The following is a 111,818-nucleotide window of genomic DNA, read 5'->3' on the forward strand; positions in this document are numbered from 1 at the left end:
ATGCCCGCCGGCCCAAGCCAGGCAAACTCGCAGACCAAGGCTTCACCGCTTTACCGCGTTACCGCTTTCAGCGCGACAAACCGACAAGAGAATCCTCACTGATCTCGCGAATGTTCCGCGCGCCGGTCAACGTCATCGCTACGCGCATTTCCTTCGCGATCAGATCCAGCAGGTTGGCCACGCCGGCCTCGCCGTGAGCCGCCAGCGCATACACGAACGCGCGGCCCAGCAGGACGCCGTCAGCACCCAGCGCCAGCATGCGTACTACGTCCAGCCCGCTGCGGATGCCCGAATCGACCAGGATCTCCACCTCGCCCTTGACCGCACTGGCGATGGCCGGAAGCGCGCGCGCCGTCGACAGCACCCCGTCCAGCTGGCGGCCGCCATGGTTGGATACCACGATGCCATCGGCGCCGAAGCGCACCGCATCGCGCGCGTCTTCGGGATCCAGGATGCCCTTGATCACCATCGGCCCCGTCCAGAACTCGCGGATCCATTCCAGGTCCTTCACGAAATGGACGGATCGAAATTGCTGCCCAGCCAGCCGATGTAATCGCCCAGCCCGGTGGGATTGCCGCAATAGGTGGAGATGTTGCCCAGGTCATGAGGGCGCCCACGCAACCCAACGTCCCACGCCCAGCGCGGGTGGGTCACGGCCTGCAGCATGCGCCGCAACGGCGCGTTGGGGCCGCTCATCCCCGAATGCGCATCGCGGTAGCGCGCGCCGGGCGTGGGCATGTCCACCGTGAAAACCAGCGTGGTGACCCCTGCCGCCTTGGCCCGTTCCAGCGCATTGCGCATGAAACCGCGGTCCTTGAGTACATACAGCTGGAACCACATCGGGCGACCGATGGCCGGCGCCACCTCCTCGATCGCGCACACCGACACCGTCGACAGCGTGAACGGAATGCCGCGGCTCGCCGCCGCCCTCGCCGCCTGCACCTCGCCCCGTCGCGCAAACATCCCCGTCAGACCCACCGGCCCCAGCGCCACCGGCATCGCCATGCGCTCACCCAGCAGCTCCGCATCCAGGCTGAGGTCGGCCACGTTGCGCAGGATCCGCTGGCGCAGCGCGATCCCGGCCAGGTCCTCGACGTTGCGGCGCAGCGTGTGCTCGGCGTAGGCGCCGCCGTCGATGTAATGGAACAGGAACGGCGGCAGCCGGCGTTGCGCGGCGGCGCGGTAATCGGTGGAAGCGGAAATGATCATGGTCCAACCATGGCGAAGCGTTTACGATCCGCCCATTAGACCAAAGATCTATGCCCCCACAGCGGATTGGCTGCCTAACCGCAGCACGGACTGGCCGGCCCCTTGAGCTCCACCCCATTGCCATCGGGGTCGCGCAGGTAAAGCGACAGCCCATCGCCTTCCGCCCCCAGGTTGCTGCTGACTTGCCCATCCACCGCCACCCCGTGCATCGTCAGGTGCTCGCGCAGCGCCGCCTCGTCGAACGGCTCGATGCGCAGGCACAGGTGCTCAAGATTGCGTCCCTGCGCGCCGGCCGCCGGACCGCCACGGCTGCCCAGTGCACCTTCTACGCTCACCAGGTCGATCATCGAGGATCCTGCATGCAGGTGCACCATGCCCAGCGTCGGGCGCTCGCGCGCTACCGTGCAGCCCAATACATCGCGATAGAAGGCCACCGCACGCTGAAGATCCTGTACCCGCAGCACCAGGTGATCAAGGCGTTTGATCTCGAACGGACGCTCGCTGCTCATGGTGACTCCAGCTTTTTTGCCAATCGACGGAACACCGTCAGCACGATCACGCACATCACACTGACCCCGATCGCAATCACATATTCCCCGATCCCCACCGCGATGCCGATGGCCGCGGCCATGATCAGCGAACTGGCCGTGGTCAAACCGCTGACCTCATCATCGCGGTTGCCACGCAGGATGGTGCCCGCCGCCACGAAGCCAACGCACGCCACCACCGCCTCGATCAGGCGTACCGGATCCACCTGCAGCAGGTCACGGTAGCGCTCCTGCTGGAAATGCTCGGCGATGCTGTCGCCCAGGCCGACGATCAGCGCGGCCGCGCCGGCAATCAGCATGTGCGTGCGCAGCCCGGCCGCATGCTTGCCCAACTCCCGCTCCAGGCCGAGCACGCCACCAAACAACATTGCTGCGGCGATGCGCAGCAGAATCGACAGATCCTGTTCCAGTCCCATCCAGCTCTCCTCGGCAATGCCTCAAGCCTTGCGTGAGCGTCGTGGGAGTGCCGTGAAATCCGCCGTGAGCATGGCGTGCAGGAGCGGGCCAGGCCCGCCCCTGCCCCACGGTGGTTACTGGGCCAGGTAACCGCCATCGATGGCGTAATACGTACCGGTAGCGAACGACGCGTCGGCACTGGCCAGCCAAGCCACCAGCGCTGCCACTTCTTCCGCCTTTCCCAGCCGGTTCAGCGCGTGCTTGGCTTCCAGCGCCTTGCGTACGGTCGGATCCATCTTGTCGAGCAGCGGCGTGGCAATGAAACCCGGGCCCACCGCGTTGACCCGGATGTTGTCACCCGCGTGTTCCCAGGCTGCGGTCTGGGTCAGGCCCACCACGCCGTGCTTGGCGGCAACGTAGGCGGCCGAATTGGCGAACCCGACCTGGCCCAGGATCGAGGCCATGTTGATGATGCTGCCGCCCTTGCCGCCCTTGCGCAGCGCCTGGATCTGCGCGCGCTGGCACAGGAATACGCTGTTGAGGTTCACGTCGATGACGCGCTTCCAGCCGTCCACCGGGTACTCGCCGCTGGTCGCCGACGGGCCACCGATGCCTGCGTTGTTGACAGCAATATCCAGCCCGCCCAGTTCCTGCACCGTGCGCTGTACGGCCGCTTCCACCGCCGCTTCGTCGGTGACGTCCAGGGCGATGCCGATCGCACTGACGCCACGACCACGGATGGCTTCGGCGGTCTTCTGCACCGCGTCGTCCTTCAGGTCCCACACCGCCACCGCCGCGCCGGAATCGGCCAGCAGCTCGGCCACGGCCAGGCCGATACCGGAAACGCCACCGGTGACGATGGCGACCTTGCCCTTGAGTTGGTAATCGATCATTGCACTGCCTCTGCTTGAGTACCTCACTACCCTACGCCCCGGATGCGTTACACAACGTGCACGCAGCGCCCCGCAACAATGCTTCCCATCGCTGCAACGCACCCGGGCCTATGCTGGGTGTCGTATCCCCTGCACGACTTCCCTTCCCCGAGGCATCGCACATGACACAGTCCCCTGACGGTACGTTGTTCACCCCCACCCGGCTCGGCGCGATCGAGGTCGGCAACCGCATCGCGATGGCACCGTTGACGCGCAACCGCGCCATCGAAGGCCGCGTGCCCAACCCGCTGGCCATCCAGTACTACGAGCAGCGCGCCAGCGCCGGCCTGATCATCGCCGAAGCCACCCAGATCAGCCCGCTCGGCCAGGGCTACCTGGACACGCCCGGCATCTACAGCCAGGCCCAGATCGATGCGTGGCGCAAGGTGACCGATGCGGTGCATGCGCGCGGCGGCCGCATCGTGCTGCAGCTCTGGCACGTGGGCCGCATCTCGCACACCAGCCTGCTTCCGGACGGCGAAGTGCCGGTGGCACCCAGCGCGCTGCGCGCCAATGGCAAGACCTTCACCGCAAAGGGCTTCGAGGATGTCTCCGAGCCGCGCGCGCTGCGCCTGGACGAGATTCCCGCGCTGATCCAGGACTTCCGCCAGGCCGCACGCAATGCGATCACCGCCGGTTTCGACGGCGTGGAAGTACATGCCGCCAACGGCTACCTGATCGATCAATTCCTGCGTGATGGCAGCAACCTGCGCACCGACGAATACGGCGGCAGCATCGAAAACCGAACCCGCCTGCTCGACGAAGTGGTGCGCGCGATCGCTTCGGAAATCGGCGCAGAGCGTACCGGCGTGCGCCTGTCGCCGGTGACCCCGGCCAACGATGCGCGGGATTCGCAGCCGCAGCCGTTGTTCGAACGTGCGGTCGAGCGCCTGGATGCCATTGGCGGCCTGGCCTTCGTGCATGTGATCGAAGGCGCCACCGGTGGCCCGCGCGACAACATCGCGTTCGATTACGCGGCGCTGCGCGCGAAGTTCAAGGGCCCGTGGATCGCGAACAACGGCTACGACAAGGACAGTGCCGAGCAGGCCATCGCGTCCGGCTATGCGGACATGATCGCGTTCGGGCGCGCCTTCATCGCCAACCCGGACCTGGTGGAACGCCTGCGCCTGGGCGTGGCATTGTCCGACCTCGATCCGGACACGCTGTATGGCGGCGGCGCCAAGGGCTACACCGATTACCCGAGCGTGTCCGGGTAATCGCCCTCGGCATCAGTACACCGGCAACGCAATGAACGACGCGTTGCCCGGTGCATGCCACACCTGCTGGGTCGCCTTCTGGTAATCGCCGGGCTTGGCCAGGTAGATGTTGGGCACGAAGGTCTGCGGGTTGCGGTCGTACAGCGGGAACAGGCTGGACTGCACCTGCACCATCACCCGGTGGCCCGGCTGGAACACGTGGTTGGCGGTGGGCAGGCCGAATTTGTAATCGAGCACCTGGTTGGAGGCGATCGCCTTGGGTTCACTGAAGCTTTCGCGGTAGCGGCCCCGGAAGATCGCCATCGACACGCCCAGCTCATAGCCGCCCATCTCCGGCGTCGACGGCACCTGGTCTGGATACACATCGATCAGCTTCACCACCCAGTCACTGTCGCTGCCGCTGGTGGCCGCCTGCAGGTTCACCTGCGGCGCGCCGCCGATCCGCAGCGGTTCGGTGAGCGGCTCGCTGACGAAGGTCAGCACGTCGGTGCGGCCATCGACGAAGCGCTGGTCCTTGACCAGCCAGCTGGTCCACATATCGCGGTCGGCGAAGCGCACCGGACGCGGCGCGAACGGGACCGGCTTGGCCGGGTCGGAAACATAGGCTTCGTACGTGGCCTCCCCCGCCTGCGGCGCTTCGAACGAGAGCTTGCCGCCGGCGCGCAGGTACAGCGGTCTGGTCTGGGCAGCGGTACGCGGCCACTGCTGCAGCTTGTCCCAGTGGTTCTCGCCGGTGTTGTAGATCAGCACCGGGGGCGTATCGGCCTTGGCCGCGCCATCGACCAGGTACTGGTCGAAGAACGGCTTGAGCACGTCGCGGCGGAACTGCAGGGCGGTATCGCCGTCGAACTTCAGCGCGCCCAGGCTGCTGCCGTCATAGTTGACCTGGCTGTGCCGCCACGGGCCCATGACCAGATAGTTGAGCGTATTGCCGGTGTCACGCGGCTCCATCGCGGCATAGCTGTGCACCGCGCCCCACATGTCTTCCTGGTCCCACAGGCCCTGCAGCCACATGGTGGGGACTTTCAATTCGGTCTTGGCCATGCGCGCATCGAGCGCCTGTTCCTGCCAGAAGGCATCGTAGGCCGGGTGTTCCACCAGCTTGTGCCACCACGCCAGCTGTTCCAGGCCATTGGCCTTGGCATAGTCACCGGCCGAGCCGGCACGCAGGAAGGTGGTGTAATCGTCGTAGCCGGTGCTGGGAATGGACGGGCCTTTGCCGCGCTTGGCCAGCTGGCCGGTGAAGTAGCCGAAGTTGACCTGGCGGAAGGCGCCGTAGTTGAGCCAGTCATCGCCCATCCAGCCATCGATCATCGGGCTCTGCGGCGCGGCGACCTTCAGCGCGGGGTGCGGGTTGGTCAGCGCCATCACCACGGTGAAGCCTTCATACGAGGAGCCCAGCATGCCGACCTTGCCGTTGCTTTCGGGCACGTGCTTGACCAGCCAGTCGATGGTGTCCCAGGCGTCGGTGGCATGGTCGACCTTGGTGGCATTGAGCGGGCCACGCAGCGGCCGGGTCATCACGTAATCGCCTTCAGAGCCGTACTTGCCGCGGATATCCTGGAACACGCGGATATAGCCGGCATCGACGAACACTTCGTCGCCCTGCGGGAGGATGTCGCGCATGTGCGGCGAATCGATGCGCTTGGCGCGGTTGGCGGCGTCGTAGGGCGTACGGGTCAACAGCATCGGTGCATTGCGCGCGCCCTTGGGCACGACGATGACCGTATACAGCTTGGTCCCGTCGCGCATCGGAATCATCACTTCGCGCTTGTCGTAGTCATACCCGGCGGTAGGGGTGACGAATCCCTTGGCCGGAATATCCGGCGTCATCGGCGCGGTCTGCGCCGACACGCTGGCGGCAATCAACAGGCTCAACAGCACGACAGGCACGACACGAACACGCATGGCTCTCTCCGGGAAGGTGATGGCGACCAACCTCCGCAGCCTAGCGCCGTTCTTCCCCAGCCGATATGTGCCGATGGTTGGCCGCGAACGGCCTTTTACAGCAAAGCCTTGAGAGCCAGAGCCTTGAAAAGCCAGAGCCTCAAAAGCCAAAGCCTTGGTCTGCGGGCGTCCCTGGCTTGGGCCGGCGGGCATGGGGGTACGGGGGGCGCCGTAAACCCATCCATGGGGGCTCTTGCGAAACATCCATGTTTCGCAAAGCCCCCGTACCCCCATGCCCGCCGACCCTTTGACAGTGAGTCGGTGACCACGGAAAAAAGCGGTGGACAAACGCTGTTGCCGTTGCTGTTGCCTTTGATTTCCGTGGGTGACCGGCCAACTGTCAAAGGCTGGCGGGGGTGGGTTTGCGGGACCGTAGAGCGCCATGGATGGCGCGAACGAGCCTACATGGACGTACTTGCGGCGTGTCCCGCAAACCCACACCCGCCAGCCAAGCCAGGCGCGCCCGCAGACCAAGGCTGTTCGCGGTAAAGCGTGAGCGCTCTAAACGCCCACGCACCACGTACACCTCACTTCACCACACCACCACTCAACACCATCGGCGAGGTCTGCAGCGGCTCATTGGCCGAGCGCGAAAGCTGCAGCTCGTAACGGCCTTCCGCAATCTTCCACTGCTTGTCGCGCGTATCGAAACTGGCCATCGCCTTCGGTTCGGCCTCGATGCGGATCCGGCGCGATTCGCCCGGCTGCAGCGTGACCTTCTGGAACCCGATCAGGCGGATCGGCGTGGTGCTGCCTTCGGGCATCTTCAGGTACAGCTGCGCCACGTCCGCACCGGCCACCTTGCCGGTGTTGCGCACGTCCACCGTCGCCACCAGGCGCTGGCCCATCGCCGTGTAGGTCAGGTTGTCGTACTGGAACTGCGTGTACGAGAGCCCGTGGCCGAACGCGAACTGCGGCGTGAGACCCTTGGCCGCGAACCACTTGTAGCCGACGTTGGCGCCTTCGATGTTGTAATCGATGGTGTCGTCCGGCTTCTGCTTCGGATTGAAGCCCAGCCCGTTCACGTGCGGGCGAGGCAGCTGCGACGCGTCCACCGGCCACGTCACCGGCAGCCGGCCCGACGGATTTACCTTGCCGGTCAGCAGCGCCGCAATGGCCTCACCGCCGCGGATGCCCGGGTACCACGCCTGCAGGATCGCCGGCACCTGCTGCAGCCACGGCAGCTCGACCGGACCGTTGGTTTCCAGCACCACCACCGTCTTCGGGTTGGCCTTGGCCACCCCGGCAATCAGCGTGTCCTGGTTGTCCGGCAGCTTCATGTGCGGCAGATCCACCGACTCGGCCGACCACTGCGTCGCGAACAGGATCGCCACGTCGGCCGCGGCGGCAGCGCGCGCGGCAGCCGCCACGTCACGGCCGTCCACGTACTCGATGGTCGCATCCGGGCGCTCGGCGCGCAGCGCCTCCAGCGGCGAGGACGGGTGGAAGATCACCGGGCCCGGCCAGGTGGTCGGCAGCACGCCCGGCACCGCATTGGTGCCACGCGCGGTCCAGCCCACCATCGACGAACCACCGCCCCCGATCACGCCCTTGTCGGCATGCCCGCCGATGATCACGATGCGCTGCACCTCCTTGCCCAGCGGCAGCACGTCGCCGGCGTTGCGCAGCAGTACGCTGCCCTCTTCCACCGTGCGCTGCGCGGCCGCAAAGCCCGCTTCATCGTCGATCGGCACATGCTGCGGCGGCAGGTCGAAATTGCCGTGCGCGAACATCGTGCGCAGGATCCGCGCCACCATGTCGTCCAACCGCGCCTGCGGCACCGTGCCACCGGCCACGGCCAGCCGCAGCGGCGCATCGAAATACACCGCCTTGTCGAACACCTCGCCCGCCGACTGCTGGTCCAGGCCGGCCAGCGCCGCCTTCGAACCGCTGTGCACACCGCCCCAGTCGGACATCACGAAACCCGGGAACTTCCACTCCTGCTTGAGCACCTGGTTCATCAGGTAATCGTGCTCGCAGCCGTAGGTGCCGTTGATGCGGTTGTAGGAACACATCACCGAACCGGGCTTGCCTTCGTCCAGTGCGATTTCAAAGGCCAGCAGGTCCGATTCGCGCATCGCCTGTTCGCCGATTTCGGCACTGTGGAAGTTGCGCGAGGTTTCCATGTCGTTGAGCGCGAAATGCTTCATCGTCGAGATCACGTGCTGGCTCTGCACACCGCGGATCGACTCACCCACCAGGCGACCGGCCAGCACCGGGTCTTCGCCGGCGTATTCGAAATTGCGGCCATTGCGCGGGTCGCGCTGCAGGTTGACGCTGCCGGCCAGCAGGATGTTGAAGCGCTGCTGCCACGCTTCGCGGCCCATGGTGGCACCGCCGGTGAAGGCGATCTGCGGGTTCCAGCTCGAGGCGGTGGACGGGCCCGAGGGCATCGCCGTGGCATGGTCGCCCTTGCGGATCCCGCCCGGGTTGGTCACGCCCACGCCGGCATCGGCCGACTGCTGGGACGGAATGCCCAGGCGCGGCACGCCCGGTACGAACCCGGCCGAACCGACCGCGCCTTCCGGCAGCGGCCCGCCATCCTTGCCCAGCCCGAAGTAGCTGTGCAGCATCTGGAACTTCTCGTCCACGGTCATCCGCGCCACCAGCAGCCTGGCGCGCGCATCCGCGCCCAGGCCGGTGTCCATCCACGGCGTGTCGCCGCCCACGGGGGCGCTGTAGCCCAGCGTCAGCAGCTGGCCGGCGATGCTCGCATCGGCATCCAGGCGCAACTTGACCGGCTTGGTCGTGGCGGCATCGAAGCCGGCACTGTATCCGGCACCCTTGCCGATGGCGGCGAAACCCGCGGCGGTGGCGATGTCCGCATCGGTACCCAGCAGCACCGCCGGCGCACCCAGGCGCGAGCTGTCCACCAGCGTCTTGACCACCGTGCCATCGGCCTCGGCAGCGCGCGTGTACAGCGCCACCACGTGGCGGCCGTCGTTGAGGCGCAGGTAGTTCAGGCCCGGCGCTTCCACGCCCGATTCGGCTTCCACTGGCAGGCGTGAAAGCACGATGCTGCCGCGCTGTTCGGCCGCAGCCGGGTCGGCACTGACGAAGCGATAGGTGTAGCCCAGGTCGTCGGCCAATGCTGCAAGCGGGTCCGGTGCCTGCGCGCTTTCCATGCTGTCGGCCGGACGGATCACGTTGCCGATGGTCAGCGCATCCACGTCCAGCGCCTGCAGCTGTTCGGCCACCAGCTTGGCATCCAGGTACGTCGGTGCCTGGTCCAGGCGCAGCACGGTGAAGGCGTCGCCACCCACCGCCGGTGCGGCAAAGGCAGAGGCAGACAGCGACAGGGCGATGGCGGCCGTCAGGGCCAAGGGCTTTGTAATCGTTTTCATAAGCGGGCGAAACACCTTTGCTGACGCAGTAAATCCAGGGAGTCTTGCCGCAGAAGGGTGCAGCGCCGTCATGGCGGGATCCCGGCACGCAACTGCGCTCGGGATCGAACTACACGGGCACGCCAGCCACGATCAAGCCCCTCCGCCTGTCGCCACAGCCACCGCATCCGTCGGGTGCCGTCGCCAGCACCCATCCGCTCAAGAGTCGTTCACCCTGTTCATTCGTGTCAACAGCGCGTTCAGGTTTGAGTTACGAGCGATGTGGCCTATCGAACAACCGAATTGGATAGAAACGTTTGCGTTGCGGTGATTGTGATTCAACCTCTAAGGTGTATATTCGTCCTGACCATGGAAGGAAGCGATGCGTACATCGCCCCCTCACACCCGGGCTGGTGCCACGCCACGCGGTGTCACCGTCCGCTCCGACGGCGTCTGGGAAAAGCGGGCGCCGGAGTACCCACTGATACAGGTCAAGCAGGTGGTGCGGCGCTTGGGAACCCAGGTTTTCGGATTCAAGGCAGTGGCGGGCATGGCCGCGATGCAGCTGGCCCCGCAGCAGGCAATCAAGGCAATCCTGGGCTTGGCCCCAGATCACTTCTTCAAGTCCATGACAGCCGAGAACGACGCAGCTCACACGCTTTGGCAGGACGTCTATCACGGCCCTACTGAAAACGGGTTGGCGTACATCAAATTCATGCTCTGGTTTCCACCTGCTGCTTCCAGCAACGCAATCGCCCCCACTCCCAAGCTCGTTGTTTCATTCAAGAAGCTATGACCATGACGACCGCACACGACTACCCCACCCTCGCCCCAGGTCAATGCCCTGCATGCGGCGCGGTGGGTTCACTGGTCGCTTTTGCCGGATCGCTGCCACTGGCCAGCGGCAATCGAACGATCGAAGTGCCCCATCTTGTTGGTGAGCGCTGCGAGCGTTGCGAAGAGACGTTTCTGGATGACACCAGCCATGCGCGATATCTCGCGGCCGCCGATGAACTGGTGCACCAAGCCCGATTGGACGCGGGCGCGGAGCTGCGCCGCGTACGTCGTAAGCTGCGCTTGAGTCAGCATGAGGCAGCGGCCATCGCCGGCGGCGGCCCCAATGCGTTTTCCCGGTATGAAACGGGCAAGGCACAGCCGGTGGCAGCGGTGTTCAACCTGTTCCGCCTCTTGGATCGCCACCCCGACCTTCTTGGAGAAATCCTCGAAGCGGCCGCCAGCTTTCAGCCCCGGGTCAAGTCGCCGCTCAGGGGAACCTGATCCGGCTTGATTACTTCGGTCTCCGCAGCCGTCAGCGCCCTGCCCTCTGCATCGTGGGGCAGCAGCGGTGCCACGGCCTGCCCGGTGCTGATCACCTGCAGGTGCGAACGCGGTTCAGACGGATCGAACAGATGGCCCTCGCCCCATTGGCGCAGCGCCACCACCAGCGGGAACAGCGCCTGGCCTTGGGCGGTGAGCACGTAGTCGTGGTATCGGCTGCCATCGGCGGCGGCCTGCTGGGTCAGCACACCGGCGTCCTGCAGGGCCTGGAGGCGCTGGCTGAGCATGCTGCGCGACATGCCCAGGCCGCGCTGGAAATCGCTGAAGCGGCGGACGCCGTCGAAGGCGTCACGCACGATCAGCAGCGACCAGCGGTCGCCGATCCGGTCCAGCGCGCGGGCAACCGGGCAGGTGCGGTTGAGATCGTGGTGCATGGCGAGCCTCCTTTAGTGGTTTCATTTTAGAACCAAATGGCACAGACTCAACTGGTTCTATTTTGAGACCAGTCATGTCCACCACTGCCCCACTCCCGCGCCTCGCCCCTTCCCTGCTCCTGCTGTTCGCCTGCTCCGGTGGGCTCAGCGTGGCCAACGTCTACTACGCCCAGCCGTTGCTGGATGCCCTGTCGGCCGACCTGCACATCGGCGTGTCCTGGATCGGTGCGGTGATCGCCGCAACCCAGGTCGGGTCGGTGGCCGCCCTGCTATGGCTGGTGCCGCTGGGCGACCGGGTCGAGCGACGGCGGCTGATGGCGCTGCAGACCGCCGCGCTGATGCTGGCGCTGCTCTGGGTTGCTGCCGCCGGTACGGCCATGGGCCTGCTGCTGGCCATGTTCACGGTCGGCCTGCTGGGCACCGCGATGACCCAGGGGCTGATTGCCTACGCGGCCGCCGCCGCGCCGGCGCATGAGCGGGGCCGCGTGGTCGGTGCGGCGCAGGCCGGGGTGGTGATCGGGCTGCTGCTGGCGCGGCTGGTGGCGGGCGTGGTCGCCGACCTGGGCGGCTGGCGCACGGTGTACCTGCTCTCGGCGGGCGTGATGGGACTGACCGGGCTGCTGCTGTGGCGGTATCTGCCGCGTCTTGCGGTGCCACTCGTCTCGCCGCGGTTGTCACTGCTGGCCCTGCTGCGCCAGCAACCGGTGCTGCGCCGGCGTGGGCTGCTGGGGTTGTTGATGTTCACCGGGTTCGGGCTGTTCTGGAGCAGCATGGCGCTGCCGTTGAGCGCGCCGCCGTTCCGGCTTGGGCACACCGCGATCGGTGCGTTCGCACTGGTGGGCCTGCTCGGCGCACTGGCCGCCGCACGCAGCGGGCACTGGAGCGACCGTGGGCATGCCGACCGGGTGACGCGGGGGGCCCTGCTGCTGTTACTGCTGGGCTGGTGGCCGCTGTCGGCACTGCACGCCTCGCTGGGCTGGCTGGTGCTGGGCGTATTGCTGCTGGATCTGGCCGTGCAGGCCCTGCATGTGACCAACCAGAGCCTGATCCTGGCGGCGGCACCGACGCAGGCCCAGGCGCAGGTGATTGCGGGGTACATGCTGTTTTATGCAGCCGGGAGTGGCTTGGGCGCGTTGCTGGGAAGCGCGGTGTATGCGGCGCATGGGTGGGGGGCGGTGTGTGGGGTGGGGGCTGGGGTGTCGCTGTTGGCGTTGGGGATTTTTTTGCGGGGGTCTTGGACGTCTGACGGGCGGCTTCGGCGGGGGTAAACGTCGGGAAATGTGCGGCGGGCCGATGTGAATTGGGCTTCGGACGCTTGGGCCGCGCTGCGCGCGGTGTCCGGCCAACGGCCGGGGCTACGAATTGTTACGGGATCACCGACAGGGTGGGTAAATTCATTAGCAATTTTGCTAATAACACGTAGCATGTCGGTCTCAACCCTTGACACCTGCCCTGCCTATCCTCGCCTCCATGTTCAGGTTTCCCGCCCATTTCTCCTTGTTCCAGCCCGCCAGGGAGGTGCGCTGATGGGCGCGGTGGTGGCCTTGGAACAGCTGCTGGAAAGCCGCCAGGTCTGGCGCGGGCAGCCGCGCGGGACGGCGCGGGAAGCCGCTGCCCACCCGACCGGGCACCCGGCGCTGGACAGCCGGCTGCCCGGCGGCGGCTGGCCGCCCTCGGCCCTGTCCGAAGTGCTGCTGGCCGCGCCCGGCCAGGGGGAGCTGGCGCTGGTCTGGCCGACCCTGGCCCGGCTCAGCCAGCTGCAGCAGACCGTAGTGCTGGTCGCCCCGCCGCACCTGCCGCATGCGCCAGCCTGGGCCGGCGCCGGGCTGGCCCTGGGCCAGTTGCAGGTAGTGCATGCCAGCCCGCGCGAAGCGCTGTGGGCGGCCGAACAATGCCTGCGCTCGGCTGCGTGTGCGGCGGTGCTGTGCTGGCCCGGGCACGCAGACGACCGCGCCCTGCGCCGGCTGCAGGTGGCCGCCGAAACCGGCCAGTGCCTGGGCTTTGCCTTCCGCGACAGCCGGCTGGCCCGCAACCCCTCCCCCGCCCCGTTACGCCTGCAGCTCGATGCCGGCCAGGTGCGGGTGCTCAAATGCCGCGGCGGCATGGCACCGGCGCAGCCGTTGCCGCTGGCCCTGGCTCATTGAGGCGCCGCCATGCAGTGGGCCTGCCTGTTGCTGCCTCAATTGGCGCTGGATGCGGCCCTGCGCCAGCAGCCCGATCCGCGCGCGCCGCTGGTGCTGGTCAGCGGCCCGGCCCAGCGGCGGGTGCTGCATGCGGTCAGCCCGGCGGCGCGCCAGCTCGGCCTGCGCCGCGGCATGCTGCTGTCGGCCGCGCAGGTGCTGACCCGCGACATGCTCACGGTGGACTACGACCCGCGCGCCGAACAGGACACCCGCCAGCTGCTGGCCAGCTGGCTGTACGGCATCAGCTCGCAGGTGAGCCTGGCCTTCCCGCATGCGCTGGCGCTGGAGATCGGCGCCAGCCGTGCCCTGTTCGGTGACTGGCCGGCGATCGAACAGCGCCTGCGCGAGGGCTTGAAGGAACTCGGCTTCCGCCATCGGCTGGTAGCGGCACCCAACCCGCACGCCGCCTGGGTACTCACCCGCGTGCATGCCCGCTTGGGCGTGGATGCGGCCGCGCTGGAACCTGCACTGGCGCAGATCCCGATCGACCGCAGCGGCCTGCCGGCCGAGGCTGTCACGGTACTGGCGCGCTCCGGCCTGCGCACGCTGGGCGCGGCCTTCGCGCTGCCCCGCGAAAGCCTGGCCCGGCGTTTCCCGGCCCAGGTGCTGGCCCACCTGGATGCGCTGCGCGGTATCGGCAGTGCGCCGCTGCAGTACTTCCGGCCGCCGGACCGGTTCGATGCGCGGATCGAGTTCGAGTATGAAATCGAATCCACCCAGGCCCTGCTGTTCCCGTTGCGTCGCCTTACCGCCGACCTGGCCGCTTTCCTGTGTTCGCGCGATGGCGGCGCGCAGCAGTTCGACCTGTGGTTCGAACACGAGCGCCACCCCGACACCCGGCTCACCGTAGGGTTGCTCGCCCCCGAACGCGATGCGGCGATGCTGTTCGAACTGGCGCGCAACCGCGTCGACCACCTGCGCCTGCCCGCCGGCAGCCGTGGGCTGCGCCTGCAGGCCGAACACCTGCCGCCGTTCGTGCCGGCCGCGCGCGACCTGTTCGACCCGCGCCCGCAGCAGGCCATGCCGTGGGAACAACTGCGCGAACGCCTGCGCGCGCGGCTGGGCGACGATGCCGTGCAGGGCGTGGGGCTGCGCGCCGAACACCGCCCCGAACGCGCCAGCGGCACCGCCGCACAGGCCATCAAGGGCCCGCCCCCCACCCTGCCGCTGCGCCCGGGCTGGCTGCTGGCCACGCCGCAGCCACTGTACGACCCGGACCTGCGCATCCTCTCCGGCCCGGAGCGGATTGAATCGGGCTGGTGGGACGAAGGCGATGTGCGCCGCGATTACTATGTGGTGGAAACGGCGCTGGGCCAGCGCGCCTGGGCCTACACCGCCGCCGGTGCGCGGCATGGCCCGTTCATGCTGCACGGCTGGTTCGCATGAGCACCGCCCTGCCCGGCTATGCCGAACTGCATTGCCTGTCGGCCTTCAGCTTCCAGCGCGGCGCCTCCATTGCCGAGGAGCTGTTCGCGCGTGCGAAGGAACAGGGCTACCAGGCCCTGGCGATCACCGACGAATGTTCGCTGGCCGGCATCGTGCGCGCCTGGCAGGCGGCGAAGAAGCACGCGCTGGCGCTGATCACCGGCGCGGAATTCCAGATCGAGGACGGGCCCAAGGTGGTGCTGCTGTGCACCGACCAGGCCGCCTATGCCGGGCTGTGCCAGCTGATCACCACCTGCCGCCGGCGTGCGCCGAAGGGCGAATACCGCTGCCTGCGCGAGGACTTCGATGCCCTGCCCGACAGCCTGCTGTGCCTGTGGCCGGCGCGTTCGCCCAGTGCTGAAGAGGCGGCCTGGCTGCATGCGCGCTTCGCGCACCGCGTGTGGCTGGCGGTGGAACTGCACCGCGACGCCGACGACGTGGCGCGGCTGGAAGCGCTGCTGGAATTCGGCTACGCCCACGACCTGCCGCTGCTGGCCAGCGGCGATGTGCACATGCACGTGCGCCGCCGCCGTGCGCTGCAGGACACCCTCACCGCGATCCGCCAGCACTGCACCATCGCCGATGCCGGCTGGCACCTGTTCCCCAATGGCGAACGCCACCTGCGCACCCGCCAGGCGCTGGCCGCACTGTACCCGCCCGAGCTGCTGGAGGAAACCCTGCGCGTGGCCGAGCTTTGTCGGTTCGACCTGGCGCAGCTGCAGTACACCTACCCGCGCGAGCTGGTGTCCGACGGCCACGACCCGGCCAGCTGGCTGCGCACCCTGGTCGAAGAGGGCATGCGCTGGCGCTGGCCCGGCGGCGCCAGCGAGGCGCAGCGCGGGCAGATCGAACACGAGCTGCGGCTGATCCACCTCAAGCAGTACGAGTCGTACTTCCTCACCGTGCACGACATCGTGCGTTTCGCCCGCAGCCAGCAGATCCTGTGCCAGGGCCGTGGCTCGGCGGCCAATTCGTCGGTGTGCTTCGTGCTGGGCGTGACCGAGATCGACCCCAGCCACATGGAACTGCTGTTCGAGCGCTTCATTTCCGAAGAACGCGACGAACCGCCGGACATCGACATCGATTTCGAACACGAACGGCGCGAGGAAGTGCTGCAGTATGTGTTCAACCGCTACGGCCGCGAACGTGCCGCGCTCACCGCCGTGGCGATCAGCTACCGTGGCCGCAGCGCGGTGCGCGACGTGGCCCGCGTGCTCGGCCTGCCGCCGGACCAGGTCAACGAACTGGCCGCCTGCCTGGACCGCTGGAGCAGCCACGAGCCACTGCCCGAGGCCCTGCGCGAACGCGGCTTCGACCCGGACACGCCGTTGATGCAGCGGGTGGTGGCGCTCACCGCCGAACTGGTGGACTTCCCACGCCACCTGTCCCAGCACCCGGGCGGCTTCGTGATTTCCGAGCACCCGCTGTCCACCCTGGTGCCGGTGGAGAACGCGGCCATGGCCGACCGCACCGTGATCCAGTGGGACAAGGACGACCTGGATGCCACCGGGCTGATGAAGGTCGACTGCCTGGCGCTGGGCATGCTCACCGCCGTGCGCAAATGCCTGGCCATGCTGCACGCGCATGGCGCCCCGGCAATGGGCATGGCCGACATCCCGGCCGGCGACACCGCCACCTACGACATGATCTGCCGCGCCGACACGCTGGGCGTGTTCCAGATCGAATCGCGCGCGCAGATGGCGATGCTCCCGCGCATGCAGCCGCGCTGCTTCTACGACCTGGTGATCGAAGTGGCGATCGTGCGGCCCGGGCCGATCCAGGGCGACATGGTCCATCCCTACCTCAACCGCCGCAAGCGGCTCAAGGAAGAAGGGATCGAAGAAGTCGACTACCCGCCGGCACTGGAGAAAGTGTTCAAGCGCACCCTGGGCGTGCCGCTGTTCCAGGAACAGGTGATGCAGCTGGCAGTGGCCGCCGCCGGCTTCACCCCGGGCGAGGCCGATGCGCTGCGCCGTTCGATGGCCGCCTGGAAGCGCCACGGCGGGTTGGAACCGCACCGCGACAAGCTGCTGGCCGGCATGGCAAAGAACAACTACAGCCGCGACTACGGCGAGCGCCTGTTCGAGCAGATCAAGGGCTTCGGCAGCTATGGCTTCCCGGAAAGCCACGCGGCCAGCTTCGCGCTGATCACCTACGTCAGCTGCTGGCTCAAATGCCACCACCCCGCCGCGTTTGCCGCCAGCCTGGTCAACAGCCAGCCGCTGGGCTTCTACACCCCCGACCAGATCCTGCAGGATGCGCGCCGGCACGGCGTGCCGGTGCTGCCGGTGGACGTGCGCCACAGCGACTGGGATTGCACGCTGGTGCCGGCCACGCAGGCCGATGCCCTGCCCGGCATCCGGCTCGGCCTGCGCATGATCGATGGGTTCAGTGAAGCGGTGGCCGAGGAAGTGCTGCAGGCACGTACGCGCCATGCCTTCGACAGCGTGGCCGACCTCAGCCAGCGGGCCCGGCTGGACCGCCGCCACCAAGGGCTGCTGGCCGACGCCGGCGCGCTGAAGGGGCTGAGCGGGCACCGCCACCGCGCGCGCTGGGATGTCTCGGGGGTGGAAAAGCCGTTGCCGCTGTTCGAGAACGTCCGCGCCACCGCCGACGCGGCCGTGGCCTTGCCGGCGCCGAGTGCGTTCGAGGACATGCAGGCCGATTACAACAGCACCGGCACCACCCTGGGCCAGCACATGGTGTCGTTCCTGCGCGACGAGCTGCGCGCACGGCGTTGCCAGCGATCCGATGAACTGGCGCAGCTGCCGCACGGGCGCAGCGTGCGTTTCGCCGGCCTGGTACGCATGCGCCAGCGCCCGCAGACCGCCAGCGGGGTGACCTTCCTCACCCTGGAAGACGAAAGCGGCATGGTCAACGCAGTGGTCTGGCGCAGGACCGCCGACCGCCAGCACCGGGTGCTGGTGGAGGCGCAGCTGATGCAGATCGATGGCCGGCTGGAGCGGGTGGATGGCGTGCAGCACCTGATCGTGCAGCGCATGCACAACCTCGATGCGCTGATCGAGGGGGTGCGTACCCACAGCCGCGACTTCCATTGATTGCTGTGACCGGTTTCACGCTGACGATAGATACAGACTTTTCCGACTGGTGCGGCCATGACGGCTTCGGCTATCGTCGCTGCCATCCAAGGATCCGGAACCTGCCATGTCGCGCGTACTCACCCTCACCACACTGGCAGTGTCCAGCCTTGCCCTGCTGGTCTCGGGGTACACCGCCGTGCAGCTGCACCGCAGCCAGTCCGCCGAGCGGGTGATCACCGCCCGCGGGCTGGTCATCCAGGACGGCAGCGGCCAGGCGCGGGTGATCCTGGGCGCGCCGCTGCCCGATCCGCTCAGCAGGGGCGTGTCGCAGGGCCCCCGCGCCTCGCCGCTGTCGGGCGTGGTGCTGCTTGGTGCCGACGGTTCCGAACGGGGCAGTTATGGCACTGCCGATGTCGGCGATGAGGCCTCGCTCACGCTGGATGATGCCAAGGGCACCACCGAAGTGTTCAAGATCACCGCGAACCCGGATCGTGGCGCCACCCTGGTGATCAAGCACCAGAACAGCACCGGCGCCATGCTCACCTCCTGGCAGGGCAAGCCGGAGCTGATCTTCCTCAACGACAACGGGCAGTCGCATTACATCCGTCCGGGTACCCCTACAGCGCCCTGATTGCCGCCGTGCGAAAATGCGGGCCGTGCCTGTTCCGGAACACGTCATGTCCATCGTCGCCCCCACCTGGCCGCAGGCTGCCACCGTCGAAGATTTCCGCCGCAACCTGGACGCGGTGCACGCACGCATTGCCGCTGCCTGCGCCCGTGCCGGGCGCGATCCGGCCACGGTGCGGCTGCTGCCGGTGAGCAAGACCGTGGACGAAGCGCGGCTGCGACTGGCGGTGCAGGCCGGCTGCGATACGCTGGGCGAAAACAAGGTGCAGGAGGCCAAGGGCAAGGCCGAAGCCATGGCCGACCTGGGAATCCGCTGGTCGCTGGTCGGCCATCTGCAGACCAACAAGGCGCGGGATGTGGCCCGCTTCGCCAGCGAATTCCAGGCGCTGGACAGCCTGCGCGTGGCCCAGGCGCTGGACCAGCGGCTGGCGCAGGAAGGCCGCACGCTGGATGTGTTCGTGCAGGTCAACACCTCCGGCGAAGCCAGCAAGTACGGATTGGACCCGATCGAGGTGGCCGACTTCGTACAGCAGCTGCCCGCCTTCCCCCAGCTGCGCGTGCGCGGCTTGATGACCTTGGCGCTGTTCTCGGCCGATCCCGAACAGGTGCGCCCGTGTTTCGTGCGCCTGCGCGACCTGCGCGAGCGCCTGCGTCCGACCCTGCCGGTGGGCGTCAGCCTGGACGAACTGTCGATGGGCATGTCCGGCGATTTCGAGATCGCCATCGAGGAAGGCGCCACGGTGGTACGCGTAGGCCAGGCGATTTTCGGCGCGCGCAGCACCCCCGACAGCCACTATTGGCCAACCCCTGCGGGTTGATCGTCACCCCACCAACGCCTCCATATGCCGCGCATGCTCCGCCGCCTGCGCGTGCAGCCACTCACGAAACGCCAGGAACCCCCGGTGCGTGGACGACCGTGGCGGATATACCAGCCAATGCGACCAGCGCGTCTTCAACCGGTGCGGTGACAAGGCAATCAACTGCCCCGAATCCAGCAGCAACCGCGCCCGCGTCACCCGCCCCAGTGCGACCCCGAAGCCATCCAGCGCGGCACGATGGTGCGATTCGGAGTCATTGAGCATGGCCACATAGCGCGACGGCGCAACCTCGCCGACCGAGGCGAACCAGCGCTGCCACTCGCCATCCGGGTCCCCCAGCAGCGGCCACTGCGACAGCGGCAGCGCGCCCAGCCCGCCCATGCGCTCGACCAGTGACGGGCTGGCCATCGGCATCAGCCACTCATCGAACAGCGGCTCCACATGCAGGCCGCTCCACTGCCCGGCACCCACCCGCAGCGCGGCATCGCACTGCAGCTGCCGGTCGAAATCGGTGAGCCGCTCGCTGGATTCCAGGTTGAATTCAATCTCCGGGTGGCAGGCCACGAACGAGCCCAGCCGTGGCACCAGCCAGTTGGAGGCCATCGATGGCAACGCACTGACCGACAGCACGCGGTCGTGGCGCGCGCCGAACGGCTGCAGCGCCTGCGCGATCGCATCCAGGTGTGGGCCCACCTGTTCCAGCAACCGCTGCCCTTCGGGCGTCACCCGCACCCCGCGTGCCTGGCGCTGCAGCAGCGCATACCCCAGGCGCTCCTCCAGCTGCCGCATCTGGTGGCTGAGCGCGCTGACGGTCAGGTTCAGCGAATCGGCCGCGCGGGTCAGGTTGCCCAGGCGTGCGGCGGTAACGAAATTCTGCAGCGGCTGGAGCGGGATACGGGACATGGCGACTTGAATCCAGTTCAAGAAAGACTTGCGAAAGGATCGCTTTTGCACCGTCCATCCTGCCCCTATCGTGAGTCCTACTCAAGTGGAGGACGCACATGAACATCTACAGCGGATTGTTGTTCCTGCACGGGCATATCGCCGATGCGGCGTTGGCGCGGGCGCTGGCGGAGCCGGAAAAGCTCTCCGCCGCTGACACGGCGCGGGCGGTGACCGGGACAGCCACGCAGGCCGTAGCGCTACCGGCTCGGGCTGCCTGCGAGGTTGGTGCTGCCCGGCGTTGAAACTTCCGGCCTTACGGGGCCGGCTTGGCCTCGGGCAGCACCCGGGGGCGGCTGTCGTACCAGTCGCGCGCCCCGGACAGGTGCCAGGTGCGCTTGCCGCCGTCCAGTTCGATGCCGGCCCCGAGCAGGCCCCAGCGCAGGTACAGGTCGCCACGGCGCTGCGCCTGCTCCATGTCCAGCCGGGCGCGTAGCGACAGCCGCGCGTTCTCGGCCTGCAGGTCGTCCACCGCCAGGTGCTCGCGGCGCCAGCGCAGCTGGCCGCTGGCCAGCACTTCACCCGAATCGAGCAGCCCCAGCACCCAGCGCGGGTACTGGCTGCGCTCGGCGTAGATGCCCAGCAGCGGACCGGCATCGCGAAGCCGCAGGTCGGCACGTGCGTCCACCTGGAACGGTGCCTCTGACTGGATGTGCCCGCTGCGCAGGTCGACCTCGCCCCACCAGCCGCCCTTGGCGGCATCGCCGTCCACCTGCACGTTGCGCAGGCTGAGCGTGGTGCCGCCCAGGTCGAACTGGCCAGCGTCGAAGTCGGCACGCTGCAGTCTTGCCTTGACCTGCGCATCGCCACGCAGCGACAGGCCGGCGGCCTGCATGCGCGCACCGGTGCCGCGCAGGTCGGCGCGGCCCTGCCCGACCCGGCCGGCAGCATCCAGCGTCACGTCGCCGCTCAGCAGTGCGGTACCCCCGAGCAGACGCACATTGTCGTTGCCCACGTAGCGGTTGTAGGCGCTCAGGTCAGGCACCCGCGCGTCGTTGAAGCGCAGCTGCGCACGCATGCCGTCGCGCAGCTGCTGCAGCCGTGCATCGCCGCGCAGGGTCAACGCCAGCGCCTTGCCGTCGAACAACACCGCCTTGGGCGCATCGGACGGCGCCGCGCGGAACGTGGGAATATCGACCTTCAATTCCGCCTGCGGCGGCGCACCGTTGACGATGCGTCCCAGCGCATGTGCATCGCCCTGCATGCGCACGCCCGCCACCTCGGCAATGGCGGCCACCTGCGGCACCTCCAGGGTGCTGCCCGGCGCCAACTGGCCATCGGCAATGCGCAGGTCACCCTGCAGCAGCCCGCCACCTTCCAGCTTGAACCACGGCTTGCGCACGAACAGATCGGCAATCCAGTTCAACGACTCGAACCGCCACGCGCCACGCACCTGCCCGGACAGCCGCGGCAACAGTTCGGCCGGCGCCTCGAACGGAATCTTCCGGCCGGTGACGCGCAGGTCCGCGTGCAGTTCGCTGCCGGTTTCCGAGTCGCGCGGCAGGCGTGCCTGCACGCGCATGTCCTGGGCCACGTCCAGCTGCAATGACAACAGCCCGCGATCGGGTGCATGGACGCCGGCATGCACCGGCACCCGCCACACCACCCGGCTGCCGGGTTGCAGCAGGCCGCGGTCCATCACCACATCGGCCGTGAGCCGTGCCTCGGCGGGGACGCTGCCGACCTTGACGTGTGGCCCGGCCGTGTCGATCTTGATCGCCTGGCTGCGCCCGTCCACCTGCAGCTGCGCGAAGGTGATGCCGAACTTGCGCAGGCCCGGGGCTTCATCGCGATAGTGGCGCGGGTAATGGAAGCGCGCGGCCAGGTGCGCCTCGTCGAGCAGCTTGACCCCGTCGTAGGTGATCGTGGCCTGCTCGAAGCCAGCAGTGGAATCGAACAGTTCCGATGGCCCGCCCTTGACCTGCTTCTGGAAGCCCACCGTGCCATGGCCCTGCCCGGCAATCAGCAGCTTGCCGAAGCGGCCGCTGCGGATGCTGTCGCTGTGGATCGCATCCAGCCGGATGTTCCAGCCGCGATCACCACGCGGCGGCGGCGGGATCGCCTTTTCCACCCGTTGGATGTCCGCTTCCACGCCGGTGGCGTTGATGCCTGGAATGCGGACTTCGCGCTTGAACAGGTGCACCAGCGAGATCCACGCGCTCGCACGGTCGGCACGGAAGATGTAGACGGTATGGTTGGCCTGGCCGCGGATGCGCACGTTCCAGACAACCGCGTGCCCGGGCAGCAGCGTCAGCGCCGGCCCGGTCTGCAGCCTGAATTTTTCAGGTTTGCGGTTGGTGACCGCATCGAACAGCGGCGTGTTGAGGAACACGTTGCCGGCAACAAGGTACAGCGCATACAGCGCCAGCAAGGTAAGCAACGCCACGCGCCATGGCCGGGGCCAGCGCCGGACGCGCTCGGGAATCAGGGGCATGGAGTTCTGCGACGAAGCGGAGTGACGCGGCCACTATCGACAACCGGGCGACGGAGTCGTGTGAAGAAGCGCCCGCGCTGCCGGTCAACCCGCCCGCCGCTCCGGGTCCCACGCCATCGGCTGCCACAACTCCAGCTTGTTCCCGTCCGGATCCAGTATCCAGGCGAACGAGCCGTTCTCATGCGTCTCCGGCCCGCTGGCGATGGTCACGCCGGCCTCGCGCAGGTTCGCCAGCAGCCCCTCCAGGTCATCCACCCGGTAATTGATCATGAAAGGCGCATCGCTGGGACTGAACCACTGGCTGTCAGGCTCGGCCAGCGCCCACACGGTCAACCCGCCGTCATTGGCCTTGTCGTCGGGCCAGCGCAGCACCGCGCCACCAAACTCCTCCAGCGTCATGCCCAGGTGCTGCCGGTACCACTCGGCCAGCGCCGCGCGGTCGCCACGGCTCTTGAAGAACACCCCACCGATTCCGGTCACCTTTGCCATCGCAGTCTCCCTGGGTCCGTGCTGATCCTATGCCCTTGCCCGCGCAAAAGAAAACGGCAGGCCGTTGCACCGGCCTGCCGTTGTCCTGTCACCGCAAGCGGTGGGATCAGAAGCGGAACTCGCCACCCAGGCTGATCGTATCCACGTCCACGTCCACGCCGCTGAAATCCCCTTGGCGGCGGTCGTAGTTCAGGCTCAGGCCCCAGCGGCGGTTGAAGTCGTAACCGACATTGACGCCGTAGTACGGCTTGGTCGAGCTTTCGTCATCCACCACGTCGAAGGTGTCTTCGCGCACCTGCGCGGTCAGCCGCGCGATGCCGGCGCGTGCGCCGATGAAGAAGCCGGTATTGTCGGCGCCGAAGTTCTTCTTGACCACCAGGCCAGCACCGATCGAGACCAGGTCCAGCTCCTGGTCGTAGCCCAGGTCCTTGTTGTAAAGCGAACCGACATGGCCTTCGACGCCGATGTTCGGGGTGAACCAGTAGCCGCCGCCGATCGAGGCGGAGGTGTCCGACTCGCTGCCACGGAAACCGTCGTAACGCACTTCGGTATCGCTGCTGCCCAGCTCGGCGCGCACGAATGCGTGGCCGGCCATGGCATCGGTCGACAGGGTGGCCAGCGCGATGGCGGCGGCCAGGGTGACGAACTTCTTCATTCAGGTCCTTCCAAAAGGTGGTTTGCCCATCTGGGCGGCGCCACTCTGCCTCCTGTTCATGTTTGTGTCAATTCCGTTAAACGAACGCTCAGGCGCGATCCTCGGGCAGCTTGGCCACCACCTTGAACTCCACGTCGAACCCGCTCAGCCAGGTGACCCCGACCGCGGTCAGGGTCGGGTGCGGCGCCTGACCCCAGTACTCGGGCACGATCGCCCAGACCCGCTCCAGGATCCGGTCCGGGTCGATCATGAAAACGGTCACGTCGACCACATCGTCGAACGTGCAGCCGGCGGCCGCCAGCACCGCGTTGAGGTTCTCGAAGAGCTTGTGCACCTGCGCTTCCAGGCCCGGTTCGGGCGAACCGTCCTCGCGGCTGCCGACCTGGCCGGACACGAACAGGAAGCCGTTGGACCGCACCGCCGGCGAATAGCGGTAGCGGGCATACAGATCCTGCCGGCCAGAGGGGAACACGACGTCACGACTTGCCATTGCAGACTCCAGAGGGGTTTTTGCCCCGGGTGATGGGATATCTCCACGGTAGGCGCCCCGGCCCGGTCGATAAACGACCAACCTTGTCCATCACTGTTTGTAGAATCCAAACAATTGACCGCAGGAGTGCCGATGGACCGTTTCGATGCCATGCAGGCCTTTGCCCGGGTCGTGGAGACCGGCAGCTTCACCCGTGCCGCGCAGACCCTGCACATGAGCCGCACCACGGTGACCCAGCTGGTGCAGCAGCTGGAAGCCCGGCTGCGCGTGCGCCTGCTCAACCGCACCACCCGCCAGGTCAATGTCACCGACGATGGCGCGGCGTACTACGAGCACGTCTCGCGGTTGCTCGCCAATCTGGATGATGCCGAAACCAGCCTCTCCAGCTTCGCCGCCAGCCCGCGCGGCCGATTGCGGGTGGATGTGCCCGCGCCGCTGGCGCGGTTCCTGCTCGTCCCTGCGCTGCCCGGTTTCCACACGCGGTACCCGGACATCCAGCTGGACCTGGGCGTCAGCGACCGCAATGTCGACCTGATCGATGAGAACGTGGACTGCGTGATCCGCGGCGGCGTGCTCACCGACCCCTCGCTGGTCGCGCGGCACATCGGCGACCTGCAGGCAGGGTTGTACGCCGCGCCGCAGTACCTGGCCACGGTTGGCATGCCCGACCACCCCAAGGCACTGGAAGCCGAACCGCATCGCATCATCGGTTACCGGGGCTCGCGGCGTGCAGGCGCCATGCCCTACGCGCTGCGGCGTGGCGAGGAAACGCTGACCGTGCACGGCCGGCATCAGCTGGCGGTCGACGACGGCAACGCCTATCTGGCGGCCGGAGTAGCCGGGCTCGGCGTGCTCTGGCTGCCCGATTACGTTGCCGCCGCACACGCCGGGCGCAGCGAACTGCTACGCGTGCTCACCGACTGGCAGGTCGACCCGATGCCGCTGCACATCGCCTTCCGTCCCAACCGCCACGTCAGCGCCAAGCTGCGCGTGTTCGTCGACTGGGTAGCGGCTCTCATGGCCGACCACGTGCCGGTGATGACAAAAGGCTCGGCCCTGCCCTAGCATCGAAACCACAAGCCCGCGCCCCTGCGCCGGGCGAGGACGGGCATTGACGCAGTTCCTCCAGTTGTTCGGTTCGCGGCTTTCGATGATGTTCGCAGCAATCGCGCTGCTGTATCTGCTGTGGTCCACCGCACCGCTGTGGTGGTCAGCACGGCGGGCGTTCCTGCGGGCCGACCGGCTCGTGCACCCGTGGTCCTTCATTCTCATAGCTGGAATGCTTGCGTATGGGAGTACGGCACTGGCCGCCATGGGCGTGACGTCTGTGGTTGGCATGTCACGCTTGCTGGATGGGGCGGCGCATCCCGGGTTGCTGTCGGCGATTGCGCCCGGAACATGGCTTGCCATGCGGCTGGACTCCTGGCTGCCTCCCGCACTGCTGCCGCTGCACCTCCTCATGACGTGGTTCATCACTCGCCAGTTGTCGGACCACTGGCGCGGGCTTTGCACCCGTGGCGCACTCTCCGGCCGGAAGGTGCGCTGATGCAGATTCCCGACCAGTGGTTCACCCTGCTCCTCTGGCTGTTCTTCGAGGAGGGCCTGTGGCGGGTCTGGATGTCATCGCCCCTCTGGTGGCCGGTGCTCAAGGTGCTGCTGCGCCGTGATCGCCTGCCCCGTCCCGCCACCTTCGTGGTCGTGTCTGCAGCGCTGGCTTACGGGGTGATTGCGACGGTGAGCGTGGTCGTCATCTTCCCGGTCAAGGTCGCAGGCCTCTACCTGACGCCCCAGTTCCTGGAGGCAGGACTGCCGTTGGGACCGACGCTCACGGCGCTGGACAGTGTGGTCACAGCCGCACTGCCTCCATTGGTCCTCTCGCTGCCCATTTCCGCATGGTGGATTTCCCGGCGGCTGGCGCAGCGCTGGCCGAGGTTGTGCGGCGAGGATGTGGTCTCCGGGTAGTTACAGCGGCGCGATCACCAGCGTATCGCCCGTGCACACGTTGACGTCGCGGTAGATCGCCGTGCGCCCGTTACGGAACTGCAGGCGCAGGTCGAAGCGGCAGCCGGCATCGCCCAGGCGCATCGTGGTGCTGCCCCCGCCACCGTCGATGGTGTCGATCGGCCGTTGCTCGAACGCATCGCTGCCGGCGGTGGCCACCTCCAGCGTGGTGATGCTGTCGTGGGCGCGGTTGAGCAGTGTCAGGTAACGCGGGGCGGCGGCATGCGTGGCCGTGGCGAAAAGCAGGCTGGTCAGGACGGCAAGACGGATCGGGAACATCGCGGCATCTCCGGCGGTTGGGTTCGCCGCCATCAGGCCGCTGGCCGCCCCGCGCACGCCACCGATCCGGGACCAATCGTCGTCCTGGCAGGACCAATCGTAATGGGCCCTCATGGCGCTTCTCCGGGCCCGCCCGCACGCCTAAGATGGCCCTGCCCCGCCGCGCCGGGCGTCCTGGATACCGGCCATGATGGTTCGCCTTGGCAGTACGTCGATCAGCCTTGCCCGCTACCTGCTCCTCTGGACGGTCGTGGTGCTGGTGTTTGCCGTGCAGCATTCGCTCAGCGATGGACTGCACGGCAACAGCTGGCCGTTCCTGGTGCACCTTCGCTGGGCGATGATCCAGTGGTACACCTGGGCGGCACTGGCACCGCTGGTGTTCCGCCTGGCCGAGCGCTATCCGCTGGATCCCCAGCGCCGCCTGCTTGGCCTGGGCAGGCAGGTCGTGGCCAGCCTGGCGGTGACCGTCAGCGCGATGCTCATCGGCGCAGCGGCCTCCGCGCTGTTCGAACCCAGCGGCTTCTTCGAACAGCTCGGGTACTTCCTGGCGCAGCATTTCGCCATCGGGCTGCTCACCTACTGGGCGCTGTTCGCGCTGCAGCAGGCATTGCACTTCCAGGCCGAGAAGGCGCGGCGTGAAATGGAAGCCAGTCGGCTGGCCACCGAACTGGCGCAATCCAGGCTGCTGGCGCTCAAATCCCAGCTGCAGCCGCATTTCCTGTTCAACACGCTGCACGCCATCATCACCCTGCTCGACGAAGACACGGTCTCGGCCGAAGACATGCTGCTGCGCCTGAGCGAACTGCTGCGCGCCTTCCTGGAAGACTACGACGGCCAGGAGATTCCCCTGCGCCAGGAACTGGACCTGATCGAGCTGTACCTGGGCATCCAGCGGGTGCGCTTCAAGGACCGGCTGACCACCCGCACCTATATCGCCCCGGATACCCTCGACTGCGCCGTGCCCAGCCTGTTGCTGCAGCCGCTGGTGGAGAATGCGGTGCGCCACGGTATCGGGCAGCGCGTGGGCAGTGACGTGATCGAGATCGAAACGCGCCGCGACGGCGAGGTGCTGTGCATTGAAGTGCGCAACCGCAACAGCACGCTTGACGCCACGCCCGGCGCGCCCGCAGGCCATGGCATCGGCATGTCCAACACCCGGCTGCGCCTGAAGGAGCTGTACGGCGATGCCGCCGACGTGCGGCTGGACATGATCTGGCCCGAGGGCGTGACCTGCCGCGTGCGCCTGCCTTTCCGTACCCTGGAAGTGGAAGACGAAGCGCCGGAGTTCACGGCGGGAGTGGCACCGGCATGACCCTCTCGGTGCTGGTGGTGGACGACGAGCCGCTCGCACGCCGCGCGATCGTGCGCCTGCTGGCCGATGACCCGGAGATCGAACTGCTGGGCGAATGCGGCGACGGCGTCTCCGCAGTGAACGCCATCCGCGAGCACTCGCCCGACCTGGTGTTCCTGGACATCCAGATGCCGGCGATCACCGGCCTGGACGTGGTGGCCACCATCGGCGCCGAGCGCATGCCGGCCACCGTGTTCGTCACCGCCTACGAGCAGTACGCGGTGAAGGCCTTCGAGGCCAATGCGGTGGATTACCTGGTCAAGCCGTTCAGCCGCGAACGCTTTGCCGCCACCCTGCAGCGCGCCCGGCAACGCCTTTCAACTGCCGCCGGCACCAGCGCGCAGACGGCGACGCAGATCCTGCAGGCACTGGATGCACTGCGCCAGCGTGAGGCCTATCTGCAGCGCATACCGGTACGGGTCGACGAACACGTGGTGCTGGTCGACGTGGACGAGATCGTCTGGATCAAGGCCGCACGCAACATCGCCGAGATCCACCTCGCCGGCCGCATGCACGAACACCGTGGCACCATGGCCGCCCTCGCCGCCCGGCTGGACCCGCGCCACTTTGCCCGCGTACACCGCTCGGCCATCGTCAACATCCGGCGGGTCAAGGCGATCCACCCGTGGTTCAACGGCCACCACGTCGTTACCCTGGACACCGGCCAGCAGCTGCGCATGAGCCGCTACCAGAACGAGGCGTTCCTCAAGCTCGTCTCCACCCGGGACACGCCGTAGCGCCGGGCGTGGCGCTACGCCGTCGGGATGCGCTCGCCTTCGCGCAGGGTCAGCACTTCCACCCCGGTTTCCGTCACCAGCACCGTATGTTCGGCCTGCGCGGACAACTTCCCGTCACGGGTGGTCACGGTCCAGCCGTCCTCGCTCATGTCGATCGCCGCACGGCCCTGGTTGATCATCGGCTCGATGGTGAACGTCATGCCCGGCTCCAGCTCCACGCCGGTACCGCGCTTGCCGTAATGCAGCACCTGCGGGTCTTCGTGCATCTCGCGCCCGATGCCGTGCCCGCAGAACTCGCGCACCACGCTGTAGCCGTGCGCCTTGGCGTGCTGCTGGATGGCGAAGCCGATATCGCCCAGCGTCGCCCCCGGGCGCACCACCGAGATGCCTTTCCACATGGCCTCGCGGGTCACCCGCACCAGCCGCTTCGCCTGGAAATCGACCTCGCCGATCAGGTAGGTCTTGCTGGAATCGGCGATGAAACCATCCTTCTCCAGCGTGATGTCCAGGTTGACGATGCTGCCGCCGCGCAGGATCTCGTCTGCCGAGGGCACGCCATGGCAGACCACGTTGTCCACCGAACTGTTGAGCACATACGCAAAGCCGTACTGACCCTTGCTGGCCGGCCGCGCATGCAGTTCATCGACGATGAAGCGCTCCACCCAGTCGTTCACCTGCAGGGTGCTCATGCCTTCCAGCGGCAAGCGGTCCAGTGCCTCGAACACCGAGGCCAACAACCGCCCCGACGCCCGCATCAGCGCCTGTTCTTCAACCGTCTTGATCACGCAACCGCCACCCGCAGGGCACCGGGATCGACCCCGGCCGCGCGCAGTTCACGGTTGACGATCTCCTGGTAGCTCATGCCCGGGTTCATTTCGCAGAGCATGCCCACCTTGATCCAGAAGCCGGCCTGGGCGTTGATCGAGCGGCCGGACACGCCGCTTGCGCGGCGCAGGTTGTCGTGCAGTTCGTCGTCGATGTTGACGATGCCCATGGGATGCCTCGGTACGGAATATACGCATCATATACGATACGTATATTTCAGGTCCAGGCAGGATCGGCGGTGAAATCGATGGTCAGCCAGAACTCGCTGCCGCGGGCATCCAGCCGCTCGGCGATGTCATCGCGCAGGGCATCGACGCTGCCGATGGTGCCGATCACCGTGTCCGGGTGGGTGAGGATGTGGATCTCCACGAAGCGCATCCGCCCCATCTTGGCCACATGGCTGGTGAAACCGAGATAGCCGTGCTCGGCCACGAACTGCGTCATCACCGCCTGCACGCGCGCGTCCAGCGTATCGGGCGCGACCTGCAGCACCTCGCGCATCGCTTTCCACGCACCGCGCAGCGGCACCGGCAACACCGCCAGGCTGATGATCGCCAGCACCAGCGGATCCAGGAATGGAATCCAATGCGCGTGGTCGCCGTCTTCCAGCAGCAGCGCCAGCGCAAAGGCCAGCACCACCGCCAGGCTCATCATGCCGCTGAGCAGCCAGGCGCGTACGTCCAGCCACAGCAGCGGCGAATGCAATCGCGCCGCATGCACGCGCACGAACGCGGCCATGCCCAGGTTGCTCACGCACAACAGGGTCGCCCACATCAACGCCGGCCCGGCGCGGATGACGTGCCCGCCGGTGGTGAGCCCGATGATCGAATTGGCCAACGCATAGATGCAGGCCAACGCCAGGATCGCCCCACCCAGCGCTTCCACCATCGGCTCCAGGTGCCAATAGCCGTACTGGAACCGTGGGCTGCCCTCGCGCCCCAGCAGGCGCAGCACGGCCAGCGCCACCAGCGTGAGGGCAACATCCACCAGGCTGTATACCCCGTCGAACAGGATCGCCTGCGATCCCACCAGCAGGCCGCCGATGAAGCCGGTGGCGCTGACCGCCACCGTCACGCCAATCGAGAATTTCAGGATCCGCTGCTCGCGTGCTGTATCCATCGCCTGCCGAAGATCCTGGCCGCCGCTCAGGTCTTCAGCACCTCCACCTTGTAGCTCGGCACGTCGCCGTCACGGTCGATGATAAGCCCGTGCACGTCCGACTCGAAGCCCGGGAAGCGCACATTCTGCTCGCGGGCAATGCGCAGCGACTGGATGATCGGCTCATCCTGCGCGCCGAAGCGCTCGCCCGGCATGATGGTCGGAATGCCCGGCGGGTAAGGCACCAGCATGGTCCCGGCGACACGACCACTGATCGCTTCGATATCAACGCGCTCGATCTGGCCACGCACCAGGTGGTCGTAGGCCTCGGCCGGCGTCATCACCGGCTCGGGCAGGTCCACGTACATCGCACGCATCACCTGGGCTACCGCAAACTCGCGGTTGAAGGCATGCAGGGCCTCGCACAGGTCGCGCAACCCCCAGCCACCGTAAGTCTGCGGATAGTCTGCCGCCAGGTCGGGCAGCGCGCGGGTGAGCGGCGCGTTGTTGTCGAACAGTTCCTTGAAGGCCATCAGCTCGGTCACCAGGGTGCTCCACTTGCCCTTGGTGATGCCCATCGAGAACAGGAACAGCACCGAGTACAGGTTGGTCTTCTCCACCGTGATGCCGCGCGTCCACAGGAACCTGCTCAGCACGGCGGCGGGAATGCCCAGCTCGCCCAGGTCACCGTCGATGGACAGGCCCGGGGTCAGCAGGGTGACCTTGATCGGGTCGATCAGCACGTAGTCTTCGACCAGGCCATCGAACCCGTGCCAATGCGCATCGGGCTGCAGGTACCATTCCTCGCGCTTGGCCACCATCGGCGTTGGTGCATCGCCCTTGCCCAGCGAGCGCTCCAGCTTGTCCGGCTGCCACACGCTGAACCACCAGTCGTCACGGCCCAGGTCCTCGCGTACGTGCAGCATGGCCCGACGGAAGGCGATCGCCTCGTCGTGCATTTCCTGCACCAGCGATTCACCGGCCGCACCCTCCATCATCTTGGACGCCACGTCGCAGGCGGCAATCACCCCGTAATGCGGGCTGGTGGTGGTATGCATCATGAACGCTTCGTTGAAGCGTTCGGCATCCAACTCGCGGGTCGCCGCGTTGCGCACGTGGATCATCGAGGCCTGCGAGAACGCGGCCAGCAGCTTGTGGGTGGAATGGGTGGTGAAGATGATCGCATCCTGGCCACGCGGCTTGCCCTTGGCCATGCCGTAGTGGTTTTCATAGAACGGATGGAAGGCCGCATAGGCGTACCAGGCCTCGTCGAAATGCAGGAAATCCACCGCGCTGCCGATCTCGTCGGCGATCTTCTCGGCGTTGTAGCACAGCCCGTCATAGGTGGAATTGGTGACCACCGCGATCCGTGGCCTGGAGCCGGCGCGGAACGCCTTGCTGGCCAGCGGGTTGGCAGCGATGGCCTGCTGCAGTGCCTCGGGGGTGAACTGGTCCAGGCTGATCGGCCCGATGATGCCGTGCGCATTGCGGCTGGGCGTGAAGTACACCGGCACGCCGCCGGTCATGATCAGCGAATGCAGCAGCGACTTGTGGCAGTTGCGGTCGACGAACACCACATCGCCCCGCCCCACCGTGCCATGCCAGACGATCTTGTTGGCGGTGGAGGTGCCATTGGTGACGAAGAAGGTGTGGTCGGCGCCGAAGTTTCGCGCAGCCTCGTTTTCCGCCTCCTTGATCGGCCCGCTGTGGTCGAGCAGCGAGCCCAGCTCCGGCACCGAAATCGACAGATCGCTGCGCAGCGTGTTCTCACCGTAGAACTGATGGAACGCACGCCCCACCGGTGACTTGGTGAAAGCCACACCGCCGGCGTGGCCGGGGGTGTGCCAGGAGTAGTTGGATTCGGCGGTGTGGTGGATCAGCGCCTTGAAGAACGGCGGCAGCAACTGCTGCATGTAGTCTTCGGCCGCGCGCATCACCTGGCGCGAGATGAAGCTCTTGGTGTCCTCGAACAGGAAGATGTAGCCGTGCACGTACTTGAGCAGCTTGCTCGGCACCTTTTCGATGGTGCGGCGCTCGCCGTACAGGAACACGGGCAACCCGCCGCGGCGCGCGCTCTGCTCGCGCAGGAACCCCAGCAGGCGCTGGAACTCACCGGGCTTGTCTTCGGTGCCGTCAATCGAGATCAGTACCGCCGAGGCCGCCACATAGGTACGCGCACCGGCCTGGGCATCGGCCAGGGTCAGCCCGCACAGCACGCGCTGGTCGTTGCCACGCAGTTCCTCGACCAGCGCGCGGATCAGGATGCCGCCGATGCGCGGGGACTCGTAGTCGTCGTCGATGACGATGATCGGGTAATCCAGAGACTTGAAATACACAGCATTTCTCCTGGGGGAAGGTCACGGAATCTTCGTGCTGGCGGGGCTGTCCAGCGGCGGCAGCTGGCCGCGCTGGCGGCGGCGCTCCTCGCTGAAGAAGGGGTAGAACACCGTGATGAACAGCACGAACAGGAAGGCGTACTGCACGATGCTGCCGGAGGAGCCGAAGATCGCCCACAGGCAGTACACGACGGTGATGCTGGTCAGGAACCAGAACGCGCCGGTGTGCACCAGGGTGTGCGAGCGTTCCACGACGAAGTAGCAGGCCACGCAGGAATAGATGTAGGGCAGCAGGGTCAATACCACCGCCGCCGACGTAATCACGTCGAACTGCGCCGAGGCGGTTTCCGACGTGGACGTAAGCAGGACGGCCAGGGTCATCAGCACCGCCACGATCACTACGCCCTTGACCGGCACGTCATCCTTGTTGGTCTTGCTGAAGATGCTGGGGAACAGGCCATCGTCCGAGGCCGCCTTGGCGCTCTGCGCGGTCAGCAGGATCCAGCCGCCGAGCGAGCCGGCGGCGCCGACAAAGGCGCACAGGCTCACCAGCGCGCCGCCCCAGCCGCCCACCGCATTGGCCGCCGCCAGCGCGAACGGTGCATCGGAGACCTGCAGGTCCCCATTGGGCACCATGCCCATGATCACCGACGAGCTGGCGATGTACGCCACCGCAGCCAGGAACACCCCGGCCAGGGTGGCCCGCGCCACGTTCTTCTCCGGGTTTTCGACCACGCCGGCGGTGACCGAGGCCGACTCGACCCCGATGAAGGCCCACAGCGTCAGAGCGGCCGCGCTGGAGATCGCGCCGAAGTTGGATTCGCCCGAGACGTTGTAGGCGCCCTTGAAGATGGCCGGGTCGAAGAAGAACCAGCCGAAGATGGCGATGCCCAGGATCGGTACCAGCGCGAAGCTGGTGGTCACCGTCTGCAGGCGGCTGACGAAGGCCGGGCCGATCACGTTGGCGAAACTCAGCGCCCACACCAGCGCGAGCACGGCGATGCAGCGCGGTATCGGCTGGGACAGGATCGGGAAGAAGTAGCTGAAGTAGCCCACCGCCGCGATCGGGATGGCGACGTTGCCGATCCAGTTGGCGAACCAGTAGATGGTGTTGGTCTGGAACCCCATGTACGGCCCGAACCAGTCGCGGGCGTACGCATACGGGCCGCCCGCCATGGGCGCCAGCTTGCCCAGTTTGGCGAACACGAAGGCCAGCAGCAGTGCGCCGGCGGTGGTGACCAGCCAGCCCCAGATCGAGGCGGTGCCGATCTTGGCCAGGCTGGACGGCAGCAGGAACACGCCGGAGCCCATCATGTTGCCGGCCACCAGGAAGGTGGCGCCGACAACCCCGATTTTCTTCGCTTGCGCCATGACGGTCTCTCCGCTACTTGATGAAGTTGTATTGCAGGCTGCCCTGCACCCGCACCGTGTCGGCGCGTTGCCCGTCCTGCTGTTCCAGTTGCCCGTACAGCACTTCCATGCCCATGGTCCAAGACGGCGCCGGGCTCCAGATCAGGTTGAACACCCCGTACCGGCTCTGGCGGAACGCATCGGCCGCGAGCGCGGCGTTGCGCGCCATCGTGAGCTGGCCGTAGATCAGGTTCGAGCGCCACAACGGCGACCAGTAGTGCGTGTAACCCACGAAGCCGCCCTGCAGTGACAGCGCATGCAGGCGCCCGTCCTGGCCGATCACCGCATCCAGGTCCGAACCGGTGAGGTCGGCGGTATAGCGGCTCAGGCCTTTGCCGCCCAGCGCGCCGAACAGCAGCAGGTCCTGTTCGCCGACCGACGCCGAACCGCTGAGCTGGACGCCGCCGCCGAACCGGCGGTCATCGCGCTGGTCGCCGTCGTAGCCAAGGCTGCGCGCCACCCCACCCAACTGCAGGTGGCCCCAGTCACGCTCCAGGCGCGCGGTAACGGTCACATCCGGCAGCCGGTTGGCGGCTACCGTTGCATCGGTGGTCCCCGCCAGCTGTGCATCGGGATCTTCGGCCGCCACCGTCAACGTGTTGCCCTTGCCCATCGCGAAGCTGTGGTGAATGCCGGCCACCAGCAGGTAGCCGGCGCCGCCGGGACCGGCGAAGTCCAGCGTGTCGGGCAGGCTGTCGGCATCCATGAAGGTGGCGTAGCCATAGCCGGCGTAGGTGTTGCCGAGCTGGCCGTAGGCATGCCGCAGCCGGAACTGGTAGCCGTCGCTGCTGCCGAAGAAGTCGTTCTCCAGGTAGAAGCGCAGGTTGCCGCGGCTGGTCGGGCGGCGTGCTTCGAAGCTGAAACGGGTCTGCTTGGCATGCAGGTTGAAGTTGGAGACATCGCGGTGCGCGCTGCCCACCGGAATGGTGGAGGTCACGAACTGATCCTCGTCCCCGGCCGCACGGGTATCCACGATCGCATCGAGCTTGGCATAGCCACCGATGCGGATCAGCGTGTCGGTATTGGGGATGGCCAGGAACCCTTTCAGTTCCGGATCGGTCGGGCCGGCCGCACTGTCCGGCCGCGAGGCGGCCGATGACGGATCGGCCACTGAATCACGCGGCGGCAGGATGGCCTGGCCGGTGCCGGGCACCTGGGTGGTGGCTGCATGGGGAAGCGTGGCGGACGGCGTGATCGCCGTGGGCGCAACCGCAGTCACCTCGGGACGCTGCGCAGGCGCACGGCCTTCTGCGGTTTCCAGCGCATCCAGGCGCTTTTCCATCGCCTCCAGCGTTTGTCGCAGGGTGCGGATGTCCTGGCGCAGGGCGTCGGCGGAATCCTGCGCATGCACCGGCATCGCGGAAAGCGCCAAAGCAGAGAACAGCAGCACGGCAGCGCAACGCATCACGTCCTCCCTGAACTGCAGACGATACTGCCGGTGTCAGCTGCGCTCACGCGCACGGCCGACAACGGCAACCCGGTACTGCTCCGCAGGAGAACGACGACCGCAGTAATTCCGGCGACATGTTCCAATCGCCGTACTGCCATCGGCAGTGCACCCGCGTGGGATTCCCTCCTCATCCCGGGTGACGCGCAGAAGCTGCGCACGCCAGCGCCCTGAGTAACAAGTCAGGAGTGAGTTTTTCGTGAAGTTTTACGTTGTCAAACGCCATGCGCGCAGTGTGGCTGCGCGCATGCGGGTCGACCTTGATTCAGATCAACGCGGGCCCATTACCTTTTCCATGTCCTCGCCCTGCGGCATGCCGGACACGCGTTGCACCATGCCCTGCGCATCACGGAACAGGATGCCGGGCGTGCCCTGGAAGCCCAGTTCCACCATCAGCACCTGGTTGGCGTCGAGCTTGTTGGCAAGCGCCGGCGTGATCGTCGCGGCCGGCTTGATGCCACCCTTGCTGAAGTCATGTTCGTTCTGCAGGAACACCGCGCTTGGATTGGGCGCGCCCAGGATCGCGGCCGCCTTTGCCGGGCTGTCCTCGCGGATCACGCCCACCATGACGTGGCGCAGCTGCACCTTGCCGCTGTCCACCCACGGCCGCGCTGCTTCCCAGAAGCGATGGCAGTAGGGGCAGTTGGCGTCGCTGAAGGTGTACACCACCCGCGGGGCATCGGCGCGCCCATCGCGCACCCACGCACTGCCATCCAGCCGCTTCCAGATCCGGTCCGACATCGGCTTGGCCACCAGCTTTTCCAGCGGCGCCGCGCCTACATCCTCACCCTTCTCATTGAAGAGCGTGCCGACCATCACATTCTTGCCGTCCGCCGTTACGTAAGCCGCAGCGGGCTGCTGTCCGCCGACCACGCCAGCGAAGCCCCGCAGGCCGCCGGGTGCGTCGAATTCACCGATGACCTCGAAGCCCTGCTTCTCGATGCCCTGCAGCACGGCCGGCCGGTTGGAGCTCTTCGCGGTGGCGGGGCTTTGCTGGGCCTGGCTGCAGCCGGCGACTGCCAGCAGCAATGCAGCGCTCAGCACGGAGCCCAGCACGGGCGAGGTCTTCAACAACATGGCAACTCCTGGAATGCACGCGAACGGCGAATGGCCCACAGGGTAGACGCATCTGCCTGACCCTGCAGCCACTGGCGCAGCGGCTCAGGCCGCCGGGCGCAACGGTTCGCCCTGCAGCTGCGCAAGCGGGCTGCGGGGACGCTCGCGCCGTTGCGCGAAAATCTGCCGCCGGTAACGCGCCGGGGTCACTCCGACGATGCGCAGGAACAGCCGGCGGAAGGCGCTCTGGTCGGAGTACCCCACCGCCCACGACACCTCATCGACCGCACCGCCCGCCTGCAGCAGCAGCTGCGCCTTTGCGATGCGCAGCCGCTGGCAGTAGGCAATCGGACGCAGGCCGGTGGCCTTCAGGAAGCGCCGCTGCAGCGTGCGCGGCTCCAGCCCTGCCGCGTCGCAGATGTCCTGCAGGGTGACGCCACGCGCCGCGATGCCGTGCAGCCACCGCTGCGCCTTCAGGATGCCGCGGTCGCCATGGGCGAAGTTCGGACTGAAGCGCTCCAGGTCTTCCTGCACGCCGCGCGGAATGACCAGCTGAAGCTGCTGGATGGCCGCGCTCATCACGCTCTGCCCGTAGATCCGGGCCAGCAGCCGCAGACTGAGATATTTCCATGCATCCGGGCCGGAAGCAGTCAGCAGGTCGCCGTCGTCCACCAGCGCGCGCTCGCTCGGATGCCAGCCCGGCACCACCGCCGCCAGCGACGGGCAACGCGACAGGTCGGGGACGCTGACCGAGCGCCCGGTCATGACCCCGGCCGAGGCCAGCAACAGCCCACCCTCTTCGCAGCCCGCCAGCAGGCTGCCCGCATCATGGCAGTCGCGCAGCCAGGTCAGCATGCGTTCGTCGGCCTGCATCAGCGGCCAGCTGGGCTCGTTACCCGGCACCACGATCACGGCCGGCGGGGTATCGCCGAACAGTTCGGCGCCGGCCACCCGCTGCATGCCATGCCCACGCGTGGACAGCGTCCAGCGGGTCACCAGCATGCGCGCGCCCGTGCGTTTACCCGCCGCAGCGGTGCGGTTGCAGCGCTGGGCAAGTTCGGAGAGCACCGGTGCGGCAGCACGCAGGCTGCCCGGGTATTCGAGCACCGCGACTTCCATCAGGGTCGGGGACGTGGGCTTGTGGGTGGGCGATGAAGAGGGGGGAAGTGCTTCCATGGCGGCGCTCCTGGAACGGCTGCTGAGACCGCCAAACCCTGCTGGATCAAGGCCTGACGGCGATTCCAATGGAGCGTACGGAGCGCCCCCCACGGCAGCTATGAAACTAGTTGTAAATCCGGACCGGTAACGACATTGGAGGCCACCGCAGCAAACCCTTGACTCTTGACCAGACTCCAGGGTCCACACTGTGCGCCTGCTCCCCAGAGAGGTCGCCGTGAACATTGGACAACTCGCACGTCAGGCTGGCGTGCCCATCGATACCGTGCGCTATTACGAGCGCCAGCATCTACTGCCGACAGCCCAGCGCAGTGCCGGTGGCTACCGGGTCTTCAACGACACCGACCTGACCCGCCTTCGCTTCATCCGTCGCGCCAAGGCGCTGGGCTTTACCCTGGAGGAAATCGGCGAACTGCTCGCCCTGAGCGACCAGCGCGGCCAGGACATGGCCCAGGTGCGCGAGGCGGCAGTGCTGAAGCTGCAGGACATCGAACAGCGCGTTGCCGAACTGCAGCGCATGCATGCCGCGCTGGAGCAACTGGTCGATGCCTGCCCCGGCCATGGCGGCCTGGAACAGTGCCCGATCCTGGGTGCACTGACGGAGCCTCACCGATGACCGCGCCCAAAGGCAGCTGCTGCGCCGCGCACGGCGGTGGCGCCCCGGCAGGCAACACGGTCAAGGACCTGGTCTGCGGCATGGACGTGAACCCGGACACCACCGCGCACCACGCCCGGCATGCCGGCAGCGACTACCACTTCTGCAGCGACGGTTGCCGGCGCAAATTCGTCGCCGCGCCGCAGCGCTATCTCGACCCTGCCTCGCACATCGCCGAACCGGCACCGGCCGGCACGCTCTACACCTGCCCGATGGATCCAGAGATCGTGCAGGAAGGGCCAGGCACCTGCCCCATCTGCGGCATGGCGCTGGAACCGATGATGCCCAGCCTGGACGAGGGCGAAAATCCTGAGCTCACCGACTTCCGCCGGCGCTTCTGGTGGAGCCTGCCGCTGAGCATCGCCACCATGGCACTGGCAATGCTGGCCATGACCCCGCTGCTGCACAGCGTGCCGCCGGGCGTGCGGGTGTGGATCGAGCTGGTGCTGGCCACGCCGGTGGTGCTGTGGGCAGGCTGGCCGTTCGTGCAGCGCTGGGCGCAGTCGATCCGCAACCGCAGCCCGAACATGTGGACCCTGATCGGCACCGGTGTGCTGGCCGCGTATGGCTACAGCGTGGTGGCAACGATTGCGCCCGGGCTTTTCCCGCCGTCGTTCCAGCAGCACGGCCACGTGGGCGTGTACTTCGAAGCGGCGGCGGTCATCATCTCGCTCACCCTGCTCGGCCAGCTGATGGAGCTGCGCGCCCGCGCCCAGACCTCGGCGGCGATCAGGGCGTTGCTGGGGCTGGCACCGAAAACCGCGCGGGTGCTGCGCGAGGACGGCCACGAGGAAGACGTGGACATCACGGCACTGCAGCCCGGCGACCGCCTGCGGGTGCGGCCGGGCGAGAAAGTACCGGTGGATGGCAGCGTGCTGGAGGGTCGTTCCACGGTGGACGAATCGATGCTGACCGGCGAACCGGTGCCGGTGGCCAAGGCCGTGGGCGATACCGTCATCGGCGCCACCCTCAACGGGACCGGCAGCCTGGTGATCCGTGCCGAGCGGCTGGGCGACGACAGCATGCTGGCGCAGATCGTGCAGCTGGTGGCGCAGGCGCAGCGTTCGCGCGCACCGATGCAGCGGATGGCCGACAAGGTCGCCTACTGGTTCGTGCTGGCGGTACTGGGCGCGGCGATGCTGACCTTCTTCGGCTGGGGCCTGTTCGGACCGGACCCGTCGTGGACGCATGCGGTGCTCAGCGCGGTGGCGGTGTTGATCATTGCCTGCCCTTGCGCTCTTGGCCTGGCCACGCCGATGACCATCATGGTCGCCACCGGACGCGCCGCGCAGCAGGGTGTGCTGTTCCGCGACGCCGAGGCCATCGAAGCGCTGCGCAGCGTGGATACGCTGGTGGTGGACAAGACCGGCACGCTCACCGAAGGCCGGCCCGCCTTCCGCGACGTAAAGCCGGTGCCCGGATTCGCGGCCGACGACGTGCTGCACTGGGCGGCCAGCCTGGACCAGGGCAGCGAACACCCGCTGGCCGCAGCGATCGTCGCCGAAGCGCGCCGTCGAGGCCGCCCACTCGCATCGGTGGAGGACTTCGACTCGCTCACCGGCCTTGGCGTGCGTGGCACGGTTGAAGGCAGGACACTGCTGCTCGGCAACGCCGCGCTGATGGCCGACCACCACATCTCCCTGCAGCTCCTGCACGCCGATGCCAAGCAATTGCGCGAGGCGGCGGCCAGCGTGATGTTACTGGCCGTCGACGGCACCCTGGCCGGGCTGATTGCAGTGGCCGACCCCATCAAGGCGTCCACCGCCGAAGCCATCGCACAGCTGCACCGCGATGGCCTGCGCATCGTGATGGCGACCGGCGACGGCACCGCCACGGCTGAAGCCGTAGCGCGCGAGCTGGGCCTGGACGAGGTGCACGGTGAAATGCGCCCGGCGGACAAGGCCGAACTGATCCGCGCGCTGCAGGCACAGGGCCGCACGGTGGCCATGGCCGGCGATGGCATCAACGATGCGCCTGCATTGGCAAGCGCCAATGTCGGCATCGCGATGGGCAACGGCACGGACGTGGCGATGTCCAGCGCACAGGTCACGCTGGTCAAGGGCGACCTGCGCGGGATCCTGCGGGCGCGCCAGCTGTCGTCCGCAAGTGTGCGCAACATGCGGCAGAACCTGGGCTTCGCGTTCCTCTACAACGGCCTGGGCATTCCGGTGGCGGCAGGTGTGCTGTATCCACTGGGCATCACGATGTCGCCGATGCTGGCGGCGGTGGCGATGAGCCTCAGTTCGGTGTCGGTGATCAGCAATGCGTTGCGTCTTCGCCATCAACGATTGCCAACGTCATGACAGTTTTTTCTTGCCAATCGAAAACAGCATCGCTATGATCTCGCTCCTCACGACGTGGGGCCATAGCTCAGCTGGGAGAGCGCCTGCATGGCATGCAGGAGGTCGGCGGTTCGATCCCGCCTGGCTCCACCACTCCGGACCTTAGGCCGTCCGGAAGGTAGTGAACACAATTCGAGTTTTTCGTGCGTCCCCATCGTCTAGAGGCCTAGGACATCACCCTTTCACGGTGGCGACCGGGGTTCGAATCCCCGTGGGGACGCCAGTTACAAAACAAAAAGCCCTGACTCCGGTCGGGGCTTTTTGTTTGCAAAAACACTTGGCGAATCGTCTTCACACGCGTAGAATTCCGCCTCCAGCATCGTGGGGCCATAGCTCAGCTGGGAGAGCGCCTGCATGGCATGCAGGAGGTCGGCGGTTCGATCCCGCCTGGCTCCACCACTCCGGACCTTAGGCCGTTCGGAGGTGTTGGAAACATTGATGAGTTCATGCGTCCCCATCGTCTAGAGGCCTAGGACATCACCCTTTCACGGTGGCGACCGGGGTTCGAATCCCCGTGGGGACGCCACTCATCAACCGGTGTAACGACCAACGGTCGTTACCTACCGGTAGCATCCGACCGTTGGTCGGATGGCGGGGTTTAACAAAGGCTGGCCATTCAGGCAAATCAACGCTAGAATGTCGGGCTGGTAGCAACAAACGTGGGGCCATAGCTCAGCTGGGAGAGCGCCTGCATGGCATGCAGGAGGTCGGCGGTTCGATCCCGCCTGGCTCCACCACTTCTCCGGACATAGGCCGTCCGACAGAAGCAAAATTCAAAGTTTCGTGCGTCCCCATCGTCTAGAGGCCTAGGACATCACCCTTTCACGGTGGCGACCGGGGTTCGAATCCCCGTGGGGACGCCAATCAAACGCAGAAAACCCCGGCAATGCCGGGGTTTTTTGTATCCGTCGAAAAAAGTGTTTCCCTTTTCGGAAAACACCGATATGATAGGCGGCTCGCAGCATCAACGTGGGGCCATAGCTCAGCTGGGAGAGCGCCTGCATGGCATGCAGGAGGTCGGCGGTTCGATCCCGCCTGGCTCCACCAACATCCGGTCATTAGGCCGATCGGATGGATGCAGCATTAAAATTCAGGTTTTCGTGCGTCCCCATCGTCTAGAGGCCTAGGACATCACCCTTTCACGGTGGCGACCGGGGTTCGAATCCCCGTGGGGACGCCAATACAACGCAGAAGGCCCCGGCAATGCCGGGGCTTTTTGTTTGGTAGCGTATCAACCCACAGTTGATACCCCTCCGGTCCAGGCCCATGTGCTATTCCGCCCAGATCCGCGCCGACTACACCAAGCTGGTTCGTGAGTTCGGCGCCGCCATTTCGCTGGACGAGTTCGCCCAGCTCTACGCCCATGACGCCGGCAAGCAACGCCCCAAGACCCCCAAGGCCATGGACGACGGCTTTGCCGGTGCGCGCACCGCGCAGGGCCAGGATATCGTGGCGAAGATCCAGCAATGGCATGCCGAAGAAATGCAGGCGCTGGACGAGGAAATCCGCGTCCAGTCCGCACGCCGGAAGCAGGCCGAAGAAAGCCTGGCGCACCGCCCCACCCAGAAGGCCCGCAATGACATCCGCATTGCCGGCAACCGCGTTGACCGCGCCCAGGCACGCCTGGCCGACCTGCACCGCACCGGCCTGCTGCCGCGCGACAGCCGCATCTTTCCCGGCGTATACGCCCCGGTGATCGTGTCCGAGCATGGCCAGCGCGTGATCAAGCCGATGCGCTACCAGTGCCGCCTGCCCGACAAGCCCGCACGCAACGACGCGCTCTATCCGGGCACCTACAACGCCCGCCGCGACAGCCTCGAGGCGTACTGGAAGAACGCGTTCGGCCACCACCACGGCGTTGTCGTCGTGCAATCGTTCTACGAACACGTGCCCCGCCATGCGCTGGAACAGCGCAGCCTGGCACCGGGCGAGAATCCACAGAACGTGGTGCTCGAATTCCGCCCGCAGCCACCGCGCGACCTGTTGATCGCCTGCCTGTGGTCGGAATGGGAAGGCCCCGAGGGCCGCCTGCTCTCGTTCGCCGCCATCACCGACGAACCCCCGCGCGACGTGGCCGCAGCCGGGCATGACCGCTGCATCGTACCGATCCGACGCGAAAACCTGGATGCGTGGCTGAATCCAGATCCGCAGGACCTGGCCGCGTTGTACCGCATCCTGGACGACCGCGAGCCGGTCGAGCTGGATTACGCCGAGGCGGCGTGATCCTGCAGCGCAGCGGTCAGCGCCTGGTTCAACTCAACGGCCAGATAGGGCTTGGTCAGCACCCTGCCCGCGCGGAACGCTTCGGGCAGCTGGAAATGCGCCATGCCGGTGGCCACCACGAAGGGAATGCCAAGCGCGGTCAGTGCATCGGCGACCGGGTCGCTGGTCTCGTGATTGGCCAGGCGGTAATCCAGCAGAACGATCTGCGGCGCAGCCTCTTCGATCAGGCGCAGTGCCTCGGCCACCGACGACGCCGGCCCGACCATCACCGCGCCCGCGTGCATCAGCTGCATCTCGAGCAACGACGCGCTCATCGCGTCGTTTTCCACCACCAGTACCCGCAGACCCTGCAACGCGCTCATCGCTGCTCCCTGTATCGTTCAGCGCAATGAGTATAGCGTCGCGGAAAAATGAAGGCCGGGGTCGACTGAACGATTCAGACCTCCCCAATCCGGCCGGGTTTGTATACACTACGCGGCCAGCCAGCCGAAGTGGCGGAATCGGTAGACGCAGCGGACTCAAAATCCGCCGCCCTTAAAAGCGTGTGGGTTCGAGTCCCACCTTCGGCACCATGGAATCCAGAAGGCCAGATCGAAAGATCTGGCCTTCTGCTTTTGGTTCGTCGTTACACCAGCCGCAGCGCGGCCGGTCCACCCAGGGTATTCCCCTGCGCCGCCTGGCGCAGCACCTGGGCCACCGCGCCGTCGACACGGAATGCGGATACTGTCTGCAGCAGCTGGGTGGCCTGCTCTTCCATGCTGCGCGCGGCCGCCGATGCCTCTTCCACCAGCGCCGCGTTCTGCTGCGTGCTCTGGTCGATGTGCTCCACCGCCTGGTTGATCTGGCCGATGCTTTCGCTCTGCTGCTGCGCTCCGGTGCTGATGCGTGCGATCAGGGCATCGACCCGCGTCACGCTGTCCACGATCTGCTGCATGGTGCGACCGGCGCTCTCGACCTGGGCGGTGCCCGTCCCGACCCGGTCCACCGAGTCGTCGATCAACTGTTTGATCTCCTTGGCCGCGCTGGCCGACCGCTGCGACAGCGAGCGGATCTCACCGGCCACGACGGCAAAGCCGCGCCCGTGCTCGCCGGCACGCGCCGCTTCCACGGCCGCGTTGAGCGCCAGGATGTTGGTCTGGAACGCGATGCCGTCGATCACGCTGATGATGTCGACGATGCGGCGCGACGAGGCGTTGATCAGGCTCATGGTGGTGACCACCTCGCTGACCACCCTGCCCCCTTGTGCGGCCACGTCCACCGCGCCGCCGGCCAGCTGGCTGGCCTGGCGGGCGTCCTCGGCGCTCTGCCGTACGGTGCCTGTCAGGCCCTGCAGCGACACTGCGGTTTCCTCCAGCGAGGCGGCCTGCTGTTCGGTGCGCTGGGACAGGTCGGCATTGCCCGTGGCGATCTCGCTGGCGCCCAGCGCCACCGCGTCGGCGGCAACGCGGATCTGGCCGATGACGCTGCCCATGGTCTCGACCATGGCATTGATGCCCTCGCACAGCTCGGCGATGGCGCCGGTCTTGTCGCCGGCATCGATGCGCCTGCCCAGGTCGCCGGCCTGTGCGGCGGCAACCACTTCGCGGGTCTGCGCGACAGCAGCCGCCAGCGCCTGCGCATCACGCACCTGCGCGCTGATGTCGGTGGCGTACTTGACCACTTTGAACGGACGGCCGTTCATGTCGAAGATCGGGTTATAGGACGCCTGGATCCAGATCTCGCGCCCGCCCTTGCCCAGCCGGCGGTACTGGCCGGCGTCATACTCGCCCCGGCCAAGCTTCTGCCAGAACTGCCGGTATCCGGCGCTCCGGGCGTACTCGGGTTCGGCGAACATCGAATGGTGCTGGCCGCGCACTTCCTCCAGCGCGTAGCCCGTGGTGGCCAGGAAGTTGTCGTTGGCCGACAGGATGCAGCCGTCCAGGCTGAACTCGATCACCGCCTGCGAGGTATTGATCGCGGCCAGCTGGCCGGCGAAGTCGGCCGCCTGCATCTGCTGGGCCGTGATGTCGGTGGCGAACTTGACCACCTTGACCGGCCGGCCGCTGCTGTCGAACACCGGGTTGTAGGACGCCTGGATCCATATCTCGCGGCCGCCCTTGCCCACCCGCCGGTACTGGCCGGCATCAAACTCGCCGCGACCGAGCCGCGCCCAGAACTCGCGGTAGGCGCTGCTGCGCACGTGCTCCGGGTCGACGAACATGGAATGGTGGCGCCCGCGGATCTCCTCCAGCGTGTAGCCGAGGGTCTGCAGGAAGTTGTCATTGGCCTGGAGGATGGTGCCCTCCAGGTCGAACTCGATCACCGCTTGTACCCGGTGCAGCGCAGCGACCTGCGCTTCAAGTTCGGCATGGCGCTGGGCCAGGGCGGTGCTGGCCTGCCGCGTGGCCCGCGGCGAGAAGGCGAGCGCGCCGAGCGAGCGCAGGAAAGACGTGGCTGTGGAGGCACCGGTGCGGGGGGACGCCGGCGACTGCAGGGCTGCGATGGACATCGATGTTTCCTCGGTTCCAACAAGCTCAATGGGCTACGCCGGGCGACATGCCCGGGGTAGTACGCAAGAACGCTTGGGGACTCACGAAGACCGCCGTGGTGCTGGCGTCCCTTCCGTGGGCAAAACAGATCGACTGCATTTCCGTCAGCGGCACCCGCCGGGAAAACTTTAGGGCGATATCGGCTCAGCGCCTGCGCGTGGACGTGGCCCCGGTCGCCGACGGTTTGCCGGCGAGGGCCCGGGACAGCTCCTGTGCCGGCTGCAGCCCGAACATGCGGGCATACAGCGCCGCCATCCGACCCAGGTCCCAGACTCCGAAACGCGAGCAGATGCCCGTGACCGTGTCGCCTGGCGCGGCCGAACGCAGCGCGCTGCGGATCGCATGCAGGCGCTCGACGAGATAGAACTGGTGCGGTGCCATCCCGAACAGGTCGTCGAACGCCCGGTTGAGCGAACGTTGCGAGGCCCCTACCGCGAACGGGATGTCCGAAAACGCCGCTTCGCCGCGCAGGCTGCGCTGGATGTGCTCGATGCCGCGGCGGACGATCTCCCGGCGCGGCAGCGGTGGGCGACCGCGCCGGGCGACGGCGGGTTCGCCGGCGGCCTGCAGGTGGCACTGCAGCAGCAGCGCGCTGAGCTGGGCAGCGAACGCGCGTCGCGCGCCCGCCTGCGCGAATGCCTCCGGGTCGCGGTCGTGGATGTCCAGCGCGCGCCGCACCATCCCGCCGATATCGGCCACCATGGTGGGGCTCGAGGTGATGTTGCCGGTGCGGTACAGCCGGCTCACCTCCAGTCCATCGATATGCGCGGCCTGGTCCAGCAGCAGCTGCTCGGCCACGTCGATGCACAGGAAGCGCGCAGGCACCCGGGTGAAGCCATGCACCTCGATCCGTGGCGCCAGCCAGGAGACCTCGGCCTCGCCCACGTGCTGGCCGTCCACCTCGGTCTGGCTTCCCGGCAGCGCCAGGTAGGCCGCAAAACGCGAAGCGAGCGGTGCGCCGCGGTACACCACGGGGGCGCCGTCCATGCCGTGCAGCAATATCACGTCACCAAGGTCGAGCAGATTCAACACCCACGCGCCATCACCCCGCCCGGTAACCCGTATATGGCTGTCGATTCCCTTGACTGAATTTGAATATGCCTCGAAGTCCGGGAAAATCAGGGAGGGCATTATTTTCTGGATCGATTTAGATAACAGGGAGTAGATCGATCAATCGATCTTCGCACGCGCCGCACTGCGGAACCGCGCCTACTCTACGGCACGTGAACAGGCAGGTGCACGGCTATTGGTCATGGTTTATTTCGTCTGATTTGGCGAACTTTACGTAGCGATCCTGAAACTGCGCCAGTAAGAATGAGCCCGCCTCGCGATGGGGTGCCTGGACGGTGGGGACTGTCCAGCACCCTGTTGCCGGGCCTGGAAAACGGCCCCGCCCGTAAACTGCGTAGTTTCTTCCCGACATAATCCCGGCACCCACCATCCGGGGTGCCTTGGCGTGGTTCCACGACGCTGGCAGCCACCACGAAAAACGGCCGGACCCCAAGGATCCGGCCGTTGGCAGGGCGCCGCGTTTCAGACCCGCCGCAGTACCGGCTGTGCGCCCTGGCGCAGCGCCGTGGCCACCGCCGCATCCACCCGGAACGCCGCCACGGTCTGCAGCAGCTGGCTGGCCTGCTCTTCCATGCTGCGCGCCGCGGCGGAGGCCTCCTCGACCAGCGCGGCGTTCTGCTGGGTGCCCTCGTCGATCTGGTCGACCGCCCGGTTCATCTGGGTGATCCCCTCGCTCTGCTGGCGGGTGGCCGTGCTGATCTCGGTCATCAGGTCGCTGACCCGCCGCACGTTGACCACGATCTCGTCCATGGTGTGCCCGGCGCTCTCGACCTGGCTGGTGCCGGTACCGACCTTGTCCACCGAGTCGGTGATCAGCTGCTTGATCTCCTTGGCCGCGCCGGCCGAACGCTGCGACAGCGAGCGGATTTCCGCCGCGACGACCGCGAATCCCCGCCCGTGTTCGCCCGCGCGGGCCGCTTCCACCGCCGCGTTCAACGCCAGGATGTTGGTCTGGAAGGCAATGCCATCGATCACGCCGATGATGTCGACGATGCGGCGCGAGGACTCGTTGATCAGCGCCATGGTCGACACCACCTCGTGCACCACCTGCCCGCCCTGCGCCGCCACGCCCACCGCGCCACTGGCCAGTTCGCTGGCCTGGCGGGCATTGTCGGCGGTGCGCCGCACGGTATCGGCCAGGTCCTTCATGGATACCGCGGTTTCTTCCAGCGACGCGGCCTGCTGCTCGGTGCGCTGGGACAGGTCGGCGTTGCCGACCGCGATTTCGCTGGCGCCGAGGGCAATGGTGTCGGCGGCAAACTTGATCTGCCCGATGATGCCGGCCATCGCTTCGACCAGCGCGTTGATGCCGCAGCACAGTTCGGCGATGGGGCCGGTCTTGTCATCGACGGCGATGTGCCCGGTAAGGTCGCCCCCCTGCGCGGCGGCCACCACCTCGCGGGTCTGCGCCACCGCCTGCTGCATGGCCTGGCTGTCGCGGACCTGGGCGGTGATGTCGGTGGCGTACTTGACCACCTTGAGCGGGCGGCCGTCCACGTCCAGCACGGGGTTGTAGGACGCCTGGATCCAGATGTCACGTCCGCCCTTGCCGACGCGCCGGTACTGGCCGGCGTCGTACTCGCCCCGCCCCATCTTCTCCCAGAACGCGCGGTACTCGTCGCTGCCGCGGTAGTCGGCGGCGACGAACATGGCATGGTGTTGGCCGCGCACTTCCTCCAGCGTATAGCCGGTAGTGGCCAGGAAATTCTCGTTGGCGCCGAGGATGCGGCCATCGAGGCTGAACTCGATCACCGCCTGCGACTTGTTGATGGCCGCGAGCTGGCCGGCGAAATCGGCCGCCTGCATCATCTGGGCAGTGATGTCGGTGGCGAACTTGACGACCTTGTACGGGCGCCCGTTCGGGTCCAGCACCGGGTTGTACGAGGCCTGGATCCAGATCTCGCGCCCGCCCTTGCCGAAACGGCGGTACTGGCCGGCGTCGTACTCGCCGCGGCCGAGCCGCGCCCAGAACTCGCGATACGCCGGCGTGGCGACCTGGGCCGGGTCGACGAACAGGGCATGGTGCTTCCCGCGCACCTCGTCCAGCGAGTAGCCGAGCGCCTGCAGGAAGTTGGCATTGGCGGTCAGGATGGTGCCGTCGAGCGCGAACTCGATCACCGCCTGGACCCGGTGCAGCGCGGCGACCTGCGCTTCCAGCTCGGCCTGGTGCTGTGCGGCCTGCCGGGCGTCGTCGCGCAGCGCGCGGCGAGCGCTGAACAGCGCGGCGAACGGGCGCCAGCGCGAAGCGGGGGCGGAAGCCGTGTCCGCTCCCGACAGGGGCAACTGCATGCTTGAGCTGAACATTTCCATATCCTCGATGTCCGATCAGCTGATGGGGATGCGACGCGGGTGCTGTGCGGCGCGGAATCACGTTGGCTTCGGGACCTGCGAAGACGTCTGCGGGGTGGGGCCGATTGCGAGGAAGGTATCGACCCTCGGCCATCAAGCTTGAGGTATCGGGCACGGTACTGGGACGTCAACCCTGAGCAGGTTCAGCCTGGGCCGCCTTCGCTGCTCTCGCCATCGAGTTCGGCGTCACCTACGTCCAGGGGGTCGGGGCCACCGTGCACGGGCGCCTCGACCTGAACGTTGTTCTTGCCCAGCGCCTTGGCCCGGTAGCACTGGGCGTCCGCTGCGGCGACCGCCGCATCCACGCTCATGTGGCCACCGATCGCGGCGATGCCGATGCTGGTGCCGACCACCAGGCGTCCCGCGCCCCATGGCACGCTGAGCGTGCGCACCGATTCCAGCAGGTCACTGGCGATGCGCCGCGCGCGCCGGAGCGAGCAGCCAGCCAGGATCACCGCGAATTCATCGCCGCCCAGCCGTGCCACGATGTCCGAATCGCGCACGCCATGCCGGAGCACGGTGGCGACCGCCCACAGCATGGCGTCTCCCGCCAGGTGGCCGTGGCTGTCATTGATCGGCTTGAAGTTGTCCAGGTCGATGAACATCAGCGAGGCCGACTGCCCGGTGCGGGCCACCCGGGTGATGGCCTCCTGCAGGTGCGCTTCGAAGCCGCGCCGGTTGCTCAGCTCGGTCAATGGGTCCACCTCGGCCAGGTGCCGGGCTTCGCGCTGGCGGGCACGCTGCTGGGTGACGTCACGAATCACCCACACCGCGCCACTCACCTGCCCGTCCTCGCCCTGCAGCCAGGCCCGGGTCAGGTCCACCGGCAGCAGTTGGGCCCCCACCGACAGCAGCAGGTCCGAATGCAGGTCCACCGCATTGCTTTCCGCGTCCAGCAGCACGGCCAGGTCCAGCGGCGAGCGCGGGGCGTACTCGGTGGTCAGCTCCATCACGTCCTGGACCTGGCTGCCGGTGACCGGCGCCGCGCCCTCGCCGGCGAGCGCGCGGGTGGCGGCCGCATTGGCGTACTGGATGTGCCCCGCCATATCCAGGGTAAGCACCATGTCCGCGACCGCATCGAGCGTCACCCGGGTGCGGTGCTCCGATTCGCGCAGCTGCTGGCCGCTGGAGCGCTGCACGGTGACGTCCTGGATCTGCGAGACGAAATGCAGTGGCTCGCCGTGCGGCGCACGCACCAGCGATACCGACAGCCGGCCCCAGACCACGTTGCCGCCCTTGCCCAGGTACCGCTTCTCCATGTGGTAGTGGTCGCGGCGACCGGCCAGCAGGTCACCCACCAGGGCCAGGTCGGCATGCAGGTCGTCGGGATGGGTCAGGGTCTGGAAATCAATCTCCAGCAGCTCGGCGCGCGTGTAGCCGAGAATGCCGCACAGCGCGTCGTTGACGTCCAGCCAGCGCCCTTCCAGCGACACCAGTGCCATGCCGAGCGCGGCCGATGAGAACGCACCGGCGAATTTCTCCGCCGCCAGATGGGCCTGCTCGCGCACTTCCAGCAGCGGGGTGATGTCCACCGCCATGCCGACGTAGCCCATGCGCTGGCCGCTGCCCGAATCCAGCGGACTGATCGACAGCCGCACCTGCCGGTGCTCGCCGTCCTTGCGCACGAAGGTCCACTGGTGCGACCAGGTGCCCTGCGCGGCGTGTGCGGTAAGCGCTTCGAACACCGTCGGCAGGCGCCCCTCGGCATCGGCCAGGGGCCGCAGGTAATCCTGCATTTCATGGATCTCATGGAACAGGCCCGGATTGACCTGGCCGATCACTTCTTCCGGCGTGTAGCCCAGCAGCTTCTGCGCACCGGTATTGAACAGGGTGACCACGCCATGGATGTCGGTGGCGATCACCGCTACCTCGTCGGACGCATCGACCACCGCCTGCAGGCGCTGGCGGGTGTCCGCCGCGTCTTCGCGTGCGTTCTGCAGGTCGCTGACATCGGCATGCGCGCCGGCCATGCGCAGTGGCCGGCCTTCGGCGTCCCGTTCGTAGACCCGCCCGCGGTCCTGTACCCAGATCCAGTGTCCCTGCTTGTGGCGCATGCGGCACAGGCTGTCGTAGTGCGGCGACCGTCCGTCCAGGTGCTCACGCAGCAGCGCATTGGATTGCGCCAGGTCATCGGGATGGACCAGCCGGGAGAAGGTCTGCGATGTGATCGGCGCCAGTTCCTCGCGGGTGTAGCCGACGATCTGCGCCCAGCGTTCGTTGACCCGCATGGCACCGGTCTGGCAGTTCCACTCCCAGGTACCCATCGCGGTGCCGTCGATGATCATTTCCAGCCGGCGGCGCTGTTCGATTGCCTCCTGCAGTGCGTCGGCCGGCGGCGGCATGGGTTTCATGCGCGCACGCCGACGGCGCCAGGGGTGGCGCCATCACACCGGCCTGGACCGCAGTATCCCGCGTGCTGATCTGTCATCTGGCCTCCCGCTCCCCGCCTAGCGTACCGGCATTCAACGGGAAACGGGATCAAGCCCTCGTCACGCCCACGCGGGGCGGGGCTCAGCCGCCGCGCTTGGCCCGCGCGAAAGCGTCGGCCAGGGCGTTGTTGGCCGGCGGCGCACCGCTGCCCGGGCGCGGCCCGGGGGCCGGGCCACGACCGCCAGGCCGCGCACCACCGCCGTCACGCCGACCGCCGCCGGCCGGGCGCGCATCGCGTTCGCCGGGCGCCTTGGCCGGGGCCGGGGTATCGTCCAGGCGCCGGGTCAGCGCGATGCGCTTGCGGGCCACATCGACCTCCAGCACCTTCACCTTGACGATGTCGCCGGCCTTGACCACGTCGCGCGGGTCTTTGACATAGGTGTCGGACAGGGCCGAAATGTGGATCAGGCCGTCCTGGTGCACGCCGATGTCCACGAACGCGCCGAACGCGGCGACGTTGCTGACCACGCCTTCCAGCACCATGCCAGGCTTGAGGTCCTTGATCTCTTCCACCCCCTCGGCAAAGCGCGCGGCCTTGAACTCCGGGCGCGGGTCGCGGCCGGGCTTCTCCAGTTCCTTGAGGATGTCGCGCACGGTCGGCACGCCGAAGGTGTCGTCGGTGAACTGTTCGGCCTTCAGGCCGCGCAGGAAGCTGCCATCACCGATCAGCGCCTTGATCGGGCGCGCGGTGGCGGCCACGATCCGCTCCACCACCGGGTACGCTTCCGGGTGCACCGAGGACGCATCCAGCGGCTGGTCGCCGTCGGCAATGCGCAGGAAGCCGGCACACTGTTCAAAGGTCTTGTCGCCCAGGCGCGGCACCTTGAGCAGGTCCTTGCGGCGCTTGAACGGACCGTTTTCGTCGCGGTGGCGCACGATGTTCTCGGCCACGGTCGAGGACAACCCCGACACCCGCGACAGCAGCGCGGCAGAAGCGGTGTTGACGTGCACGCCGACCGCGTTGACGCAGTCTTCCACGCGCGCATCCAGCGCGCGCGCCAGCCGGTACTGGTCCACGTCGTGCTGGTACTGGCCCACGCCAATCGCCTTGGGTTCGATCTTGACCAGCTCGGCCAGTGGATCCTGCAGGCGGCGGGCGATGGAGACCGCGCCACGGATCGACACGTCCAGGTCCGGGAATTCCTTCGCCGCGAACTCCGACGCCGAATACACCGAGGCGCCGGCTTCGCTGACCACGATCTTCTGCAGCTTGGCTTCGCCCAGCGCCTGGATCACTTCACCGGCGAGCTTGTCGGTTTCGCGGCTGGCGGTGCCGTTGCCGATCGCGATCAGTTCCACGTTGTGCTTCATGCACAGCTGTTTGATGGTCTGCAGCGATTGGTCCCACTGGCGGCGGGGTTCGTGGGGGTAGATGGTGTCGGTGGCCACCAGCTTGCCGGTGGCATCGACCACGGCGATCTTGCAGCCGGTGCGGATGCCCGGGTCCAGCCCGAGCACGGTCTTGGGACCGGCCGGCGCCGCCAGCAGCAGGTCCTTGAGGTTGTCACCGAACACGGCGATGGCCTCGGCCTCGGCCTTTTCACGGGCCTGGTTGAACAGGTCCAGCAGCAGGTGCATGTGCAGCTTGGCGCGCCAGGTCAGGCGGCAGGCGTCGAGCAGCCAGCGGTCGCCCGGGCGGCCGGCGTCGCGGATGCCGGCCTTGAACGCCACGCGGCCTTCGGCATACACGTGCCCGGCCTCGGCGTCGCTGCCCGGGTCCAGTTCCAGGAACAGGATGTCCTCGCGGCGTGCGCGGAACAGCGCCAGCAGGCGGTGCGAGGGAATCTTCGCCAGCCCCTCGGCGTGCTCGAAGTAGTCGCGATACTTGGCGCCCTGCTCTTCCTTGCCTTCGGCCACGCGCGCACGGATCACGCCGTGCTCGCCCAGCCAGGCGCGCAGCTCACCGACCAGCGCGGCGTCTTCGCCCCAGCGCTCCATCAGGATCGCGCGCGCGCCTTCCAGCGCGGCCTTGGGGTCGGCCACGCCCTTGTCGGCGTCGACGAAACCGGCCGCGAACACCTGCGGATCCAGGCCCGGGTCGGCCAGCAGGCCGTCGGCGAGCGGTTCCAGCCCGGCTTCGCGGGCGATCTGCGCGCGGGTGCGGCGCTTGGGCTTGTACGGCAGGTACAGATCCTCCAGGCGCGACTTGGTGTCCGCGCCGAGGATGTCGTTGCGCAGTTCGTCGCTGAGCTTGCCCTGTTCATCGATGCTGGCCAGCACCGCCGCGCGGCGCTCTTCCAGCTCACGCAGGTAGGTCAGCCGGCTTTCCAGGTTGCGCAGCTGGGTGTCGTCCAGGCCGCCGGTGACTTCCTTGCGGTAGCGGGCGATGAACGGAACGCTGGCACCTTCGTCGAGCAGGGCGATGGCGGCGTGCGCCTGGGCAGGCTGGGCACCGATTTCATCGGCGATGGTCTGGGCGATCTGCTGGGCGAGCTTGAGGTCTGGCATTGCGTCCGGCCGAAGCCACTATGCGGAAAACACCGATTGTGGCAACGCCGGGCGGCGGGGGAAACCCGTTGACATTCCCGAAAAATGCCCATGCCGACCAGCGGTCGGCATCTACCGGTAATGCTGGGCTGCGCGGACCCTGACCGCCTCATCCTGCAACGACTCCAGGGCCATCACCCGGACCCTGCCCAGGCCCTGCAGTTCCATGAAGCGCTCGGTGTAGATCTCAGGGCCGATGTCGGTATCGGCACGTGATTTGGTGAAGCCGTGGGGCACCAGGCCCTTGTCGCCATCCTTGCTACCACCGACATAAAGAACGATTGCCATGTGATGTGTTCCTCCAGAAACGTCATGCAGGTACTGCCGGCACAGCTTAGCGCGCCCAACCTGACTGGTGTGTCAGGAGGCTAATGACGTTTGTTTGCATGCAGATGACGTCGCGTTACCGGCGCATTGCTTACCGTTTTTTTAACGGCCACCAACCGTGACCGTGCAGCGCGTACAGATCCGCCGCCCGCTCGAACGGGTTCCGCGCGCTCACCCCACCGCACAGCAGGTAAACCGGCAGGTAGAACGGCCCCAGCACCAGGTACTGGTAGACATGCGCGCGTTCGTGGTCATGCAGGCCGATCACGGGCTCGGTGCAGTGTCCGGCCTGGTGCGCATAGGTGCGGCAGGGGATCTCCAGGCTGGCACCGGTGTGCAGGATCACGTTGCCCAAGGTGATCGCCCCGCCCGGCCCCCACGGGTACTCACGGAACACCAGCGCACAGTCGCGCCGGCTCCAGTACGGGCGCGCGCCGGCCAGCATGCCGGCCAGCCCGCCCAGCACGCCGATCAGGGTGTTGGGCGCGGTCCAGACCGCACCCAGCCCCTGCAGCGCGCGCAGCGCCGGTGGCGGCAGGCTCAATCGGCCTCGTTGGGGATCAGCAGCCACAGCACCAGGTACACCAGGATGCCCGGGAACGCCGCCGACGCCAGCGACACCAGCACGAACAGGACGCGCAGCAGGGTCGGGCTCCAGCCGAAACGGTGGGCGATGCCGCCCATCACCCCGGCAATCATGCGGTCGTTGAGCGAACGCGACAGCGTGCGGGGGGCGGTGGTGTTCATGGCGAGGTCCTCCAACGGTAATGGGGGAACGGTAGCGCAGCGGGTGTGTAGCCGATGCGTTTTGAATGGAGCGGCGGGCCGCCCCGGTTCAGCGCGGCTGGCGCAGCGCCTGCAGGCGCGCGCCGAACCACGCCGCCGCGGTCTGCTCGGGCTGGCCCGGGCAGGCAATCCGATACGACTTGCCGCTGATGCTGCTCTGGCTGGCGGCCCGCTCGATGAACTGCTCGGCGGTATCCACTTTGTCTTTTTTCAGCAGGTAATCGTACTTGCGCTGCAGGTGCGCACGCGCCTCGGCGGCATCGTGCCAGCTGCCGTTGCGCTGGAAGCGGCAGGACGAGCCGTCCAGCGCACCGATCAGGGCGCCAATCTCGCGGCGGGCCGCCTCGCTGGGCGCTGCCGACGCGCTGCCGGCGGTGGCGGCCAGCAGGATGGCCAGCAACGCGCTCTTTCGGATGTCCATCAGCTGCGCTCCGCCAGCCAGGCCGAAATGGTCCCCGGCACTTCGCGCTGGGCGCGGCCGGAGACGTAGATGCCGATATGGCCGCCGCGGAAGCTGCTTTCGGTGTAGTCGGTGCTGCCGATCCGCGCGCCCATCGCGCGCGAGGCATCCGGCGGCACCAGGTGATCCTGCTCGGCGTAGATGTTCAACACCGGCAGGGTGACCTGGCGCAGGTCGACATGCTCCTCGCCGATCGTCACCCCGTCACGCATCAGGCCGTTGCCCTGGTAGAACTGCTTGATGAAGTCACGGAAGGCCTCACCGGCCAGGTCGGGCGAATCGAAGATCCACTTCTCCATGCGCAGGAAGTCCTGCAGTGCGGCCTTGTCATCGAGGATGTCCAGCAACCCCACGTACTTCTGGATATTGAGCCGGAACGGCTTGAGCATCAGGTAACTGGCGTTCATCAGGTCGGCCGGGATGTTGCCCAGCGTGTCCACCAGCAGGTCCACGTCCACCTGCCGCGCCCAGTGCGAAAGCATGTTGTCCGGGGTATGGAAATCCACCGGGGTCACCATGGTGATCAGGTTGGCCAGTTTCGGCTGGCGCAGCGCGGCGTAGCACAGCGCGAACACGCCGCCCTGGCAGACGCCCAGCATGTTGACCGGTGCGCCGTCGTTGGCGGCGACCAGGTGGTCGACGGCGCCCTCGACATAGCGCAGCAGGTAGTCTTCCAGGGTCTGGTAGCGCTCGGAGCGGTCCGGGTAGCCCCAGTCCAGCACGTACACGTCGTGTCCCAGCGCCAGCAGGCGCTGGACCAGCGACCGGTCGGCCTGCAGGTCGACCATGTAGGGCCGATTGACCAGCGCGTACACGATCAGCAGCGGGGGGCGCTGCACCGGCGCCTGCTCACCGACGAAGCGGTACAGCGTGACCTTGCCGTCGCGCCAGACTTCCTCGCGCGCGGTGGCGCCGTAATCCACGTCCTCCACCGACGGCAGCAGCTTCAGGCCATCCATCAGCTTGCGCTGCATGGACAGCGTTTCCTGCAGCAGGTCTTCGGCATTGAAACCCAGCGGTCCTTTCATGGGGCTGCCTTGCGCGCACGCGGCTTGGGCGCGGCCTTCTTCGCGGGCTTTTTCGCAGGCTTCTTTGCCGGCGTGCCGGCAGCGGGCGACGGCGAGCGCTTGGTTGCCGCCGCCATGCGCCGCACCAGCCGTTCCAGTTCGGTGATGCGCCGATGCGCGGCATCCATCTCGGTGCGGGTCGGCAGACCGAACGCCTCGCTGATCCGCTCCACTTCCTGCTGCGCTGCGCCGCGCAGGCGCATCTGTGCGTTGCCCAGCGCGGCGTAGACCTGCTGGAACGGTTCGGACATCGCGACTTTGCCGTAGGCCTCCTCGGCCGCCTCGATCCACAGGTCGAACATCGCGCGTGCACTGGTCAGCTGGTTGCCCGGCTGCTCATGCTCGGCAAGGCGCTGCTCGAACAGGGTGAACGCGTCGTCCAGCGCCTGCTTGATCTGGTCCACGTAGTCACGGGCGTGGCCCTGGTACTCCTGCTGGGCGCGCAGCAGCGCCTGCCAGCGCGCCTGGTGTTCGCGACCGGGCCCGAACGCGGGGCTCTGCAACCACGGCCCGAGGTCCTGCTGCAGCCGTTCCAGCAGCGCCAGCAGATCCGGCCCACCGGCCTGGGTATGCCCGCGTGCGCCCTGCAGCATCCACTTGAGCAGGCCGTCGCCCTGCCCCTCCACCGCCTCGCGCCACGCCTGGGCGATATCGGCACTGCTGCTGTCCTGGCCGGCGAAACGCGCGGCCACCTGCTGCATGGTGCCGTACCAGCCGCCGGCCTGCTCGCGGAACCGGTGCACGGCATCCTCGGACTGGCGGTTGCCCGGGTTGGACATCAGCTGCGCCCAGCCCTCGATGGTCTGCTGCCAGGTGCCCGGCGCGGCGCCGGTGGTGTCGCCCCCGGGGGGGACCGCGGCGTGCCGCAGCGCATCGCCCCAGGCGCTGAAGTACTGCCGGGCCAGCGCCTCGAAGTCGCCTGCGTCGTGGCCGCCGCCGGCGGTACTCATGGCTTGGGAATGCGCAGGGTCTTGCTGATCATCAGCGACCCTGACAGCGCGAACAGCAGCACCAGCGGGTGCAGCTGCCACGGCCCGAGCTGCCAGCGGCCGAGCCACAGGTCATGGCCGATCGCGCCCATGCTGGCGGCAACGGCCAGCACCACCACCAGCGCCAGGCTGGTCGGAATGGGCGTGCCCTCGAAGTACGGCACCTTGTCGCCATCGCCGGCCAGCGCTTCGGCGGTCACGTTGTAGCGGGCCAGGCGGCTCACCCCGCAGCAGACGAAGTAGCTCAGGACCAGCCAGTCCCAGCCGCCCTGCATGCCACAGGCATAGGCCAGCGCGGCCGGCGCCACGCCGAAGGAGATCACGTCCGAGAGCGAGTCCAGCTCGCGGCCCAGGGTCGAGCTGGACTTGCGCCAGCGCGCGATCCGCCCGTCCAGCGCATCGAAGATGAAGGCCAGTGGGATCAGCGCCATGCCGAACAGCAGGTAGCTGCGCTCGCCGTCCTGCAGGTAGCGCATGGCCGCAAACACCGCACCGGTACCGCAGAACGCGTTGGCCAGGGTGAACCAGTCGGCCAGGTGGAACTCGCGCAGCATCGTGAAGTGACGTTTCATGGAAGCTCGGTGGGCGGCAATGCCGAAAGAGTACCGCGACCGGGCCGAACCGCGACAGCCTTCACGGTTGCCGACCTTCGCATCGTACTCACGCGATGCTGACCAGCGGCGAATTTTTAGCCACCCATCTTGACAGCCATGGGGGCTGGTCGCCGCCGCGCGTTATCCACAAACTTACGCACCGGTCATCCACACCCCCTGTGGATAAGCCGCGCCTATCGTCACAGCCGGGTGAACGACCAGGACTGCATCGTGCCGTCGCGGTACGGCATCACCCCATGGAACGGGCGCGGGTCCTCGTCGAACACCAGCGGCAGGAACTGGCGGTCGCCTTCCCATAATGGCAGGGTCTCCAGCTTGTCCACGTCCACCCACTCCAGGGTGCCTTCCGGGTTCGAGGTCAGGGGCGTGCCGGTAAAGTCGTCGATGACGAACACGAAGCCGAACCAGTCTTCGCCGTGCTTGCCGAACCCCGGCCAGCTGATCGTGCCGCGCATCCGCATGGTGCCGCACTCGATCCCGGCCTCCTCGAGGATCTCCCGGCGCATGCCGGCGGCCACGTCCTCGTCGCGCTCGACCTTGCCGCCCAGTCCGTTGTACTTGCCCAGGTGCTGGTCACCCGGCCGTGCGTTGCGGTGGATCATCAGGGCCTGGCGGCCATCGGGCGACAGCACGTAGCCCAGCGTGGCCACGATCGGGGTATAGGGCATGGAGGCAACGGCTCGCAGGACACAGTCGCCGATTATGCGCGATCCGCGCCGGGCCGGTCGCTCAGCCGGCCACCTGGGCGCGGCGGGTGTCGGCCGGGGCCGGCAGCGCGTCGTGGTCGCGGCGCAGGGTGGCCACGCCATGGCCGCGCTCGGCCAGGTATTCCAGCCACTTGCCCAGGAAGGTGTTCATGCGCATGCGGTGGCTGATCAGCTCGGCCGGCGGCGGGTACATGCCCACCACGTCCTGCCAGCGACGGCCCACGTAGCAATGGGTGGTCTCGGCCTGGCGCGCATCGCGGTACAGGCGCACATAGGCCGACGGGTCGGGCTGGCCCGTCACCGGGTCGGCGAAGTCGTAGGTCAGGCGCAGTTCGACCGTGTAGGGATGGCATTCGATGACATCAAGCCGCACATCCAGGCCATCCCCCACCGAGGACACGTAGCTGCCCGGTTCCAGCCCGGCCGGCTCGAACAGCCGCACCAGGTGGCGGTAATTCTCGGCATACAGGCCCATCAGCCAGCTCAGGCGGCTGAGCCTGGGAATGCGTTCGATGCGGGGTGATGCCTGGGCCATGTCTCGATCCTACACGTTGAAGAATCAAACGTGGGGACGCGCCCGCTGCGCCGGTAGGTCACGACCGTTGGTCGTGACGCCTTCCGTTAATACAGCTCGCGCTGCAGCCCCAGCGTGGTCAATACCTTGCTCGAGATCTCCTCGATCGAGGTATGGGTGGTGCTCAGGGTGGGAATGCGCTCCATCCGGAACATGGTCTCGGCCGCAGCGACCTCGCGCCGGCAGGTCTCCAGGTTGGCGTAGCGCGAGTTCGGGCGGCGCTCCTGGCGGATCTGCTGCAGCCGGTCCGGGTCGATGGTCAGCCCGAACAGCTTCTTGCGGTAGGGCCGCAGGCGGGCCGGCAGGCGGTCCTGCTCCAGGTCCTCGTCGGTCAGCGGGTAGTTGGCCGCACGCACCCCGTAATGCAGGGCCAGGTAGATGCAGGTCGGGGTCTTGCCGGCCCGCGACACCGCCACCAGGATCACGTCGGCATCGTCGTAGTTGATGGCGATGCCGTCGTCGTGGGTCAGCGCGAAGTTCATCGCGTTGATGCGGCGGTGGTAGGTCTCGAAGTCCACCATGCCGTGCGCCTGGCCCACCCGGGAATGGCGGTTCACGGCCAGTTCGCGCTCCAGCGGCTCGATGAAGGGGGCGAACACGTCGAGCATCAGCCCCCCGCTCTCGGCCAGGATCATGCTCAGCCCGCTGTCCACGCAGGAACTGACCACGATCGGCCGGACCTGGTAGCGCTCCCCCGCCGCGCGGATCCGTTCACAGGCTTCGCGGGCCTTTTCCGGATCGTCGATGAACGACATTCGATCGGTGATGAAGCTGAACCCGGAGAACTGGGTCAGGAGGCTATGCCCAATGGTTTCAGCGGTGATACCGGTTCCATCGGATACGTAAAACACCGGACGGATCGTCGACATGCGCCATTTACCCCCTCTGAAGCTTAAAAAGGCCGACGATACAAGCTTGTGCCGACGGCGGTATGCCCGGCATCATATCGGCTTCTTCCTACGGACGTGGCCATCCAAGCCCGCCTCGGGCGATGGCCAAACGGAGCATCGCGCTTGAACGAGAATATCCTGTGGTTGCACGAACTGCGCCTGGCCGACCTGGCCCGCGTAGGCGGCAAGAATTCGTCGCTGGGCGAAATGATCGGCAATCTTGCCGGTCTGGGGGTATCCGTCCCCGGCGGTTACGCAACCACCGCTGAAGCCTTCAAGGACTTCATCGCGCACAACGATCTGTCCAAGCGCATTTTCGACAAGCTGGCCACGCTGGACGTGGAAGATGTCGCCGCGCTCACCGCGGCCGGCAAGGAAATCCGCGGCTGGGTGATCGACGCGCCGCTGCAGCCGCAGCTGGACCAGGACATCCGCAGCGCCTACAGGCAGCTGTGCGACGAAAACGGCGGCGGCGACGTGGCCGTGGCGGTGCGCTCCTCGGCTACCGCCGAAGACCTGCCCGATGCCTCCTTCGCCGGCCAGCAGGAAACCTTCCTCAACGTCACCGGTGCCGACGATGTCGTGCACAAGGTCAAGGAAGTGTTCGCCTCGCTGTACAACGACCGTGCCATCGCCTACCGCGTGCACCACGGCTTCAAGCACGAAGACGTGTTCCTCTCTTCCGGCGTGCAGCTGATGGTGCGCTCGGGCGTGGGCTCGTCCGGCGTGCTGTTCACCCTGGACACCGAATCGGGCTTCCGCGACGTGGTCTTCGTGACCTCCAGCTTCGGCCTGGGCGAAATGGTCGTGCAGGGTGCGGTCAACCCCGACGAGTTCTACGTCTACAAGCCCACGCTCAATGCGGGCAAGCCGGCCATCCTGCGCCGCTCGCTGGGCAGCAAGGCGATCCGCATGGTGTATTCGGACGTGCCCGGTGAGCGCGTGCGCATCGAAGACACCCCGGTGGAGATCCGCAATACCTTCTCGATCAGCGACGAGGACGTGCAGGAGCTGTCGAAGCAGGCGCTGATCATCGAAAAGCATTACGGCCGCCCGATGGATATCGAGTGGGCCAAGGACGGAGTGAGCGGCAAGCTGTTCATCGTGCAGGCGCGCCCGGAAACGGTGAAGTCGCGTGGCCATGCCACCCAGATCGAGCGTTTCGCGCTGAACCAGAAGGATGGCAAGGTGCTGGCCGAAGGCCGCGCGGTGGGCGCCAAGATCGGTGCCGGCGTGGCCCGCGTGGTCAAGTCGCTGGAGGACATGGCGCGCGTGCAGCCGGGCGACGTGCTGATCGCCGACATGACCGACCCCGATTGGGAGCCGGTGATGAAGCGCGCTTCGGCGATCGTCACCAACCGCGGTGGCCGTACCTGCCACGCGGCGATCATCGCGCGTGAGCTGGGCGTTCCGGCCGTGGTCGGCTCGGGCAACGCCACCCAGGTGCTGCAGGATGGCCAGGAAGTGACGGTCAGCTGCGCCGAGGGCGACACCGGCTTCATCTATGAAGGCAAGCTGGACTTCGAGCGCACCACCACGGACCTGGGCAACATGCCGCCGGCGCCGCTGAAGATCATGATGAACGTGGCCAACCCGGAACGTGCCTTCGACTTCGGCCAGCTGCCGAACGCCGGCATCGGCCTGGCCCGCCTGGAGATGATCATTGCCAGCCACATCGGCATCCATCCCAACGCGCTGCTGGAATACGACCGCCAGGATGCGGCCACGAAGAAGAAGATCGACGAGAAGATCGCCGGTTACGCCGATCCGGTCAGCTTCTACGTCAACCGCCTGGCCGAAGGCATTGCCACGCTGACCGCGTCGGTGGCGCCGAACCCGGTGATCGTGCGCCTGTCGGACTTCAAGTCCAACGAGTACGCCAACCTGATCGGCGGCAGCGGCTACGAGCCGCACGAAGAGAACCCGATGATCGGCTTCCGCGGCGCCAGCCGCTATGTCGACCCGAGCTTCTCGGCCGCCTTCGCGCTGGAGTGCAAGGCCGTGCTGCGCGTGCGCAACGAGATGGGCCTGGACAACCTGTGGGTCATGATTCCGTTCGTGCGCACGCTGGAAGAAGGCCGCAAGGTCGTCGAGGTGCTGGAACAGAACGGCCTGAAGCAGGGCGAGAACGGCCTGAAGATCATCATGATGTGCGAGGTGCCGTCCAACGCGCTGCTCGCCGATGAGTTCCTGGAGATCTTCGACGGCTTCTCGATCGGTTCGAACGATCTGACCCAGCTGACGCTGGGCCTGGACCGCGATTCGTCGATCGTGGCGCACCTGTTCGACGAACGTAACCCGGCGGTGAAGAAGCTGCTGTCGATGGCGATCAAGTCGGCACGCGCCAAGGGCAAGTACGTGGGCATCTGCGGCCAGGGCCCGTCCGATCATCCGGACCTGGCCGAATGGCTGATGCAGGAAGGGATCGAGTCGGTGTCGCTGAACCCGGACACCGTGGTCGATACCTGGCTGCGGCTGGCCAAGCTCAAGGCCAAGGGCTGATAACGAAAAACCCCGCTTCGGCGGGGTTTTTTGTGTTCAGGCTCCGCGTTGACACGCGTGGCGTGTCACTACGCTTCGATTGTTTCGGCGCTGGGGTAATCGGTGAAACCGGCTTCGGCGCCGCCGAAGAACGTTGCCTTGTCCGGCGCGTTCAACTCCAGGCCGTGCTGCAGGCGCAGCGGCAGGTCGGGGTTGGCAATGAACGGACGGCCGAAGCCGATCAGGTCGGCCCAGCCCTTGGCCAGCGCTTCTTCGGCGCGCTCGACGGTGTACTTGCCGGCATAGATCAAGGTGCCGCGATAGATCATCCGCAGCGCTTCCTTGAACGCCACCGGCATCACCGGCGCGTCCTCCCAGTCCGCTTCGGCGATGTGCAGGTAGGCCACGCCGATGCTGTCCAGGATGTGCGCGGCGGCCAGGTAGGTGGCCTGCGGGGTGTCGTCCACGGCGCCCTGCAGGGTGGTCAGCGGGGCCAGGCGCACGCCGAGCCGGTCAGCGCCTACTTCGGCGGCGACCGCTTCGGCCACTTCGCGCAGGAAACGCAGGCGGTTCTGCAGCGAACCACCGTAGCCGTCGGTGCGCTGGTTGGCCTGCGAATCGATGAACTGGTTGATCAGGTACCCGTTGGCGCCATGCAGTTCAACGCCGTCGAAGCCGGCGTCGATGGCGCGGCGGGCGGCCAGCGCGTAGTCGCGCACGATCTGCGGGATTTCGCTGATGTCCAGGGCGCGCGGCATGGAGTGCTGGACCATCTCGCCTACCCCGCCCTGTGGGCCGGTGCCGGCGACGTCGACAAAGACCTTGACGCCTTCGGCCTGCAGGGCCGATGACGAAACCGGTGCGGCGCCGTTGGGCTGCAGGTCCACGTGCGAGACGCGGCCCACGTGCCAGAGCTGGGCGAAGATGCGGCCACCGGCGGCGTGCACGGCATCGGTCACGCCGCGCCAGCCGGCGACCTGGGCGTCATCGTGGATGCCGGGGGTCCAGGCGTAGCCCTGCCCCTGCGGGCTGATCTGGGTGCCCTCGCTGACGATCAGGCCGGCCGAGGCGCGCTGGGCGTAGTACTGGGCCATCAGCGGGGTGGCGACGTTGCCGCTGGCCGCGCGGGAGCGGGTCATCGGCGGCATGACGATGCGGTTGGGCAGGGTCAGCGGGCCGAGGCGGTAGGGGGTAAACAGCATGGGGGAGGTCCTTGGTAAACGACTGGCCCAAGGATGGGGACGACCCAACGCGGCAAAAAGCGCCATGGCGGCAAAACAGTTGTGCCGTGGGTGCAATGATCGAACGCCAGGACCGCCTGGGACACGCATGGCGTGTCGCTACGGGGTTTCGCCTGCGAGCTGGTTGTAGGCGGCGCGCACGGTTTCGTAGCCGTACTGCCTTTCCAGCCGGCGGACGATGAAGTGGCCGCGGGCCATGTCCTGGTAGTAGTCGGTGAACATGGTATTCAGCGTGGCACCGGCTACGGCGCCGATGATCGGCACCGCCTGGGCGGCAAACTTCTCGGTGACCACCACGCCAAAGCGGGCGGCGACCTTTTCAACGATCTTGGCCAGCCACTTGCCGGCTTCCTTCGGGGTCAGGCCGATCATCACGCCACCGCCGCCCACCGCAGCGCCGGCCAGCTCGGCCGACAGGTGGCGCATCACTTCGGCGGTGAAACCACGGGTGATGTAGTAGCCGGTCTCGCTGGCGTCGTCCTGGCCGGAGTTGCCGCCCAGCGCGAACACTTCCAGGCAGGCGTGGCGGGTGCCCATCTCGCTCAGGTCGAACCCCTCGCTGCGCGCGACGTCGGCGACCGAGCGCATCATGATCGTGGTCGACACCGGCAGCTCGAGGAACAGCGCGGTGAAGCCGAACGCGCCGCCCAGCGCACCAGTGGTGGCGGCCGCCAGCTTGTGCCAGCGCGTGGATGCGGCCTTGCCCGGGGTGTTGTCCATGCTCCACAACGCCGCCTGCGCCGACTTGAACAGCGCCGCCTCGACCGCCCCGTGGATGCGCCGCGACACCGACTGCGGCAGCTTCTTGACCGCGAACTCCAGCGGCGAACCGATCAGGTTGGCCATCTTGGCGGTGAGCGTGGGCGATTCCAGCAGGCCCACCGCCCGCTGCAGGTCAGCCCAGTCCTGCGAGGTCGGCAGGATCTGTGCTTCCAGCGGCGGCGGTACGATACGGACAATATGGCTCATGCCCGGATCATACCGCCCGCAGATTGAATGAAGCACGACGGCAGCCCCGGCCGTTGGCCGGACCACGGGGACGTGAAACGTTCAGGAGGTCAGGCGACCGGCAGGCCGGACAGCGCTCCCATGAACTGCCGGTAATGGCGCAGTTCGGCGATGGAATCATGCACGTCGCTCAGCGCCGTATGGCTGGAGGTCTTGCCCACGCCGGCGGCCACCGTCGGTGCCCAGCGCCGGGCCAGCTCCTTCACCGTGGACACGTCCAGGTTGCGGTAGTGGAAGTACTTCTCCAGGCGCGGCATTTCACGGTGCAGGAAACGGCGGTCCTGGCAGATCGAGTTGCCGCACATCGGCGAGGCGCCGGCCTTGATCCACTGCGCCAGGAAATTCACCGTCTGCGCTTCGGCCTGCGCCAGGGTCACCTGGCTGTCGACCACGCGCTGCCACAGCCCGGAACGGCGGTGCTGGTTGCGGTTCCATTCGTCCATGGCTTCCAGGCGCTCCACCGGGTGGTGGATGGCGAACTCCGGGCCCTCGGCCAGCACGTTCAACTGCGCATCGGTGACGACGGTGGCGATCTCGATGATCGAATCGTTGTCGGTATCCAGACCGGTCATTTCCAGGTCGATCCAGATCAGTCGTTCGCCTTCGGCGCCGTTGTCCGCCATGTCATGCCCTTGTGCAGAGTGTAATGCGACATGATAGCGCCTTCGCGGCGTGGCCCTGCCGTAAAATCATTCCAGCAGCAGCGGCGGTTTGCCGCGTTTGGCCCGGAAATAATTGGTCAGCCGCGTGCTGGCTTCCTTGGCGAGCACCCCGCCGTGCAGTTCCACGCGGTGGTTGTGGCGCGCATCGCCGAGCAGGTCGAACACGCTGCCGCAGGCCCCGGTCTTGGGATCGGTGGCCGCATACACCAGCCGCGCCACCCGCGCATGCACCACTGCCATCGCGCACATCGCGCACGGCTCCAGCGTCACGTACAGGGTGCTGCCCAGCAGGCGATGGTTGGCCAGTGCCCTGCCCGCCTGGCGCATCGCCACGATCTCGGCGTGGGCGCTGGGGTCGTGGTCGGCGATGTTGAGGTTCCAGCCTTCACCCAGCAGCGTGCCATCGGAACCCACCAGCACCGCACCGACCGGGATCTCGTTGAACTCGCGCTCGGCGCGTGCAGCCAGGCCCAATGCGTGCTGCATCCAGTATTCGTCCTGGTCGTGCACCGGCACGCCCAGCGGCGGAGGCGGCGGCAGGCGCTCAACCACGGCCGTCGGCCTTGCGCAGGAATGCGTCGAAGGCCGCCAGGGTGGCCTCGCTGACATGGTGTTCGATCCCTTCGGCATCGCGTCGGGCCGAATCGGCATCCACGCCCAGCGCCAGCAGGAAACGCTCCACGGTCTGGTGGCGGGCGCGCATTTCCACCGCCAGCTGCTCGCCGGCCGGGGTCAGGAACACGCCCCGGTACGGCCGCTGGATCGCCCAGCCTTCCTTGACCAGGCGCTTGAGCGCCTTGGCCACCGTGGGCTGGGCAACGCCCAGGCGGGTGGCGATGTCCACCTGGCGTGCCTCGCGGCCATCGGCGATCAGGTCCGCGATCAGCTCCACGTAGTCTTCGACCAGCTCCGAGCGGCGCGCCTCACGCACCTGTACGAACCCCTCCACGTGCACCTGGGCATCGATCAGCGGGGTGGATGTCTTGGCTCGAGAAGGCGACATGCCCCCAGTTTACCGTAGTGACGGGCCCTGCCCGTCATGGCAGCCGGGCCACGCTCAATCCGCGCGACGCAGCAACCCGGTCTCGAACAGCACCGCCCCTTCCAGGTTCCGCGCCGACAGCAACCCCCCATGCGCCCGGGCGAACTCGTGGGCAATGAACAGCCCCAGCCCGAGCCCGCGGCTGTCGTGGAAACTTGCCTTGAACGGCTCGAACAGGCGCGGCAGCAGCGCTTCGGGAATCTGGCCGGCATTGCGCACCTGCAGCCGCAGCGAATCGCCGGGAAGGCCCCGCACCAGCACCTGCACCGGCGCATCGCCGCCATGCAGCACCGCGTTGCCGATCAGGTTGGAGAGCAGCTGCGCCAAGCGGTCCGGATCGCCCTGCAGGCGGGTATCCCCTTCCACCTGCAGCTCGATCTTCGCCTTCGGGTGGGCGCGGCCGACCTCGTTGACCACCACGGCGGCCACCTCGGCCAGGTCGCATTCCTCGGTCTGCAGGCGCAGGCCACCGCTGCGGATCCGCGAGAAATCCAGCAGCTGCTCGACCATCCGCGCCATGCGCACCGCGCTGTTTTCCAGGTGCACCAGGGTCTGCTGCGCAGACGGGTCGTCGGGCAGGTCCAGCGACAGTTTGTCGGCGCACAGCAGGATCGCCGACAACGGCGTACGCAGGTCGTGGGTGAGTACCGCCATCATGGTTTCGTTGAGCTTGAGCGCGTGCTCCAGGGCCTGGTTGCGCGCCTTGAGCAGCTGCTTCTGCTGGTAGAGCTCGATGAACACATTGACCTTGCTCATGATCACCTGCGGCTCGATCGGCTTGTGCAGGAAATCCACCGCGCCGCTTTCGTAGCCCTTGAAGGCGCGCACCGGGTCGTTCGGCGAGGCGGTCAGGAAGATGATCGGCACATCGCGGCTGCGCTGCGAACCGCGCATCAGCTCGGCCAGCGAAAAACCGTCGATCTCCGGCATGTGCACGTCCAGCAGCGCCAGCGCCACTTCGTGTTCCAGCAGCAGTTCCAGCGCTTCGGCACCCGAGGCCGCGCACAGGATGTCGAGGCCGTCGCGGCGCAACAGCGCCTCCATGGCAACCAGGTTCTGCGGGACGTCATCGACGATGAGCAGGTTCACGCGCTCGGTGGCCGGCGTCGTGGTGGACTCGATAAGGTTCATCGGGCAAGGCCTTTCATGCGCGAGCATAGGGAGGTGAGCGTCAGCACCGCATCGGCGCCGGCATGTGCCAGCGCAGCCGCCGGCATGATCGGGGAATAGGCATCATCGGGGCTTTGGATCCAGGCCTGCCCACCGGCGCTGCGGACCGCTGCAACGCCGGCGCTGCCGTCGTTGCTGGCCCCGGTCAGCAGGATCGCGAGCACGCCACTGCCGAACACCTCGGCGGCGCTTTCGAACAGCGGGTCGATCGCCGGCCGCGAGAACAGCACCGGCGCGTCCACCGACAACGCCAGGGTGCTGCGGCTTTCGACCAGCAGATGGTAGTCCGGCGGCGCGAAGGTCACCGTACCTGGCGCCAGCGGCTGCTTGTCCTCGGCTTCGCGTACCGCCAGCGGGCAACGCAGGCCGAGCAGGTCGGCGATCCGGCTGGGGCGGTCACGCGGCAGGTGCAGCACCACCAGCACCGGCATCGGCAGGTCCGCCGGCAGCGCGGCCAGCAGCTGCTGCAGCGCGCTCACGCCGCCGGCTGAGGCGCCGACCACGATGACCTCGAACTCGGGCTGCTCGACCGTGGCGTCCATCAGGCCAGCTTCCGGTACAGGCGCTGTTCGCGCGCGCAGGCTTCGAATTCATCGGCATGCTCGCCGAACTGCAGCGATTCCTTGCTGCCCAGGCCGAGGAAGCCACGGTGCACCAGCGCCTCATGGAACAGGCCAATGGCGCGGTCCTGCAGGGCGCGCTGGAAGTAGATCAGCACGTTGCGGCACGACACCAGGTGCACTTCGGAAAACACGGTGTCGGTGGCCAGGCTGTGGTCGGCGAACACGATGTTGCGCTTGAGCCGGCGGTCGAACACTACGCTGCCGTAGCCGCTGCTGTAGTAATCCGACAACGAACCGGTGCCGCCCGCCTCCAGGTAGTTGCGGCTGAACTGGGCCATCCGGTCCAGCGCGAACGCGCCGGTTTCGGCGGCTTCCAGCGCATCGGGGTTGATGTCGGTGGCGTAGATGATGGCGCGGTCCAGCAGGCCTTCTTCCTGCAGCAGGATCGCCAGCGACCACACTTCCTCGCCGGTGCTGCAGCCGGCGATCCACAGCTTGATCGACGGATAGGTGCGCAGCACCGGGATGGCGTGCTCGCGCAGCATGCGGAAGTAGGCTGGGTCACGGAACATTTCCGAGACCTGCACGGTGAAGTACTGCATGGCCAGCGCAAAGGTCTCCGGCTCATGCAGCAGCCGGTGCTGCAGCGTGCCCATGTTGTCGCACTCGAAGCGGGCCATGGCGTGGCGCATGCGCCGGCGCAGCGACGCCAGCGCGTAGTCGCGGAAGTCGTAGTGGTAGCGCTGGTATACGGCCTCCAACAGCAGCCGCAACTCCAGGTCGAACAGCTCGGCGTCGTTCATCGGCGCGAACACCACACGCGGCACAGCGAGACCAGCTTGTCCACATCGATGGGCTTGGCGATGTAATCGTTGGCACCGGCCTGCAGGCAATGCTCGCGGTCATCGGGCATGGCCTTGGCGGTCAGCGCGATGATCGGCAGGTCGCGCCAGCGGTTGTCGCGGCGGATTTCGCGCATTGCGGTCAGCCCGTCCATCTCCGGCATCATGATGTCCATCAGCACCAGGTCGATGTCAGGGCCCAGTTTGTCCAGGGCTTCCCGACCGTTGCGGGCGATTTCCAGCTTCACCCCCAGCGGTTCCAGCACGCTGGACAGGGCGAAGATGTTGCGCACGTCGTCCTCGGCCAGCAGCACGGTACGCCCGTCCAGCACCGCATCGCGGCGGCGCGCTTCGCGCAGCAGGCGCTGCTGGTCGCTGGGCAGCGAGGCTTCCACGCTGTGCAGGAACAGGGTCACTTCATCGAGCAGGCGCTCGGGCGAGCGCGCGCCCTTGATGATGATGCTCTTGGAATAGCGGCGCAGGCGCTGCTCTTCGTCGCGGGTCAGAGCACGCCCGGTGTAGACGATGACCGGCGGGAAGGCGACCGCCTCGTTGCCGGCCATGTATTCGAGCAGGTCGTAGCCGGTGCCGTCGGGCAGCGCCAGGTCGGTGACCATGCAGTCGAAGGTGGAGGTGCCCAGTTCGGCCTTTGCTTCAGCGAGGCTGCCCACCGCGGTGATTTCCAGCTGGTCGCGGCCCAGCAGCAGCTGCAGGTTGGAGCGCAGCGCGCTGTCATCCTCGACGATCAGCAGGCGGCGCACGTCGCGCTCGCTGGTGGCTTCCAGCTGCTGGATCGCTTCGACCAGGCGTTCGCGCGTGGCCGGCTTGATCACATACCCGATCGCGCCCAGCTCCATCGCCACCTGCGAGCGTTCCAGCCCGGAGACCACGTGCACCGGGATATGCCGGGTGGCCGGGTCGCGCTTGAGCCGCTCCAGCACGCTCAGGCCGGACACATCGGGCAGGCCGATATCGAGCAGCACGCCGTTGGGGCGCAGCTCGGCGGCCAGCGCGAGGGCTTCTTCGGCGGTCTGCGCGACCACGCAGTCGAAGTCCAGCTCATGGGCCATGCCCACCAGCGCCTCGGCGAAGGTCACGTCGTCCTCGACCACCAGGATCATCCGCCCGGCGCGGCTGCGGCGGCCACGGTCATCCACCACGCGCGGCGAAGGGGCAGCGGCGGACGCGTCATGCGCGCTGCCGAACAGCGGCGCCGGTGCGGCCGGCTTGGCGGCCGGCGCCGGGCGCACGTCAGGCGCCGCCATCGGCGCTGCCGTCGCAGTACCCGCCGCCAGCGGCAGGTCCAGGGTGAAGCAGCTGCCGCGACCGGGCTCGCTGGACACGGAAATGCTGCCGCCCATGCGCGCGGCCAGGTCGCGCGAAATCGACAGGCCCAGGCCCGTGCCGCCGTAACGGCGCCGGGTGCTGCCATCGGCCTGGCGGAACGCTTCGAAGATCACGTCGGTCTGCGCCTGTGGAATGCCGATACCGGTATCGGTCACCGCGAACTGGATGCGCCCTGCCCCGTTGCCGCGCACCACCAGCGAGACACTGCCGTGTTCGGTGAACTTGACCGCGTTGGCCAGCAGGTTCTTCAGGATCTGCTGCAGGCGCTGGCCATCGGCCACCAGCTGGCTGGGCGCATCGGTGTCGGCGCGGATGTCCAGCGCCAGGCCCTTCTGCGCGGCCAGCGGCTCGAAGGTCTCCTTCAGGCGCTGCAGCACGCTGGACACCGCCAGGTTTTCTTCGGCCAGTTCGACATGCCCGGCTTCGATGCGCGACAGGTCCAGGATGTCATTGATCAGCGCCAGCAGGTCGTTGTTGGACGAGTGGATGGCCTGCGCGTACTTGACCTGTTCGGCGGTCAGCGTGCCGTCCTTGTTGTCGGCCAGCAGTTTGGCCAGGATCAGCGCACTGTTGAGCGGGGTGCGCAGCTCGTGCGACATGTTGGCCAGGAACTCGGACTTGTAGCGCGAACTGGCCTCCAGTTCGCGGCTGTTCTGCACCAGCTGACCCTGCGCGATCAGCAGCGCCTGCTGGCGCGATTCCAGTTCATGGGTGCGCTCTTCCAGCTGCACGTTGGTCTGTTCCAGCTCGGCCTGCTGCTGTTCCAGGTTGGCCTGCGAGTGCAGCAGGCTGCGGCTCTGTTCTTCCAGCTCTTCGTTGGCCACCCGCAGCTCTTCCTGCTGGGTCTGCAGCTCTTCGCTCTGGCGCTGGGTTTCTTCCAGCAGCTCCACCAGCTGCGCGCGCAGCAGTGCGGTGCGCAGCGCCATGCCGATCGGCTCGGCGCACTGCAACAGAAGTTCCAGTTCCAGTGAACGCGCCGGGGACACGCCCGCGCGCCCCAGCTCGATCAACCCGATCACCGCGCCATCAGCGGTGATCGGTCCCAGCAGGCGCTGGTGCACGGGGGTGCGGCCCAGCGCGGTTTCAATCTCAAGCAGGCTTTCGCTTTCTTCCAGCCGACGCGGCTGGCCCTGTCGCAGGACTTCGCCCCACTGCCCGGCAGACGCCATGAGGGACTCGGGCAGGTGCGGCGGCAGCGCCGCGCCGCCAACCAGCACCAGGCGTTCGCCCTGCAGGCGATAGACCGCACCCACATCCGCGTTCAGCTGCGCGCACAGCGTGCGCATGGCTTCGTCGGCCAGCGTGCGCGGTTCCGGATCCCCGCGCAGGCTCACCGTCACCGCGTTCTCGCCTTCCTGCAGCCACAGCGCATCGGCGGCCGTACGCCGGGCCTGGATGGCCTTGATCACCGTCAACGCCATCAACAGGAAGCAGATCCCACCAATGGTGCGGTTGACGAAGGAGAATGCTGAATTGGTGCTCGCCGGGGCCAGGTGATACCCGACGACCAGCAGGATGCACGAGCCGGCCGCGACCAGCAGCGGCACCTCCAGCCGGCGCTGGAACAGGGTGACGCCCACCGCGATGAAGTATGTCAGCCACACCGCATAGCCCAGCGGCACCACCAGCTCCAAGCCGATGGTGAAGGCCATCAGGCCGGCCGATGCCAGCCATATCCAGCGGTCGCGAGCGGTTGGCGCTGCATTCATGCACACGGTTCCAGGGTGAAAAGGGGTTCGATGTTAACCGAACTGTGAATTCGGGCGTTATACGCCAAATGGCGACGTGTTCAGAACCGATGTTGACACTATCTTCACATCGCGACTTCTACGGTTCAGCCCCTTAAAGGGGAGTAAAACCGCCGCCGTGGTCCAGGCAGTCACCGATATCGCGCCGCTTGCTGATGATCGTCTGCAGTTGCAGCTGTTGATCGATCACGTATCCGATCACGCGATTTACCTGCTTGACGCGCATGGCTGCATCCGCAGCTGGAACCGGGGCTGCCAGCGGGTCAAGGGCTATTCCGCCGAAGAAGTCATGGGGCAGCACGTGCGGCTGTTCTACGCCCCTGACGAGCGCGCCTCCGGCACCGCCGAACACACCCTCGGCCAAGCCGAGCAGCATGGCCGCTACGCTGGCGAAGGCTGGCGGGTGCGCCGCAGCGGTGAATGCTTCCGCGCCAGCGAGGTGATCGAAGCCGTGCGCCAGGACGGCACCCTGCTCGGCTTCGTCAAGGTCACCCAGGACGTCACCGAGCGCTACCACGCCCAGCGCCTGCTGCAGGACGCCCAGCGTGCCCGCGAGCAGTTGCAGCAGTTCGAGGGCGTGGGCCGGCTCACCCGTGGGCTGGCGCACGAATTCAACAATCTGTTGACCACCATCGGCAACGCGCTGGACCTGATTTCGCTGCGCCCCGGCGCCGATGCGCGCACCCGCGAACTGACCGAAATGGCCCAGGCCGCTGCCGACCGAGGCTCGCTGCTGACCCGCCAGCTGCTGGCGTTCTCGGCCGACCAGACCCTGGTACGCGAGCCTTTGCAGGTAGCGCGGCTGTTCGAACAGGAACTTCCGGTGCTGCAGCGGGCCTGCCCGGACAACATCCGGCTGCGTCTGGAAGTGCCTTTCGACCTACCTCGAATCACCACCGATGGCGTACAGTTGCATACCGCTGTATTGAACCTGCTGCTCAACAGCTGCGAGGCCATGCCGCAGGGCGGGACCATCACCATCAGTGCCACGGCCGAACACCGCCTGGCCCCGGACCTGGCCAACCCCACGCAGCGCCGCTATGTGGCCATCGCGGTGACGGACCAGGGCAATGGCATGCCGCCGGATGTGGCCGAGCGTGCCAGCGAACCGTTCTTCACCACCAAGGAAGTCGGCAAGGGCAGCGGTCTGGGCCTGAGCCAGGTATTTGGCTTCGTGTCCCAGTGCGACGGTTTCGTCGATGTACAGACCGCCCCCGGACGCGGCACCACTGTCCGCTTGTTGTTACCTGCCCTAGAGGAAGTCGCGCATGTCTGAGCCCCTTCGTGTGTTGATGGTCGAAGACCAGGAAGACCTGCGCGAGCTGATCGGACAGGCGCTGCGTGATTTCGGCATCGATGTGCATACGGCGACCGACGGCCCGTCGGCCGTTCAATTGATCGACCTGAACGGCGGTTTCGATGTCGTGTTCAGCGACATCAACATGCCCGAAGGCATGAGCGGCCTGGAACTGAGCGCGCATGTCGCCAATGCCCTGCCGAACGCCCGGATGATCCTGTCGTCCGGCTATGCGCGCTCCCAGTTGCCGCCGCTTCCGGATAATGTTGAATTCCTGCCGAAACCCTACCGGCTCAAGCAATTGATGACGCTGTTGAAGGAATCGTCGCCGGCGACCTGATGCGCGTCGAGGTGAATGCTTCATACCTGAACGGCGCACTTCACACCGGCACTGCAAACGCGGCGGGATAGTACCTGCGTACTCCGTTTGACAGGACGCACGGAATGCTCGACCGCAGCCAGGATCTGGAACGCATTGCGCTGATCGAAGCGCTCAACGTAATGGATCCCGCCTTGGGGCGCTCGCTGGACCCGGTCACCGAACTGGCGGCGTTTACCTTCGGCACCGCCATTGCGCTGATCTCCATCGTCGACGCCGACTCGCAGCGCTTCATCTCGCGGGTCGGGCTGGCACTGGAACGCACCGACCGCCACCACTCGATCTGCTCGTGCGCGCTGCAGTCCAGCGGCATCCTGCAGATCGAAGACCTGCGCCAGGACCCCCGCTTCCACGACAACCCGATCGTGGCCGGCCCCGAGCAGATGCGTTTCTACGCCGGCGCGCCTTTGGTCACCCGCAACGGCATCGCGCTGGGCACGCTGTGCCTGATGGACCGCACCCCGCGCGTGCTGACCGCCGATGAGCAGCGCCAGCTGCAGACCCTGGCGCGGATCGTGGTCAACCAGATGGAACTGAAGATGTCGCTGGGTCGGCGCGAGCCGATCAGCGGGCTGCCCAACCGCCAGCAGTTCCAGGCCGACCTGAGCGTGCTCGGCCGCCAGGACGGCGGCAACCAGTTCACCGGCGTGCTGCTGGATGTGTTCGACCTGCAGAGCGCCAACGACGCCGGCCAGGCGCTGGGCCTCAAACCGGTGGAATCCCTGCTCCGGCAGGCGTCGCTGCGCGTGCAGGAAGTGCTGACCGACGACGTGCAGGTCTACCACGTGGCCTCCACCCGGTTCGCCTTTGTGGTGCGCAACCACGACCACGCGCAGGTCGAGGCGTTGATGCAGCGGCTGCGCGAGCGCATGCGGCGGCCGTTGATGGTCGGCAGCATTCCAATGTCGCCGCAGTTCCACGCCGGGCTGTGCGATTTTCGTGCCGATCCGGATGAAGCCGGCGACCTGGTGCGCAAATGCATGGTGGCCTTGAACCACGCACTGCAGACCGACGCGTGCCTGTGCTGGTACTCGGCCGACCGCGATGCGCACCTGCGCCGCCGCTACCGGCTCGCCTCCGATGCCGCGCGCGGGCTGGCCCAGGACCAGTTCAGCCTGGTCTACCAGCCGCGCTATGACCTTCGCGATGGCCAGCCGGTGTCGGCCGAAGCGTTGCTGCGCTGGACCCACCCGATGCTGGGACCCATCACCCCGGGTGAGTTCATTCCGGTGCTGGAGTGCACGGCGCTGATGCCGGCGCTCAGCCAATGGGTGATCGAGCACGCGTTCGCGCAGGCGGCGCGCTGGCAGCAGCTGCTGCCGGGGTTCACCTTGTCGATCAACCTGTCCCCGCGCGATTTCGATAACGCCAACCTGTGGACCGGCATGGCCGAGCGCCTGCAGGCGAACGGGCTGGTGCCCTCACAGATTGAAGTAGAGATCACCGAGGGCCAGTGGCTGCACAGCCACCCCGCCGCGCTGCCCCAGCTGCGCGCGATGGCCGCCGCCGGCGTGCGCATCGCCATCGACGACTTCGGCAGTGGTTACAGCAACTTCGGGTACCTGAGCGAAGTGCCGATCAGCCACATCAAGGTGGACCAGAGCCTGGTCACCGGCCTGGCGCGATCGCGTACCGCGCGGCTGAAGGTGGAGGCCATCATCCGGCTCGCCCAACAGCTGGGCTACCGCACCGTGGCCGAGGGTGTGGAGCATGAGTCCGAACTGTCGCTGCTGCGGCTGTGGGACTGCAACGAGGCGCAGGGGTATTACCTGGCCCGGCCGATGAGCGCCGATGCCGTCACGCAGTTGGTACTGGCCTGTCGCGCCGGGCCGCCGAGCGATATCGAGAGCGACTAGGCCGGCGTCGGGTTGCGATAATGGCGGCATTCCGTTATCTGGCGCTTCCCATGTCCGACCTAGTCCCCCTGCCCGTCCTTGCCCCGGGCCACTACCGCCATTTCAAGGGCGGCAACTATCAGGTGATCGACGTGGTGCGCCACAGCGAGACCTTGCTGCCAATGGTGCTGTATCGCCCGCTCGACGAGGACCTGGGACTGTGGGTGCGGCCGTATGAGATGTTCACCGCGCAGGTCGAGGTGGACGGTGTGCTGCGGCCACGGTTCGCGTTGGTGGACCAGGGCTGAGCTGACGCAGTCGCCGCTGCGCACACAAAAAAAGAAAGCGCCCCGAGGGGCGCTTCTTTGCTACGGGGTCAGAGCCATGGACTCAAGGTGTCGCGGTCACGCCCTGAGCTGAGGCGCCGACCACGATGAAAGGGTCGCGGCCGGCATCGGCGTACGCACCGCAGCTGGCGTCGCCCGGTGCGACCGGATCGCACGGCCATACCGCGCGCGGCACGTTATCGCGTGGCTCGAAGCGCTCGCCATTCCAGACCGCGAAGCCCAGGTGCAACCGGCCCCATTCGCCGTAGCTACGCGGCTCGGGTTTCTCGGTGGTGCCAACGTCCACATACCAGCGCACCGCCGGGCCAAACTGCAGTTTGCCCGCATCCAGCTGCACGCGTGCGCCGTCGGCGCCGTAACGCTTCCGGTCGGCATCGGACAGCAGCGGCTCTGCCGGCAGCGCCTGCTGGGTGATGTCCACCGGCGCCGCGCCAGCACTCACGCGGTAGACGCGCTGCTGCACCAGCCCCTCGCGGCAGCTGCCGGCCGGCAGACGCACCGTCTTGACCGGCTCGGCGTCGGGGCCGCGGTTGTCGGCACACGCGAACGGGCCGGACACCAGGTACACCGTGGTGGACGGGTCAGCGCCTTCGAACGAACGCACCCAGACATCGCCCTGCACCGCCAGGAAGTCCGGGCGCAGCCCGTAGCCCGGGACGGCCTTGAACCATCCCTTCTGAGCGACCTGGCGCTCGCGCCAAGTGCGCGGCAGCAGCAGTTGCTGTTCCGGAATGGCCACCAGCAACGCTGAGAGGTGCGGCGGCAGCGTGCCTTGGCAGGCACCGATCAGGAGGTCCGCCTGGGTGGCCAGACGTGCCGCCAGGTCATTCGGACAACGCGCACCGAGCTGACGCTCGATCTGGTTGTTGTCATTGGCGAGCGTGGGGATAGGCAGCGGGCGCGGAGCGACGGGCACCGGTTCGACCAAAGGTGATGAGTCGCCTCGCGAACCGACCGCAGCAGCAGTTTCCGCAGCGGCCGGAGCATCAGCGGCGTTCGGGTCACTTACAGTCGGCGCTTCAGCCTCCACTTCGTCAACCACAGTGGTTGGTCGCGAGGGCACCGGCTCCACCGGCCTCGGCTCGATGCCTGGAGTCACCGTCGCAGGCAGGTTGACCAAGGCCGACTGAGCGACAGCTGCCACCTCCTGCACACTGGTCGATTCAGCAGCAGCGGGTACATCGACCGGGGTAGCAGCACCGCCTCCCTCGTCGACCACCGCTGCCGTCTGGGCATGAGCAGAGCAAAACGGAATCAGCAACAGCAGCAGGAAGCATGCGGGAAGCCGAACAGCCGAACACCGGGAAAAAACCAGGAAATTTCGCATGATGTCGTCCTTGAACCTGAATAAATTAAACTGCGAGAAACACTTTCTCAGAATGCTTCAAACTGCGGCTTCATGCCCTTCCCCCCAAAATGCGCACCCAGAACGCGCGTCGAACAGCGCCTCGACACTAGCCGAAGCAACCCCGATCCCCATTGCACTCCACGATCAGGAATCATCAACTGACTGGCTTGAACTCTGACAAGCTGCATTCCAAATTGAAGTGCAGTGAGTGAGAGCATCTCCCTTCTGAGCGGAAGCTGTAGCCTCGAAGAGAAGATAGGGAATCAGTAGGATTTGAAGACGGGATCAGAGCATTCCGGGTAAATGACCTCACAGCCTTGTCCACCCCTTGACTTGCAGTCATCGAGCGCTACGCCATTGGCAAGGGGCTCAGTTGCACCGGTTCCAAAGCGCGTACCGTTAAAGCCAGCAGACGCAATCGCAGCTGCAACAGACTGATTTTTGTATGTAAAGGAGACCCAACACCCTGCCGCTCCAGTGGAATTGCATTTTTTCAGCGCTTCTTTCCCCGCCTCAGACTTGCTTAGCTTTCCAGCCGACGTTCCCGAAGCGCCATTGGGGGCCATCGAAATGCCCCCCCATGTTTTGATCCAATATCCAGTGGCACGAGGCTCACCAGTGGATTCGCCCCCCGCGGGAATGGGTGCACAGCCGCCAGCGCCCTGCCCGCCAATCGGATACTGGCCAGGCGGGCATCTTCCTTCGGCGCCCGCAGATGGCACGAACCCCGTCAGCAGCAGGACTGCCGCAAACAGAGTCCCCACATCCCTACTTCGGAGTGCAGCAATATCTATCACTACCACTCCTTTTAGCGGAATGACTTGAACTCAGACAAGCTGCATGCTGAGTAGATGATGCGGCACTGCTGCCCACCGTCAAGACTTTCACATCTCTTCAGCGCCAGCGCCTTTGCATCTTCATCGGTCTTTGCACTATATCCAGTCGACTTACCACCGCGCGCCTTAAGCTGCTCGAGGGTCGGATCCGCAAGCGCGACACATTGGTTGTGATATGTGATGGAAACAGTACATTTTTTTCCACCCACCTTCTTGCATTCTTCAAGCGCAACCGAGTTTGCTTCTCGCTTTGATTTCCGGGATTCCGAGACGCCTGTCGCAAGAGGAGTGCCTGCAACGCGAGGAGCTGAGTCTTCAGCGACCGCCCCCCATCGGGTCTCCCACTTTCCAGTGGGTACTGGAGCACTGCTTTCGGAACCGCCTCCGCCCGAACCTGGAATCGGGGCGCAACCGCCAGCGCCTTGCCCACCAATCGGATACTGCCCTGGTGGGCATCTGCCTTCCGCAAACACCAGACAAGGAGCTGAGACCATTAGGAGTGTCAGAACTAAGCGCACAGCAACCTCGCTGAACTTCGTAGACATCGCACTCTTCTCTCGTCAACGCGTAGGCGCGTTGCCCATCTGGCCGGAAGCAGCTGTCTGACCACCGTCGCCCGCACCGCCGCCGCCATTAACACGGATTCCGTGATCCCGGTTCGCATCAACGAAATGATTTGAATTCAGACAAACTGCACGCCGAGTACACAATAGCGCACTGCTGCCCGCCGGAGCCTTGGCACTCAGCCAGAGCATTGGACTTTGCCAGCGTGTCAGTCTCTGCACGACTTGCCACTGTGATTGCACCTGGGCCGCGCGCTCCCACAGGGTCAGCCATTGCTACACACTGGTTGTAGTAAGTTAGACGCACTTCACACTTCTTACCCCCTTCGTCCTTGCATCTCGAGAGCGCCAGCGAACTCGCCGCCCGCTTGGACTTCTGGGCTACGGAGGCCCCTGTCGCGAGATTCCCCCCCTTGTTCGCCATAGCAGTGTCCTCGGCAATGGCACCCCAACGGGTCTCCCATTTCCCGGTAGCTACGGGTGCGCCAGAATCGCCGGACGCTCCCGAGTTGGCACCTGGGATCGGGGCGCATCCCTGCACTCCTTGGCCACCGATCGGATACTGTCCGGGCGGGCATGCACCTTCCGCAAATGCCGTCCAAGGTGCAAACATGAGAACGGCGGAAGCAATGATCAGTCGCATGGTCTGCATTCCAAACTCCGGTTAGCCATTAGCGCTTAAGTGGTGGGGGCATTACCGAGTCGGCCCGACGATGTCCCCCCAGACCCCGAATCCCCATCGTTGACGGAACGCCCGGAATACTGGGGCTGCGCAGCCTGCGTGACATTCTGGTTAGAAGTATTCGTCGACTGCTGCGGGGTATAGGAACCCGGCGGCTGGCCCTGCGGACCAGCGGCTGCCGAGCCACCTATCTGCGAATATGCCATGAAGCTGCCCAAGGTCCCCTGGAAGAACATCGCGGCCATTGGGGGCGCAGTCAGGATCAGCGTCGTGAGGATCAACCCCATGCCGCCCTGCTGCATCGCCTGACTGGTCATGCCGTCGCTCATCGCGTCTTTCAGGAAGAAGCTGTTGATCAACGACGAGGTCCAGAAAGCGGCCGAAACACGTATGACCATGTCCAGCGCGATCGACACCATCGCCGACAGCACCGCCATCGAGAACATGGTGCCTATGCCGTAGAACAGCCACTTCTGGAAGAACTGCTTGGTCTGGTCGAACAGCAGACACAATATGAAAAGTGGTCCGAAGCCAATAAACAGGGCGATGGCAACCTGATAGAGCAGCAGCATGGCGCCAGCGGTCACCGCCGGGCCGCCAGTTCCAATGCCGATGAACCACATGGCACGTGTTTTTTCCTCGCGCAGGCCGCCGTCATCCAGCACTTTGATCGCATCGATACTGGACAACGCCACCTGCATCCAGGCCAGGCTCTTGTCGATCTGGTCTTCAGCGGTGCCGCTCTTGCCGGTGACAACGCGGGTGATGAGGCCACCAACGTCCTTGGTCAGAAAGTCGCTGACGCTGCTGCCGAACATCGCCATGGACGTCGCCACGCTGATGATCAGCGCCGCGCGGGCCATGTTGGTGACCAGCACCATCATCGAGTCGCGGCTCTGGCCAGTGACGATGCGGTAGCCCTGCACGAGCACCCACAGCGTCATCAGGATGAGGGCAATCCCACCGACCCAGGCCATCATGCGGCCCATCATCTCGATGCCGAAATCGTTGATGCGCTCGCGCAGGTAATCAAGGATCAGCTTGAAGAACACGAAGTCGCCAATCGACTGGACACGCACCGCGTAGCCCAGCAGATCCTGCAATCCGCCTGAGAAATCAAAAACGTTGGCAATCGACCTGATCGACATTTCCACAATCCCTTGGTGATGCTGCTACTGCATTGGGTCCGGCAGTACCTTGCAGACCCGCTGTGCCTGCGTGAGTACTTACTTGACGCTGAGCGCGCCCTTCAGCGCGGCGGTCTTGACCAGATCGCCAATGACATTCTTGGTGGTGTCGCCCTTGAGTGCGTTCTGGGCGACCACCTTCTGGTTGCCCTCCATCACCTCGATGTAAGCGTCGTACGACCTCATGCGCGACTGCCAGATCTGCGACTGGACCGCCAGGTCATTGGCCATGCGCAGCGACTCACTGTCGGTGCCCTGCACGTTGCCCTGGTTGTTGTTCAGAATGCGCAGTTTGAAGATGCGGTTGAGCGAGGACTCCATCTTCGGCACCGAATAGGTCATGAACATCACCGCTTCGTTGTATTTGCGGTTCTGCATCATGCGGATGTTCACGCAGATCTGGGTCTGCTGTTCCTTGAAGTCGTCCTGCGGGTTGAACACGAAGGTCTTGAACAGCCCCATCGGGCTGAAGTCGGCCTTGCTGCCACAGCTTTCCCTGACCAGGTAGTTCTCGCCTACCGGCGTCAGCTCAACGCCCTGCGGCATGCCGAAATCGTTCAGCACCGCCTGCACTTCCACCAGCGCCTGCGCATACTGCTGCAGCGTCCGGATCCAGCGGGTGCGCTGTTCGACGTACTCGGCCGCGTCCTGTGCCTTGGAGGCGTACGCGGTGATCTCGGCCTTGTAGGTGTTGATCTGGTTCATGATCTGCTGGTACACGCTCGGGCCAACTTCGACCACGGGCATCGTGTACGCCGGTGCGGGCGCGTTGCACATCAGCACGGTCACCAGCGACAAGGCGGCCAGGCGGAAGCTGAAGTGACGGCGGCGGGTCGTGTTCTTGTTCATGGCAATGTCCATAATTATCTCCATCGAATGCGGCGAAAGCCTGTCCCTGATCGGCCGGGGGACCGTCAGGCAACGGCGTCCTGTCGTGTCCCGGCGGGCTTTCCAGAGCCCTTGCGCTTCCTGTAGAACTCACTGAGCCACTGGTCCGGGGTGAGGTCGGCCTGCGATACCTTCTCGCGCTGTGCGGCGTCGAGCAGGACGCGGTGCATCACGTCGATATTGTCGGTGGAGGCCGAAATCACCGACAGGATGTCGTCCATGCCACGCAGGTTGAGCTGGCACACGCTGGCGGCGTGGCCCTGCTTGACCAGGAAGCAGCGCGAGCGCTCGTCCAGGGCGGTGACCACCTTGAACTCGGACTCGGTCAGCTTCAGGCCGTCGATGTAATCCGAGCGGCTGGCATTGGGGTTGGGCAGCAGGATCAGCGTGGCGGTCTGCTCGATCAGCGCCGCGGCGATGTCGCTCTTGAGCGCATCTTCCGGGCTCTGGGTGGCGAAGATGCCCATGCCGTTCTGCTTACGGATGGTCTTCTGCTTGTTCTTGGCGAACTCCTTCAGGCCGCCCTCGCCGTCCAGGATCTTCCAGAATTCGTCCATCACGTAGATCAGCGGGCGGCCGTCGATCAGCGATTCCAGGCGGTGCAGCAGGTAGTTGATGACCGGCACGCGCACTTCGGGGTTGTCGATGATGTCGGTGTAGTCGAAGCCGATGATGTTGGCGCGACTCAGGTCGACGGTGTCGACCGGGTTGTCGAATACCCAGCCCAGCGAGTTGCCCGAGGTCCACTTGCGCAGGCGCGCATACAGGCCATCGTCGCCCATGTTGGGCAGGCTCTTCTGGAAGTTGGTCATGCTGCGCAGGTGCATGGGGGTGTCGAGCATGTTCTCGACGCCGCGGAAGATGTCCTCTTCCTCGCGGGCGCTGTACTCATGCTTGTTGGCCAGCACCTTGATCAGGTCGGCCAGGAACTGCACGTTGGCTTCATTGTTCTCGCACTGGAACGGGTTGAAGCCGGTGGCCTGCCCATTTTCCAGCGCCAGGTAGTTGCCGCCACAGGCGCGCACGAAGATCTCCGCGCCGCGGTCCTTGTCGAAGAAGAAGATGGTCGGCGAAGGGTCGTACTTCTGGACCTGGCTGAGCAGGAAGTTGATCAGCGCGGTCTTGCCGGTACCGGATTTGCCGATCACCATGGTGTTGGCGATGGCCTTCTCGCCCAGCGAGTTCTCGGACGGGTGGGTGGCGTGGAAGTTGAAGTAGTACGGCTGGCCGTTGGTGGTCTGCAGCGTGGTCACGCAGTCGCCCCACGGGTTGTTGTGCTGCTTGCCGGTGGCGAAGTTGTGCAGCGGCGACAGGCCGAGGAAGTTCAGCGAGCTGATGTTGGCCAGGCGGGTGCGGTAGCGCCAGTTGGCCGGGAACTGCGAATAGAACGAGGCAGTGACGGCCAGGTCTTCTTTGGTCGACACAAACCCGGCGTTGGACAGCTCGGCGCGGGTGGTGGCGATGTTCTGCGAGAGCTTTTCCTGGCTGTCGGCATAGACCGCCATGATGAAGTGGTACTCGCCCAGCACGAAGTTGCCGGAGGACAGCTGGTCCATCGCCTGGTCGAGCTCGACGATCTGGCTGACCGCCTTGTCGCCGGAGGAGATCATCATGCCCTTGGTGCGATCGAGCACCTTGAGCGCGTCCTGGCGGCCCATCGGGCTGAACGAATGGGTGATGACGTATTCGAAGTCGAGGTACTTCAGGCCGTTGAGCACGCCCGGATAGGTGCCCTCGGCATATTCCTTGATATTGAGGATGGCGCCGAAGTGATTGACGCCGTTGGGCGTGCTGATCACGAAATCGCCGGTCTTGGCCGAGAACATGTGGCGGCTGATCGGCAGGTAGTCCTTGACCGGCGCGGACAGAACTGGTACCGGCTCGTCAACGCGGTTGAGCAGGTAGCCGAAGAACTCCAGGGTCTCGGAGAACACCATGCCGTTCTTGGCTTCGTACATGCCCATCCGGTACGGCGAGTAGTCGCGGATCACCGCTTCCACGTTGCCGGCCATTTCCAGCAGCTTGGCCACGGCCTGGTCCTGCTCGGCCTGCAGCTGGGTGATGCTGGAGGATTTGTCCATGAAGCGCTTACCGGACACGACCGGGCGATAGATCATGGTCAGGTACAGCTCGTTCTGCATGATGCGCTGCGAGGACAGCATGCCCATGTACTGGTCGGACACGTCCTGGTTGAAGCGCTGGCCGAACTTGCTGCTGCCCTTGAGCTGGCGGCGACGGCGGATGTCGTGCACCCAGAAGGCGACGTTGACGAAATCCGGTGCGCGCAGGGTCTGCAGCAGTCGATTGAAGGTGTTGTGGCGGTGTTCGAGCTCCCAATCCTCGCGCCCCACGAAGGGCAGGCCTTCCAGGTGCCAGGTCAGCAGGAAGTCTCCACCCGTGGTCTTGACGACCGTCGGCGCCACATGGGACGACAGGGGAATGAATTCGCTGATCGAGGTATCGGGACTGAACATGGGCGCTTCCAAAGGGTGCTGCGGGGATGGTGCGGGGCCTGCACCGGGCAGGCGATGTGATCGCCTGCCCGGCCTGTAGCGTGCCGTGGTCAGTCCGACGGCGGCGGCTTGTCGCGGTAATGGTTGGGCGTGAAAACCCACATTCCGTCGTGCTGCTGCAGGTTGCGCGCGCGGAACTTGAACTGCAGGCGCAACCCGATCAGGCGGAAGATCATTTCATCGCGCTTTGCCATGTGACGCAGGATGAAGATGGCAATCGGGATGGTGATCAACAGCCGCATGTCGATGTACATGCTCAGCAACAGCAAGCCGCCTGCGACCAGGAAGAACGGGACGTACGGAACGCCCAGAAACATCGCTGGCCGCGTGCAGCCGCGGAACAGGACGTTCTTATGCACTGTAGTACTGGACGGCGTTCATGATGGCGCCGGTGGCGCTGCCGGCGCAGGAGCTGGAACCGCCGTCACCGAGCAGCATCTTGGCGATCTGGCCAGCGGCGCCGATCAGCAGGCCACCGATCAGGATCGGAGCCACGTCACCGATGCGCTTGTGGGCGAAGGCGATCTGGTAGCCGGCGAAGATGACGGCGATGGTCACCACGGCAATGGAGGCGATGTTCAGCAGGCCGTTGATGTTGGAGAAGAAGCCGCACACCTTGGTGTCGGTGCCGCCGAAGTTGGTGGACTGGGCGAACACGTCCGGCACGAACACGGCAGCGGCGAAGGCAGCGGCCATCAGCACGGTCTTCAGCGTGCGCTGGGCCTGGGCGATATCGAGGTTGTTACGCTTCATGGTGGGTTTTCCTTGTTGATGGTCTAACACGACTGGATCGGTCCTTCAGAACACGAAGGCTTCATCCCCAACGGGGATGTTCTGTACCGGCATGGCCTGCGCAGGTGCGGCCTGCGCGGGTAATGCCACCGGGGCATTGCGTTCACTCCAGGCGCGCACCACGACCGGGCCGGCGTCGTTCTGTGCCGGCATGGGCTGCGGTGCGACTGGTTGCTGGGCGATGGGCTGCGGTGCGGGCATCTGGGCCGCCTGCGGCTGCGGCACCACCTGGTCCATGGCGCCCATCACCACGCGTGACAGCGCCGCGTCGGCGGTGCGGACCAGGCCACCGCGCACCATCGCGCCGGTGGAGGGGTAGACCTCGTAAGCACGCGCCGGGTCCACCGGCACGACGGCCTGTGCATACGTGGGCGAGAGTGCCTGCATGGCCTGCACGCGCGCTTCGGCCACGCCCTGCGGCTGGCCGCTGAACTGCGGGTGGTGGGCCACGTCGACCACGCGGCGCTGGGCACGGCTGACCACGTCGATCGGCGCGGCACCGTTGGCGGCGACCATGTTGCCGCGCTGGCGCGAAATGGACGCGAACACCTTCTGCACGTAGCCGTGGCGGAAGCCGGTGGTGAAGTTGCCCGAGTAGTAGCAGCTGAAGGACTTGCCCCAGTCCTTGCCCGAGCGGCCATAGCACTCGGCCAGGATGCGCGAGGCGGCCTGCAGGTTCGGGCACTGCTGGAACGCCTTCTCGTAGGAGTCCAGTCCGTACTTGGCCAGGTTGTAGCGGTTGACCTGGGCCAGGCCCACCGAGAAGTTGTAGCCCTTCTCTTCCAACATGCGCACGGTGGCCAGCGCCTCGTCCAGCTGCTTGGGCTGGCGGACCAGCGCGCCGCCGACCACGCCGATGGCGTACGGGTTGCGCGACGATTCCACGTTGATCACGTGCTGCATCACGTCCATGGACACGGCCATTTCCGGACACACCATGGCTTCAAGACCGGGCAGCATCAGGCATCACTCCCTGCGGCCAACGCGCGTTCGGGGCTGAAATCGATGCCGGTGATGTAGCGGCTGCCGGCATGCGCCTTGATGTGCACGACCACGTCGATGGTCATCTTCAGCAGGCGCTTGATCACCGAGAACTCCAGGCCGGAGCCTTCGGCCGAGGCCTTCACCATCAGGCCCAGCTGGTCCCAGGTCTGTTCCGGGCTGCCGGCGTGGCAGCTGGTGATCGAGCCGGGATGGCCGGAGGCGCAGTTGCGGATGAAATAGAACGCTTCATCGCCGCGAAGCTCGGCCAGGATGATGCGGTCCGGCTTCATGCGCAGGCACGCTTCCATGCAGCTCTTGGCGGTGACGTTGCTGGCGCTCTGCCCGCCCTTGGAGTACAGCAGGTGCACCACGTTGGGCTGGCTGATGAACAGCTCGCGCGCATCTTCGATGGTGACCAGGCGTTCGTTGGCCGGGATGTGGTTGACCAGCGACTTCATGAAGGTGGTCTTGCCGCTGCCGGTGGCACCGGATACCACGATGTTCTTGCGGTACTGCACGGCCTTGCGGAAGAACTCGGCGTAATCGCGGTTCTGGCGCAGCGCAAGCAGTTCCTGGTCCTGTTCGCTGAGCGCGTGGCCCTGCTCCAGGATCTGGTTGAAGAACCCGTCGCTCTGGTACTGCTCCAGGGTCTTGGTGTGCTTGGACGGCAGGCGGATGGTGATCGACACCTTGCCGGCGTCGCACGCCGGCGGGATGACGAACTGGGCGCGCTGGCCAGTCGGGAAGGTCAGCGACACCACCGGATCGACGTCGGTGATGCGCTGGCCGGTGTTGCTTTCATTGACCACGGCGGTACAGAACTGGCGCGCACGCTCGAAGGTCAGCGTGGGAACTTCCACACGCTGCCATCCGTCACGCGTTTCCAGGTACACCTCGCCCGGACGGTTGATGCAGATTTCCGTCACATCGGGCGAGGTCATGTACTGGTGAATGCCCAGGACCTCGTACTGGTACCTGAGAAACTCACTGGAAACGTCGGCTACAGGGGCCACTTCGGCGTCCATGTTCTGTCCAGGCGATCAGCGGCGGCGCGGCAGCACGTCGCTGAAATCGACGTCCTTGGCCACGTAGACACTCATCACGGTGCCTTGGTTGATGGTGACGGTGGGCGGGCGACGCTCGCTCATCGCTTCGTTGGCCAGGCGCTCCATGCTGCGCGCGGTGGCGCTCTCATAGGGCGACTGCACGGCAAAACCGTTGCTGCTGATGGTGGTGGTCTCCGGTCCGTGTTCGGCCGCGGCGTATTTGAAGGCGTCCGCGATCAGGCTGATCATCAGCGCCGAGGCGATACGGCTGCCCCAGTGCGCGCTGTAGTCGCCCGGGTGGCCCGCGCCACCGAGCTGGTCGATACCCGGGCTGGACATGGCCACGTCGATGCCGTTCGGCGTGGTGATGCGGTCCCAGATCACTTCGACGCGCTTGCCCTTCGGGCCGCCGCCATACGCACCGTAGATCTTCGAACCCTTCGGCAGCAGCAGGCTGCGGCCGTTGATCGAGTACACCGGTTCGGTCAGCAGGCACGAAGTGAAGCCGGAGACGTCGGTGATGATGCGGGTTTCCAGCACGCAGCGCAGGTAGGTGCCGCGCACCAGCAGTGCATCCGGGCTGCGGATGAACGCAGCGCTGGAGACGTCTTCGACGTCGGGACCGCGGCGCACCTTGGCCGGTGCCGGCTGCTGCGCACCCGGCAGCTGCGCCATCATCGCGCGGGTGTACTCGTCATCGGGACGTCCACCGAGGCCACCCTGCCCTTCGGACCCAGTCGCCCCATTGCTGCCACCCACGCCGTTGCCCGACGCCATGCGGCGGTCCAGCAGCGACGGCTGACGCGGTTCGTTGGACATGCCCATGTCACTGGGAATGGCCGGCGGCGTGCGGTACGGGTTGTCCTGTTCCGGCGGCGGCAGCGGCGGCAGCATTTCAATGGGCTGCGTATCGGCCACCGGGGCCTGCGGCAGCACCGGCTGCGCAGTCGGCAGTTCAGGCGTGGACACGCGGGCCTGTTCGTTGACCTTGGCCGGAGCGTCCTGGTCGTCGCTGCTCTTGCGCAGCAGCAGGAAGCCCATGGCGATGATCAGCACCAGGATGCCGCCCAGGAACGCCAGCGCCTTGCGGTTCAGGCGCTGTTCCTCGGCCGAGCGCAGCTGCGGCGCGGCGGCATCGAGGTTGGGATTGTTGTCGGCCACGTTCTGGCCGTAGTACGGGTTGCTCGGCGCGTCGCCGTCGTCGCGGCCGTGGTTCGGCTCGTTGCCGGGAGTGTTGTGCTGGCTCATTTCTTCACGTTCCTTCGCAGACCAACGACGTTGTCACCGTGACGGATGACCAGGTAGGGATAGGTTCCATGCACGATGAGCGAATTGCCCTCCACCGTCGTGTTGACCACGAAATCCTCACCGTACTCGCTCTCACGGCCGAACACCGCCGGGAAAATGCCCGTCTTGTACTCCGGCGACGCCGGCAGTTTCAGGTAGGTGAAACGGCCATCGTCGTAGGCGTTGACCGGGATCAGCCAGCCCATCTTCTTGGCGCGGCGGGTGGAGTACGAATAGTCGAAGTTGTACTGGCGATCCTTGGCCAGTTCCGAGCTGAGCAGCGGCTTGACCTCTTCATCCACCGCCTGCTGGGCGGTACCAAACTCGGTATCGCTGGGATAGCTGAAGGCGATCTTGTACTGCACGCCGGCACGGCGCGCCTGTTCGAGCTGGCGCCAATCGGTGGCCACCACCTTCAGTTCGAAGATGTACGAATGGGTCTCGGTGCGCACCATCATGTTGGTGTCCACGTCGACGTTCTTCGGCTTGAGGTAGAACACGTTTTCGCGACGGGTCAGCTCCCAGCCACTGCTGAAGCCGGTGCTGTAATCCAGGATCTTCTCGTTCGGGCTCAGTTCGATCTGGGTGGTGAGACCCAGGCCGGTGCGCACCGGATAAATGCGGTCCTGTTCGTACTCGTAGTGGTCGACCACCTGGGCCTTCGCAGGCGCGGAGACCAGGGACATCATCGGCACCAAGGCCAATGCGGCCCACCAAAGTTTGCTACTACTCATCGGTTGCTTGCTCCCTCAGCAGTTCCGGTGGAAATGTTCTGTGCCGGCACGTTGGCCGGTTGCCGCGGCGCGACTTGTCCTGGTATCGCCTGGCCCGGCACTGCCTGCCCGGGGTATTGCTGCTGCATCGGCTGCGCGGGCACCTGGCCCGGCACCGTCATCTGGCCCGGTACCTGCTGCCCCGGCACCACCATCTGGCCGGGGACGGCCTGGGCCGGCACCGCAACCGGCTGGCCGGTGGCCGGATCGATCATGGTGGCGGTGGCCGGGTTGTTCGGGTCGTACACCGGCGCTGCCGCGGCGGCAGCCGCTGCCGCCTGCGCGGCCTGGGCCGCGGCCGCCTGGTTGGCCTGCCTGGCCATGTCGGCGTCGTCGGGCACCGGCACGCCACGGGCGTAGTCGTTGTCGACGCGGTATTCGGTCACCTGGAACGCCAGCGGATTGAGGATCCGGTCCTGTTCGCTCAACGCCAGGTCGGTGCGGTAATCAAAGCGCATCGTGACCAGCTTGTTGTCCAGGAACTGGGAGACCCCGGTGGTCTTGTCGAGCAGGCTGCGCTGGATGCGCACCGAGGCGCCGCGGAAGCTGCCGTTGCCTTCGGCGGCCAGCGGCGTGATGCTCAGGATCTTGACGCGGATTGCCTTGTTGGTGCCGTACACGAACACCGGGTTCTGCGGATTGTTGTTCGCATAGCGCTGGCGCTGGGTGGCGGCGACCGGCTCGGACGACATCGTGAACACCAGGTCCCAATCGCGCAGGCCCATTACCGCCGAGTCGAACGACTCGCGCGCCAGCACGTACTGGGCCACGTTGCTGCGGTTGATGGCTTCGTTGGCGGTGATCGATCCGTCACCGAAATTACCCGCCAACCGGGCCACGGTTGCGTTGCCGGTGTAGGCGTCGGCCATCACCAGGAACGGCACCTTCTCCTTCAGCGGCAGCATGTAGTAATAGCCGCCGGCCAACGCCAGCGACATCACCAGTGAACCGGTCGCCACCCACCAGGCGCGGCGCTCGCTGCGGCGCGCCATGTCGGCAACGGTCAACTCGTAGCTCACCGCCTTGGCAACCGCCTGGTCGACCTTGGGGGTGTTGCCTGTTTCCTTCTTTCGGAACATGGGGTCATCCGTACTGCTGGAACATCAAGGGGCCGCGGAACTCAGCTTCCGCTGGACGCGTCGACACTGCCGGCGGCAGCGGTCGGCGATGCGGCGGAGGCGGACTGCACGACGATCTGGTTGCCGACGATGGACACCGACACGCCCTGCCCTGCATAGGCGGCAGTGAGATCGATCATCGCCTGCTGCGGATTGGTGGTGCCGATCGTGGAGACCGCGCCATACAGCGTGTAATCGGAGCTGATGCGGTAATCCAGCGTCATCCCCGAATCCTTGGCCCAGCGTTCAAGCATGGTCTTCAAGGTGCCATCCATGGGCGAGGCCTGGTACACGTAGCTGGTGTACAGCGGAATTTCCATGGTGGTGCTGGCGAAGCGGTTCACCGGCTTCCAGCGACCGCCAAAATCCGGCGCGTCGGGAGTCGCACAACCGGCGAGCAGCAGCACGGCAACGGCGGTGGCAACGCTGATGGATCCCTTTGACAGAAACGCTTGCTTCATACGAACTTCCCTATGACGTACGGAATAGCGGCTTTTAACCGGGAAAAAACGGCAACACGCTGACGTGTCATGGCCTGCGGTCAGGCCCGACAACGCAACGTTGGATGCGAGCAACACCTTTCACCGGTGCAACCGGGCCCCCGCCCCGTCTGGTGTGTAAACGCCCCGAACGCCTGTCCGGCCCCTGCGCCTGCACACCCAACCCGAGAAAAGCCATCCATGTTCCTCTTGACTGCTTCAGTGCATGTCTTCCAGCACTGGTCTCAACAACAAATTCATGACGTACAGAACGTCCATCACAAATACGATGCCACACATTCGCGTCAAATCAACGTCAAAAGCGACAATTTTTTAACGTTCATCCCGCGTTTCTTTGACGCACGTCACACGCCTTCACATATGACGGTTACAGATCCAACGTCGGCACCGACGTCTTCGGCAACAGACGCGATGTGAAGTAGCGGTCCTGGTAATACTTGATCTTGTCGCACTTGACCGGATGCGGAATGCCCTCGTAGAGGAACACTTCGTGATCGTTGCCCATCGCCTTCAGCTCCTGCGGCAGCATCAGCGCGCGCCGCTCTTCGGTAAAGCTGTGGGTCTTTTCACGGGCGTGCGTGACATTCTTCCTGCGCACGGTGGTGTAGCCGAGCATTTCCGAATAGTCGTTGGCATCCTGCTGCTCACGCGGCGCGTAGAGGATCTGCAAGGCGTGGTTGGTGATGATGGTGCGCGAGACGTCCCTGCCGTAGGTGGCGTCGAGCTGGGCCATGCTCTGGATGATGGGCAGCAGGCGCACGTTGTAACCGGCCATGTAGGATACCGCCGAGGCGATGATGTCCACCTTGCCGATCGCGGTGAATTCGTCCATCAACAGCAGGCACTGGTACTTCAGGTCCGGGTTGGACTTGGGCAGTTCCTTGGTGTTGAGGTTGATGATCTGGCTGAAGAACAGGTTGATGATCAATCGGCTTTCAGCCAGCTTGTTGGGCTGGATGCCGATGTAGATGGTCATCTTCTTCCTGCGCAGGTCGGTCAGCAGGAAGTCGTTGGCACTGGTGGCCTTGTCCAGCACCGGGTTGATCCAGGCGTTCAACGGCTCCTTGAAGGTGCCCATGATCGACGCGAAGGTTTCATCGGCCTGCGACAGCAGGTTGGCGAATGCCGAACGCGCATTGCCGCTCAGGAACTTCTGTTCGGACAGGGCCTTGAGGTACTTCTTCAGGTCGCTGCCATCGCCGGTGGACAGGCGGAACACCGCGCCCAGCGTCGGCGTGCCCTGCCCGCCGGGGAAGCCCTGGCGACGCTCGTCGTCCCAGTTCTCGAACAGGTACAGGGTGAAGGCCATGAACGCATTGCGCGCCTGGCTGATCCAGAACTTCTGCTCGTCCGAACCATCCGGGTACAGCATCGCGGCGATGCTCATCAGTTCCGAGACGCGGAAGGCCTGGTCGTCGGAGACGTAGCTGAGCGGGTTCCAGCGATGGGTGCGGCGGTCTTCGGCAAACGGATTGAACAGGAACACCTCATGGCCCTGGCTGGCACGCCAGCCGCTGGTGAGGTCGAAGTTTTCCTGTTTGATGTCCAGCACCACCACCGACTCGCCGTACTCGAGCAGGTTGGGAATGACCACGCCCACGCCCTTGCCCGAACGGGTCGGCGCGGCGAGGATCACGAACTGCTGGCCACTCAGGCGCACCAGCTTGCCGCCGAAGCTGCCCACCACGATGCCGTTGTCGGTCTTCTTGAACAGACCGTGCCTGGCCAGGTCGGCGGCGTCCGCGAAGCGGGCATCGCCGTGCAGGGATTTCTTCTTCGGCTTCAGCACGAAGAACAGCGCAACCAGGCAGGCCACGATCGGCAGGCTGAAACCCACCACGCCCGCCGCCTTGATCTTGGTCAGGTACGGTGCAACCGCCGGCTGGTCCATCGCCTGGACGTACTGGTAATAGGTATTCCACTTGAACAGCCCGGTATCGAGGCCGAGCAACAGCAGCGTGAGGTAGCCGGCAAGGCAGTAGCCAACAAGTGCGGTCAAGAGGATGACAACAGCGGTGACAACGATCTTCTGCGTGGACAAACCCAATCCTCCATGACGCACCCGAAGGCGCTACGACTGACGCCGACGCCTGCGTGGCGCCGCGCGTGTACCGGTTGCTTCAACTTCCCCAAGGGCCGTCTTCGCTTCCTCGCGCAACAGCGACCAGTGCAGGTGCGCCTCATCAAGCGACACCACATCGGTCAGCCGCGCGCCGTCGGAAGTGAGGACGGCGAAGCCGAACACATCGGCCGGACTGTAGACCGGCGAATATGTCAAAGCCACCAGCTGAAACCTGCCATCTACCCGCAGTGCGTGAGGGAATTGCACCATCACGCACGCTCCCTCGGGTCGATGCCAATGCGCGCATGCTAATGCACGTTTACGGCGATGCCAATCAGAAATTACTTACAATACAGCTGTGAATACAGGTGTACTCGCAACAATGTTGCGCGTGGCGGGACAATGTAACGAGATCGCGCTCAACACTCATCGCAAGCCGTGAAGATAGCGTGTACGTCCCGCACGTCTCACCGCGGTCAGTTGTTGTCGCCGAGGTTGCGGTGCATGGGACACATGCACCCACTCACCGAATTCTTCGATGAGCTGGTCGAACGGAAGTTGCAGCGTGACGATGCGTCGCGCCAGCACCATGGAGCTCATCCCCTCCACCTGGATGTCTGCGGCCTGGCCACTGCGGTGCTGGCTGCCAGCCACCCCGCCCACGGCGCGATTGACCGCGGCCGAGCGGAAGCCGGACGTGATGTACACCGGTTTACCAATTGAGTCGCGGAGCGGCTGCAACACGTGCACAGCCAGAGCCTGTAGTGCGGCGCGCTCCGCACGGTTGGGCACGTTGGACAGCCCTGTCGCGGTCCGGGTGAACTCTTCTAGATGGAAGTTCGGCGTCAGCAGCATCGGCAACCACACGCGGAATGGGATGGTCCAAGCGTGGAGCGTGCGCACCTCGTGGACGTGAAGGTCGCGTGAAGAAAAGGCGAAACCGATCCCCGGTTCCAGCGGCCACGCCACAGCATTCCAGCACCGGATACCTTGATTCCGGCCATATGTTGCGCCGCAGCAGTACAATGGGCCGCTTCATTCTCCGCCTGCTGCCCATGAGCCCCACTCCCCTCCCCCTGGCCGCGCGCCTCACCGCGCGCCAGCGCACGCTGATCATCCTGGCGCTGTCGCTGGGCGGCTTCGCCATCGGCACCAGCGAATTCGCCAGCATGGGCCTGATGCTGGAGATCAGCCGTGGGCTGTCGATCAGCGAGACCCAGGTCGGCCACCTGATCAGTGCCTATGCCATCGGCGTGGTGGTGGGTGCACCGGTGCTGGCCTTCGCCGGCGCGGGGTATGCACGCCGCACGTTGCTGCTGGGACTGATGGGCTTCTATGCCGTGGGCAACCTGGCCAGCGCGCTGGCCCCGGATTACCTGACGATGTTGATCGCCCGCTTCATCGCGGGCCTGCCGCACGGCGCCTACTTCGGCGTGGCCATGCTGGTGGCCGCCGCGATCAGTCCGCCGGCGCAACGTGGCGCCGCCGTATCGAAGGTGCTGCTTGGCCTGTCGGTGGCGATCCTGGTCGGCAATCCGCTCACCACCTGGCTGGGCCAGCAGTTGAGCTGGCGTACCGCGTTCGCGCTGGTGAGCGTGCTGGCGATTGCCACGGTGCTGATGATTGCCCGCTTCCTGCTGCCGGACCCGGATGAAGTGCGGACCTCGCCGATGCGCGAACTGCGCGCGTTCAACCGGCCACAGGTGTGGCTGGCGCTGGCGATCGGCTCGGTGGGCTTTGCCGGCATGTTCTGCGTGTTCACCTACCTGGCGCCGACGCTGGTGCAGGTGACCGGCCTGGCCGAGTCGTGGATGCCGGTGGCGGTGGGCATCTTCGGCATCGGCGCGATCATCGGCAATGTCGCCGGTGGCTGGCTGGTGGACCGCTTCCAGTTCCGGGCGGCGGCGATCGTGCTGCTGTGGTCGATCGTGGTGCTGCTGGCCTATCCGCTGGCCGCAAACTCTGTCTGGACGATCTTCCCGATGATCATCGCGGTGGGCACGATGGGCGCCCTCGCCGCCGTGCTGCAGACCCGCTTGATGGACGTGGCGGGCGAAGCGCAGACCCTGGCCGCGGCGTCCAACCATGCCGCGTTCAATACCGCCAATGCGCTGGGCCCGTGGTTCGGTGGCCTGGCCATCGGCGCCGGCTTCAGCCCCGCCGTGACCGGCTATGTCGGTGCGGCCACCGCGCTGGGCGGCCTGCTGTTGTGGGTCGTGGCGGTCCTGGTGCAGCGGCAGTCGCGGACCGGCGCAGCGATGGCCTGCGAACGCTGATCCGCGAACGTGGCGCCGCGCTGAAGAAGCCCCGCTCCGGCGGGGCTTTTTTGTTGGGATTTTCCTATCATGGCGGCCCACCTTTCCCCGATGCCGGCCCGTTCCGGTACGTGGCCCGCTTTCCTGGATGTACCGATGATCCACGACTGGTCCCCTTCCCCGTGGGGCCGACGCCTCTCGCGTTCGCCGGACTGGCGGCTGCGCCGGGTCGATGACCATTTAGAGCTCACCGTCGACACGCAGGTGTTTTCCCTGCCGGTCAGCGCAACCCAGGCGTGGCACCTGCAGCGCGGTGCGGTATGGACCACGCTGTGCATGGCGACCGATGAGGGTGAGCTTCGCCTGGGCGGGCTCCCCAACGCGCAGGCGCACGAACTGGAAGCGCTGTGGAGCGCCAGTGCGCAGATCCATCGACAGGACCACGCGGTGGGCGAGGCCAATGCAGCCTTGGCTCAGATTCGTGAGTGGCTGCAACAGGTCGACGCGGTGATGGCGGGTGCCGATGCCGCGGACCGCTGGCTGACCCAGGAACACCAGCATGCGCTGCTGCACGCGCGCCCGGTGCTGGCGCTGGACGACGATGCGCTGTGGGCGGTGTTCGACGATCCTGCGCTGCGCCCGCAGCTCGAGGGAACCGCTGCGGTGATCGAGGATGACCTGCTGCGCTGGTCGGGCGACTGGACGGCGGTGTGGGCGTCACGCAATGAAGCGCACCTGCAACGCGAACGGACCGATGCGGCGGCACTGCTGGGCCACGTGGAGCGGCTGCCCCTCAGCGACGAGCAGGCACGCGCGGTGCTGTGCTTCGACAGCCGGATGCTGGTGGTGGCCGCCGCCGGTTCGGGCAAGACCTCGACGATGGTGGCCAAGGCGGCCTACGCCGTCGAGCGCGGCCTGATGGCACCGGACCAGATCGTGATGCTGGCCTTCAACCGCGAAGCGGCCGGCGAACTGCAGCAGCGCACCAGCGCCGCCTTTGATCGGCTGGGCCTGCCTGCCGGCGACGTCACCGCCTGTACCTTCCACGCGCTCGGTCGGCAGATCATCGGCAAGGTCACCGGGCGCATGCCGGAGGTGCCTGCATGGGCCGTGGACGCCGCCCAGGGCTTCGAACAGCTGGCCGACATCATCGACCGCCTCAAGGACCGGTCGCTGCACTTCCGCACCCAGTGGGACATGTTCCGGCTGGTGTTCGCGCGCGACCTGCCGCCGCAGGGCCAGGCCGCGCCGGCCGACGGCTGGGACGCCGAGGGTCACCGCTATGTGCGCACGCTTCGTGGCGAACGCGTGGGCAACATCGAAGAATGCGTGATTGCCGACTGGCTGTTCTACAACGGCGTTGAATACACCTACGAACCGCACCCGGTGCTGGATACCACCACTGATACCTGGCAACCGGGGCGCGCGGACTTCTTCTATCCGGGCACCACGCTGTACCACACGCATCGCACGGGTGACGGCGCCGATCCGCATCCGCGCGGCCGCGATGCGCTACAGCTGCAGACCAGCAGCGGACAGCTGCGCAGCGGCGCGCTGTTCGAGGCACTCGAAACGGCGCTGAGCGGGCACCACATCGGGCTTGACCCCAACCCGGACCGCGAGCTGCCTGCGGAGGGTGCAAAGCCGATGCCGGACAGCGACCTCATTGGCCTGCTGCGTACCTTCATCAGCCACGCCAAGAGCAACGGCCTTGCCGTGGCCGACCTGGCCGAGCGCCTGCGCCAGCTGCCCGAGGACCGCTTCAAGCACCGCTACCGCCTGTTCCTCGAACTGGCCACGCCGATCCTGCACGCGTGGGACGATGCGCTGGCTGCCGAGAATGCCATCGACTTCGAGGACATGCTCAACCAGGCCGCCGAACATCTCGAACAGGGCCGCTACGCATCACCGTATCTGCTGGTGATGGCCGATGAGTTCCAGGATGCCTCGCGTGCCCGTGCGCGGTTGTGCCGGGCACTGGTGGAGGCGCCGGGGCGGTATCTGTTCGCGGTGGGCGACGACTGGCAGTCGATCAACCGCTTCGCCGGCGCGGATGTGAGCTGCATGACCCACTTCGAAGCGACCTTCGGCCCGTCGCAGATCCTGCACCTCACCCGCACCTTCCGCTGCCCGCAGGCGTTGTGCGATGCCTCCAGCCGCTTCGTTTCAAGGAACCCCGGGCAGATCGCCAAGCAGGTGCGCTCGCTCGCACCGGTACAGGGCCCGGTCCTGCAGGCCTTCCAGGCGGCCGCGCGCGACCGCCTCCAGGATGCGATCTACCAGTACCTTCAGCGACTGCAGCAGCAGCTTCAGAGCGGGGCCATGGCGCCCGGCCGCGATGGCCGGTTGTCGGTGTTCATCGTAGGGCGGTACAACGCCGAGCGCGCGTTCCTTCCCTCGCACTGGGCGGCGCGTTTCGGCGCGCAGCTGCAGCTGAGCTTCCTCACCGCGCACCGCGCGAAGGGCGCCGAGGCCGATATCGTGATCCTGCCGGCCATGCTCGACCGCAGCTTCCCGAGTGCCCGCGCCGATGATCCGGTGCTGGCGCTGGCAATGCCGCATGCCGATGCGTATCCGCTCAGCGAGGAGCGCCGCCTGTTCTATGTCGCATTGACCCGCGCGCGACGCTCGGTGGTCATGTTTACCGTGCAGGGCAAACGCTCGCCGTTCCTCGACGAGCTGGTCCACGATGGCGCCGTGGAGATCACGGCCGCCAACGGCGAGCCGATCCGGGAGCAGGCTTGCCCCGCGTGCGATGGCGGGGTGATCGTGCAGCGCAGCGGGCCCTACGGCGAGTTCGCCTCATGCTCGGGTTACCCGCGCTGCCAGTACAAACCGCGACAGACGGCGGCGGCGACTGCGACTGCGACTGCGACTGGGCGACGGTAGAGCCACGCCCTGCGTGGCTGACGCATCAATCAATCAAGCAATCCCAACAGCGAACGGTGCACCGCCACCCCGACCAATGCACCCTCGCCCACCGCCAAGGCGATGCTGCCGGCCATCCGCCCGGCATCACCACAGGCAAACACGCCCGGCACCGTGGTCTGCTTGGCCGAATCGGCCGTGATGCAGCCGGCATCCACCAGCTCGCAGCCAAGCTGTTCGGCCAGGTCGCAGGACAACGTCGACGTCGGCAGCAGGAACAGCGCATCGAGCACCACACGGCGGTCGTCGGCCAGCACCACGGTGGCCGTGTCTTCGACACGTTGGACGCGGGTCGATTCGATCACCACGCCGCATGCATCGAGCCGCTCGCGCTTTTCCGGATCGATGCTGCCCGGGTCCGGGCAGAACAGGGTGATCTTTCCCCAGTCGCACAGCAGCAGCGCCTGCCCGACGCCGCCATCCTTGGCGCAGCCGAGCACGCCGATGTTGCCTTCGTACAACTCATAGCCATGGCAGTAGGGGCAGTGGTAGACACTGCGGCCCCAGCGCTCGGCCAGGCCATCGACGGGCGGTAATGTATCGGTTACGCCATATGCCAGCACCAGCCGGTCGGCGGCGAACGTGCGGCCGTCGTCGCAGTCCACCTCGAACGAAACGCCTTCCTCCACGACGCGGGCGCTCGCGGCCTTGCCCTCCACCCAGGTCACGGTGGGATAAGTAAGCAGTTCGGTGCGCGCCTGCGCGGCGATTTCCGCCGGATGCATGCCTTCCCGGCCGATGAAGCCGTGCGCTTCGAGGGAATTGCGGTTGCGCGGCAGGCCACTGTCGATCACCAGCACGCTGCGCCGGGCCCGGACCAGCTGCAGGGCGGCCGACATGCCGGCGTAGCTGCCGCCGATGATGATGACGTCGAAATGGTCTTCCGCTGTACGGCTCATGCGCGGGTGGTACCTGTGTAAATGGATTTCGGCAGCATACGGTTGCCGCGTGAAGTACCGCTCACGTGCTTGCGGCACGCAGCGTCAAATGAACAGTTGCCTAGCGTTCGCGCCGCGTGAGGCCCGGATTCACTGCTTCGCTACCGGGTTCCAAGCAGGATCGAGTCACCCACAACGGGTTCAACCACGAGGTAATTGAACATGGACAAGAATCGTACTGAAGGCGCGAAGAACCAGGTCAAGGGCACCGTGAAGGAAGTAGCTGGCAAGGTGACCGGCGACAAGTCGCAGGAACTGGAAGGCAAGGTCCAGAAGGAAGTTGGCAAGGTGCAGAGCGACGTGGGTAAGGCTCGCGACGACGCGCGTCATTGATGGCGCTGCCACGCATTGCGTGGCATTGCGTCACCCCCATGAAAGACGCCCCTTCTTGGGGCGTTTTCTTTTTGCGGTTTTCTGCTTCGACATCCGGCGCTCTCCGCCAGATACGCAAAACGCCTGCCGGTGCTGGTCATACACCGTCAACGCGACAGGGGCATGCTGAATGTTCGTGCGGGAGAATAACTATGCGGATATCGGGCAGTTTTCTTGCAGCAAGTGCTGTCACGCTGAAGGTAGGCGTCTTGTTCTGGGTCCTGGTGGCCTGGCGGACTCCGGGGCGCGAGCCTTGGGACGCGCCCGCGTTCTGGACCGTCGTCTATCCCATCGCACTGGGGATCGCCGCGGCTCTAGGCGCGTGCTTTCCCCGGCATGCGTGGCTGTGGGGCCTGCTGTTCATGGCGCTGCAGGTGCCAGTGGCGGCCATGGCGTCGGGCTTTGGCCCGATGTTGCTGGCCGGACTGGTATACGCAGCGGTGCTGGCGGTGCCCGCGATGGCTATCGCGGCAGCGGTGGGGGCGCTGCGTCGCCACCTGCATGAGGCTTGAGGCACAGATCGCCAAGGCCGCCGCCGCGCAACATCCAAGCACATTCATGTAGTTCAGCTCCTAAAGCGAAGGGTTTGGTAGGAAGTGAACGACAGTCCTTGCTATAGCAGCAATGGGGAGCGCGATGCTTAGGGCCCGGGTCAAACGGTTGCCCGCATTGGCTTGGAATGGAATCCAGATGACTAAAGCGATAGTGATCAGCGAGAAGATCACCACTGCTTTGCCGCTTGCCATCATCGCCAGAGACAAGGCGATAAACGCAAACAACTCAAGAACAAGTTCGATGTAAGTACGTCTATTCATCTTTTTCCGTCTTGCTTGGGCTGGGAGTCGTCCATGACCGCGATGGAAGCTTGCAGCCGACAAATGCTATCACGACTCATTCGCAATTGAGGCGGATCCAAACAGGCCACTGTCAGACTGCCTTGAGTGGAAAGCTTGGCTTCCACATGCGCGACAAGCTCAAGACTTCGATATGGCGAGACTGCGAGCACATTTTGAGCGTGGATGGATTCCACAGCGCCCGGGCTCTCGATCTGCTGCTGCAAGTTGACCGTGGCGTCTGGGGAGCCGCTCCAGTTCAACGTGAGCTCCTGTAACTTCCCGGCGTTCGTCAGTCGAGCGAGGACCACGTCACCATCCGTCTTGCTGGGCTTGACCACGCGTTGATCCTTCAACTGTGCGAAGAGTCGAGCACAGCCGATGAAAGGACGACCGCACGCACGTGGCTTGGGCCAGATACTTGGTCCGGAGGTACGCTTGATAAGCCGGCAGTCGAGCACGACGCGAAGTTCGACGGGGACTCGCTGGACGAAGGACCAGCGGCCGATGGCGGGCCGGCTCAGACGACGAGCGATGCGCATGCGAGTGATTCCTCTGCATGCTTCCTGCCTTCCAATCGACTCAAACTAAGATTTCAATCCAGATCACTTTTTCAGGATCTAGTGGCGGAGAGAGTGGGATTCGAACCCACGGAAGGAATGACCCTTCGCCGGTTTTCAAGACCGGTGCCTTAAACCGCTCGGCCATCTCTCCGGATGTCGCGCGCCGGCCGGGGCCGGGCGCGTATTCTCGCATGGTCGGCCGGGTTTACCCAAGGCCGACCCCGACAGCGTCAGCCGGCATCCACCGCCAGGGCGCCCAGGGCGCTGGCGCGGATCTTTTCCTTGGCCCGTTCGCACGCCCCACCGCAGTCCAGGCGCGACGCTTCCAGCTGCGGCGGCAGGTGCTCGGCCAGGAAATCGATGAACACCCGCACCGCCGGCAGCAGGCCGCGGCGGGAGGCGAATACGGCGTGGCAGATGCCCTGCGGCAGCGACCATTCCGGCAGCACCACTTCCAGCTCGCCGCTGCGCACGGCGTCGGCGCAGACGGTCTCGGGCAGCATGGTGATGCCGAAGCCGTCCTTGACCATGCTCTGCAGCAGCGGGAAGTCGAATCCGGCCACGCGCGGCTGCAGGTCCACGCGGCGTACCGCGCCCTCCGGGCCGTGCAGCTCCCAGCGCTGGCGGGCCTCGTCTTCGCTGATGCTCAGGGTGACGTGGTTGGCCAGTTCATCGGGATCTTTCGGGCGGCCGGCGCGATCCAGATATTTCGGGCTGGCCACCAGCAGTTCCTGCACCTGGCCGAAGCTGCGCATCACCAGGCTCCCGTCATCGTCCAGGCGTGAGCGTACGCGCAGGGCCACGTCATAGCCTTCGTTGATGATGTCCACGCGGCGGTTGCTGATGTTCAGCTGCAGGCGCACTTTCGGGTACTGGGCCAGGAACTTCGGCAGCAGCTTGGGCAGCTGCATCTGCGCCAATGAGACCGGCACGCTGGCGCGCACGAGGCCGCGGGGCTCGGCACTGAGCCGGTCCACCACTTCGCGTGCGGCTTGGGCTTCGGCCAGCATGGTCTGCGCGTGGCGATGCACGCTGGTGCCGACGTCGGTCACCGCGAAGCGGCGCGTGGAGCGCTGCAGCAGGCGCACGCCCAGGTCGGTTTCCAGCTGGCTGATGCGGCGGCTCAGACGGGATTTGGGGATCCCCAGGGCGCGTTCGGCCGCGGCGAAGCCGCCGTGGTCCACCACCATGGCAAAGTAGTACAGGTCGTTGAGGTCGTGCATACCGAAGTTCCAGATATAGAACAATACGTGGTATTCAACCACCTTTATCCCAGCGACGCAACAACCTAACCTGCTTTCCGTCGGCGGCGCCTTGACCGCCCTTCCCCGGATACAGGTGATTGCCATGAAGCTTCTTCACATTGATGCCAGCGTGCTGGGCGACAACTCGGTTTCCCGCCAGCTGTCCGCAGCCGTGGTCGCACGGTTCAATGAGACCGTTGAGAACCTCGATGTAACCTACCGCGATCTCGATCGTAATCCCATTCCCCATTTGAGTAGTGGTTCGCTGGCCCAGGTGGATGCGGCCGAAGCTACCGATGCCGAAGCGGTGATGCAGCAGTTCCTTGCCGCAGACGTGATTGTCATCGGCGCGCCGATGTACAACTTCAGCATTCCGTCGACGCTGAAGGCGTGGATCGACCGCGTGGCGGTGGCTGGGCGCACCTTCAAGTACACCGAGAATGGCCCGGTCGGCCTGGCCGGTGGCAAGCGCGTGATCATCGCCAGCTCGCGTGGCGGCATCTATACCGATTCGCCAGCTGACTTCCAGGAGCCGTTCCTGCGCCAGGTGTTCGCCTTCATGGGCATCACCAATGTCGAATTCGTGCGTGCCGAAGGCATTGCCTATTCGCCGACCCACCGCGAAGAAGCCATTGCCGCTGCGCTGGCCAGCCTGCCGGCCGCCGAGTTCGAAGAACTGGCCGAAGCCTGAGTGTTCCAGGGCAGGCGTTGAGTCCTCGTCGGACGCCCTGCCCGGGCCGGATTCCCCCTCCCCCATCCGGCCCACCCTGCGGCCCCGCTTCTGCGGGGCCGTTTCTATTTGATAGCAGCCATACAAGAAAAAACCCGCCTTTCGGCGGGTTTTTTGGTTACGCGATTTTATCCAGGCCGCCCATGTAGGGCTTGAGCGCATCCGGTACGGTGATGCTGCCGTCGGCGTTCTGGTAGTTTTCCATGACCGCGATCATTGCGCGGCCCACGGCCACGCCCGAACCGTTGAGCGTGTGCACCAGTTCCGGCTTGCCGGTTTCCGGGTTGCGCCAGCGCGCCTGCATGCGCCGCGCCTGGAAGTCGCCGCAGTTGGAGCAGGACGAGATCTCGCGGTAGGTGTCCTGCGAGGGCAGCCACACTTCCAGGTCGTAGGTCTTCACTGCAGAGAAGCCCATGTCGCCGGTGCACAGCAGCACCTTGCGGTACGGCAGGCCCAGCTTTTCCAGGACCACTTCGGCGCAGCGGGTCATGCGCTGGTGCTCGGCTTCGCTCTCGGCCGGGGCGCACACGGTGACCAGTTCGACCTTTTCAAACTGGTGCTGGCGGATCATGCCGCGCACGTCGCGGCCGCCGCTGCCGGCTTCGGCGCGGAAGCACAGCGAATGGGCGGTCATGCTCAACGGCAGGCGTTCGGCATCGACGATTTCGTCGCGCACGATATTGGTCAGCGACACTTCCGAGGTCGGAATCAGGTAGCGCGTCGACTCGCCCACGGCGGTCTTGAACAGGTCGTCTTCGAACTTGGGAAGCTGGCTGGTGCCACGCAGCGATTCCGGGTTCACCAGCACCGGGACGTTGGTTTCCTCATACCCGTGCTCGCCGGTGTGCAGGTCGAGCATGAACTGGGCCAAGGCGCGGTGCAGGCGCGCGACCGGGCCGCGCAGCACGGTGAAGCGCGAACCCGACAGCTTGGCGCCGGCTTCACCGTCCAGGCCCTGGTTGCGCGCGCCCAGCTCGACATGGTCGAGCACCGGGAAATCGAAGCTGCGCGGGGTGCCCCAGCGCTTCTGCTCGACATTCTCCGATTCGTCCTTGCCGTACGGGACATCGTCGGCCGGTACGTTGGGGATGCCCATCGCGATGGCTTCAATCTTCTCGCGCAGCTCGTCCAGGGTTACTTCCGAGGCTTTGAGCTCGTCGGCGAAGGCGGCCACTTCGGCCATGATCGCCGAGACGTCCTCGCCCTTGGCCTTCGCCTGGCCAATGGCCTTGGAGCGGCTGTTGCGCAGGCTCTGCAGCTCCTGGGTACGGATCTGGATGCGCTTGCGGTCGGCTTCCAGCGACTCCAGCCCGGAGACGTCCAGCTCGAAACCGCGCGAGGAGCGCAGGCGTTCGGCGAGTTCGGCGGGTTGTTGGCGGAGCAGGGCTGGATCGAGCATGGCGTTTGGGCGGTAAGTACGGGTCTGGAGGGGGATTATCGCCTGTAATCGGCTTTTCTGCCGCCCGGTTCATTCCCGGCGTGGCAGAATCGGGGAGTTCACCATGGTATGGCTCATGTCCGCTTCCCGTTCCTCGTCTGGCAAGAACATCACCTTCCAGCTGCCCCGCCGCAGCCTCATGATCGCCGGGATCGCTTTTGGCGTCGGCGTGCTGCTGTTCCTGGCCGTGTGGCTGGGCAACCGCAACAACGACTTCTACAAGGCCGGCCCCGCGCAGACCCCGCAGGAAGTGGCCCAGGTCGAACCCTTGCCCGAACCCCTGCCCGCCGCGGCCGGGTCCAGCGACATGCCCGACGCCAAGCCGCTGCCGGTGGAAGACGAAAAGCCGCAGCTGGTCGAAACCGCTCCGCCGCCGGCACCGGCCGCCCCGGCCGCTGCCGCGCCGGAAACCGCCCCCGTGGCGATGGCCGCCGGCGACCGCCCGCAGCCGATTGCCGACCAGTCGCCGCCGCCGACCTACCCGCCTGCCGCCCTGCGCAACGGCGTGGAAGGCAGCGTGGTGGTGCGCGTGGACGTGGACGCGACCGGCTACCCGATGAACGTCACCATCATCCAGCGCAGCGGCTCGCGTGACCTGGATCGTGCTGCCAGCGATGCCGTGCGCCGTTGGCGTTTCCAGCCGGCGCAGAGCAACGGCATTGCGGTGCCGGGCAGCATCGAAGTCCCGTTCGATTTCAAGGCACAGTGAAATTGCGCGGCTAGATGCCCACTGGTAGGTGCCCACGGGTAGGTGCCCACTGGTAGGTGCCCACTGTTAGTGGGCACACGTCTGAAAACCGCGCGAGCTCCGCGTAAAGGTCCGGCTCATGATGCTGAACCTCGACGGGAATGCACTCATCGCGTTGACGCATCGGTGACACACCCGCAACCCGGCTCAGGCAAGACTGGCGTCGTCAAATCGACACCAGGAGTCCGCCATGAGTGTTACCCATGCACACGAGATGCCTACGTCGCCGCAGCAGCAGCGCGACATCATTGACGAGCCGGGCCGCCGTCGTACCTCCCCCCTGCTTTGGATCGCGCTGATCGTCGCGATGTTTGCCGCCGCGCTGGTGTGGCTGCGCTATGCCAATCCCGATGAAGGCGCCAGCGCGCCGGTCGGGGACCGCATGCTGCCTGCTACCGAGACGCCGGTGGCGGTGACGCCGGCCCCGGCCAACCGTGAAGCGACGCCAGCCACCACGCAGCGTCGTGCTGCTCCCGTGGTTCGCGATCGCGATGCGCGCCCGCTGAGCAGCAATGCCAAGCCGGTGTATCCGCGGACCGCGCTGCGTAGTGGCGTGGAAGGCAGCGTGATTGCCAGCCTCAACGTGGACCCGCGTGGACAGGTGACCGACGCCAATATCGTGCAGCGCAGTGGCGGTCGTGATCGCGACCTGGACCGTGCAGTGCTGAGCACAGTGCGTGACTGGAAGTTCGAACCGGCCATGCACAACGGCCGCGCCGTGGCCAGCGTGGTACGCGTGCCGGTGGATTTCCGCACCGAGCAGCGGTAACCCTCATCTATAAAACGGCGGGGGAGCAGGAGCCGACCATCTGGTCGGCTCCTTTTTTTTTGCCGCCGGCGGTGCCTTACCGGAGGTTGAAGCCCGCGGCGCGGGCGATGCCGTCGAAGTTGGGGAACGAGGTGGCGACGTTGGCGATGTCGTTGATGCGCACCTCGCCGCTGCTGAGCTGGCCGGCGATGGCGAAGGCCATCGCGATGCGATGGTCGCCGTGGCTTTCGATGGTGCCGCTGCCCAGCTCATGCCCGCCGTGGATGGTGGCGCCGTCTTCGGTCTCATCCACCTGTACGCCGAGGCTGCGCAACCCGGTGGCCATGGCAGCGAGGCGGTCGGATTCCTTGACCCGCAGTTCGGCCGCGCCACGCACGATGGTGTTGCCCTGTGCAGCGGCAGCGGCAACGAACAGGGCCGGGAACTCGTCGATCATATCCGGCACCAGCGCTTCGGGAATCTCGGCGCCGTGAAGCGGTGCGTGGCGGACCACCAGGTCTGCTACGGCTTCCCCGCCCTGCTCTGCATGGTTTTCTTCGCGGATATCGGCGCCCATCAGTCGCAGCGCGGCAAGCAGGCCGGTGCGGCGCGGGTTGAGGCCGACCTGGCGCAGGGTGAGTGCCGAACCGGGAATGATGCTGGCCGCAACCAGGAAGAACGCAGCCGAGGAGAAGTCAGCCGGCACCGCGATGTCGGTGGCGCGCAGGCGCTGGCCGCCACGCAGGCGGGCCTTGCCGGGCGAAAACTCGATCTCGACACCAAACGCGCGCAGCATGCGCTCGCTGTAGTCACGGGTCGGGTGCGGTTCGGTCACGGCGGTCTCGCCCTGCGCATACAGGCCGGCCAGCAGCACGGCCGATTTGACCTGCGCGCTGGCCACCGGCGAGGCGAAGTCGATGCCGTGCAGCGGCTGGCCGCCATGCACGCGCAGCGGCGGGGTGCCGTCGGCCTCGGTGACGATCTTCGCGCCCATTTGCGCCAGCGGGCCGGTTACCCGGCGCATGGGGCGACGTGACAGCGATTCATCACCCACCATCACTGAATCGAACGGCTGCGCGGCGAGAAGGCCGGCCAGCAGGCGCATGCCGGTGCCGGCGTTGCCGCAGTCCAGCGGCGCCTCCGGCGCCTGCAGGCCATCCACGCCCACGCCGTGCACGACGCGCTGCGACGGCGACGGGGTTTCAATGCGCACGCCCATCTGCGAGAAGATCGCGGCGGTGGCGCGGGTGTCCTCGCCTTCCAGGAAACCGTCGATGTGCGAAACGCCATCGGCCAGTGCAGCGAACATCACCGCACGGTGCGAGACCGACTTGTCGCCGGGAATGGTCAGGCTGCCCTGCAGGGGCTGGCCCTTGCGGGCGGTCCAGGAAGCGGAAGCGGTCATCGGTGAATCCTGTAGAAAGCCGCCCGCGGAGGCAGCGATGGTGCGGAATGACGGTAAGCGGCGCCGCGCGCAGTGCGGCGGCGCCGAGGTATCAGGGCACGGCCACCGGGTAGGAGCCCAGCACCTTGATCTGCGCCGAGTGCGCCTTCAGTTCGGCCAATGCGGCCTGCATGGCCTCGTCGTCGATGTGGCCGGCCAGGTCGATGAAGAAGCCGTATTCCCACTTGGCGTTGTGCGACGGGCGCGATTCGATGCGGTTCATGCTGATGCCGTGCCGCGCGAACGGGCTGAGCACGTCGAACAGCGCACCGGGCTTGTCGTGGATGAACACCAGCACCGAGGTGCGGTCGTGGCCGGAGGTCGGGAAGAACTGGCGGCCCACCACCAGGAAGCGGGTGGTGTTGTCGGCGTCGTTCTGGATCGGCTTGGTCACGACCTTCTTCAGGCCATACACGTGCCCTGCACTTTCGCCACCAATGGCGGCGGCGTCATCGGCATTGCGGGCGCGGCGCGCGCCTTCGGCATTGCTCGACACAGGGATCTTCTCGGCCTTGGGCAGGTTGGCGCGCAGCCAGGAGGAGGTCTGCATGAACGATTGCGGGTGGCCATACACGCGTTCGACATCTTCCAGCCGGCCGCTGCGCGACATCAGGTACTGCTGCACGCGCAGTTCGACTTCGCCGCAGATCTTCAGGTTGGAGGTGAGGAACATGTCCAGGGTGATCTGGATGGTGCCCTGCCCCGAGTTTTCCACCGGCACCACGCCGAAATCGGCGTTGCCCGCTTCCACTTCCTGGAACACTTCTTCAATGCTGGCCAACGGCAGGCCCAGCGCCGAACGGCCGAAGTGCTTGAGCACGGCCTGCTGGCTGAAAGTGCCTTCCGGGCCGAGGTAGCCGATCTTCAGCGGCTCCTGCTGGGCCAGGCAGGCCGACATGATTTCGCGGAACACATGCACCAGCACTTCATCGCTGAGCGGGCCTTCGTTGCGGTCCACCACCATGCGCAGCACCTGGGCTTCGCGTTCGGGGCGGTAATAATCCACGGCAGCAGCAAGCTTGCCCTTGGCCTTGCCGACCTGGTGGGCGAACTGGGCGCGCTCGGCGATCAGCGCCTGGATGCTGCGGTCGATGTGGTCGATCTTGGCGCGCACGTCCGACAGCACCGGGGCGGCGACAGCAGGTACGGCGTCGGCCTTGGCTTTGCTGGGCTTGGCGGCGGGTGCCTTGGGCTTGGCGGGTTTGGTGGCCATCAGGGTATCCAGTTACAGATTCGGGAACGTCAGCCGTTGCGTTGCTGGAAATCGCGCATGAAGGCGGCCAGCGCCTGTGCGCCTTCCACCGGCAGTGCGTTGTACAGCGAGGCGCGGATGCCGCCGACGGCCTTGTGGCCCTTCAGCGCCAGCAGCCCGGCGGCCTTGGATTCGCTCACGAAACGGGCGGTGAGGGTTTCGTCAGGCAGGAAGAACGGAATGTTCATGCGTGAGCGCGCGGCAGGCACCACCTCATTGCGGTAGAAGCCGCCGGAGGCATCGATGGCACCGTAGATCAGCGTGGACTTGACCGCGTTGCGGCGCGCGAATTCTTTCACCCCGCCCTCGGCGAGCATCCACTGGAACACCAGCCCGGCCAGGTACCAGTTCCAGGTGGGCGGAGTGTTGAGCATGGAATCGCGGGCGACGTGCGAGCGGTAATCGAAGATGTCCGCGCGCGGCTGGCCACTGCGCTCCAGCAGGTCGCGGCGCACGATCACCACCGACACGCCGACCGGGCCCAGATTCTTCTGTGCACCGGCGTAGATCAGGCCGTAGCGCGAGACATCCAGCGGTTCGCTGGCGATGGAGGAGCTGAAATCGGCGAACAGCGGCGCGCTGCCGACGTCCGGGGTGTCACGGAACTCGACGCCGTGGATGGTTTCGTTGGCGGTGATGTGCACGTAGGCGGCATCGTCGGACAACTGCCACTGGCTGCGCGGCGGGATGTCATGGAAACCACCGGCTTCGCTGCTGGCGGCCACGTTGACCCGCACGTAGGGGCTGACCTGCTTGATCGCGGTCTTGCCCCAATGCCCGGTGAGCACGTAATCCACGGTCTGCCCGGGGGCGGCGAAGTTCAGCGCGAGCAGGGCCTGCTGGGTGGTTGCCCCGCCGGCCAGGAACATCACCGCGTAATCGTCCGGCACGCCGAGCAGGCGGCGCAGGTCGGCTTCGGCTTGGGCGGCAACGGCCATGAACTCCGGGCCGCGGTGGCTCATTTCGACAATGGAGGCGCCAGCGCCGTTCCATTCCAACATCTCTTCCTGCGCCTGGCGCAGGACCGATTCCGGCAGGGTTGCAGGGCCGGCACTGAAATTGAACGCGCGCGTCATGTCACACCTATGGGGCAAGACCCCTAGTATGCCGCAGCGCACCAGCCTTTAGGCCTTGCAGGACAAGGCGAAATTGGTTGCATCCGAATCTATCGACGGCGCCACACGACCAACGGTCGTGTGCTACCGGCGATCGTGCGACACGGGGGTAGCGCCCGACCGTTGGTCGGGCGACGCCGCGATCGTGCGACACGGGGTAGCGCCCGACCGTTGGTCCGGCGACGCGTTCAACGCGCGCCGAACCACAGCAGCAGGCTGATCAGGCCGGCCAGCAGCAGCGCGCTGCCGAGCAACCAAGGCCAGCGGCTTACCCGCGTCGGCTTGGCCTGGGCTTCCACCGGCGATGGCAGGTCGAGCAGCTCGTCCTCCTCATCGCTGACCACCCGCTTGCGGCCGTCGTGCGGCACTTCCAGCACGAACCGGTGCTGCGCATCGAAGACAAGCTGGTCACCGGGCTGCAGCCAGCAGTGCCTGACGCTGACGCCGTTGACCCGGGTCGATTCGCCCGCTCCCAGATCCCGCAACAGCAGGCGGTCGCCGTGGCGTTCCAGGCGCGCGTGCTGTTCGGCGAACGCGGGATCGTCGATCACGATGTCGGATTCGGCGCCGCGCCCGATCACCCGCGGGCGGTCGAGGGTGAAGCTGCGCCCGTGGTGCTGGCCACCCACGCCGCGCAGCAGGCGCTGGTCCTCCCCACTCTCATCGCTGCGCGACGGGGCGTGGTTGAGGGCCTCGCATTCGCCCTGGATCAGCATTTCCACGCCGTCGGCGTAGACCGCGTCGCCGGGCCGCAGCAGCGCCATGCGCCGCACCGGGCGACCATTGACGTGGATGCCGCGCATGCCGGCGGCTACCTGCAGCCACAGGCCGCGGTCGTCCAGGCAGAACTGGGCCAGCAACAACGTGCCGGCCGCGTCGCCGCCCAGGCGGACGCTGCCCGAGGCATGGCGCACGATGCGCTGTACCCCGGGCCGCAACGGCTGGTCGGGGTGTTGGCGATGAGTGAAGTGAACAAGCAGGTTCTGCACGCGGCGCAGCCTAGCAGGTTGGATGTCAGGGAAGATAGAGAAGTGTGACGCACTGCTTGGAGTTCTGTCTGCGGATGCGCACAATGCACGCCCGTTTCCCGCTATCGCCCGTCAGGAGTCCGCATGTCCCGCATCGATATCCGCCACGACCACACGCTGTCCACCGAAGCGGCCCGCGACGCGATCGAGGCGATGGCGGCCAAGCTCACCGACAAGTTTTCCCTCAAGACCCAGTGGGACGGCGATGCGCTCGCGTTCAACGGCTCCGGCGTGAATGGCCAGATCGAGCTGCTGGCTCACCAGGTGCGCGTGGTCGCCGACCTGGGCTTCCCGGTGTCGATGATGAAGGGCATGGTCGAAGGCGAAATCCAACGCGTCCTGCAGGAAAAGCTGGCCTGAACCGCTGGCGTGGCGGCGGGCACGCCATCACGCCACGCAATCGAAGCGCTGGGTAGGATCAACGGGTGGCCACTCACAGGATCGCCCCATGAATACTCACGACGACTACGATGACCGCACCGGCGAAAAGCCCTCGCTGCAGGACCAGGCCGAGCGCTTCTCGCGCAGGCTGACCGGTTCGGCGCAACAGATCTGGCTGGCCGGGCTCGGCGTGTTCGCACGCGCCCAGGCCGAAGGCAGCCGCGTTTTCGACGACCTGGTCAGGGAAGGCGAGTCGGTGGACGCGCGCAACCGCGAGCAGGCCGGCGACACCCCGCGCTGGCGCGACAACGTCGAGGAACACCTGGGCGAGGCGCGCGAAAAGGCCGCCGGCACCTGGGACAAGGTCGAGAAGGCCTTCGACGACCGGGTCCAGGGCGTGCTCAAGCGCCTGAATATCCCCACGGCAGAAGACGTGGCGGCGCTCAATGTGCGGATCGATGCCCTGACCGCCCGGCTCAACCGCGCCGAGGCACGCAACGCCTCCCCCAACGCAGACCCACGGCCCGGCACCCACCAGTCGCCCGGTTCGGACCCCTGAGCGCGGACCACACTGTTCCGTACGGCGATTGTTGCAAAGCAGCACCACTTTGTTGACAATCGAAATCGACCCGCCAATTGCTTCTGCGCCGTTTGTTC

General features: G+C 66.2%; 104 protein-coding genes, 10 tRNA genes and 1 pseudogene. 41 read left to right on the top strand and 74 right to left on the bottom strand.

Annotation, left to right across the window (positions count from 1 at the left end; genetic code table 11):
• Positions 1 to 67: 67 nt before the first annotated feature.
• The 4 genes and pseudogenes from lldD to AC06E7_RS16760 form a co-directional block, all read right to left on the bottom strand.
• Positions 68 to 1,209: pseudogene (gene lldD / locus AC06E7_RS16745) on the bottom strand (FMN-dependent L-lactate dehydrogenase LldD).
• A gap of 74 nt (positions 1,210 to 1,283) precedes the next feature.
• A complete protein-coding gene (locus tag AC06E7_RS16750; RefSeq protein WP_184123359.1) occupies positions 1,284 to 1,718 on the bottom strand; it encodes a VOC family protein in 435 nt (144 codons plus the stop codon).
• Positions 1,715 to 2,173: an MgtC/SapB family protein gene (locus AC06E7_RS16755; protein WP_068852546.1), complete on the bottom strand. Its 459-nt coding sequence runs from the start codon at positions 2,171 to 2,173 to the stop codon at positions 1,715 to 1,717. Before AC06E7_RS16755 ends, AC06E7_RS16750 begins: the two co-directional genes overlap by 4 nt.
• Positions 2,174 to 2,287: 114 nt before the next feature.
• Positions 2,288 to 3,046 (bottom strand): SDR family NAD(P)-dependent oxidoreductase, encoded by a 759-nt coding sequence (locus AC06E7_RS16760; RefSeq protein WP_478065388.1) that lies wholly within the window; start codon positions 3,044 to 3,046, stop codon positions 2,288 to 2,290.
• 161 nt (positions 3,047 to 3,207) lie between these two features.
• Here AC06E7_RS16760 and AC06E7_RS16765 point away from each other — a divergent pair, with 161 nt between their 5' ends.
• A complete protein-coding gene (locus AC06E7_RS16765; protein ID WP_068852552.1) occupies positions 3,208 to 4,302 on the top strand; it encodes an alkene reductase in 1,095 nt (364 codons plus the stop codon).
• A 12-nt stretch (positions 4,303 to 4,314) separates the two neighbouring features.
• Here AC06E7_RS16765 and AC06E7_RS16770 read toward each other — a convergent pair whose 3' ends face one another.
• Positions 4,315 to 6,210 (bottom strand): CocE/NonD family hydrolase, encoded by a 1,896-nt coding sequence (locus tag AC06E7_RS16770; protein ID WP_478065389.1) that lies wholly within the window; start codon positions 6,208 to 6,210, stop codon positions 4,315 to 4,317.
• 566 nt (positions 6,211 to 6,776) lie between these two features.
• Positions 6,777 to 9,593, bottom strand: coding sequence for a beta-glucosidase (locus tag AC06E7_RS16775; RefSeq protein ID WP_478065390.1), 2,817 nt, complete (start codon positions 9,591 to 9,593; stop codon positions 6,777 to 6,779).
• Between the two features lie 361 nt (positions 9,594 to 9,954).
• On the opposite strand from AC06E7_RS16775, the gene AC06E7_RS16780 reads away from it, so the two are divergent.
• Together AC06E7_RS16780 and AC06E7_RS16785 are read left to right on the top strand one after the other, a co-directional pair.
• Positions 9,955 to 10,368, top strand: coding sequence for a type II toxin-antitoxin system MqsR family toxin (locus AC06E7_RS16780; protein WP_478065391.1), 414 nt, complete (start codon positions 9,955 to 9,957; stop codon positions 10,366 to 10,368).
• Positions 10,369 to 10,370: 2 nt separating this feature from the next.
• The gene (locus AC06E7_RS16785; RefSeq protein WP_478065392.1) at positions 10,371 to 10,850 is read left to right on the top strand and encodes a type II TA system antitoxin MqsA family protein; all 480 of its coding nucleotides are present in this window, start codon (positions 10,371 to 10,373) and stop codon (positions 10,848 to 10,850) included.
• Here the strand turns inward: AC06E7_RS16785 and AC06E7_RS16790 are convergent.
• On the bottom strand, positions 10,814 to 11,284 hold the full coding sequence (locus AC06E7_RS16790) for a winged helix-turn-helix transcriptional regulator (protein WP_478065393.1): 471 nt from the start codon (positions 11,282 to 11,284) through the stop codon (positions 10,814 to 10,816). The two genes, AC06E7_RS16785 and AC06E7_RS16790, sit on opposite strands and share 37 nt — an antisense overlap.
• A 74-nt stretch (positions 11,285 to 11,358) precedes the next feature.
• Here AC06E7_RS16790 and AC06E7_RS16795 point away from each other — a divergent pair, with 74 nt between their 5' ends.
• The 6 genes from AC06E7_RS16795 to AC06E7_RS16820 all read left to right on the top strand — a co-directional run bounded on the left by AC06E7_RS16795 (position 11,359) and on the right by AC06E7_RS16820 (position 19,378).
• Positions 11,359 to 12,552, top strand: a complete 1,194-nt coding sequence (locus AC06E7_RS16795; RefSeq protein ID WP_478065394.1) for an MFS transporter — start codon at positions 11,359 to 11,361, stop codon at positions 12,550 to 12,552.
• Positions 12,553 to 12,810: 258 nt separating this feature from the next.
• Complete coding sequence (imuA, locus tag AC06E7_RS16800; protein WP_068852565.1) at positions 12,811 to 13,428, top strand: translesion DNA synthesis-associated protein ImuA; 618 nt, start codon at positions 12,811 to 12,813, stop codon at positions 13,426 to 13,428.
• Positions 13,429 to 13,437: 9 nt separating this feature from the next.
• Positions 13,438 to 14,853 carry a Y-family DNA polymerase gene (locus AC06E7_RS16805; protein WP_478065395.1) on the top strand — a complete coding sequence of 472 codons (1,416 nt, stop codon included), beginning with the start codon at positions 13,438 to 13,440 and terminating at the stop codon, positions 14,851 to 14,853.
• Positions 14,850 to 17,951, top strand: coding sequence for an error-prone DNA polymerase (locus tag AC06E7_RS16810; protein ID WP_478065396.1), 3,102 nt, complete (start codon positions 14,850 to 14,852; stop codon positions 17,949 to 17,951). Before AC06E7_RS16805 ends, AC06E7_RS16810 begins: the two co-directional genes overlap by 4 nt.
• Positions 17,952 to 18,057: 106 nt before the next feature.
• Positions 18,058 to 18,564 carry a hypothetical protein gene (locus AC06E7_RS16815; RefSeq protein WP_184126878.1) on the top strand — a complete coding sequence of 169 codons (507 nt, stop codon included), beginning with the start codon at positions 18,058 to 18,060 and terminating at the stop codon, positions 18,562 to 18,564.
• Positions 18,565 to 18,610: 46 nt separating this feature from the next.
• The gene (locus AC06E7_RS16820) at positions 18,611 to 19,378 is read left to right on the top strand and encodes a YggS family pyridoxal phosphate-dependent enzyme (protein WP_426805833.1); all 768 of its coding nucleotides are present in this window, start codon (positions 18,611 to 18,613) and stop codon (positions 19,376 to 19,378) included.
• A gap of 3 nt (positions 19,379 to 19,381) precedes the next feature.
• Here the strand turns inward: AC06E7_RS16820 and AC06E7_RS16825 are convergent, their stop codons facing one another.
• Positions 19,382 to 20,281, bottom strand: coding sequence for a LysR substrate-binding domain-containing protein (locus tag AC06E7_RS16825; RefSeq protein ID WP_336443124.1), 900 nt, complete (start codon positions 20,279 to 20,281; stop codon positions 19,382 to 19,384).
• Between the two features lie 98 nt (positions 20,282 to 20,379).
• Between AC06E7_RS16825 and AC06E7_RS16830 the strand changes: the two genes are divergently transcribed.
• A complete protein-coding gene (locus AC06E7_RS16830) occupies positions 20,380 to 20,565 on the top strand; it encodes a hypothetical protein (RefSeq protein ID WP_478065397.1) in 186 nt (61 codons plus the stop codon).
• Between the two features lie 11 nt (positions 20,566 to 20,576).
• Here the strand turns inward: AC06E7_RS16830 and AC06E7_RS16835 are convergent, their stop codons facing one another.
• From AC06E7_RS16835 to AC06E7_RS16850, 4 genes are all read right to left on the bottom strand, one after another.
• A complete protein-coding gene (locus AC06E7_RS16835) occupies positions 20,577 to 22,754 on the bottom strand; it encodes a translocation/assembly module TamB domain-containing protein (protein ID WP_478065398.1) in 2,178 nt (725 codons plus the stop codon).
• 84 nt (positions 22,755 to 22,838) lie between these two features.
• A complete protein-coding gene (locus AC06E7_RS16840; RefSeq protein ID WP_478065399.1) occupies positions 22,839 to 23,243 on the bottom strand; it encodes a VOC family protein in 405 nt (134 codons plus the stop codon).
• Positions 23,244 to 23,349: 106 nt separating this feature from the next.
• Entirely contained in the window at positions 23,350 to 23,898 is a 549-nt protein-coding gene (locus AC06E7_RS16845; protein ID WP_320457131.1) for an outer membrane beta-barrel protein, read from the bottom strand.
• Positions 23,899 to 23,986: 88 nt separating this feature from the next.
• Positions 23,987 to 24,388, bottom strand: coding sequence for a RidA family protein (locus AC06E7_RS16850; protein WP_478065400.1), 402 nt, complete (start codon positions 24,386 to 24,388; stop codon positions 23,987 to 23,989).
• Positions 24,389 to 24,502: 114 nt separating this feature from the next.
• Here AC06E7_RS16850 and AC06E7_RS16855 point away from each other — a divergent pair, with 114 nt between their 5' ends.
• Genes AC06E7_RS16855 through AC06E7_RS16865 form a run of 3 tightly spaced genes read left to right on the top strand, consistent with a single transcriptional unit; the run spans position 24,503 to position 26,350 of the window.
• The gene (locus tag AC06E7_RS16855) at positions 24,503 to 25,453 is read left to right on the top strand and encodes a LysR family transcriptional regulator (RefSeq protein ID WP_478065401.1); all 951 of its coding nucleotides are present in this window, start codon (positions 24,503 to 24,505) and stop codon (positions 25,451 to 25,453) included.
• Positions 25,454 to 25,499: 46 nt separating this feature from the next.
• Positions 25,500 to 25,934, top strand: a complete 435-nt coding sequence (locus AC06E7_RS16860; RefSeq protein WP_184126891.1) for a hypothetical protein — start codon at positions 25,500 to 25,502, stop codon at positions 25,932 to 25,934.
• Positions 25,934 to 26,350 (top strand): hypothetical protein, encoded by a 417-nt coding sequence (locus AC06E7_RS16865; RefSeq protein WP_478065402.1) that lies wholly within the window; start codon positions 25,934 to 25,936, stop codon positions 26,348 to 26,350. Before AC06E7_RS16860 ends, AC06E7_RS16865 begins: the two co-directional genes overlap by 1 nt.
• Here AC06E7_RS16865 and AC06E7_RS16870 read toward each other — a convergent pair whose 3' ends face one another.
• The gene (locus tag AC06E7_RS16870; protein WP_478065403.1) at positions 26,351 to 26,782 is read right to left on the bottom strand and encodes a hypothetical protein; all 432 of its coding nucleotides are present in this window, start codon (positions 26,780 to 26,782) and stop codon (positions 26,351 to 26,353) included. It lies immediately after the preceding gene.
• A 73-nt stretch (positions 26,783 to 26,855) separates the two neighbouring features.
• Between AC06E7_RS16870 and AC06E7_RS16875 the strand changes: the two genes are divergently transcribed.
• Positions 26,856 to 27,980: a sensor histidine kinase gene (locus AC06E7_RS16875; RefSeq protein ID WP_478065404.1), complete on the top strand. Its 1,125-nt coding sequence runs from the start codon at positions 26,856 to 26,858 to the stop codon at positions 27,978 to 27,980.
• Positions 27,977 to 28,756, top strand: a complete 780-nt coding sequence (locus AC06E7_RS16880) for a LytR/AlgR family response regulator transcription factor (RefSeq protein ID WP_447785687.1) — start codon at positions 27,977 to 27,979, stop codon at positions 28,754 to 28,756. Before AC06E7_RS16875 ends, AC06E7_RS16880 begins: the two co-directional genes overlap by 4 nt.
• A gap of 14 nt (positions 28,757 to 28,770) precedes the next feature.
• Here the strand turns inward: AC06E7_RS16880 and map are convergent, their stop codons facing one another.
• From map to AC06E7_RS16920, 8 genes are all read right to left on the bottom strand, one after another.
• Complete coding sequence (gene map / locus AC06E7_RS16885) at positions 28,771 to 29,541, bottom strand: type I methionyl aminopeptidase (protein WP_307106813.1); 771 nt, start codon at positions 29,539 to 29,541, stop codon at positions 28,771 to 28,773.
• Positions 29,538 to 29,750, bottom strand: coding sequence for a ParD-like family protein (locus AC06E7_RS16890; RefSeq protein ID WP_068852612.1), 213 nt, complete (start codon positions 29,748 to 29,750; stop codon positions 29,538 to 29,540). Before AC06E7_RS16890 ends, map begins: the two co-directional genes overlap by 4 nt.
• 47 nt (positions 29,751 to 29,797) lie before the next feature.
• Positions 29,798 to 30,700: a cation diffusion facilitator family transporter gene (locus AC06E7_RS16895; protein ID WP_068852615.1), complete on the bottom strand. Its 903-nt coding sequence runs from the start codon at positions 30,698 to 30,700 to the stop codon at positions 29,798 to 29,800.
• 26 nt (positions 30,701 to 30,726) lie between these two features.
• Entirely contained in the window at positions 30,727 to 33,015 is a 2,289-nt protein-coding gene (locus AC06E7_RS16900; protein ID WP_093535916.1) for an Orn/Lys/Arg family decarboxylase, read from the bottom strand.
• A 21-nt stretch (positions 33,016 to 33,036) separates the two neighbouring features.
• Positions 33,037 to 34,386, bottom strand: a complete 1,350-nt coding sequence (gene adiC / locus AC06E7_RS16905) for an arginine/agmatine antiporter (protein ID WP_478065405.1) — start codon at positions 34,384 to 34,386, stop codon at positions 33,037 to 33,039.
• A gap of 13 nt (positions 34,387 to 34,399) precedes the next feature.
• A complete protein-coding gene (locus tag AC06E7_RS16910) occupies positions 34,400 to 35,830 on the bottom strand; it encodes a DcaP family trimeric outer membrane transporter (protein WP_478065406.1) in 1,431 nt (476 codons plus the stop codon).
• A gap of 312 nt (positions 35,831 to 36,142) precedes the next feature.
• On the bottom strand, positions 36,143 to 36,949 hold the full coding sequence (gene dsbG, locus AC06E7_RS16915) for a thiol:disulfide interchange protein DsbG (RefSeq protein WP_478065407.1): 807 nt from the start codon (positions 36,947 to 36,949) through the stop codon (positions 36,143 to 36,145).
• An 84-nt stretch (positions 36,950 to 37,033) separates the two neighbouring features.
• The gene (locus AC06E7_RS16920) at positions 37,034 to 38,104 is read right to left on the bottom strand and encodes a GlxA family transcriptional regulator (RefSeq protein WP_237334251.1); all 1,071 of its coding nucleotides are present in this window, start codon (positions 38,102 to 38,104) and stop codon (positions 37,034 to 37,036) included.
• A 217-nt stretch (positions 38,105 to 38,321) separates the two neighbouring features.
• On the opposite strand from AC06E7_RS16920, the gene AC06E7_RS16925 reads away from it, so the two are divergent.
• The 11 genes from AC06E7_RS16925 (at position 38,322) to AC06E7_RS16975 (ending at position 43,324) form a co-directional block, all read left to right on the top strand.
• On the top strand, positions 38,322 to 38,720 hold the full coding sequence (locus AC06E7_RS16925) for a heavy metal-responsive transcriptional regulator (RefSeq protein WP_093535924.1): 399 nt from the start codon (positions 38,322 to 38,324) through the stop codon (positions 38,718 to 38,720).
• On the top strand, positions 38,717 to 41,062 hold the full coding sequence (locus AC06E7_RS16930; protein ID WP_478065408.1) for a heavy metal translocating P-type ATPase: 2,346 nt from the start codon (positions 38,717 to 38,719) through the stop codon (positions 41,060 to 41,062). The genes AC06E7_RS16925 and AC06E7_RS16930 overlap by 4 nt, the downstream gene beginning before the upstream one ends.
• Before the next feature lie 56 nt (positions 41,063 to 41,118).
• Positions 41,119 to 41,194 (top strand) — tRNA-Ala (locus AC06E7_RS16935).
• Positions 41,195 to 41,248: 54 nt separating this feature from the next.
• Positions 41,249 to 41,324: transfer RNA gene (locus AC06E7_RS16940), tRNA-Glu, on the top strand.
• Positions 41,325 to 41,424: 100 nt separating this feature from the next.
• A tRNA-Ala gene (locus tag AC06E7_RS16945) sits at positions 41,425 to 41,500 on the top strand.
• Between the two features lie 51 nt (positions 41,501 to 41,551).
• Positions 41,552 to 41,627: transfer RNA gene (locus AC06E7_RS16950), tRNA-Glu, on the top strand.
• A gap of 135 nt (positions 41,628 to 41,762) precedes the next feature.
• Positions 41,763 to 41,838: transfer RNA gene (locus tag AC06E7_RS16955), tRNA-Ala, on the top strand.
• Between the two features lie 50 nt (positions 41,839 to 41,888).
• A tRNA-Glu gene (locus AC06E7_RS16960) sits at positions 41,889 to 41,964 on the top strand.
• A gap of 108 nt (positions 41,965 to 42,072) precedes the next feature.
• A tRNA-Ala gene (locus AC06E7_RS16965) sits at positions 42,073 to 42,148 on the top strand.
• Between the two features lie 57 nt (positions 42,149 to 42,205).
• Positions 42,206 to 42,281 (top strand) — tRNA-Glu (locus AC06E7_RS16970).
• Positions 42,282 to 42,367: 86 nt separating this feature from the next.
• Positions 42,368 to 43,324 carry an SOS response-associated peptidase family protein gene (locus AC06E7_RS16975; protein ID WP_217538682.1) on the top strand — a complete coding sequence of 319 codons (957 nt, stop codon included), beginning with the start codon at positions 42,368 to 42,370 and terminating at the stop codon, positions 43,322 to 43,324.
• Here AC06E7_RS16975 and AC06E7_RS16980 read toward each other — a convergent pair.
• Positions 43,306 to 43,686: a response regulator gene (locus AC06E7_RS16980; protein ID WP_068852635.1), complete on the bottom strand. Its 381-nt coding sequence runs from the start codon at positions 43,684 to 43,686 to the stop codon at positions 43,306 to 43,308. The genes AC06E7_RS16975 and AC06E7_RS16980 overlap by 19 nt on opposite strands.
• 123 nt (positions 43,687 to 43,809) lie before the next feature.
• Between AC06E7_RS16980 and AC06E7_RS16985 the strand changes: the two genes are divergently transcribed.
• Positions 43,810 to 43,896, top strand: a tRNA-Leu gene (locus tag AC06E7_RS16985).
• 53 nt (positions 43,897 to 43,949) lie between these two features.
• On the opposite strand, the gene AC06E7_RS16990 is transcribed toward AC06E7_RS16985, so the two are convergent.
• The 15 genes from AC06E7_RS16990 to ppsR all read right to left on the bottom strand — a co-directional run bounded on the left by AC06E7_RS16990 (position 43,950) and on the right by ppsR (position 60,582).
• Complete coding sequence (locus AC06E7_RS16990) at positions 43,950 to 45,812, bottom strand: methyl-accepting chemotaxis protein (protein ID WP_478065409.1); 1,863 nt, start codon at positions 45,810 to 45,812, stop codon at positions 43,950 to 43,952.
• 184 nt (positions 45,813 to 45,996) lie between these two features.
• The gene (locus tag AC06E7_RS16995; protein WP_478065410.1) at positions 45,997 to 46,839 is read right to left on the bottom strand and encodes an AraC family transcriptional regulator; all 843 of its coding nucleotides are present in this window, start codon (positions 46,837 to 46,839) and stop codon (positions 45,997 to 45,999) included.
• A gap of 546 nt (positions 46,840 to 47,385) precedes the next feature.
• Complete coding sequence (locus AC06E7_RS17000; RefSeq protein WP_478065411.1) at positions 47,386 to 49,227, bottom strand: methyl-accepting chemotaxis protein; 1,842 nt, start codon at positions 49,225 to 49,227, stop codon at positions 47,386 to 47,388.
• Between the two features lie 188 nt (positions 49,228 to 49,415).
• Positions 49,416 to 51,623, bottom strand: a complete 2,208-nt coding sequence (locus AC06E7_RS17005; RefSeq protein ID WP_478065412.1) for a PAS domain S-box protein — start codon at positions 51,621 to 51,623, stop codon at positions 49,416 to 49,418.
• 160 nt (positions 51,624 to 51,783) lie between these two features.
• Positions 51,784 to 54,150 (bottom strand): Tex family protein, encoded by a 2,367-nt coding sequence (locus AC06E7_RS17010; RefSeq protein ID WP_478065413.1) that lies wholly within the window; start codon positions 54,148 to 54,150, stop codon positions 51,784 to 51,786.
• Between the two features lie 111 nt (positions 54,151 to 54,261).
• The gene (locus AC06E7_RS17015; RefSeq protein ID WP_095362682.1) at positions 54,262 to 54,477 is read right to left on the bottom strand and encodes a hypothetical protein; all 216 of its coding nucleotides are present in this window, start codon (positions 54,475 to 54,477) and stop codon (positions 54,262 to 54,264) included.
• A gap of 130 nt (positions 54,478 to 54,607) precedes the next feature.
• Positions 54,608 to 55,060, bottom strand: coding sequence for a hypothetical protein (locus AC06E7_RS17020; protein WP_083214167.1), 453 nt, complete (start codon positions 55,058 to 55,060; stop codon positions 54,608 to 54,610).
• Complete coding sequence (locus AC06E7_RS17025; protein WP_068852656.1) at positions 55,057 to 55,263, bottom strand: PspC domain-containing protein; 207 nt, start codon at positions 55,261 to 55,263, stop codon at positions 55,057 to 55,059. The genes AC06E7_RS17020 and AC06E7_RS17025 overlap by 4 nt, the downstream gene beginning before the upstream one ends.
• Positions 55,264 to 55,351: 88 nt before the next feature.
• Entirely contained in the window at positions 55,352 to 55,723 is a 372-nt protein-coding gene (locus AC06E7_RS17030) for a YfeK family protein (protein ID WP_478065414.1), read from the bottom strand.
• A complete protein-coding gene (gene phaC, locus AC06E7_RS17035) occupies positions 55,723 to 56,790 on the bottom strand; it encodes a class III poly(R)-hydroxyalkanoic acid synthase subunit PhaC (RefSeq protein WP_478065415.1) in 1,068 nt (355 codons plus the stop codon). The genes AC06E7_RS17030 and phaC overlap by 1 nt, the downstream gene beginning before the upstream one ends.
• Entirely contained in the window at positions 56,787 to 57,779 is a 993-nt protein-coding gene (gene phaE, locus AC06E7_RS17040; RefSeq protein WP_478065416.1) for a class III poly(R)-hydroxyalkanoic acid synthase subunit PhaE, read from the bottom strand. The genes phaC and phaE overlap by 4 nt, the downstream gene beginning before the upstream one ends.
• Complete coding sequence (locus AC06E7_RS17045; RefSeq protein WP_068852670.1) at positions 57,776 to 58,390, bottom strand: CDP-alcohol phosphatidyltransferase family protein; 615 nt, start codon at positions 58,388 to 58,390, stop codon at positions 57,776 to 57,778. Before AC06E7_RS17045 ends, phaE begins: the two co-directional genes overlap by 4 nt.
• Before the next feature lie 221 nt (positions 58,391 to 58,611).
• Positions 58,612 to 59,100, bottom strand: coding sequence for an NUDIX hydrolase (locus AC06E7_RS17050; RefSeq protein ID WP_249832643.1), 489 nt, complete (start codon positions 59,098 to 59,100; stop codon positions 58,612 to 58,614).
• Between the two features lie 61 nt (positions 59,101 to 59,161).
• Positions 59,162 to 59,674 (bottom strand): DUF1249 domain-containing protein, encoded by a 513-nt coding sequence (locus tag AC06E7_RS17055; protein WP_068852676.1) that lies wholly within the window; start codon positions 59,672 to 59,674, stop codon positions 59,162 to 59,164.
• Positions 59,675 to 59,760: 86 nt separating this feature from the next.
• Complete coding sequence (gene ppsR, locus AC06E7_RS17060) at positions 59,761 to 60,582, bottom strand: posphoenolpyruvate synthetase regulatory kinase/phosphorylase PpsR (RefSeq protein WP_068852678.1); 822 nt, start codon at positions 60,580 to 60,582, stop codon at positions 59,761 to 59,763.
• Positions 60,583 to 60,726: 144 nt separating this feature from the next.
• Between ppsR and ppsA the strand changes: the two genes are divergently transcribed.
• Positions 60,727 to 63,105, top strand: a complete 2,379-nt coding sequence (gene ppsA, locus AC06E7_RS17065; RefSeq protein WP_095362685.1) for a phosphoenolpyruvate synthase — start codon at positions 60,727 to 60,729, stop codon at positions 63,103 to 63,105.
• A 68-nt stretch (positions 63,106 to 63,173) separates the two neighbouring features.
• On the opposite strand, the gene AC06E7_RS17070 is transcribed toward ppsA, so the two are convergent.
• The 9 genes from AC06E7_RS17070 to AC06E7_RS17110 form a co-directional block, all read right to left on the bottom strand.
• On the bottom strand, positions 63,174 to 64,286 hold the full coding sequence (locus tag AC06E7_RS17070; RefSeq protein WP_217538673.1) for an alkene reductase: 1,113 nt from the start codon (positions 64,284 to 64,286) through the stop codon (positions 63,174 to 63,176).
• Between the two features lie 138 nt (positions 64,287 to 64,424).
• On the bottom strand, positions 64,425 to 65,294 hold the full coding sequence (locus tag AC06E7_RS17075; protein ID WP_478065417.1) for an EcsC family protein: 870 nt from the start codon (positions 65,292 to 65,294) through the stop codon (positions 64,425 to 64,427).
• Positions 65,295 to 65,383: 89 nt separating this feature from the next.
• Entirely contained in the window at positions 65,384 to 65,956 is a 573-nt protein-coding gene (orn, locus tag AC06E7_RS17080) for an oligoribonuclease (RefSeq protein ID WP_093535972.1), read from the bottom strand.
• Positions 65,957 to 66,022: 66 nt separating this feature from the next.
• Positions 66,023 to 66,547, bottom strand: a complete 525-nt coding sequence (gene tadA, locus AC06E7_RS17085) for a tRNA adenosine(34) deaminase TadA (protein WP_478065418.1) — start codon at positions 66,545 to 66,547, stop codon at positions 66,023 to 66,025.
• Positions 66,540 to 66,998 (bottom strand): manganese-binding transcriptional regulator MntR, encoded by a 459-nt coding sequence (gene mntR / locus AC06E7_RS17090; RefSeq protein WP_095362687.1) that lies wholly within the window; start codon positions 66,996 to 66,998, stop codon positions 66,540 to 66,542. Before mntR ends, tadA begins: the two co-directional genes overlap by 8 nt.
• 54 nt (positions 66,999 to 67,052) lie before the next feature.
• Complete coding sequence (locus tag AC06E7_RS17095; RefSeq protein WP_068852699.1) at positions 67,053 to 68,168, bottom strand: hybrid sensor histidine kinase/response regulator; 1,116 nt, start codon at positions 68,166 to 68,168, stop codon at positions 67,053 to 67,055.
• Positions 68,165 to 68,749, bottom strand: a complete 585-nt coding sequence (locus AC06E7_RS17100; protein ID WP_354277916.1) for a chemotaxis protein CheB — start codon at positions 68,747 to 68,749, stop codon at positions 68,165 to 68,167. Before AC06E7_RS17100 ends, AC06E7_RS17095 begins: the two co-directional genes overlap by 4 nt.
• Entirely contained in the window at positions 68,749 to 69,597 is an 849-nt protein-coding gene (locus tag AC06E7_RS17105) for a CheR family methyltransferase (protein ID WP_210130536.1), read from the bottom strand. Before AC06E7_RS17105 ends, AC06E7_RS17100 begins: the two co-directional genes overlap by 1 nt.
• Entirely contained in the window at positions 69,570 to 72,668 is a 3,099-nt protein-coding gene (locus AC06E7_RS17110) for a response regulator (RefSeq protein WP_478065419.1), read from the bottom strand. Before AC06E7_RS17110 ends, AC06E7_RS17105 begins: the two co-directional genes overlap by 28 nt.
• A 157-nt stretch (positions 72,669 to 72,825) precedes the next feature.
• On the opposite strand from AC06E7_RS17110, the gene AC06E7_RS17115 reads away from it, so the two are divergent.
• The 4 genes from AC06E7_RS17115 (at position 72,826) to AC06E7_RS17130 (ending at position 76,526) form a co-directional block, all read left to right on the top strand.
• Positions 72,826 to 73,983 (top strand): two-component system sensor histidine kinase NtrB, encoded by a 1,158-nt coding sequence (locus AC06E7_RS17115; RefSeq protein ID WP_478065420.1) that lies wholly within the window; start codon positions 72,826 to 72,828, stop codon positions 73,981 to 73,983.
• Positions 73,976 to 74,344: a response regulator gene (locus AC06E7_RS17120; RefSeq protein ID WP_095362691.1), complete on the top strand. Its 369-nt coding sequence runs from the start codon at positions 73,976 to 73,978 to the stop codon at positions 74,342 to 74,344. The genes AC06E7_RS17115 and AC06E7_RS17120 overlap by 8 nt, the downstream gene beginning before the upstream one ends.
• 104 nt (positions 74,345 to 74,448) lie before the next feature.
• Entirely contained in the window at positions 74,449 to 76,239 is a 1,791-nt protein-coding gene (locus AC06E7_RS17125; RefSeq protein WP_307106792.1) for a putative bifunctional diguanylate cyclase/phosphodiesterase, read from the top strand.
• 50 nt (positions 76,240 to 76,289) lie between these two features.
• Positions 76,290 to 76,526: a DUF1653 domain-containing protein gene (locus AC06E7_RS17130; protein ID WP_478065421.1), complete on the top strand. Its 237-nt coding sequence runs from the start codon at positions 76,290 to 76,292 to the stop codon at positions 76,524 to 76,526.
• A gap of 82 nt (positions 76,527 to 76,608) precedes the next feature.
• Here AC06E7_RS17130 and AC06E7_RS17135 read toward each other — a convergent pair whose 3' ends face one another.
• The 18 genes from AC06E7_RS17135 to AC06E7_RS17220 form a co-directional block, all read right to left on the bottom strand.
• Complete coding sequence (locus AC06E7_RS17135) at positions 76,609 to 77,892, bottom strand: hypothetical protein (protein WP_478065422.1); 1,284 nt, start codon at positions 77,890 to 77,892, stop codon at positions 76,609 to 76,611.
• Between the two features lie 284 nt (positions 77,893 to 78,176).
• Positions 78,177 to 78,716: a DUF4189 domain-containing protein gene (locus AC06E7_RS17140; RefSeq protein ID WP_478065423.1), complete on the bottom strand. Its 540-nt coding sequence runs from the start codon at positions 78,714 to 78,716 to the stop codon at positions 78,177 to 78,179.
• 5 nt (positions 78,717 to 78,721) lie between these two features.
• Positions 78,722 to 79,294 carry a DUF4189 domain-containing protein gene (locus AC06E7_RS17145; protein ID WP_478065424.1) on the bottom strand — a complete coding sequence of 191 codons (573 nt, stop codon included), beginning with the start codon at positions 79,292 to 79,294 and terminating at the stop codon, positions 78,722 to 78,724.
• Between the two features lie 118 nt (positions 79,295 to 79,412).
• Entirely contained in the window at positions 79,413 to 79,964 is a 552-nt protein-coding gene (locus AC06E7_RS17150) for a DUF4189 domain-containing protein (RefSeq protein WP_478065425.1), read from the bottom strand.
• A 26-nt stretch (positions 79,965 to 79,990) separates the two neighbouring features.
• A complete protein-coding gene (locus AC06E7_RS17155) occupies positions 79,991 to 81,142 on the bottom strand; it encodes a TrbL/VirB6 family protein (protein ID WP_478065426.1) in 1,152 nt (383 codons plus the stop codon).
• A 78-nt stretch (positions 81,143 to 81,220) separates the two neighbouring features.
• Complete coding sequence (locus tag AC06E7_RS17160; protein ID WP_210130544.1) at positions 81,221 to 82,030, bottom strand: hypothetical protein; 810 nt, start codon at positions 82,028 to 82,030, stop codon at positions 81,221 to 81,223.
• Positions 82,031 to 82,095: 65 nt separating this feature from the next.
• Positions 82,096 to 84,543, bottom strand: coding sequence for a VirB4 family type IV secretion/conjugal transfer ATPase (locus tag AC06E7_RS17165; RefSeq protein WP_095362700.1), 2,448 nt, complete (start codon positions 84,541 to 84,543; stop codon positions 82,096 to 82,098).
• Between the two features lie 89 nt (positions 84,544 to 84,632).
• Positions 84,633 to 84,941: a VirB3 family type IV secretion system protein gene (locus tag AC06E7_RS17170; protein ID WP_083214171.1), complete on the bottom strand. Its 309-nt coding sequence runs from the start codon at positions 84,939 to 84,941 to the stop codon at positions 84,633 to 84,635.
• Entirely contained in the window at positions 84,934 to 85,335 is a 402-nt protein-coding gene (locus tag AC06E7_RS17175; RefSeq protein WP_068852724.1) for a TrbC/VirB2 family protein, read from the bottom strand. The genes AC06E7_RS17170 and AC06E7_RS17175 overlap by 8 nt, the downstream gene beginning before the upstream one ends.
• A 45-nt stretch (positions 85,336 to 85,380) precedes the next feature.
• Positions 85,381 to 86,334, bottom strand: coding sequence for a lytic transglycosylase domain-containing protein (locus tag AC06E7_RS17180; RefSeq protein WP_478065427.1), 954 nt, complete (start codon positions 86,332 to 86,334; stop codon positions 85,381 to 85,383).
• On the bottom strand, positions 86,334 to 87,383 hold the full coding sequence (gene virB11, locus AC06E7_RS17185; RefSeq protein ID WP_068852730.1) for a P-type DNA transfer ATPase VirB11: 1,050 nt from the start codon (positions 87,381 to 87,383) through the stop codon (positions 86,334 to 86,336). Before virB11 ends, AC06E7_RS17180 begins: the two co-directional genes overlap by 1 nt.
• A 15-nt stretch (positions 87,384 to 87,398) precedes the next feature.
• Positions 87,399 to 88,652, bottom strand: coding sequence for a TrbI/VirB10 family protein (locus tag AC06E7_RS17190; RefSeq protein WP_478065428.1), 1,254 nt, complete (start codon positions 88,650 to 88,652; stop codon positions 87,399 to 87,401).
• Complete coding sequence (locus AC06E7_RS17195) at positions 88,649 to 89,425, bottom strand: TrbG/VirB9 family P-type conjugative transfer protein (RefSeq protein WP_093535996.1); 777 nt, start codon at positions 89,423 to 89,425, stop codon at positions 88,649 to 88,651. Before AC06E7_RS17195 ends, AC06E7_RS17190 begins: the two co-directional genes overlap by 4 nt.
• Positions 89,422 to 90,543 (bottom strand): VirB8 family type IV secretion system protein, encoded by a 1,122-nt coding sequence (locus AC06E7_RS17200; RefSeq protein ID WP_095362703.1) that lies wholly within the window; start codon positions 90,541 to 90,543, stop codon positions 89,422 to 89,424. The genes AC06E7_RS17195 and AC06E7_RS17200 overlap by 4 nt, the downstream gene beginning before the upstream one ends.
• Positions 90,544 to 90,584: 41 nt before the next feature.
• Positions 90,585 to 91,043, bottom strand: coding sequence for a hypothetical protein (locus AC06E7_RS17205; RefSeq protein WP_068852741.1), 459 nt, complete (start codon positions 91,041 to 91,043; stop codon positions 90,585 to 90,587).
• Between the two features lie 406 nt (positions 91,044 to 91,449).
• Positions 91,450 to 93,123 (bottom strand): type IV secretory system conjugative DNA transfer family protein, encoded by a 1,674-nt coding sequence (locus AC06E7_RS17210; protein WP_336443152.1) that lies wholly within the window; start codon positions 93,121 to 93,123, stop codon positions 91,450 to 91,452.
• 30 nt (positions 93,124 to 93,153) lie between these two features.
• Positions 93,154 to 93,417, bottom strand: coding sequence for a hypothetical protein (locus AC06E7_RS17215; RefSeq protein ID WP_143584551.1), 264 nt, complete (start codon positions 93,415 to 93,417; stop codon positions 93,154 to 93,156).
• A 153-nt stretch (positions 93,418 to 93,570) separates the two neighbouring features.
• Entirely contained in the window at positions 93,571 to 94,113 is a 543-nt protein-coding gene (locus AC06E7_RS17220) for a D-Ala-D-Ala carboxypeptidase family metallohydrolase (protein WP_478065429.1), read from the bottom strand.
• An 86-nt stretch (positions 94,114 to 94,199) separates the two neighbouring features.
• On the opposite strand from AC06E7_RS17220, the gene AC06E7_RS17225 reads away from it, so the two are divergent.
• The gene (locus AC06E7_RS17225; RefSeq protein WP_478065430.1) at positions 94,200 to 95,420 is read left to right on the top strand and encodes an MFS transporter; all 1,221 of its coding nucleotides are present in this window, start codon (positions 94,200 to 94,202) and stop codon (positions 95,418 to 95,420) included.
• Between the two features lie 135 nt (positions 95,421 to 95,555).
• The gene (locus tag AC06E7_RS17230; protein WP_478065431.1) at positions 95,556 to 98,288 is read left to right on the top strand and encodes a UvrD-helicase domain-containing protein; all 2,733 of its coding nucleotides are present in this window, start codon (positions 95,556 to 95,558) and stop codon (positions 98,286 to 98,288) included.
• A gap of 29 nt (positions 98,289 to 98,317) precedes the next feature.
• Here AC06E7_RS17230 and AC06E7_RS17235 read toward each other — a convergent pair whose 3' ends face one another.
• Complete coding sequence (locus AC06E7_RS17235) at positions 98,318 to 99,226, bottom strand: NAD(P)/FAD-dependent oxidoreductase (RefSeq protein WP_478065432.1); 909 nt, start codon at positions 99,224 to 99,226, stop codon at positions 98,318 to 98,320.
• Between the two features lie 201 nt (positions 99,227 to 99,427).
• Between AC06E7_RS17235 and AC06E7_RS17240 the strand changes: the two genes are divergently transcribed.
• Complete coding sequence (locus tag AC06E7_RS17240) at positions 99,428 to 99,598, top strand: CsbD family protein (RefSeq protein ID WP_184126979.1); 171 nt, start codon at positions 99,428 to 99,430, stop codon at positions 99,596 to 99,598.
• A 248-nt stretch (positions 99,599 to 99,846) separates the two neighbouring features.
• Positions 99,847 to 100,149, top strand: coding sequence for a hypothetical protein (locus AC06E7_RS17245; RefSeq protein WP_478065433.1), 303 nt, complete (start codon positions 99,847 to 99,849; stop codon positions 100,147 to 100,149).
• Between the two features lie 60 nt (positions 100,150 to 100,209).
• On the opposite strand, the gene AC06E7_RS17250 is transcribed toward AC06E7_RS17245, so the two are convergent.
• From AC06E7_RS17250 to AC06E7_RS17265, 4 genes are all read right to left on the bottom strand, one after another.
• Positions 100,210 to 100,452, bottom strand: coding sequence for a hypothetical protein (locus AC06E7_RS17250; RefSeq protein ID WP_320457168.1), 243 nt, complete (start codon positions 100,450 to 100,452; stop codon positions 100,210 to 100,212).
• The gene (locus AC06E7_RS17255; RefSeq protein WP_478065434.1) at positions 100,449 to 101,012 is read right to left on the bottom strand and encodes a hypothetical protein; all 564 of its coding nucleotides are present in this window, start codon (positions 101,010 to 101,012) and stop codon (positions 100,449 to 100,451) included. The genes AC06E7_RS17250 and AC06E7_RS17255 overlap by 4 nt, the downstream gene beginning before the upstream one ends.
• 82 nt (positions 101,013 to 101,094) lie before the next feature.
• A tRNA-Ser gene (locus AC06E7_RS17260) sits at positions 101,095 to 101,184 on the bottom strand.
• Between the two features lie 79 nt (positions 101,185 to 101,263).
• Positions 101,264 to 102,256: a LysR family transcriptional regulator gene (locus tag AC06E7_RS17265; protein ID WP_068854691.1), complete on the bottom strand. Its 993-nt coding sequence runs from the start codon at positions 102,254 to 102,256 to the stop codon at positions 101,264 to 101,266.
• A gap of 124 nt (positions 102,257 to 102,380) precedes the next feature.
• Here AC06E7_RS17265 and AC06E7_RS17270 point away from each other — a divergent pair, with 124 nt between their 5' ends.
• Positions 102,381 to 102,968 carry an FMN-dependent NADH-azoreductase gene (locus AC06E7_RS17270; protein ID WP_184126984.1) on the top strand — a complete coding sequence of 196 codons (588 nt, stop codon included), beginning with the start codon at positions 102,381 to 102,383 and terminating at the stop codon, positions 102,966 to 102,968.
• Between the two features lie 157 nt (positions 102,969 to 103,125).
• On the opposite strand, the gene serS is transcribed toward AC06E7_RS17270, so the two are convergent.
• On the bottom strand, positions 103,126 to 104,406 hold the full coding sequence (gene serS / locus AC06E7_RS17275) for a serine--tRNA ligase (protein WP_478065435.1): 1,281 nt from the start codon (positions 104,404 to 104,406) through the stop codon (positions 103,126 to 103,128).
• 115 nt (positions 104,407 to 104,521) lie between these two features.
• Here serS and AC06E7_RS17280 point away from each other — a divergent pair, with 115 nt between their 5' ends.
• Entirely contained in the window at positions 104,522 to 105,154 is a 633-nt protein-coding gene (locus AC06E7_RS17280) for an energy transducer TonB (RefSeq protein WP_217537530.1), read from the top strand.
• A 229-nt stretch (positions 105,155 to 105,383) separates the two neighbouring features.
• The gene (locus tag AC06E7_RS17285) at positions 105,384 to 105,962 is read left to right on the top strand and encodes an energy transducer TonB (protein WP_478065436.1); all 579 of its coding nucleotides are present in this window, start codon (positions 105,384 to 105,386) and stop codon (positions 105,960 to 105,962) included.
• 76 nt (positions 105,963 to 106,038) lie between these two features.
• Here AC06E7_RS17285 and aroA read toward each other — a convergent pair whose 3' ends face one another.
• The 4 genes from aroA to AC06E7_RS17305 all read right to left on the bottom strand — a co-directional run bounded on the left by aroA (position 106,039) and on the right by AC06E7_RS17305 (position 110,741).
• Entirely contained in the window at positions 106,039 to 107,346 is a 1,308-nt protein-coding gene (gene aroA / locus AC06E7_RS17290) for a 3-phosphoshikimate 1-carboxyvinyltransferase (RefSeq protein ID WP_478065437.1), read from the bottom strand.
• A 91-nt stretch (positions 107,347 to 107,437) separates the two neighbouring features.
• On the bottom strand, positions 107,438 to 108,598 hold the full coding sequence (pheA, locus tag AC06E7_RS17295) for a prephenate dehydratase (protein ID WP_478065438.1): 1,161 nt from the start codon (positions 108,596 to 108,598) through the stop codon (positions 107,438 to 107,440).
• A 29-nt stretch (positions 108,599 to 108,627) separates the two neighbouring features.
• Positions 108,628 to 109,713 (bottom strand): phosphoserine transaminase, encoded by a 1,086-nt coding sequence (gene serC / locus AC06E7_RS17300; protein WP_478065439.1) that lies wholly within the window; start codon positions 109,711 to 109,713, stop codon positions 108,628 to 108,630.
• A gap of 227 nt (positions 109,714 to 109,940) precedes the next feature.
• Positions 109,941 to 110,741 (bottom strand): FHA domain-containing protein, encoded by an 801-nt coding sequence (locus tag AC06E7_RS17305; protein ID WP_184126994.1) that lies wholly within the window; start codon positions 110,739 to 110,741, stop codon positions 109,941 to 109,943.
• 123 nt (positions 110,742 to 110,864) lie between these two features.
• On the opposite strand from AC06E7_RS17305, the gene AC06E7_RS17310 reads away from it, so the two are divergent.
• Together AC06E7_RS17310 and AC06E7_RS17315 are read left to right on the top strand one after the other, a co-directional pair.
• Positions 110,865 to 111,140: a polyhydroxyalkanoic acid system family protein gene (locus AC06E7_RS17310; protein ID WP_217537534.1), complete on the top strand. Its 276-nt coding sequence runs from the start codon at positions 110,865 to 110,867 to the stop codon at positions 111,138 to 111,140.
• An 88-nt stretch (positions 111,141 to 111,228) separates the two neighbouring features.
• Positions 111,229 to 111,720, top strand: a complete 492-nt coding sequence (locus AC06E7_RS17315; protein ID WP_478065440.1) for a phasin family protein — start codon at positions 111,229 to 111,231, stop codon at positions 111,718 to 111,720.
• Positions 111,721 to 111,818: the final 98 nt, after the last annotated feature.

This window comes from Stenotrophomonas sp. Steno-Z4 (assembly GCF_056393145.1).

What these genes read in the sequence shown, in the direction of transcription:
- AC06E7_RS16750 (WP_184123359.1), bottom strand. Translation starts at nt 1,718, where the DNA reads ATGAGCAGCGAGCGTCCGTTCGAGATCAAACGCCTTGATCACCTGGTG.
- AC06E7_RS16755 (WP_068852546.1), bottom strand. Translation starts at nt 2,173, where the DNA reads ATGGGACTGGAACAGGATCTGTCGATTCTGCTGCGCATCGCCGCAGCA.
- AC06E7_RS16760 (WP_478065388.1), bottom strand. Translation starts at nt 3,046, where the DNA reads ATGATCGATTACCAACTCAAGGGCAAGGTCGCCATCGTCACCGGTGGC.
- AC06E7_RS16765 (WP_068852552.1), top strand. Translation starts at nt 3,208, where the DNA reads ATGACACAGTCCCCTGACGGTACGTTGTTCACCCCCACCCGGCTCGGC.
- AC06E7_RS16770 (WP_478065389.1), bottom strand. Translation starts at nt 6,210, where the DNA reads ATGCGTGTTCGTGTCGTGCCTGTCGTGCTGTTGAGCCTGTTGATTGCC.
- AC06E7_RS16775 (WP_478065390.1), bottom strand. Translation starts at nt 9,593, where the DNA reads ATGAAAACGATTACAAAGCCCTTGGCCCTGACGGCCGCCATCGCCCTG.
- AC06E7_RS16780 (WP_478065391.1), top strand. Translation starts at nt 9,955, where the DNA reads ATGCGTACATCGCCCCCTCACACCCGGGCTGGTGCCACGCCACGCGGT.
- AC06E7_RS16785 (WP_478065392.1), top strand. Translation starts at nt 10,371, where the DNA reads ATGACGACCGCACACGACTACCCCACCCTCGCCCCAGGTCAATGCCCT.
- AC06E7_RS16790 (WP_478065393.1), bottom strand. Translation starts at nt 11,284, where the DNA reads ATGCACCACGATCTCAACCGCACCTGCCCGGTTGCCCGCGCGCTGGAC.
- AC06E7_RS16795 (WP_478065394.1), top strand. Translation starts at nt 11,359, where the DNA reads ATGTCCACCACTGCCCCACTCCCGCGCCTCGCCCCTTCCCTGCTCCTG.
- imuA (WP_068852565.1), top strand. Translation starts at nt 12,811, where the DNA reads ATGGGCGCGGTGGTGGCCTTGGAACAGCTGCTGGAAAGCCGCCAGGTC.
- AC06E7_RS16805 (WP_478065395.1), top strand. Translation starts at nt 13,438, where the DNA reads ATGCAGTGGGCCTGCCTGTTGCTGCCTCAATTGGCGCTGGATGCGGCC.
- AC06E7_RS16810 (WP_478065396.1), top strand. Translation starts at nt 14,850, where the DNA reads ATGAGCACCGCCCTGCCCGGCTATGCCGAACTGCATTGCCTGTCGGCC.
- AC06E7_RS16815 (WP_184126878.1), top strand. Translation starts at nt 18,058, where the DNA reads ATGTCGCGCGTACTCACCCTCACCACACTGGCAGTGTCCAGCCTTGCC.
- AC06E7_RS16820 (WP_426805833.1), top strand. Translation starts at nt 18,611, where the DNA reads ATGTCCATCGTCGCCCCCACCTGGCCGCAGGCTGCCACCGTCGAAGAT.
- AC06E7_RS16825 (WP_336443124.1), bottom strand. Translation starts at nt 20,281, where the DNA reads ATGTCCCGTATCCCGCTCCAGCCGCTGCAGAATTTCGTTACCGCCGCA.
- AC06E7_RS16830 (WP_478065397.1), top strand. Translation starts at nt 20,380, where the DNA reads ATGAACATCTACAGCGGATTGTTGTTCCTGCACGGGCATATCGCCGAT.
- AC06E7_RS16835 (WP_478065398.1), bottom strand. Translation starts at nt 22,754, where the DNA reads ATGCCCCTGATTCCCGAGCGCGTCCGGCGCTGGCCCCGGCCATGGCGC.
- AC06E7_RS16840 (WP_478065399.1), bottom strand. Translation starts at nt 23,243, where the DNA reads ATGGCAAAGGTGACCGGAATCGGTGGGGTGTTCTTCAAGAGCCGTGGC.
- AC06E7_RS16845 (WP_320457131.1), bottom strand. Translation starts at nt 23,898, where the DNA reads ATGAAGAAGTTCGTCACCCTGGCCGCCGCCATCGCGCTGGCCACCCTG.
- AC06E7_RS16850 (WP_478065400.1), bottom strand. Translation starts at nt 24,388, where the DNA reads ATGGCAAGTCGTGACGTCGTGTTCCCCTCTGGCCGGCAGGATCTGTAT.
- AC06E7_RS16865 (WP_478065402.1), top strand. Translation starts at nt 25,934, where the DNA reads ATGCAGATTCCCGACCAGTGGTTCACCCTGCTCCTCTGGCTGTTCTTC.
- AC06E7_RS16870 (WP_478065403.1), bottom strand. Translation starts at nt 26,782, where the DNA reads ATGAGGGCCCATTACGATTGGTCCTGCCAGGACGACGATTGGTCCCGG.
- AC06E7_RS16875 (WP_478065404.1), top strand. Translation starts at nt 26,856, where the DNA reads ATGATGGTTCGCCTTGGCAGTACGTCGATCAGCCTTGCCCGCTACCTG.
- AC06E7_RS16880 (WP_447785687.1), top strand. Translation starts at nt 27,977, where the DNA reads ATGACCCTCTCGGTGCTGGTGGTGGACGACGAGCCGCTCGCACGCCGC.
- AC06E7_RS16890 (WP_068852612.1), bottom strand. Translation starts at nt 29,750, where the DNA reads ATGGGCATCGTCAACATCGACGACGAACTGCACGACAACCTGCGCCGC.
- AC06E7_RS16895 (WP_068852615.1), bottom strand. Translation starts at nt 30,700, where the DNA reads ATGGATACAGCACGCGAGCAGCGGATCCTGAAATTCTCGATTGGCGTG.
- adiC (WP_478065405.1), bottom strand. Translation starts at nt 34,386, where the DNA reads ATGGCGCAAGCGAAGAAAATCGGGGTTGTCGGCGCCACCTTCCTGGTG.
- AC06E7_RS16910 (WP_478065406.1), bottom strand. Translation starts at nt 35,830, where the DNA reads ATGCGTTGCGCTGCCGTGCTGCTGTTCTCTGCTTTGGCGCTTTCCGCG.
- dsbG (WP_478065407.1), bottom strand. Translation starts at nt 36,949, where the DNA reads ATGTTGTTGAAGACCTCGCCCGTGCTGGGCTCCGTGCTGAGCGCTGCA.
- AC06E7_RS16920 (WP_237334251.1), bottom strand. Translation starts at nt 38,104, where the DNA reads ATGGAAGCACTTCCCCCCTCTTCATCGCCCACCCACAAGCCCACGTCC.
- AC06E7_RS16930 (WP_478065408.1), top strand. Translation starts at nt 38,717, where the DNA reads ATGACCGCGCCCAAAGGCAGCTGCTGCGCCGCGCACGGCGGTGGCGCC.
- AC06E7_RS16975 (WP_217538682.1), top strand. Translation starts at nt 42,368, where the DNA reads ATGTGCTATTCCGCCCAGATCCGCGCCGACTACACCAAGCTGGTTCGT.
- AC06E7_RS16980 (WP_068852635.1), bottom strand. Translation starts at nt 43,686, where the DNA reads ATGAGCGCGTTGCAGGGTCTGCGGGTACTGGTGGTGGAAAACGACGCG.
- AC06E7_RS16990 (WP_478065409.1), bottom strand. Translation starts at nt 45,812, where the DNA reads ATGTCCATCGCAGCCCTGCAGTCGCCGGCGTCCCCCCGCACCGGTGCC.
- AC06E7_RS16995 (WP_478065410.1), bottom strand. Translation starts at nt 46,839, where the DNA reads ATGGACGGCGCCCCCGTGGTGTACCGCGGCGCACCGCTCGCTTCGCGT.
- AC06E7_RS17000 (WP_478065411.1), bottom strand. Translation starts at nt 49,227, where the DNA reads ATGTTCAGCTCAAGCATGCAGTTGCCCCTGTCGGGAGCGGACACGGCT.
- AC06E7_RS17005 (WP_478065412.1), bottom strand. Translation starts at nt 51,623, where the DNA reads ATGAAACCCATGCCGCCGCCGGCCGACGCACTGCAGGAGGCAATCGAA.
- AC06E7_RS17010 (WP_478065413.1), bottom strand. Translation starts at nt 54,150, where the DNA reads ATGCCAGACCTCAAGCTCGCCCAGCAGATCGCCCAGACCATCGCCGAT.
- AC06E7_RS17015 (WP_095362682.1), bottom strand. Translation starts at nt 54,477, where the DNA reads ATGGCAATCGTTCTTTATGTCGGTGGTAGCAAGGATGGCGACAAGGGC.
- AC06E7_RS17025 (WP_068852656.1), bottom strand. Translation starts at nt 55,263, where the DNA reads ATGAACACCACCGCCCCCCGCACGCTGTCGCGTTCGCTCAACGACCGC.
- AC06E7_RS17030 (WP_478065414.1), bottom strand. Translation starts at nt 55,723, where the DNA reads ATGGACATCCGAAAGAGCGCGTTGCTGGCCATCCTGCTGGCCGCCACC.
- phaC (WP_478065415.1), bottom strand. Translation starts at nt 56,790, where the DNA reads ATGAAAGGACCGCTGGGTTTCAATGCCGAAGACCTGCTGCAGGAAACG.
- phaE (WP_478065416.1), bottom strand. Translation starts at nt 57,779, where the DNA reads ATGAGTACCGCCGGCGGCGGCCACGACGCAGGCGACTTCGAGGCGCTG.
- AC06E7_RS17045 (WP_068852670.1), bottom strand. Translation starts at nt 58,390, where the DNA reads ATGAAACGTCACTTCACGATGCTGCGCGAGTTCCACCTGGCCGACTGG.
- AC06E7_RS17050 (WP_249832643.1), bottom strand. Translation starts at nt 59,100, where the DNA reads ATGCCCTATACCCCGATCGTGGCCACGCTGGGCTACGTGCTGTCGCCC.
- AC06E7_RS17055 (WP_068852676.1), bottom strand. Translation starts at nt 59,674, where the DNA reads ATGGCCCAGGCATCACCCCGCATCGAACGCATTCCCAGGCTCAGCCGC.
- ppsR (WP_068852678.1), bottom strand. Translation starts at nt 60,582, where the DNA reads ATGTCGACGATCCGTCCGGTGTTTTACGTATCCGATGGAACCGGTATC.
- AC06E7_RS17070 (WP_217538673.1), bottom strand. Translation starts at nt 64,286, where the DNA reads ATGCTGTTTACCCCCTACCGCCTCGGCCCGCTGACCCTGCCCAACCGC.
- AC06E7_RS17075 (WP_478065417.1), bottom strand. Translation starts at nt 65,294, where the DNA reads ATGAGCCATATTGTCCGTATCGTACCGCCGCCGCTGGAAGCACAGATC.
- orn (WP_093535972.1), bottom strand. Translation starts at nt 65,956, where the DNA reads ATGGCGGACAACGGCGCCGAAGGCGAACGACTGATCTGGATCGACCTG.
- mntR (WP_095362687.1), bottom strand. Translation starts at nt 66,998, where the DNA reads ATGTCGCCTTCTCGAGCCAAGACATCCACCCCGCTGATCGATGCCCAG.
- AC06E7_RS17095 (WP_068852699.1), bottom strand. Translation starts at nt 68,168, where the DNA reads ATGAACCTTATCGAGTCCACCACGACGCCGGCCACCGAGCGCGTGAAC.
- AC06E7_RS17100 (WP_354277916.1), bottom strand. Translation starts at nt 68,749, where the DNA reads ATGGACGCCACGGTCGAGCAGCCCGAGTTCGAGGTCATCGTGGTCGGC.
- AC06E7_RS17110 (WP_478065419.1), bottom strand. Translation starts at nt 72,668, where the DNA reads ATGAATGCAGCGCCAACCGCTCGCGACCGCTGGATATGGCTGGCATCG.
- AC06E7_RS17120 (WP_095362691.1), top strand. Translation starts at nt 73,976, where the DNA reads ATGTCTGAGCCCCTTCGTGTGTTGATGGTCGAAGACCAGGAAGACCTG.
- AC06E7_RS17125 (WP_307106792.1), top strand. Translation starts at nt 74,449, where the DNA reads ATGCTCGACCGCAGCCAGGATCTGGAACGCATTGCGCTGATCGAAGCG.
- AC06E7_RS17130 (WP_478065421.1), top strand. Translation starts at nt 76,290, where the DNA reads ATGTCCGACCTAGTCCCCCTGCCCGTCCTTGCCCCGGGCCACTACCGC.
- AC06E7_RS17135 (WP_478065422.1), bottom strand. Translation starts at nt 77,892, where the DNA reads ATGCGAAATTTCCTGGTTTTTTCCCGGTGTTCGGCTGTTCGGCTTCCC.
- AC06E7_RS17145 (WP_478065424.1), bottom strand. Translation starts at nt 79,294, where the DNA reads ATGTCTACGAAGTTCAGCGAGGTTGCTGTGCGCTTAGTTCTGACACTC.
- AC06E7_RS17150 (WP_478065425.1), bottom strand. Translation starts at nt 79,964, where the DNA reads ATGCAGACCATGCGACTGATCATTGCTTCCGCCGTTCTCATGTTTGCA.
- AC06E7_RS17155 (WP_478065426.1), bottom strand. Translation starts at nt 81,142, where the DNA reads ATGTCGATCAGGTCGATTGCCAACGTTTTTGATTTCTCAGGCGGATTG.
- AC06E7_RS17160 (WP_210130544.1), bottom strand. Translation starts at nt 82,030, where the DNA reads ATGAACAAGAACACGACCCGCCGCCGTCACTTCAGCTTCCGCCTGGCC.
- AC06E7_RS17165 (WP_095362700.1), bottom strand. Translation starts at nt 84,543, where the DNA reads ATGTTCAGTCCCGATACCTCGATCAGCGAATTCATTCCCCTGTCGTCC.
- AC06E7_RS17175 (WP_068852724.1), bottom strand. Translation starts at nt 85,335, where the DNA reads ATGAAGCGTAACAACCTCGATATCGCCCAGGCCCAGCGCACGCTGAAG.
- AC06E7_RS17180 (WP_478065427.1), bottom strand. Translation starts at nt 86,334, where the DNA reads ATGCTGCCCGGTCTTGAAGCCATGGTGTGTCCGGAAATGGCCGTGTCC.
- virB11 (WP_068852730.1), bottom strand. Translation starts at nt 87,383, where the DNA reads ATGGACGCCGAAGTGGCCCCTGTAGCCGACGTTTCCAGTGAGTTTCTC.
- AC06E7_RS17190 (WP_478065428.1), bottom strand. Translation starts at nt 88,652, where the DNA reads ATGAGCCAGCACAACACTCCCGGCAACGAGCCGAACCACGGCCGCGAC.
- AC06E7_RS17195 (WP_093535996.1), bottom strand. Translation starts at nt 89,425, where the DNA reads ATGAGTAGTAGCAAACTTTGGTGGGCCGCATTGGCCTTGGTGCCGATG.
- AC06E7_RS17200 (WP_095362703.1), bottom strand. Translation starts at nt 90,543, where the DNA reads ATGTTCCGAAAGAAGGAAACAGGCAACACCCCCAAGGTCGACCAGGCG.
- AC06E7_RS17205 (WP_068852741.1), bottom strand. Translation starts at nt 91,043, where the DNA reads ATGAAGCAAGCGTTTCTGTCAAAGGGATCCATCAGCGTTGCCACCGCC.
- AC06E7_RS17225 (WP_478065430.1), top strand. Translation starts at nt 94,200, where the DNA reads ATGAGCCCCACTCCCCTCCCCCTGGCCGCGCGCCTCACCGCGCGCCAG.
- AC06E7_RS17230 (WP_478065431.1), top strand. Translation starts at nt 95,556, where the DNA reads ATGATCCACGACTGGTCCCCTTCCCCGTGGGGCCGACGCCTCTCGCGT.
- AC06E7_RS17235 (WP_478065432.1), bottom strand. Translation starts at nt 99,226, where the DNA reads ATGAGCCGTACAGCGGAAGACCATTTCGACGTCATCATCATCGGCGGC.
- AC06E7_RS17240 (WP_184126979.1), top strand. Translation starts at nt 99,428, where the DNA reads ATGGACAAGAATCGTACTGAAGGCGCGAAGAACCAGGTCAAGGGCACC.
- AC06E7_RS17250 (WP_320457168.1), bottom strand. Translation starts at nt 100,452, where the DNA reads ATGAATAGACGTACTTACATCGAACTTGTTCTTGAGTTGTTTGCGTTT.
- AC06E7_RS17255 (WP_478065434.1), bottom strand. Translation starts at nt 101,012, where the DNA reads ATGCGCATCGCTCGTCGTCTGAGCCGGCCCGCCATCGGCCGCTGGTCC.
- AC06E7_RS17265 (WP_068854691.1), bottom strand. Translation starts at nt 102,256, where the DNA reads ATGCACGACCTCAACGACCTGTACTACTTTGCCATGGTGGTGGACCAC.
- AC06E7_RS17270 (WP_184126984.1), top strand. Translation starts at nt 102,381, where the DNA reads ATGAAGCTTCTTCACATTGATGCCAGCGTGCTGGGCGACAACTCGGTT.
- serS (WP_478065435.1), bottom strand. Translation starts at nt 104,406, where the DNA reads ATGCTCGATCCAGCCCTGCTCCGCCAACAACCCGCCGAACTCGCCGAA.
- AC06E7_RS17280 (WP_217537530.1), top strand. Translation starts at nt 104,522, where the DNA reads ATGTCCGCTTCCCGTTCCTCGTCTGGCAAGAACATCACCTTCCAGCTG.
- AC06E7_RS17285 (WP_478065436.1), top strand. Translation starts at nt 105,384, where the DNA reads ATGAGTGTTACCCATGCACACGAGATGCCTACGTCGCCGCAGCAGCAG.
- aroA (WP_478065437.1), bottom strand. Translation starts at nt 107,346, where the DNA reads ATGACCGCTTCCGCTTCCTGGACCGCCCGCAAGGGCCAGCCCCTGCAG.
- pheA (WP_478065438.1), bottom strand. Translation starts at nt 108,598, where the DNA reads ATGGCCACCAAACCCGCCAAGCCCAAGGCACCCGCCGCCAAGCCCAGC.
- serC (WP_478065439.1), bottom strand. Translation starts at nt 109,713, where the DNA reads ATGACGCGCGCGTTCAATTTCAGTGCCGGCCCTGCAACCCTGCCGGAA.
- AC06E7_RS17310 (WP_217537534.1), top strand. Translation starts at nt 110,865, where the DNA reads ATGTCCCGCATCGATATCCGCCACGACCACACGCTGTCCACCGAAGCG.
- AC06E7_RS17315 (WP_478065440.1), top strand. Translation starts at nt 111,229, where the DNA reads ATGAATACTCACGACGACTACGATGACCGCACCGGCGAAAAGCCCTCG.